This window comes from Nonomuraea sp. WAC 01424, from assembly GCF_003947315.1.
GTDB classification, from domain to species: Bacteria; Actinomycetota; Actinomycetes; order Streptosporangiales; family Streptosporangiaceae; genus Nonomuraea; species Nonomuraea spiralis.
Map to the genome: position 1 here is coordinate 1 of NZ_QHHZ01000014.1, position 114,484 is coordinate 114,484.

97 protein-coding genes and 1 pseudogene (1 of these 98 cut by a window edge) are annotated in these 114,484 nt (G+C 71.8%); 58 read left to right on the top strand and 40 right to left on the bottom strand.

The genetic code is table 11. The features are described from left to right. Positions 1-191: 191 nt before the first annotated feature. Both DMB42_RS34070 and DMB42_RS34075 read left to right on the top strand, forming a co-directional pair. Complete coding sequence (locus DMB42_RS34070) at positions 192-3,281, top strand: BTAD domain-containing putative transcriptional regulator (RefSeq protein ID WP_125641258.1); 3,090 nt, start codon at positions 192-194, stop codon at positions 3,279-3,281. 67 nt (positions 3,282-3,348) lie between these two features. After that, complete coding sequence (locus DMB42_RS34075) at positions 3,349-4,503, top strand: FAD-dependent monooxygenase (protein ID WP_260478120.1); 1,155 nt, start codon at positions 3,349-3,351, stop codon at positions 4,501-4,503. Here DMB42_RS34075 and DMB42_RS34080 read toward each other — a convergent pair. The 3 genes from DMB42_RS34080 to DMB42_RS34090 all read right to left on the bottom strand — a co-directional run bounded on the left by DMB42_RS34080 (position 4,497) and on the right by DMB42_RS34090 (position 7,345). Next, on the bottom strand, positions 4,497-5,315 hold the full coding sequence (locus DMB42_RS34080) for an SAM-dependent methyltransferase (RefSeq protein WP_125641261.1): 819 nt from the start codon (positions 5,313-5,315) through the stop codon (positions 4,497-4,499). The two genes, DMB42_RS34075 and DMB42_RS34080, sit on opposite strands and share 7 nt — an antisense overlap. 101 nt (positions 5,316-5,416) lie before the next feature. Next, on the bottom strand, positions 5,417-6,292 hold the full coding sequence (locus DMB42_RS34085) for a hypothetical protein (RefSeq protein ID WP_125641264.1): 876 nt from the start codon (positions 6,290-6,292) through the stop codon (positions 5,417-5,419). Positions 6,293-6,325: 33 nt separating this feature from the next. Beyond that, positions 6,326-7,345, bottom strand: coding sequence for a nitronate monooxygenase family protein (locus tag DMB42_RS34090; protein WP_125641267.1), 1,020 nt, complete (start codon positions 7,343-7,345; stop codon positions 6,326-6,328). 137 nt (positions 7,346-7,482) lie between these two features. Between DMB42_RS34090 and DMB42_RS34095 the strand changes: the two genes are divergently transcribed. Continuing rightward, complete coding sequence (locus tag DMB42_RS34095; RefSeq protein ID WP_125641270.1) at positions 7,483-7,668, top strand: hypothetical protein; 186 nt, start codon at positions 7,483-7,485, stop codon at positions 7,666-7,668. Between the two features lie 22 nt (positions 7,669-7,690). On the opposite strand, the gene DMB42_RS34100 is transcribed toward DMB42_RS34095, so the two are convergent. After that, on the bottom strand, positions 7,691-8,791 hold the full coding sequence (locus DMB42_RS34100; protein ID WP_125641273.1) for a serine hydrolase domain-containing protein: 1,101 nt from the start codon (positions 8,789-8,791) through the stop codon (positions 7,691-7,693). 101 nt (positions 8,792-8,892) lie between these two features. On the opposite strand from DMB42_RS34100, the gene DMB42_RS34105 reads away from it, so the two are divergent. Next, positions 8,893-9,519, top strand: a complete 627-nt coding sequence (locus tag DMB42_RS34105) for a TetR/AcrR family transcriptional regulator (protein ID WP_125641276.1) — start codon at positions 8,893-8,895, stop codon at positions 9,517-9,519. On the opposite strand, the gene DMB42_RS34110 is transcribed toward DMB42_RS34105, so the two are convergent. The 3 genes from DMB42_RS34110 to DMB42_RS34120 all read right to left on the bottom strand — a co-directional run bounded on the left by DMB42_RS34110 (position 9,516) and on the right by DMB42_RS34120 (position 13,661). Continuing rightward, positions 9,516-10,307 (bottom strand): N-acetylmuramoyl-L-alanine amidase, encoded by a 792-nt coding sequence (locus DMB42_RS34110; RefSeq protein WP_125641279.1) that lies wholly within the window; start codon positions 10,305-10,307, stop codon positions 9,516-9,518. The two genes, DMB42_RS34105 and DMB42_RS34110, sit on opposite strands and share 4 nt — an antisense overlap. Positions 10,308-10,419: 112 nt before the next feature. After that, positions 10,420-12,039: a carbamoyltransferase C-terminal domain-containing protein gene (locus tag DMB42_RS34115; protein ID WP_260478121.1), complete on the bottom strand. Its 1,620-nt coding sequence runs from the start codon at positions 12,037-12,039 to the stop codon at positions 10,420-10,422. A gap of 161 nt (positions 12,040-12,200) precedes the next feature. Next, a complete protein-coding gene (locus DMB42_RS34120) occupies positions 12,201-13,661 on the bottom strand; it encodes an alpha/beta hydrolase (RefSeq protein WP_125641285.1) in 1,461 nt (486 codons plus the stop codon). A 116-nt stretch (positions 13,662-13,777) separates the two neighbouring features. Between DMB42_RS34120 and DMB42_RS34125 the strand changes: the two genes are divergently transcribed. From DMB42_RS34125 to DMB42_RS34140, 4 genes are all read left to right on the top strand, one after another. Further along, on the top strand, positions 13,778-14,272 hold the full coding sequence (locus tag DMB42_RS34125) for a hypothetical protein (RefSeq protein WP_125641288.1): 495 nt from the start codon (positions 13,778-13,780) through the stop codon (positions 14,270-14,272). A gap of 287 nt (positions 14,273-14,559) precedes the next feature. Further along, positions 14,560-15,192: a GPP34 family phosphoprotein gene (locus tag DMB42_RS34130; protein WP_185844999.1), complete on the top strand. Its 633-nt coding sequence runs from the start codon at positions 14,560-14,562 to the stop codon at positions 15,190-15,192. Positions 15,193-15,212: 20 nt separating this feature from the next. Continuing rightward, positions 15,213-16,697, top strand: coding sequence for an APC family permease (locus DMB42_RS34135; RefSeq protein WP_125641293.1), 1,485 nt, complete (start codon positions 15,213-15,215; stop codon positions 16,695-16,697). Further along, the gene (locus DMB42_RS34140) at positions 16,694-17,302 is read left to right on the top strand and encodes a GNAT family N-acetyltransferase (protein ID WP_221762483.1); all 609 of its coding nucleotides are present in this window, start codon (positions 16,694-16,696) and stop codon (positions 17,300-17,302) included. The genes DMB42_RS34135 and DMB42_RS34140 overlap by 4 nt, the downstream gene beginning before the upstream one ends. A 6-nt stretch (positions 17,303-17,308) precedes the next feature. On the opposite strand, the gene DMB42_RS34145 is transcribed toward DMB42_RS34140, so the two are convergent. After that, complete coding sequence (locus DMB42_RS34145; protein ID WP_125641296.1) at positions 17,309-19,327, bottom strand: hypothetical protein; 2,019 nt, start codon at positions 19,325-19,327, stop codon at positions 17,309-17,311. A gap of 181 nt (positions 19,328-19,508) precedes the next feature. Between DMB42_RS34145 and DMB42_RS34150 the strand changes: the two genes are divergently transcribed. Both DMB42_RS34150 and DMB42_RS34155 read left to right on the top strand, forming a co-directional pair. Beyond that, positions 19,509-20,639 carry an alkaline phosphatase PhoX gene (locus DMB42_RS34150; RefSeq protein ID WP_125641984.1) on the top strand — a complete coding sequence of 377 codons (1,131 nt, stop codon included), beginning with the start codon at positions 19,509-19,511 and terminating at the stop codon, positions 20,637-20,639. A gap of 57 nt (positions 20,640-20,696) precedes the next feature. Beyond that, entirely contained in the window at positions 20,697-21,554 is an 858-nt protein-coding gene (locus tag DMB42_RS34155; RefSeq protein ID WP_125641299.1) for an SGNH/GDSL hydrolase family protein, read from the top strand. Between the two features lie 18 nt (positions 21,555-21,572). On the opposite strand, the gene DMB42_RS34160 is transcribed toward DMB42_RS34155, so the two are convergent. Continuing rightward, on the bottom strand, positions 21,573-22,778 hold the full coding sequence (locus tag DMB42_RS34160; protein WP_125641302.1) for a CdaR family transcriptional regulator: 1,206 nt from the start codon (positions 22,776-22,778) through the stop codon (positions 21,573-21,575). Positions 22,779-22,860: 82 nt separating this feature from the next. Next, positions 22,861-23,343, bottom strand: a complete 483-nt coding sequence (locus DMB42_RS34165) for a hypothetical protein (protein WP_125641305.1) — start codon at positions 23,341-23,343, stop codon at positions 22,861-22,863. A 172-nt stretch (positions 23,344-23,515) separates the two neighbouring features. Here DMB42_RS34165 and DMB42_RS34170 point away from each other — a divergent pair, with 172 nt between their 5' ends. The 11 genes from DMB42_RS34170 (at position 23,516) to DMB42_RS34220 (ending at position 38,303) form a co-directional block, all read left to right on the top strand. Next, on the top strand, positions 23,516-26,701 hold the full coding sequence (locus DMB42_RS34170) for a BTAD domain-containing putative transcriptional regulator (RefSeq protein ID WP_125641308.1): 3,186 nt from the start codon (positions 23,516-23,518) through the stop codon (positions 26,699-26,701). A 274-nt stretch (positions 26,702-26,975) separates the two neighbouring features. Beyond that, the gene (locus DMB42_RS34175; RefSeq protein ID WP_312024779.1) at positions 26,976-29,174 is read left to right on the top strand and encodes a glycoside hydrolase family 9 protein; all 2,199 of its coding nucleotides are present in this window, start codon (positions 26,976-26,978) and stop codon (positions 29,172-29,174) included. A gap of 77 nt (positions 29,175-29,251) precedes the next feature. Continuing rightward, positions 29,252-29,575 carry a PadR family transcriptional regulator gene (locus DMB42_RS34180; RefSeq protein WP_125641310.1) on the top strand — a complete coding sequence of 108 codons (324 nt, stop codon included), beginning with the start codon at positions 29,252-29,254 and terminating at the stop codon, positions 29,573-29,575. Then, a complete protein-coding gene (locus DMB42_RS34185) occupies positions 29,572-30,474 on the top strand; it encodes a hypothetical protein (protein WP_125641313.1) in 903 nt (300 codons plus the stop codon). Before DMB42_RS34180 ends, DMB42_RS34185 begins: the two co-directional genes overlap by 4 nt. A gap of 34 nt (positions 30,475-30,508) precedes the next feature. Next, positions 30,509-31,393 (top strand): hypothetical protein, encoded by an 885-nt coding sequence (locus DMB42_RS34190; RefSeq protein ID WP_125641316.1) that lies wholly within the window; start codon positions 30,509-30,511, stop codon positions 31,391-31,393. Positions 31,394-31,400: 7 nt separating this feature from the next. After that, positions 31,401-33,110 (top strand): peptidoglycan-binding domain-containing protein, encoded by a 1,710-nt coding sequence (locus DMB42_RS56085; protein ID WP_125641318.1) that lies wholly within the window; start codon positions 31,401-31,403, stop codon positions 33,108-33,110. Further along, positions 33,103-33,780, top strand: coding sequence for an ABC transporter ATP-binding protein (locus DMB42_RS34200; RefSeq protein WP_125641323.1), 678 nt, complete (start codon positions 33,103-33,105; stop codon positions 33,778-33,780). Before DMB42_RS56085 ends, DMB42_RS34200 begins: the two co-directional genes overlap by 8 nt. After that, positions 33,780-34,958 (top strand): ABC transporter permease, encoded by a 1,179-nt coding sequence (locus tag DMB42_RS34205; RefSeq protein ID WP_125641326.1) that lies wholly within the window; start codon positions 33,780-33,782, stop codon positions 34,956-34,958. Before DMB42_RS34200 ends, DMB42_RS34205 begins: the two co-directional genes overlap by 1 nt. A 31-nt stretch (positions 34,959-34,989) precedes the next feature. Further along, positions 34,990-35,187, top strand: a complete 198-nt coding sequence (locus DMB42_RS34210; RefSeq protein WP_125641329.1) for a hypothetical protein — start codon at positions 34,990-34,992, stop codon at positions 35,185-35,187. 51 nt (positions 35,188-35,238) lie between these two features. After that, positions 35,239-36,243 (top strand): sensor histidine kinase, encoded by a 1,005-nt coding sequence (locus tag DMB42_RS34215; RefSeq protein WP_125641332.1) that lies wholly within the window; start codon positions 35,239-35,241, stop codon positions 36,241-36,243. Beyond that, entirely contained in the window at positions 36,240-38,303 is a 2,064-nt protein-coding gene (locus DMB42_RS34220; protein ID WP_125641335.1) for a histidine kinase, read from the top strand. The genes DMB42_RS34215 and DMB42_RS34220 overlap by 4 nt, the downstream gene beginning before the upstream one ends. Here DMB42_RS34220 and DMB42_RS34225 read toward each other — a convergent pair. Both DMB42_RS34225 and DMB42_RS53555 read right to left on the bottom strand, forming a co-directional pair. Further along, on the bottom strand, positions 38,300-39,325 hold the full coding sequence (locus tag DMB42_RS34225; protein WP_125641338.1) for a P1 family peptidase: 1,026 nt from the start codon (positions 39,323-39,325) through the stop codon (positions 38,300-38,302). The genes DMB42_RS34220 and DMB42_RS34225 overlap by 4 nt on opposite strands. Before the next feature lie 84 nt (positions 39,326-39,409). Next, positions 39,410-40,084 carry a hypothetical protein gene (locus DMB42_RS53555; RefSeq protein ID WP_185845000.1) on the bottom strand — a complete coding sequence of 225 codons (675 nt, stop codon included), beginning with the start codon at positions 40,082-40,084 and terminating at the stop codon, positions 39,410-39,412. A gap of 141 nt (positions 40,085-40,225) precedes the next feature. Here DMB42_RS53555 and DMB42_RS34235 point away from each other — a divergent pair, with 141 nt between their 5' ends. The 6 genes from DMB42_RS34235 to DMB42_RS34260 all read left to right on the top strand — a co-directional run bounded on the left by DMB42_RS34235 (position 40,226) and on the right by DMB42_RS34260 (position 47,015). Beyond that, entirely contained in the window at positions 40,226-42,358 is a 2,133-nt protein-coding gene (locus DMB42_RS34235; protein WP_185845001.1) for a sensor histidine kinase, read from the top strand. A 40-nt stretch (positions 42,359-42,398) separates the two neighbouring features. After that, entirely contained in the window at positions 42,399-43,061 is a 663-nt protein-coding gene (locus DMB42_RS34240) for a response regulator transcription factor (RefSeq protein ID WP_260478122.1), read from the top strand. Positions 43,062-43,128: 67 nt separating this feature from the next. Further along, the gene (locus tag DMB42_RS34245; protein WP_125641350.1) at positions 43,129-43,548 is read left to right on the top strand and encodes a hypothetical protein; all 420 of its coding nucleotides are present in this window, start codon (positions 43,129-43,131) and stop codon (positions 43,546-43,548) included. Positions 43,549-43,606: 58 nt separating this feature from the next. Beyond that, positions 43,607-44,236 carry a TetR/AcrR family transcriptional regulator gene (locus DMB42_RS34250; protein ID WP_125641353.1) on the top strand — a complete coding sequence of 210 codons (630 nt, stop codon included), beginning with the start codon at positions 43,607-43,609 and terminating at the stop codon, positions 44,234-44,236. Next, a complete protein-coding gene (locus tag DMB42_RS34255; protein WP_125641354.1) occupies positions 44,233-45,597 on the top strand; it encodes an MFS transporter in 1,365 nt (454 codons plus the stop codon). Before DMB42_RS34250 ends, DMB42_RS34255 begins: the two co-directional genes overlap by 4 nt. Beyond that, positions 45,594-47,015, top strand: coding sequence for an aspartate aminotransferase family protein (locus DMB42_RS34260; protein ID WP_125641356.1), 1,422 nt, complete (start codon positions 45,594-45,596; stop codon positions 47,013-47,015). The genes DMB42_RS34255 and DMB42_RS34260 overlap by 4 nt, the downstream gene beginning before the upstream one ends. A 6-nt stretch (positions 47,016-47,021) precedes the next feature. Here DMB42_RS34260 and DMB42_RS34265 read toward each other — a convergent pair whose 3' ends face one another. Both DMB42_RS34265 and DMB42_RS34270 read right to left on the bottom strand, forming a co-directional pair. Further along, on the bottom strand, positions 47,022-47,240 hold the full coding sequence (locus tag DMB42_RS34265) for a DUF397 domain-containing protein (protein ID WP_125641358.1): 219 nt from the start codon (positions 47,238-47,240) through the stop codon (positions 47,022-47,024). Next, positions 47,233-48,090, bottom strand: coding sequence for a helix-turn-helix transcriptional regulator (locus DMB42_RS34270; protein WP_125641360.1), 858 nt, complete (start codon positions 48,088-48,090; stop codon positions 47,233-47,235). Before DMB42_RS34270 ends, DMB42_RS34265 begins: the two co-directional genes overlap by 8 nt. 119 nt (positions 48,091-48,209) lie before the next feature. On the opposite strand from DMB42_RS34270, the gene DMB42_RS34275 reads away from it, so the two are divergent. The 3 genes from DMB42_RS34275 (at position 48,210) to DMB42_RS34285 (ending at position 49,790) form a co-directional block, all read left to right on the top strand. Further along, positions 48,210-48,614 (top strand): ATP-binding protein, encoded by a 405-nt coding sequence (locus DMB42_RS34275; protein WP_125641362.1) that lies wholly within the window; start codon positions 48,210-48,212, stop codon positions 48,612-48,614. Positions 48,615-48,691: 77 nt separating this feature from the next. After that, entirely contained in the window at positions 48,692-49,297 is a 606-nt protein-coding gene (locus DMB42_RS34280; RefSeq protein ID WP_125641363.1) for a TetR/AcrR family transcriptional regulator, read from the top strand. A 4-nt stretch (positions 49,298-49,301) separates the two neighbouring features. Next, the gene (locus DMB42_RS34285; RefSeq protein WP_125641367.1) at positions 49,302-49,790 is read left to right on the top strand and encodes a cupin domain-containing protein; all 489 of its coding nucleotides are present in this window, start codon (positions 49,302-49,304) and stop codon (positions 49,788-49,790) included. Between the two features lie 3 nt (positions 49,791-49,793). Here DMB42_RS34285 and DMB42_RS34290 read toward each other — a convergent pair whose 3' ends face one another. Next, positions 49,794-51,767, bottom strand: coding sequence for a family 10 glycosylhydrolase (locus DMB42_RS34290; RefSeq protein ID WP_125641369.1), 1,974 nt, complete (start codon positions 51,765-51,767; stop codon positions 49,794-49,796). A gap of 227 nt (positions 51,768-51,994) precedes the next feature. On the opposite strand from DMB42_RS34290, the gene DMB42_RS34295 reads away from it, so the two are divergent. The 11 genes from DMB42_RS34295 to DMB42_RS34345 all read left to right on the top strand — a co-directional run bounded on the left by DMB42_RS34295 (position 51,995) and on the right by DMB42_RS34345 (position 65,914). Next, entirely contained in the window at positions 51,995-53,515 is a 1,521-nt protein-coding gene (locus DMB42_RS34295) for an N-acetylmuramoyl-L-alanine amidase (protein WP_125641372.1), read from the top strand. A gap of 121 nt (positions 53,516-53,636) precedes the next feature. Continuing rightward, positions 53,637-54,644 (top strand): LacI family DNA-binding transcriptional regulator, encoded by a 1,008-nt coding sequence (locus DMB42_RS34300; RefSeq protein WP_125641375.1) that lies wholly within the window; start codon positions 53,637-53,639, stop codon positions 54,642-54,644. Further along, the gene (locus DMB42_RS34305) at positions 54,617-56,143 is read left to right on the top strand and encodes a sugar ABC transporter ATP-binding protein (RefSeq protein ID WP_125641378.1); all 1,527 of its coding nucleotides are present in this window, start codon (positions 54,617-54,619) and stop codon (positions 56,141-56,143) included. The genes DMB42_RS34300 and DMB42_RS34305 overlap by 28 nt, the downstream gene beginning before the upstream one ends. Beyond that, on the top strand, positions 56,133-57,110 hold the full coding sequence (locus DMB42_RS56090) for an ABC transporter permease (protein WP_308427334.1): 978 nt from the start codon (positions 56,133-56,135) through the stop codon (positions 57,108-57,110). The genes DMB42_RS34305 and DMB42_RS56090 overlap by 11 nt, the downstream gene beginning before the upstream one ends. A gap of 18 nt (positions 57,111-57,128) precedes the next feature. Beyond that, positions 57,129-58,073, top strand: coding sequence for a substrate-binding domain-containing protein (locus DMB42_RS56095; RefSeq protein WP_125641384.1), 945 nt, complete (start codon positions 57,129-57,131; stop codon positions 58,071-58,073). After that, a complete protein-coding gene (rbsD, locus tag DMB42_RS34320) occupies positions 58,070-58,459 on the top strand; it encodes a D-ribose pyranase (RefSeq protein WP_125641387.1) in 390 nt (129 codons plus the stop codon). Before DMB42_RS56095 ends, rbsD begins: the two co-directional genes overlap by 4 nt. A gap of 41 nt (positions 58,460-58,500) precedes the next feature. Next, positions 58,501-59,430 carry an RDD family protein gene (locus DMB42_RS34325; protein WP_125641391.1) on the top strand — a complete coding sequence of 310 codons (930 nt, stop codon included), beginning with the start codon at positions 58,501-58,503 and terminating at the stop codon, positions 59,428-59,430. 28 nt (positions 59,431-59,458) lie between these two features. Next, on the top strand, positions 59,459-60,085 hold the full coding sequence (locus DMB42_RS34330; RefSeq protein ID WP_125641394.1) for a recombinase family protein: 627 nt from the start codon (positions 59,459-59,461) through the stop codon (positions 60,083-60,085). Positions 60,086-60,091: 6 nt separating this feature from the next. Next, entirely contained in the window at positions 60,092-61,747 is a 1,656-nt protein-coding gene (locus DMB42_RS34335) for a protein kinase domain-containing protein (RefSeq protein WP_125641397.1), read from the top strand. 677 nt (positions 61,748-62,424) lie between these two features. Next, positions 62,425-63,528 carry a site-specific integrase gene (locus tag DMB42_RS34340; RefSeq protein WP_221762485.1) on the top strand — a complete coding sequence of 368 codons (1,104 nt, stop codon included), beginning with the start codon at positions 62,425-62,427 and terminating at the stop codon, positions 63,526-63,528. 145 nt (positions 63,529-63,673) lie between these two features. Then, positions 63,674-65,914, top strand: coding sequence for a site-specific integrase (locus tag DMB42_RS34345; RefSeq protein WP_125641400.1), 2,241 nt, complete (start codon positions 63,674-63,676; stop codon positions 65,912-65,914). Between the two features lie 191 nt (positions 65,915-66,105). Here DMB42_RS34345 and dnaE read toward each other — a convergent pair whose 3' ends face one another. Next, a complete protein-coding gene (gene dnaE, locus DMB42_RS34350; protein ID WP_221762500.1) occupies positions 66,106-69,651 on the bottom strand; it encodes a DNA polymerase III subunit alpha in 3,546 nt (1,181 codons plus the stop codon). 103 nt (positions 69,652-69,754) lie between these two features. Between dnaE and DMB42_RS34355 the strand changes: the two genes are divergently transcribed. The 4 genes and pseudogenes from DMB42_RS34355 to DMB42_RS56450 all read left to right on the top strand — a co-directional run. After that, on the top strand, positions 69,755-70,708 hold the full coding sequence (locus DMB42_RS34355) for a LysR family transcriptional regulator (RefSeq protein ID WP_125641403.1): 954 nt from the start codon (positions 69,755-69,757) through the stop codon (positions 70,706-70,708). Positions 70,709-71,129: 421 nt separating this feature from the next. Beyond that, a complete protein-coding gene (locus DMB42_RS34360; protein ID WP_185845002.1) occupies positions 71,130-72,515 on the top strand; it encodes a hypothetical protein in 1,386 nt (461 codons plus the stop codon). Between the two features lie 229 nt (positions 72,516-72,744). Continuing rightward, positions 72,745-73,701, top strand: a complete 957-nt coding sequence (locus DMB42_RS34365; RefSeq protein ID WP_125641409.1) for a site-specific integrase — start codon at positions 72,745-72,747, stop codon at positions 73,699-73,701. A gap of 163 nt (positions 73,702-73,864) precedes the next feature. After that, a pseudogene (locus DMB42_RS56450) lies at positions 73,865-74,455 on the top strand (MFS transporter); the annotation flags it as partial. A gap of 102 nt (positions 74,456-74,557) precedes the next feature. Here DMB42_RS56450 and DMB42_RS34375 read toward each other — a convergent pair. From DMB42_RS34375 to DMB42_RS34390, 4 genes are read right to left on the bottom strand one after another with little or no spacing between them, the layout of a single operon-like run. Further along, positions 74,558-75,295: an SDR family NAD(P)-dependent oxidoreductase gene (locus DMB42_RS34375; RefSeq protein ID WP_229824717.1), complete on the bottom strand. Its 738-nt coding sequence runs from the start codon at positions 75,293-75,295 to the stop codon at positions 74,558-74,560. Positions 75,296-75,334: 39 nt separating this feature from the next. Continuing rightward, positions 75,335-75,913: a TetR/AcrR family transcriptional regulator gene (locus DMB42_RS34380; protein WP_125641415.1), complete on the bottom strand. Its 579-nt coding sequence runs from the start codon at positions 75,911-75,913 to the stop codon at positions 75,335-75,337. 57 nt (positions 75,914-75,970) lie between these two features. Next, the gene (locus DMB42_RS34385; protein ID WP_125641418.1) at positions 75,971-76,357 is read right to left on the bottom strand and encodes a hypothetical protein; all 387 of its coding nucleotides are present in this window, start codon (positions 76,355-76,357) and stop codon (positions 75,971-75,973) included. A gap of 36 nt (positions 76,358-76,393) precedes the next feature. Further along, a complete protein-coding gene (locus DMB42_RS34390; RefSeq protein WP_125641421.1) occupies positions 76,394-76,606 on the bottom strand; it encodes a hypothetical protein in 213 nt (70 codons plus the stop codon). A 276-nt stretch (positions 76,607-76,882) separates the two neighbouring features. Here DMB42_RS34390 and DMB42_RS34395 point away from each other — a divergent pair, with 276 nt between their 5' ends. Continuing rightward, complete coding sequence (locus tag DMB42_RS34395) at positions 76,883-77,194, top strand: hypothetical protein (RefSeq protein ID WP_221762486.1); 312 nt, start codon at positions 76,883-76,885, stop codon at positions 77,192-77,194. Here DMB42_RS34395 and DMB42_RS34400 read toward each other — a convergent pair. The 6 genes from DMB42_RS34400 to DMB42_RS34425 form a co-directional block, all read right to left on the bottom strand. After that, on the bottom strand, positions 77,166-77,936 hold the full coding sequence (locus DMB42_RS34400) for a hydrogenase maturation protease (protein ID WP_221762487.1): 771 nt from the start codon (positions 77,934-77,936) through the stop codon (positions 77,166-77,168). The two genes, DMB42_RS34395 and DMB42_RS34400, sit on opposite strands and share 29 nt — an antisense overlap. Position 77,937: 1 nt before the next feature. Further along, positions 77,938-78,834: a hypothetical protein gene (locus DMB42_RS34405; RefSeq protein ID WP_125641424.1), complete on the bottom strand. Its 897-nt coding sequence runs from the start codon at positions 78,832-78,834 to the stop codon at positions 77,938-77,940. Then, positions 78,822-79,244: a NifU family protein gene (locus DMB42_RS34410; RefSeq protein ID WP_125641427.1), complete on the bottom strand. Its 423-nt coding sequence runs from the start codon at positions 79,242-79,244 to the stop codon at positions 78,822-78,824. The genes DMB42_RS34405 and DMB42_RS34410 overlap by 13 nt, the downstream gene beginning before the upstream one ends. Before the next feature lie 211 nt (positions 79,245-79,455). Further along, positions 79,456-80,565, bottom strand: coding sequence for an L-dopachrome tautomerase-related protein (locus DMB42_RS34415; RefSeq protein ID WP_125641430.1), 1,110 nt, complete (start codon positions 80,563-80,565; stop codon positions 79,456-79,458). 39 nt (positions 80,566-80,604) lie between these two features. Continuing rightward, positions 80,605-81,453: an alpha/beta fold hydrolase gene (locus DMB42_RS34420; protein WP_125641433.1), complete on the bottom strand. Its 849-nt coding sequence runs from the start codon at positions 81,451-81,453 to the stop codon at positions 80,605-80,607. A 52-nt stretch (positions 81,454-81,505) separates the two neighbouring features. After that, on the bottom strand, positions 81,506-83,113 hold the full coding sequence (locus DMB42_RS34425; protein WP_125641436.1) for an IucA/IucC family siderophore biosynthesis protein: 1,608 nt from the start codon (positions 83,111-83,113) through the stop codon (positions 81,506-81,508). Positions 83,114-83,192: 79 nt separating this feature from the next. Between DMB42_RS34425 and DMB42_RS34430 the strand changes: the two genes are divergently transcribed. Then, a complete protein-coding gene (locus DMB42_RS34430; RefSeq protein ID WP_260478125.1) occupies positions 83,193-84,824 on the top strand; it encodes an IucA/IucC family protein in 1,632 nt (543 codons plus the stop codon). A 104-nt stretch (positions 84,825-84,928) separates the two neighbouring features. Continuing rightward, on the top strand, positions 84,929-85,897 hold the full coding sequence (locus DMB42_RS34435; protein WP_260478140.1) for an STAS domain-containing protein: 969 nt from the start codon (positions 84,929-84,931) through the stop codon (positions 85,895-85,897). On the opposite strand, the gene DMB42_RS34440 is transcribed toward DMB42_RS34435, so the two are convergent. Together DMB42_RS34440 and DMB42_RS34445 are read right to left on the bottom strand one after the other, a co-directional pair. After that, complete coding sequence (locus DMB42_RS34440) at positions 85,883-86,647, bottom strand: SDR family NAD(P)-dependent oxidoreductase (RefSeq protein WP_125641445.1); 765 nt, start codon at positions 86,645-86,647, stop codon at positions 85,883-85,885. The genes DMB42_RS34435 and DMB42_RS34440 overlap by 15 nt on opposite strands. A 14-nt stretch (positions 86,648-86,661) precedes the next feature. After that, entirely contained in the window at positions 86,662-87,771 is a 1,110-nt protein-coding gene (locus DMB42_RS34445; RefSeq protein WP_125641448.1) for an alanine racemase, read from the bottom strand. A gap of 249 nt (positions 87,772-88,020) precedes the next feature. Here DMB42_RS34445 and DMB42_RS34450 point away from each other — a divergent pair, with 249 nt between their 5' ends. Then, positions 88,021-88,956, top strand: a complete 936-nt coding sequence (locus DMB42_RS34450) for a zinc-binding dehydrogenase (protein WP_125641451.1) — start codon at positions 88,021-88,023, stop codon at positions 88,954-88,956. Between the two features lie 27 nt (positions 88,957-88,983). Here the strand turns inward: DMB42_RS34450 and DMB42_RS34455 are convergent, their stop codons facing one another. Then, a complete protein-coding gene (locus DMB42_RS34455; RefSeq protein WP_185845004.1) occupies positions 88,984-89,931 on the bottom strand; it encodes an endo alpha-1,4 polygalactosaminidase in 948 nt (315 codons plus the stop codon). A 142-nt stretch (positions 89,932-90,073) separates the two neighbouring features. Between DMB42_RS34455 and DMB42_RS34460 the strand changes: the two genes are divergently transcribed. From DMB42_RS34460 to DMB42_RS34470, 3 genes are read left to right on the top strand one after another with little or no spacing between them, the layout of a single operon-like run. Then, a complete protein-coding gene (locus DMB42_RS34460) occupies positions 90,074-91,360 on the top strand; it encodes an ABC transporter substrate-binding protein (RefSeq protein ID WP_125641457.1) in 1,287 nt (428 codons plus the stop codon). After that, positions 91,357-92,277: a carbohydrate ABC transporter permease gene (locus DMB42_RS34465; RefSeq protein WP_125641460.1), complete on the top strand. Its 921-nt coding sequence runs from the start codon at positions 91,357-91,359 to the stop codon at positions 92,275-92,277. Before DMB42_RS34460 ends, DMB42_RS34465 begins: the two co-directional genes overlap by 4 nt. Then, positions 92,274-93,089 (top strand): carbohydrate ABC transporter permease, encoded by an 816-nt coding sequence (locus tag DMB42_RS34470; RefSeq protein WP_125641462.1) that lies wholly within the window; start codon positions 92,274-92,276, stop codon positions 93,087-93,089. The genes DMB42_RS34465 and DMB42_RS34470 overlap by 4 nt, the downstream gene beginning before the upstream one ends. Here DMB42_RS34470 and DMB42_RS34475 read toward each other — a convergent pair. The 4 genes from DMB42_RS34475 to DMB42_RS34490 form a co-directional block, all read right to left on the bottom strand. Beyond that, entirely contained in the window at positions 93,079-93,909 is an 831-nt protein-coding gene (locus tag DMB42_RS34475) for an SMP-30/gluconolactonase/LRE family protein (protein ID WP_125641465.1), read from the bottom strand. The two genes, DMB42_RS34470 and DMB42_RS34475, sit on opposite strands and share 11 nt — an antisense overlap. A 153-nt stretch (positions 93,910-94,062) precedes the next feature. After that, a complete protein-coding gene (locus tag DMB42_RS34480) occupies positions 94,063-94,821 on the bottom strand; it encodes an IclR family transcriptional regulator (RefSeq protein ID WP_125641468.1) in 759 nt (252 codons plus the stop codon). A gap of 137 nt (positions 94,822-94,958) precedes the next feature. After that, a complete protein-coding gene (locus DMB42_RS34485) occupies positions 94,959-96,068 on the bottom strand; it encodes an exo-alpha-sialidase (protein ID WP_125641471.1) in 1,110 nt (369 codons plus the stop codon). A 23-nt stretch (positions 96,069-96,091) separates the two neighbouring features. Further along, positions 96,092-97,423 (bottom strand): hypothetical protein, encoded by a 1,332-nt coding sequence (locus tag DMB42_RS34490; protein WP_125641474.1) that lies wholly within the window; start codon positions 97,421-97,423, stop codon positions 96,092-96,094. Positions 97,424-97,610: 187 nt separating this feature from the next. On the opposite strand from DMB42_RS34490, the gene DMB42_RS34495 reads away from it, so the two are divergent. Beyond that, a complete protein-coding gene (locus DMB42_RS34495) occupies positions 97,611-99,017 on the top strand; it encodes an NAD(P)/FAD-dependent oxidoreductase (protein WP_125641478.1) in 1,407 nt (468 codons plus the stop codon). On the opposite strand, the gene DMB42_RS34500 is transcribed toward DMB42_RS34495, so the two are convergent. The 4 genes from DMB42_RS34500 to DMB42_RS34515 form a co-directional block, all read right to left on the bottom strand. Further along, entirely contained in the window at positions 99,005-99,370 is a 366-nt protein-coding gene (locus DMB42_RS34500; RefSeq protein WP_125641480.1) for an STAS domain-containing protein, read from the bottom strand. The two genes, DMB42_RS34495 and DMB42_RS34500, sit on opposite strands and share 13 nt — an antisense overlap. An 83-nt stretch (positions 99,371-99,453) precedes the next feature. Further along, positions 99,454-100,452 (bottom strand): hypothetical protein, encoded by a 999-nt coding sequence (locus DMB42_RS34505; RefSeq protein WP_125641482.1) that lies wholly within the window; start codon positions 100,450-100,452, stop codon positions 99,454-99,456. After that, on the bottom strand, positions 100,449-101,615 hold the full coding sequence (locus DMB42_RS34510; RefSeq protein ID WP_125641485.1) for a hypothetical protein: 1,167 nt from the start codon (positions 101,613-101,615) through the stop codon (positions 100,449-100,451). Before DMB42_RS34510 ends, DMB42_RS34505 begins: the two co-directional genes overlap by 4 nt. A 106-nt stretch (positions 101,616-101,721) precedes the next feature. Continuing rightward, on the bottom strand, positions 101,722-103,017 hold the full coding sequence (locus DMB42_RS34515; RefSeq protein ID WP_221762488.1) for a cytochrome P450: 1,296 nt from the start codon (positions 103,015-103,017) through the stop codon (positions 101,722-101,724). A gap of 192 nt (positions 103,018-103,209) precedes the next feature. Between DMB42_RS34515 and DMB42_RS34520 the strand changes: the two genes are divergently transcribed. From DMB42_RS34520 to DMB42_RS34530, 3 genes are all read left to right on the top strand, one after another. Continuing rightward, entirely contained in the window at positions 103,210-105,411 is a 2,202-nt protein-coding gene (locus tag DMB42_RS34520; protein ID WP_260478126.1) for a transglycosylase domain-containing protein, read from the top strand. Between the two features lie 229 nt (positions 105,412-105,640). Further along, positions 105,641-106,612 carry a LacI family DNA-binding transcriptional regulator gene (locus DMB42_RS34525; RefSeq protein WP_125641488.1) on the top strand — a complete coding sequence of 324 codons (972 nt, stop codon included), beginning with the start codon at positions 105,641-105,643 and terminating at the stop codon, positions 106,610-106,612. Next, entirely contained in the window at positions 106,599-107,843 is a 1,245-nt protein-coding gene (locus DMB42_RS34530) for a serine/threonine-protein kinase (RefSeq protein WP_125641491.1), read from the top strand. The genes DMB42_RS34525 and DMB42_RS34530 overlap by 14 nt, the downstream gene beginning before the upstream one ends. Before the next feature lie 37 nt (positions 107,844-107,880). Here DMB42_RS34530 and DMB42_RS34535 read toward each other — a convergent pair whose 3' ends face one another. After that, positions 107,881-109,245: a GH12 family glycosyl hydrolase domain-containing protein gene (locus tag DMB42_RS34535; RefSeq protein ID WP_260478127.1), complete on the bottom strand. Its 1,365-nt coding sequence runs from the start codon at positions 109,243-109,245 to the stop codon at positions 107,881-107,883. A 269-nt stretch (positions 109,246-109,514) separates the two neighbouring features. On the opposite strand from DMB42_RS34535, the gene DMB42_RS34540 reads away from it, so the two are divergent. Beyond that, positions 109,515-110,597, top strand: a complete 1,083-nt coding sequence (locus tag DMB42_RS34540; protein ID WP_125641497.1) for a lytic polysaccharide monooxygenase — start codon at positions 109,515-109,517, stop codon at positions 110,595-110,597. Next, positions 110,594-111,115 carry a hypothetical protein gene (locus tag DMB42_RS34545; protein WP_125641500.1) on the top strand — a complete coding sequence of 174 codons (522 nt, stop codon included), beginning with the start codon at positions 110,594-110,596 and terminating at the stop codon, positions 111,113-111,115. Before DMB42_RS34540 ends, DMB42_RS34545 begins: the two co-directional genes overlap by 4 nt. Before the next feature lie 140 nt (positions 111,116-111,255). On the opposite strand, the gene DMB42_RS34550 is transcribed toward DMB42_RS34545, so the two are convergent. Both DMB42_RS34550 and DMB42_RS34555 read right to left on the bottom strand, forming a co-directional pair. Beyond that, complete coding sequence (locus tag DMB42_RS34550) at positions 111,256-112,860, bottom strand: cellulase family glycosylhydrolase (protein WP_125641504.1); 1,605 nt, start codon at positions 112,858-112,860, stop codon at positions 111,256-111,258. Between the two features lie 65 nt (positions 112,861-112,925). Further along, positions 112,926-114,484: the 3' portion of a glycoside hydrolase family 9 protein gene (locus tag DMB42_RS34555; RefSeq protein ID WP_125641507.1), read on the bottom strand. The gene runs 925 nt beyond the window's last position; the window shows 1,559 of its 2,484 coding nt (coding positions 926-2,484); its start codon lies off the right edge, out of view; the stop codon is at positions 112,926-112,928.

Sequence of the window (114,484 nt, forward strand, 5' to 3'; positions counted from 1 at the left end):
GAAATGTGGGGGGTGATAAAGGGTGACGGGAGAGCAAGCGGACCGTTTCGCCTTGTTGCCGCCAGACGCTAAGCGTTTGCTGACGGCTCGAAAATACGTATGTTCATCGGTAGGCATACCGACATTTCCGTTACGGCTGGTCACACCTCCGCACGTGCGGCGAGTACTCACAGTGTTGGACAATCGGACACGTGCAGTTCGGCATCCTGGGCCCGTTGGAGGTACGGCCGACCGGCGGCGACCCGATCGCCGTGGGCGGTCCCCGACCGCGTGCCCTGCTCGCCCTGCTGCTGCTGGAGGCCGGTCGTACGGTCGCCGTCGACCGGCTCATCGACGCCCAGTACGGCGAGAGCCCACCGGCGGGCGCGGCCAACGCCGTACAGGCGCAGATCTCCCGGCTGAGGCGCAACCTGCCCGACGGCCTGATCGAGTTCCACGGCGCGGGCTACCGGCTGGCAGTCCCGCCCGAGGACGTGGACGCCCACCGCTTCGAGCGGCTGGCCCGCGAGGGCCGGCGGCTGCTCGCGGCCGGCCGGCACGCGGCGGCGGCGGCCACGCTCGGTGAGTGCCTGGACCTGTGGCGCGGCCCGGCGCTCGCGGACGTGCGCGAGGCGGCGTACGCGCCCGGACAGGCCGACCGGCTGGAGGAGCTGCGCCTGGCCGCCCGCGAGGACCTGTACGAGGCCGACCTCCATCTGCCCGAGGCCGAGCCCGCGGCGGGGCTGCGCGAGCTGGTCGCCGCCCACCCGCTGCGGGAACGCCCGCGCGCGCTGCTGATGCGCGCCCTGCACGCGGCCGGGCGGCAGGCCGAGGCGCTGGCGGTCTACGACGAGGCGCGACGGCTGCTCGCCGACGAGCTGGGGGCCGATCCCTCGCCCGAGTTGTCGGCGCTGCACCTGGCGATCCTGCGGGGCGAGGAGCGGCGCGCGCACGCCACGCGGTCGGCGCCGCCGCCCCAGCTCACCACGTTCGTGGGCCGCGAGGAGGAGCTGGCCCGGCTGGCCGCGCTGCGCGAGGCGCGGCTGGTCACGATCACCGGGCCGGGCGGCACCGGCAAGACCCGCCTGGCCGTCGAGGCCGCCACCCGCGACGGGGGCACGCAGGTGTGCTTCGCGGACCTGTCACCGGCCGGCACGGAGGAGCAGGTGCCGCTGCTGGTGCTGGCCGCGCTCGGGCTGCGCGAGTCGGCGCTCGGCCCGTCCGTCCCCGGCCTGCCCGACTACACCGAACGGCTGGTCGCCGCCCTGGCCGAGCAGGACCTGCTGCTCGTCCTGGACAACTGCGAGCACGTCGTCGCCGAGGCCGCCACGCTGGCCCGCCGCCTCCTGGCCGGCTGTCCCGGCGTGCGTGTCCTGGCCACCAGCAGGGAGCCGCTGGGCATCACCGGCGAGCACCTGGTCCCGCTCCCGCCGCTCGCCACCCCGCCGCCGGGCACCGCCGCCGGGGACGCGCTCGCCTACCCGGCGGTCAGGCTGTTCGCCGACCGGGCCGCCGCCGTACGGCCGGGGCTGGAGCTCGACCTCGACGCGACGCTGAGCATCTGCGCGGCGCTCGACGGCCTGCCGCTGGCCATCGAGCTGGCCGCGGCGCGGGTGCGCACGTTCGCCGTCGCGGAGATCGCCGCGCGGCTGGCCGATCACGGCCGCTTCCGGCTGCTGTCGCGCGGCGACCGTACGGCCGCCGCCCGGCACCGGACGTTGCACGCGGTGGTGGAGTGGAGCTGGGACCTGCTGGACGCCGAGGAGCAGGTGCTGGCCAGGCGGTTCTCGGTGTTCGCGGGCGGCGCGCGCCTGGAGGCGGTCGAGCGGGTGTGCGGCGAGGACAGCGCGGTGCTCCTGGCCGACCTGGTGGACAAGTCGCTGGTCGAGACCGCCGGAGACCGCTACCGGATGCTCGACACCATCCGGCTGTTCTGCGCCGAGCGGCTGGCCGAGGCCGGCGAGGAGGAGTGGCTGCGCGCCGCGCACGCCGCCTGGCACCTTGAGCACGCCCAGCGCGCCGAACCCCACCTCTACCGCGCCGAACAGCTCGAATGGCTGGCCCGCCTCGGGGCCGAGGACGCCGACCTCCAGGCCGCGCTGCGCTGGGACGTCGAGCACGACCCGCCGGCGGCGCTGCGGCTGATCTCCGCCCTGGCCATGTACTGGTACCTGAGCGGGCGCAGGGGTCAGGCCGTCCAGCCCGCCAGGCGGCTGCTCGACGCGATCGGCCACGAGCCGCCGCCGGACCTGACCGACGAGTACCTGCTCGCCGTCCTGCACGCCGTCCCCGGGACCGAGTCACCGCATTGGCGGCGGGCCGTCGAGATCACGACGGAGCCGGACCGGCCGGTACGGCACCCGTTCGCCGCCGCGCTGTGGGGCATGACGGCGGGCCCGCCCGCGCGGAGCGCGGACCGGCCGCGGCAGCGCGAGCTCGGCGGCGACCCGTGGAGCCGGGCGCTCGGCCGGCTCAGCGAGGCGCTGCTCGCGCTGCTGGACGGCGGGATCGCGACGGCCGAGCGGGAGCTGGAGATCGTGCTGACGGAGTTCGGCGCGCTGGGCGAACGCTGGGGGAAGGCGCAGGGGCTCGACTGGCTGGCGGTGATCGCGGGCTGGCGCGGCGAGTGGGCGCGGGCGATGGAGTTGTGGGCGGAGGCGCTGGGGCTGCTCGACGAGCTCGGGGCACTGGACGAGCTGGTGGACGTGCTGTACCGGCGGGCCGACGCCCGGCTGCGCGCGGGCGACACGGCGGCGGCCAGGGCCGACTTCCTGCGCGCCCGCGAGCTGGCCCGCGAGCTGGGCCGTCCGGAGCTGACGGCGGCCGTGCTCGTACGGCTGGGCGACCTGGCCAGGATCGAGGGGGATCTCGGCGAGGCCGGCGATCGGCTGCGGGACGCGCTGGCCGCCACCCCCCAGGGCGCCCCGGCGGCCGGGGGCACGGGAGCGCAGCTGTCCACGGCACTGGGCCGGCTGGCCCAGGCCAGGGGCGAGGCGGCCGAGGCCGCGGCCCTGCACCGGGAGGCGGTGGCCGCCGCGCTGCACTCGCCGGTCAGCAGCGACCTCGCCGACGCCGTCGAGGGCCTGGCCGGGGCCGCCCTGCTCGACGACCCGCCGGAACGGGCGGCGCTGCTGCTCGGCATCGGGGTGGCGCTGCGCGGCATGGCGGTGACCGGCGACCGGGACGTCGCCGCGACGGCCGCCGCCGCCACGGCCGCGCTCGGCCCGGAGCGCTTCGCCGCCCTGTACGCCCGCGGCGCCGCGATGACCAGGGACGAGGCCCAGTCCACGCTCCTCACCTGACGGGCGTCCCGGGGACTGTCAGCCGGTCGTCGCCGGGTTGTCAGCGCTCCCGGCGAGGCTTGCCGGCATGAGAAGCACCCTGAAGAACAGCAACGTCCTCATCTCCGGCGCCAGCATCGGCGGCCCCGCGCTGGCCTACTGGCTCGCCCGCCACGGCTGCAACGTCACCGTCGTCGAGAAGGCGCCGGCCCTGCGCGAGGGCGGCCAGGCGGTGGACTTCAAGGGCGAGACCCACCGCACGGTCCTGACCCGGATGGGCATCCTGGACGACGTGCGCCGCCTCCAGACCGGCGGCCGCGACCAGCAGTTCGTGGACGCCTCCGGCCGTACGCTCGCGGTCATGCCCGGCGAGTTCAGCGGCGGCGACATCGAGATCCGCCGCGGCGACCTGGCCCACCTGCTGTACGAGCGCACCGCCTCCTCCTGCGAGTACGTCTTCGGCGACTCCATCACCTCGCTCACCGAGACCCCGGGCGGCGTGCACGTCACCTTCGAACGTTCGGCGCCCCGCACGTTCGACCTGGTCGTGGGCGCGGACGGGATCCACTCCAACGTCCGCAGGCTCGCCATCGGCCCCGAGTCCGACTGCGTGGACTTCCTCGGCCACTACTACGCGCTGGTGGAGCTGGACGCCGACTTCGGCCCCGACGGCCGGATCTACAACGAGCCCGGCAGGATGGTCGCGGTCGGCGGGCCGAAGGCGCCGGCGTTCTTCGTGTTCGCCTCCCCGCGGCTCGACTACGACCGCTACGACGTCGAGCAGCAGAAGGCGATCCTGACGCGGGCGTACGCCGGGATGGGCTGGCGCACGCCGCAGGTCCTCGACGCGGTGCGCGGCGCCAAGGACGTCTACCTCGACTCGATCAGCAGGGTGAGCGTCGACCGGTACGTCCAGGGCCGGGTGGCGCTGCTGGGCGACGCGGCGTACGGCAACACGCTGGGCGGCTTCGGCACCGGGCTGGCGGTGGTGGGCGCGTACGTGCTGGCGGGCGAGCTGGCCGCGGCGGACGGCGACCACCGCGTGGCCTTCGCCGAGTACGAGCGCCAGATGCGCGGCTACGCCAAGGTCACGAAGAGCGGCAGCGCGGGCCCCTTCCTGGCTCCCGGCACCCCCGCCCGGATCCGCATGCGCAACTGGACCTTCAAGTTCGGCTTCCTGCTCAGCCTGATGTTGAAGCTGACCGACAGGTTCGCCACGGACATCAAGCTCAAGAACTACTGAACGGTCACCCGGCCCACACCCGCGTCGAGGCGGATCCGGGGCGGGCCGTCAACCAGGGGGATGTCGTCCCCGTCGCCGAGCCGCCAGTCCTGGACGGGCACCAGACCGGGCCCGATCAGCTCGAAGCCCTCGAACAACCGCAACACCTCGCCATGGGGACGGAACGCGCCCTGGGCGGGCGTGCCGGCCGTGGAGAGGGTGAGCTGGGCGATGGCCTCGGGAGAGCTCTCGGCCATCGCGTGGGAGAGCACCAGATGGCTGCCGGGCACCATGTGCTTCCTGAACGCGGCCACGATGCCGTACGGGTCCTCGGCGTCCATGACGAAGTGCAGCACGCCGACCATCAGCACGCAGACCGGCTGCTCGAAGTCGATCAGGCCGGTCACGTGCGGGTCGGCGAGGATGTCGGCGGGCTTGCGCAGGTCGGCCTGGATGCTGGCGACGCCCGGCTGGTCGGCGAGCATCACCTGGGCGTGCAGGCGCACCACCGGGTCGTGGTCCACGTAGATCACCCGGCAGGCGGGGCTCACCCGGCGCACGGTCTCGTGGATGCTGGGCGAGGTGGGGATGCCGGTGCCGAGGTCGATGAACTGGCGCACGCCCCGGCGGGCGACGTGGCGCACCGCCTCGATCTGGAAACGACGGTTGGCCCTGGCGACGGCGCGGGCCTCGGGCGCGACGGCCAGCAGCTTCTCGGCGACCGCGCGATCGACGGCGACGTTGTCCTTGCCGCCGAGCAAATAGTCGTACACCCGGGCGGAACTTGGGACATTTGGGTCCACTCCGGGAGGAACACGTTCTAGCTCAGACATGGCAACCCATTTCCTCGCCTACCGCTGTTCGCTGGTCATACTACTCGGTAACTTCCGGCGCGACCGGGAATTTCCGGCGGTCCGGCACAACAGAACGCGTTCTACTTCGCCGCGTAGCCGCATGAGCGGGGGTCTTCGAACTCGGGATCGAGCTCGATCCTGCTCAGGATGGTCGCGTCGATCGGACGGCGGATCGTCCCGGCCGTCGCGCAGTCGTAGAACACGTACGCGCCGGAGTCCTGGCCGAGCACCAGCCAGCGTTCCCCCTTCGACAGGAGCTTGCCCGCGTCGTCGCGGACCTCGGCCCACTGGTTGGAGAACCCGGTGAGCTGGAGCACGAGATTGGCCTCGCCGCGGTCGTGCACCCCTTCGGCCCCCTGCGTCATCCAACCCACCAGCACGAACCCCAGGCCCACCCCCACCAGCGCGCCGGTCAGCACGCGCATCGCGGCCCGGCCGGTCGGCCGCCCGCGCAGCAGCCGGTAGGGCACCAGCAGGCCGAACAGCCCGACCACCACGACCGTGATCAGCACCGGCGTGCCGGTGACGTCCAGGATGCCGAGCATCCCCCAGTACGCGATGCCCGACAGCGCGGCGCCGACCCCGGCGGCCAGCCACGGCTGCTCCCGTCCCCGGTTCAGTACGCGCCCGGCCGCGCCGCGGGTGATCCGGTCGAGCAGCCACCAGGCGCCCACGACCAGGCCGAAAAGCGGCAGCAGGGCCAGGAAGAGCAGCACCAGGGTCGCGACCAGATGGCCGAAGATGCTCGCCTGAGTGAGCCCGGCCTGCTCGGGGGTGATGCCGAAGGTGTCGTAGACGCTCTCGAAGCCCAGGTAGAGCAGGGCGTACACAGCGACGGCGATCGGTACGACGACCGTGCCGATCTTCTCCATCACCTCCAGCACGCTGCCCCTGGCGACCACGATCTCCGGCCCGGCGGTCTCGGAGTGCGCGGCGGGCAACGTCTGAAATGTCATGGCACAAGAGGATGCATCAGGCCGGGAGCGGCGTCATCCGCCGGGCGGGGCGAAGCGGCCCAGCAGCGTGGCCGCCTCGGCGAAACCGGCCACCACGTCGGCGGCCGTACGCCGCTCGCGCACCATCCCGACGGCCTCGCCCGCGTAGACGCAGGCGGTGTCGAAGTCGCCGTCGCGGCGGGCGGCGGCGATCAGCTCCGCGGCCTCCTCGTCGGCGGCCAGTTCCGCCTCGCGGCCGGCCCAGCGGTCGAAGAAGGTGTTGCGCAGCGCCCGGCCGCCGAACTCCGCGGGCCAGTCCAGGCGCTGGGCCACGTCGAAGACGCGGCCGTAGGCGGTGTCGGTCTCCGTCGCGGCCAGCACACGGGCCGCCGCGGGGCCGGACAGCGCCGTCTCCGCGCACCCCATGAACGCCGTGCCGACCCACGCCCCCTCGGCCCCCGCCGCCAGCACGGCGGCCAGCCCGCGCGCGGTGGCGATGCCGCCCGCCGCCAGCACCGGGATCCGCACCGCGTCGAGCACGCTCTGGAGCAGCGGCAGCGTGCCCACCTCGGCGCGCCCGTGGCCGCCCGCCTCCGACCCGCGCGCGACGACCGCGTCCACGCCGGCCTGCTCGGCCGCGCGGGCCTCGTCCGTGGTGCCCGCCTGCGTGACGACCGTGACGCCGGCCTGCCGCAACTCCTCCACGTACCTCTGGTACGGCCCGAAGCTCACGGAGACCAGCGGCGGCCGGGCCGCGAGCACGGCCTCGAACTGGCCGGGATTGCCGGGCAGCGCCCAGGCCATGAGCCCGATCCCGTACGGCCGCCCGCCACGCGCGGCGACGGCGGCCTCGGCCTCGATCCAGGAGGCGGGGGTGGCCGAGGAGACCCCGATCATGCCGAGCGCGCCGGCCGCCGAGACGGCGGCGGCCAGCCGGCCCGCACTCACTCCCGCCATGGGGGCACTCACCAGGGGCACCGTCAGCCCGAACCGCCCGGTCAGCCACGTACGCACGCCGCTCCCCTTCCGTCTCACCCGCTGCGGCCAGTCTCGCACCACGACGTCCAAGAGCATGGCGCGAGGGGGACAACGCAGGATCCGTACGAAAGTAGGACCGGTTGACCGATGCGCCGGAGGCGGGGGCTGTGCATCCTGGTGGGGACGGGTCCGGCGCGTGGCCTGTTGTGAACCTCGAAGGGAGTCACCAGCACATGGACAGCGCTGCAGCCCGCCCGACCGTGGTCCTGGACAACGGGGTCGTCGGCCGGATCATGCTGGCCCACCGCTCACGGCGCGATCTCGTGCTCGTGCTCGGCATGGACGGCACCCTGCTGAGCTGCGACCTCGACGGCATCGCCTGCGTGGTCGGCGGCAAGCCGCTGTGCCGCGACGGCTGACCTCCGCGCGGGAGGCGGGTGGTCAGGACCGGGCCACCAGGGCGGCCAGTTCGCCGACGGCGGTGAAGTCGTTGGTGAGCCGGTTCTTGGTGAGGGCGACGGCGGCCCCGGTCGCGGTGTCGGCCCACGCGTAGCTGCCGCCCGCCCCGCCGATGCCGAACGCCGTCGCGCTCTCCTGCGGCGAGGCGCCGGGCAGCCCGATCGTGAAGCCGAGGCCCCACGTCGAGGGCATGCCGAAGACCTCGTCCGGGCCGCTGAAGGCCACCGCGGTCGCCTCGCGCAGCCGTTCAGGGGAGATCAGCCGGACGCCGTCCACCTCGCCGAGCAGGGCGGCGTACATGCGGGCTATCGCCCTGGCCGAGGTCTTGCCGCCGGCCGGGATGTCGGCGGTCAGGTAGTCGGGCCGGCTGCCGAGCGCGGCGGTCGGCATCAGCTCCATCGGGCCGGCCTTGAACATCGGCAGGTCGGCCGGCAGGTCGCCGAACATCGACGGGTCCATGGGCACGTCCTCCAGCGTGGCCAGGCGGTGCTGCTCCTCCTGGGGCATGCCGAAGTAGAGCTCGCGGGCCACGCCCAGCGGGCCGGAGACCTCCTCCAGCAACACCTGCGAGATGCGCTTGCCGGTGGCCCTGCGGACGATCTCGCCGACCAGGAAGCCGAAGGTGTAGGCGTGGTAGCCCATCTTCGTGCCCGGCTCCCACCACAGCTCGGCGTTCTCCAGCGCGGCGACCATCTTGTCCCAGTCGCAGACGTCCTCGGGCGTGGTGTCGAGCGGCACCCCGGGCACGCCGGCCGTGTGGCTCAGCACGTGCCGGACGGTCACGCCCTCCTTGCCGTTCCTCGCGAACTCCGGCCACAGCTCGGCGACGGGGGTGTCGTAGCCGTACAGGCCGCGCTCGGCCAGCAGGTGGGCGACGGCCGAGGTCGCGCCCTTGCCGATGGAGAAGTTGTAGAACGGCGTGTCGGAGGTGACCGGCCGGCCGGTCGCCGGGTCGGCCACGCCCGCCACCACGTCCACGATCTGGACGCCGTCCCGGTAGACGGCCACCTGGAGCCCACGCTCGGCGCCCGACTCGACGAGCCGGTCGGCGTTCTCCTGCACCTGCTTCTGAAGGTCACTCATGTCGAAACTCCTGCCCGGTTCTGGAACTGGACGGTACAGTACTCACGTCGGTACGGAACTGTCCAGTACTGTGGGAACAAGTGATCGAAAAGGTGGCGCCAATGGCGGCGGAAGAGGACGGGCGTACCGCGCGCAAGCGCAGGCAGATCCTGGACGCGGCGCACGCGGTGTTCCTGCGCAACGGCTACGTGGGCGCGAGCATGGACGAGGTGGCCGCGATCGCCTCGGTCTCGAAGCAGACCGTCTACAAACACTTCAGCGACAAGGAACAACTCTTCACCACGATCATCCTCGACACGACCGACCAGATCGCGGGCCTGGCCAAGCTCGTCACCGCGTCGCTGGAGGACGGCCATGACCTGGACGAGGGCCTGCGCCAGCTCGCCCGCGCGTTCCTCGGCGCGCTCATGCAGCCCGACGTGCTGCGGCTGCGGCGGCTGATCATCGCCGAGGCCGACCGTTTCCCCGACCTCGGCCGCACCTGGTACCAGCAGGGGTTCGAACGGTCGCTCCAGACCCTGGCCACGGCCTTCGGGCGCCTGGCCGGGCACGGCCTGCGGCCCATGGACGACCCACAGCTCGCCGCCGACCACTTCGTCGGGCTGCTGTTGTGGATCCCGGTGAACAAGGTCATGTTCTCGGGCGGCGGCGACCACTACACCGAGGCCGACCTCGACCGGATCGCCGACGCCGCGGCCGAGGCGTTCCTGCGGGCCTACGGCGGCTAACCGGCCAGATACTGCTTGAGCCCGGCGGCCAGCGAACCGGCCATGCGCTCGCGGAACTCGCCGTCGGACATCTTGGCGGCGTCCCCGGGGTTGGCCATGTTGCCGCACTCGATGAACACCGCCGGGCGGGTGGACAGGTTGAGCCCGCCCAGGTCGGTGCGGGTCTGCAGCCCCTGCTCGCCGAGATAGGTGGCGTACGGCATGCCGGTGCCGTCGCGGAAGGCGTTCCGGACGGCCACGCCCAGCTTCCTGGACGGCTTGATGATCGCGTCGTTGTGGCCGGGCACCAGCCCCGGCAGGATCACGTGGAAGCCATGGCCGCTCGGTGCCGCGCCGTCGGCGTGGATGGACAGGACGGCGTCCGCCCGCGCCTTGTTGCCGATGGCCGCCCGCACGTCGACGCAGGGGCCGACGCCGGTGTCGTCCGGCCTGGTCAGCACCACCTTGGCGCCCATGCCTTCGAGTATCGGCTTCAGGCGGCGCGCGACGTCCCAGGTGAAGGCGTGCTCCGGGTAGCCGGCGGCGGTCCGGGTGCCGGTGGTGTTGCAGGGCTTGCGCCCGGTGATGATGTCGACCGGGTGGCTGATCTCCTTGGGGTGGGAGGCGTTGCCCCCGTTGTGCCCCGGGTCGAGCACGACGATCTTCCCGGCCAGCGCGCGCGTCCCCTGCGACGGCGACAGGGAGGTCACGACCACCCCCTGGGTGGCCCGTACGCCGCCGCCGCCGCAGGCCGCCGACAACACGGCCAGGGCGGTCAGCGTCACGGGGACGACCGGGTGAACACGCATGCGACCGACCGTAACCGGGACGGGCCCGGCGACCTCGTCACCCGCTCTGGCCTGCGAGAACGATGACCTGGATTTGGACCTCACCGGACGGGCGCCGCGCCGCCGGGCTCGGCTAGTCCCGGTCCCAGTCCGCGCCGGGCACCGGCGGCTCGTCCCGCTTGCGGATCAGGTACGGCGGCATGACCAGGGCGTGCAGGCCCGTCGAGAGCAGGGTGTCGATCGACTGCTCGGGCGTCTCGGTCAGCGGGTGGCCGGGGCCGTTGAGCGAGGTGTTGATCAGGGCCGGGGAGCCGGTGGTCTCGTGCCACCTGGTCAGCAGGGCGTGCAGGAACGGCGTGGCGGACTCCTCCACGGTCTGGAGCCTCGCCGTACCGTCCACGTGGGTCACGCCCGGCAGGCTCGCGCGGTGCTCGGGGCGCACGTCGGCGGAGTACTGCATGAACGGGGCCGGGCGGTCGATGTCGAACAGGCGCCCGGCGTGCTCGGCCAGCACCAGCGGGGCCAGCGGGCGGAACCACTCGCGGCCCTTGACCTCGAAGTTGACGTAGTCCTGCATGTCCGGCCTGGCCGGGTCGGCGATGATGCTGCGGTTGCCGAGCGCGCGCGGGCCCGACTCGCTGCGGCCCTGGTGCAGGGCCACGACCCGGCCGCTCTCCAGCAGCGACACCATCGCGCCGACCAGGTCGTCCGGCTGCTCGGCCACCAGGCCGTCGGGCAGGCTGCGGACGGCGGCGGTGATCTCGCTCTCGTCCGGGTCGGGGCCGAGGAAGTCGTCGGTCCAGCGGAAGCCGCTCTCGACGCCGAGGCATTCGATCAGGCCGTAGAGTGCGCAGCCCACGGCGGTGCCGCCGGCATGCGGGCTGGGCGGGATGAACACCTCGCGGAACGGCGACTCGCGGACGATCCGGCCGTTGGCCGAGCAGTTGAGCGCGGCGCCGCCGGCGAAGGCCAGCCGGTCGAGGCCGGTCTGCCCGTGCAGCCAGGCGACGACCTGGGCGAGGGCGTTCTCGTAGACGCGCTGGCCGGCCGCCGCCAGGTCGGCCGCGCGGGCGAAGCGCTCGCCGCCCGGCTCGTAGAGGTAGGCGTCCCGCTGGGCGAACGTCTCGATCCACTCCTCGGGGATGAACACCTCGTGCCCGCGTACGTCGAGGTCGGGCAGGCCGTACACGTACGGGTCGCCGAAGGGGGCCAGGCCCGTCACCCTGCCCTCGTTGCCCTCGCCCTCGGGCCACAGCAGTTTGGTCAGCAGCGCGTAGAAGCAGCCGAGTCCGGCCGGGCGGGCCCAGTCGCCGTCCCAGAGCTGCTTGGCCAGGCACTCGATCTCGCCGCCGCGTTCGCACCGGTAGAAGGAGGCGACCTCCACCATGTCGTCCCTGGTGCCCTTCGGCAGCCGTACCGGCTCGGTGAAGTCCCGTACCCGGCTGCCCTGGGCGTCGATCACCAGGCCCGCCGCCCGCTCGAACGGCGAGGGCGGGAACGCGCTGTAGACGTGGCTGAGATGGCGCGAGACCTGGACGACGCGGGCGCCCTCCTTGAGGCTCAGGGTCTCGCGCAGCTCTTCCTCGTAGGCGTCCTTGTGCTCCATCTCGGTGTCGGAGGAGTATCCCTCCACCACGAGGTCCACGGGCTCCTTGAGCAGCGGCATCTCGGGCAGGTACAGGTCCGGCAGGTCACCGAGACGACCCCAGTGGTGCTTGCGCCGGCTGATGCGTTCCTTCTGCAGGCTGTACATGCCCGACTCACCCGCAGCGACGGCAACAGAACCATCCCGAGTACGATTTATACCGACAACGATGGGAACGTCCGCCATTTCTGGTGCCTCCTGCGTTGTGATCATCGGCACCAGTACCCGGGCTTCGGACAAGACCATCCCTCAACCGCGTAACGGACACGTCAGCGGCAGAGCGTGTCCGCCGCCGGACGCCGGCCGGTGACCAGGAACTCCGTCACCGTCCTGTCGCCGCAGGCGTTGCCGTTGGCGAGGTAGCTGCCGTGGCCGCCGGCGTCCACGCTGACCATCCGCGCCCGGTCGCCGAAGGCGGCCCGCAGCTTCAGCGCGCCGCTGTGCGGCGTGGAGGGGTCACGCAGGTTCTGCACCAGCAGCACGTTGGACGGCCCCTTGGCGGTCACCCGTACGGGCCGCTCGGCCGGCCGGTACGGCCAGAAGGCGCACGGCCCGAGGTTGACCGGCATGCCCGCCGTGAGCGGGTAGTCCACCCGGTTCCGGTCCACCAGCCGCTGGTGCCGGACCGTCGAGGCGGGCCACTCCACGTCGTTGCACATGGTCGCCCCGGCCACGGCGGCGGTGTTCTGCAGCGCGGCGGGCGGCGGCGAGGTGGGGGCGGGCAGCGTCGCGCGGGTCAGCGCGGCCTTCATCAGGGCGGCCAGCCCCGGGAAGCCGGCGTCGGAGTAGAACGCGGTGAGCATGGTCTCGCGCAGCGTGTTGCCGTCGAGCCGGGCGGGGTTGGCGCCGGGCCAGGGCAGCGGCTCGCGGTCCAGCCGGGCGGCCAGGTCCAGCACGGTACGCCGGACCTCGGCCGGGTCGGCGCCGAGCCCGTACTCGGCGGCGCGGGCAGCGGCGAAGCGGGCGAAGTCGGGGAACCTGTCCTCGACGCCGACCGCGTAGTTGGCCAGCCATCCCCTGGCGACCTTGGTCGGGTCGGGGTCGTCGTTGCTGTCCAGGACGACCCGGTCGGTGTGCTCGGGGAACATCGTGGCGTACGCGGCTCCGGCGTAGGTGCCGTACGAGACGCCCCAGTAGGAGAGCTTCTGCTCGCCGAGCGCGCGCCTGATGGCGTCGATGTCCCTGGCCGCGTTGCGGGTGGTGATGTGGCGCAGCATTGGGCCGCCGTTGCGCGCGCACGCCTCGGCGAGCCGGTGCGACCAGGCCACGTTCTCGCTGATGTCGCCGTCGGCCGCCGGGTAGGGCTTGAGCTTGGTGAGGGTGGTGTCGGCGTCGGCGAGCCCGCAGGTGACGGGGGCGCTGCGGCCGACGCCGCGCGGGTCGAAGCCGATGATGTCGTAGCGGTCGAGCACCTCGGCGGGCAGGCGGCCGACCATGGTGCTGGGACGCGACAGGCCGGGGCTGCCGGGGCCGCCGGGGATGAGCAGCAGCACACCCCTGCGCAGGCCGGGCCGCGCGGTGCGGATCCGGGAGACGGCCATGGAGAACGTGTCACCCGCCGGGGCGGCGTGGTCGACCGGGACCTGGAGGGTAGCGCACTCCTGCCGGGCGTCCAGGCCGGACATCCCGGCGCAGGTCCCCCACTCCACGGTCGGGGTGGGGGCCGCGGTCGGGGCGGTCGGGGCGGGGGTGAAGGTGAGCAGGGAGGCGAGCGCGAGGGCGGAGTTCATGGCGACAAGCCTGCTGTCCGGAGTGGTCACCCCACCATGGACGTGATCATCGATCGACCGTGATCTCCTCATGAACCGGACAGAACTTGTGGGCCCGGCGAGCGGTCAAACCCTGTATGACGAAGCACACATTCGCGGCGGTGACCCTCGCGGCGGGCCTCACCTTGGCCGGGATCGCCTCCCCCGCGCTCGCCACCCCAGCGTTCGGCCCCTACGGGTACGGCGGGATCACGCTGGGCATGAGCGCCAAGGCCGCCCAGGCCACCGGGAAGATCGTCCGCAAGCCGGCCCCCGGCTCGGACGCCTGCTCCGGCTGGGACCTCAAGGCCCACAGGACGAGCCGCGACGCGGTCGGCCTGTACATCTCCAAGAACGTCGGCGTCGCGATGATCTTCGCGCCGAAGGGTGTCAGGACGCCGGAGGGCATCGGCGTCGGCTCGACGCAGGCCCAGCTCAAGCAGGCGTACGCGAAGAAGCTGCGCACGTCGGCGAGCGGCTACCCGTACGCCGACGTGCCGGGCAACCCGAAGGCGTACTACTACTTCCTGCTCCGCCACGGCAAGATCTACGAGATGGGCCTGGCCCTGGACAAGCAGGACTGCGCGAACTGACGACCCGACCGAAATGCCGTAAGTGATCTTCCTCACCCGGCCCACTGCGGCGGGCGCGCACCGGGTCCGGGTACGGGCGCGGCAGCTCTGTCATCAGGCGATCATCGGCTGATGGGCCCTCGATCGGGCGGCACCGGCTTCTCCGCGAAGCCGGTGCTTTTTTATTTCCTGATAAATAGGGTCTAGCCCGGAGATGTGGTTCTTGGTAGAAATTGCCGCTGGCAGCTACGCGCTGCTTCCTGAACCGGTCATCCACCAATTCCTATAGTGAGCGGGCCGATTTTAACGTGCTTGCCGATGATTTCTTCTTCGTCTCCTGGGACGCGACGGGCTCGGGCAAGCCTCGCCTGCATGCCCCGGGCGTGGCGCTCGGCCTGGCCGGGGCGCTGATCGCGGAACTGGTGCTGGAGCAGCGGATCGCCGTGGAAGGGGTCCGGCTGCGAGTGGTCGACGGGCGCAGGGTCCAGGACGAGCTGGCCGGAAAAGTGCTGACCGAAATCGGTAATTCCCCGCAGCACACCGACGTGCGAACCTGGCTGGCGTACCTGGCACAACGCTCGGTCACCGAGGTGACCGGGCGGTTGATGGCGAACGGCCTGCTCGAACGCGAATCCCCGAGACTGCTCAAGCGTAAACAGTTCCGCTATTTCTCGACCGACTTCAGCCGGGCCATGTGGCCCTCCGCACGGCTGAGGCTGGCGCTGGTCAAGTGGCAGCCGCTGACCCCGTACGACATGGCCCTGGCCGCCCTGGCCGAGGCCTGCGACCTGACCGACATCGTCGTCGAGGACCCGGCCGACCGGCGCGGCGCCCACCAGTACCTGACCACTGTGCTGGCCGCGATGCCCCAGCCGCTGAGCGACCTGGGCCGCCAGGTGGGCGCGGCCGTCGGCGACGCGGTCCTGACCTACCGCACCTGAACCCCCCAGAAAGGAATCCGATGCCCTCCGCGAGATCCGGCACCGGGCCCGACCCCATCGCGGGCGCCCTGGCCGCCGACCGCCTCGGCGCGCCCTCGGTCGTCTACTTCGTCCTGTCGGCCGCCGCGCCGCTCACCGTCGTCGCCGGCGTGATCACCACCGGGTACGCCGTCACCGAGATCACCGGCCTGCCGATCGCGTTCCTGGTCGTCGGCGCGGTGCTGGCGGTGTTCGCGGTCGGGTACGTGGCCATGGCCCGCCACATGGCCAACGCCGGGGCGTTCTACACCTACATCAGCCGCGGCCTCGGCCGTCCCGCGGGCATCGCGGCGGCGTGGGTGGCGCTGATCGCCTACAACGCCCTCCAGGTGGGCCTGTACGGCGCCTTCGGCACAGCGGCGACCCCGCTGCTCGAACGGTGGTTCGGCGGCGCGCCGCCCTGGTGGGTGATCTCGCTGGTCGCCTGGGCGCTGGTGGGCGTGCTCGGCCTGATGCGGGTGGACGTCAACGGGCGGCTGCTGGCCGTCCTGCTCACCGCCGAGGTGGCGGTCATCCTGCTGTTCGACGTGGCCGACCTGGTCAACCCGGCGCCGTCCGGGTTCTCCGCCGAGACGTTGTCGCCCGCGGCGCTGTTCGTGCCGGGGGTGGGGGCGCTGCTGGTCATCGCGACGCTCGGGTTCGTCGGGTTCGAGTCCTCCGTGGTGTTCTCGGAGGAGAGCCGGGACCCGCGGCGTACCGTGCCGCTGGCCACGTACGCGTCGGTGGCGATCATCGCGGGGCTCTACTCCCTGTCGTCGTGGGCGATGACGGTCGCCACCGGGCCGGCGAACATCGTGGCCGCCGCACAACGCGACCAGGCCGAGACGATCTTCAACATCGCCGGCCAGCACCTCGGCGGGACGGTCGTGGACATCGCCCGGGTGCTCTTCGTCACCAGCGTGTTCGCCGCCATGATCTCATTCCACAACACCACCGCCCGGTACTTCTTCGCCCTCGGGCGCGAGCGGGTGCTGCCCGCTTTCTTCGGTCGTACCCGGCCGCGCAGCGGCGCGCCGAGCTCGGGCTCGATCGCGCAGACCGTGCTGGGGCTGGTCGTCATCGTGGTCTACGCGGTCCTGGGGCTCGACCCGCTGGTGCAGCTCTTCTTCTACGGCGGCTCGTTCGGCGGGTTCGGGGTGTTGCTGCTGGTGTTCGTGACCTCGGTCGCGATCGTCGTCTTCTTCGTCCGGCAGCCGAGCGGGGAGGCGCTCTCGCGGCGGATCCTGGCGCCCGTGCCCGCCGCGCTGGCGCTGGCGGTGATGGTGTGGCTGGCGCTGGACAACTTCTCGACGCTGCTCGGGGTGCCGGCGGGCGACCCGCTCGCGTGGATCCTGCCGGTCGTGTACGCGGTCGCGGCCCTGCTCGGCGTGGGCTGGGCGCTGGTCCTGCGCAGCGGGCAGCCGGGCGTGTACTCGCTGGTGGGCATGGGCGCCAAGGCCGCCGCCACGCCGGAGGCGGTCCGTTGACGCGGTCGCAGGAGGTCGTCGCGCGGGACGTGCGCCGGGCGTCCGCCGGGGACGCCGGCACGGTAGCCGAACTCGTGGCGACCGCGTTCGCGCCGCTGCCCGCGGTGTCGTACCTGGTGCCCGAGCCGGCCGGGCGGCACGAGATCATGGTGGCCGACTTCCTGATCCTCGTCTCGCACGCCATCGAGCACGGCGAGGTCGACCTGGTCGGCGACGGGCGGGCGGCCGCGGTCTGGTTGCCGCACACCGCCGAGGCGCCGCCGCCCGAGCCGCCCGACTACGACCGCCGCCTCGCCGCCGCCACCGGCCGGTGGGCCGACCGGTTCCGGCTGCTGGACGAGCTGTTCGAACGGCACCACCCGAAGCCGCCGTACCACCACCTGGCGCTCCTGGCCGTGCACCCGGACGATCAGGGCGCCGGCCTGGGCTCGGCACTGCTGCGCCGCCACCACGCCCTGCTGGACGGCGCGCCCGCGTACCTGGAGGCCAGCAGCGCCCGCAGCCGCGACCTGTACGCCCGCCACGGCTACCGGGCCGAGGAGCCGTTCGCGCTGCCGAACGGCGCCCGGTTCTGGCCCATGTGGCGGCCCGGCGTCAGCCCGTGACCGGCGTCAGCTCGCGACGCACGGGCCGTCGCAGACGTCGGCGACCACGCCGGTCTTGAGGAACACCGACTTCTGGAGCTGGGCGGCCGGGGTCCTGCGAGGCTTCTCGTGGGGGTCCTCGCCCTGCGTGGGCGGTGTGTTGGTGAGCGGCGGCGCGGGGGCGCCGCTGTCCCACATCACCAGGGCCGAGCCCGGATAGGCCCGTCCGCGGATCTCCGGGATGCCCCAGAACGGCACGGCGTCCGGGCTGCGTCCCGGGGCGAGGGCCGGGGTCAGCAGCCGGGCCCCGGCGGTACGGGCCTCGACCTCGGCGGTGACCGTGGCCACCTGGTGGTCGCCGAAGGCCACGTGCATGAGCACCCGGTGCCGCGGCGTGCCCGGGTAGGGCTGGTCGGTCAGGTGGGCGGCGTAACCGTCGGCCTCGCCGCGGTCCCACAACATCTGCATGAGGGCCAGGATGAGCTGCTGGTCCAGCTTGTCGGGGTACGCGCGGTCGAGGGCGGCCTGGAAGGGGGCCGCGTCGGCACTGCGGTTGAACAGCGTGCTGTAGTTCATGCCGGTCACGCCGAGCACGCCGCGCTCGATGTCCTTCGACAACGCGACCAGCGCGCCGCCCAGGATGCCGCCCTGGCTGTTGCCGTCGTACACGAGGCCCTTGCGGGTGTCGATCAGGGGGCGGCCGCGGGCGGTGCGGAAGGCCGGGTGGGCGGCGAAGCCGTCGGAGGCGGTCATGGCGCGGCCCAGGAACATGAAGTTCAGGAATCCCTGGAGGGTGCGGTCGGGGATCGTGCCGAAGCGCGAGATGTCGGTGAAGACGGAGACGACGTGGGGGATGTCCTCGTCGGCCATGCCGATCCACTTGGTGGCGCAGAAGAGGAAGCCGTGCTCCTGGGCCATGGTCTTCACGTTCGAGGCGCCGACCTCCGAATGCCTGCCGAGCAGGCCGCGGCCGTACAGGGAGGGGCGGGCGGGGCGGTCGAAGGCGACGCGGGGGATCTCGCAGCGGAAGGGCGCGACCTGCTCGTTGCCGGGCAGGCGGGCCGGCAGGCCGTCGGGGCCGCGGTTGAGCGCCGAGCCGGGCGGGCCGCCCGGCCGGTCGAGGTAGCTCGGCACGCGGACGGTGCCCTCGACCCGGCGGGCGATCTGGGCGTCCTGCTCGGGGGTGAGGTCGGTGACCGCCGTGACCTCGAACGCGGGCGCGTGGCCGCGCAGCGCGCGCAGGGCGTCGTCGCGCATGGCCAGCGCCGGACCGGCCAGGCTGCGGGCGCTGGCGACGGTGAAGTCCCAGGCCAGGTAGAGGCCGCTGGTGCCGACGCCGGCCCGGCGCAGCGCGGACAGCGTGGGCTGGAGGGCGCGGCGGCGGTCGTACAGGTCGTGGCCCGGGGGCAGGGGCGGGCCGACCACGGCGGCGAAGGCGGCGTTCGGCGGGATCGGGGCGCCGGCGGCGTCGCGCAGGTCACGCAGGGCGACGGCGTACCGGTGGCCCTCGCGCAGGTTGCGGGCCGGGCGGACGATCAGCGCCTGGCGGTCGGCGGGCGCGTTCGCGTCCAGCTCGGCCCAGTACGGCCAGCGCTCCCCCGTCGCGGTGTCCAGCAACACGATGGGCGCGTCCCGGTCCAGCGACCGGCCGATGTCGGTGATCGGCGCGGCCCCGGTCCTGGCCAGGTCGAGCCCCGGCACCCTGGCCAGCAACATCGAGCCGGGTGAGAAGCCGTCGTTCCTGTTCCACTCGCCGGGCGCGATCGGCACGCCCGCGGCGGAGACCGGCGTCGAACCGGCCGACAAGGCCACCCGGCGGCCCGTGGCGGTGCCCCGGTCGGCGACGGTGAACCAGTCGTTCGGGAACGGGAGCAGGCAGGCGGCCGGGTCGATGGGATCGCAGCCGGACGGCTCCGGGGCCGCCGACGCCGGTGACGCGGGTGGCGTCGTGAGCGTCGCGCAGGCCAGGGCGAGGACGGTGAGAAGACGGGGAAGGACGCGCACAGGCACCTCGGGAAGCTGATCGAGGCCGGGGGTTCGGGCCATGGTGGATCGTGCTCGCGCCGCCGTCAATGGCTTCACGGAATGCCGTTCAGATTTGTGAGGCGTCACAGATTTGACCGCGCGGATTTACCGCCGTGTCCAGTTCACAGAAGGACGAGCAGGGCTCATCGTCATGTCTGCGAATTCAAACGACATCGAACGACGCGAGCCACGTGGAGTGATGATGCGCCGTCGTACCTTCATCAGGACCGTCTCCGCGGCGGTCGCGTTCTCCGGGGCGATGTGGCACGACGCCGTCGCCTCCGCGGCGGGGGCGGGCGTGAGCCCGTACGGGCCGCTCGGCGCCCCGGACGTCAACGGCATGGCGCTGCCCGCCGGATTCACCAGCCGGGTGGTGGCCAGGTCGGGCCGGGTCGTCGGCGGCACGCTGTGGCACCCCGCTCCTGACGGCGGCGCGTGCTTCGCCGACGGCTCCGGCTGGATCTACGTGTCCAACTCCGAGGTGCCGCTCGTGGGCGGGACCTCGGCGATCAAGTTCAGGGCCGACGGCTCGATCGAGCGGGCGTACCGGATCCTGAGCGGCACGAACCTCAACTGCGCGGGCGGCGCGACCCCGTGGGGCACCTGGCTGTCCTGCGAGGAGATCTTCCGCGGCAAGGTCTACGAGACCGACCCGTACGGCAACCGAGGGGCCCAGCAGCGCCCCGAGATGGGCAAGTTCAAGCACGAGGCGGCGGCCTGCGACCCCGACCACCGGGTGGTCTACCTGACCGAGGACGAGAGCGACGGCTGCTTCTACCGCTTCACTCCCACCACCTGGGGCGACCTGTCCAGCGGCCGGCTCGACGTGCTGTGCGGGCTCGGCGGCGACAACGTCGAGTGGCGGCCCGTGCCCGACGCGACGCCCGGCGTCTTCGACACGCAGACCCGCAACCAGGTCTCCGCGGCCCGCCGCTTCGGCGGCGGCGAGGGCTGCCACTACGCCGCCGGGATCTGCTACTTCACCGCGAAGGGCGACCGCAAGGTCTGGGCCTACGACACCGCCCGGCAGACGGTCACCGCCGTCTACGAGGGCGGCGGCACCCTCGACGGCGTCGACAACATCACCGGCCGCCCGTCCGGCGACCTGTACGTGGCCGAGGACGGCGGCAACATGGAGATCAACATCATCACGCCCGACCGCGTGGTCGCCCCCGTCATGCGCCTGGACGGCCAGGCCAAGTCGGAGATCACCGGGCCCGCGTTCTCCCCCGACGGCACCCGGCTCTACTTCTCCTCCCAGCGCGGCACCAGCGGCGAGACCGCCGGGACGGGCGGGATCACGTACGAGGTGACCGGGCCCTTCCGCCGCTGACCAGCCCGCTGACCAGCACGGCTTCCGCACCCCCCATCCCTGCCGGAAGGAGTCCTCATGGTCCGACGGTTGCTCGTCCTGCTCTCCGCGACCGCCCTGGTACTCGGCGTCGCGGTCCCCGTCCACGCCGCCCGGAGCGAGGTGTACGTCGCGCTCGGCGACTCCGCGGCCTCCGGCCCCCTGGTGCCCAACCAGGTGGTGCCCGACCTCGGCTGCTGGCGTTCCAACCACAACTACGCCCACCTGACCGCCCAGGCCATCGGCGCCGCCACGTTCAGGGACGTCACCTGCTCCGGCGCCAAGACCCGCGACATGTACAACTCCCAGGGCACCGACCTCGGCAGCGTGGCGCCCCAGCTCGACGCGCTCAGCTCGGACACGACCCTGGTCACGGTGCAGATCGGCGCCAACGACGTGGGCCTGACCGGCTTCATCGAGGACTGCCTGAACCTGCTGCCCCCGCCCGTCGGCGACGCCTGCAACGACGACTACGTCGTCGACGGCCAGGACTCCTGGCGGGTCAAGACCGACGCCCTGCGTCCCAAGCTGACCACGCTGGTGAACGACATCCGCGCCCGCTCCCCGCGTGCCCGGATCTTCGTGGTCGGCTACGCCACGTACGCGCCGCCGAACGGCTGCTACCCGACCGTCCCGATCATCAAGGCCGACGCCAACTACATCCGGGCCACGCTCCAGTACTTCAACCGGATGCTGGCCGAGCAGGCCGCCGCCGCCGGGGTGGCGTTCGTCGACCTGCAGACGCCGAGCGTGGGCCACGACCCGTGCAAGGCCCCGGGCGTGCGCTGGATCGAGCCGTACGTGCCCGCCTCGCCCGCGGCGCCGTTCCACCCCAACGGTCTCGGGATGCGGAACTTCGCGACCGTGGTGACCGCCGCGGTGTCCGGGACTCTCTGAGCGGCGCCGGGACCCGGCTCACCTGCCGTGCTGGCGCCTGGCCGCGAGGGCCGCGCCGATGCGCTGAAGGTGGGCCGGGTCCACGGGGTCCAGGCCGGTCAGGCTGACGGCCCGGCGCAGGCGGTAGTCGACCGTGTTGGGGTGCACGTGCAGCAGTTCGGCCGTGCGCCGCCGGTCGAGGCCGTTGTCCAGGTAGACCGTGAGCGTCCTGAGCAGGTCGGGGTTGTCGAGCAGCGGGTCGAGCAGGCCGGCGAGCACGGCGGTGGCCTGGCTCGGCCGGGTGAGCTGGTACTCCAGCAGCACGTCGGCCAGCCGGTAGGCGCCGGGCGGCTGCTCGAAGACCTGTACCACCTCCAGGACCTCCTCGGCCAGCTTGACGGCCTCCGGAACCCCGTCCGGCGGGGCGATCTCGGCCGCCGCCCACACGGGCACCCCGGCCGCCTTGCCCATCCCGGCGGCCGTCTCGCCGACCTCGTACCAGTCGGGGTCCTCGCCGGTGATCGGCACGAACACCAGGCCGCCCGTGGTGTCCAGCACCGACAACACCGGCTCGGCGGCGCCCCGCCGGAGTGCCGTCCTGATCCGGTGGAGCTTGCGGCGGCCCGCGATCGACCCGCCCGGCTCGTCCCGCTCCTCGTCGGGATGCCGGCCGACCGCGAGCGCCAGCACCAGGTAGCGCGGCGCCAGCCGCACCCCGGCGAGCGCCTCCCGGTCGCCGCCGAGCAGCGCCGACACCGCGGCGTGCATCGCGTGCTGCTCGTGGCTGAGCATGCCCTCGCGCTCCTCCAGGTACGCCGTGCACACCGCGGCCGTCACCGACTCGGTGTAGAGGAGGATGAGCCGGTTGGCCGCCAGCACGTCCTCGAAGTCGGCGGGCGTGGCCGTGGCGAACAGGTGCTCCCACACCTTGCGCGCGCCCAGGTGGTAGGCGGCCAGCAGGGCCTCCAGCGGCACGCCCTCCTGGGCGCGGCGGGCCGCCGACGAGCGCAGCGGCGCCAGCTCGGCCCTGGTGGGCGGGCGGCGGTCGCGGAACATGCGGGCGATCAGGCGCAGGTTGTGCTCGGTGATGCCGGTGATCTCGCCGTCGAGCTCCTCCTTCGGCAGCCGCCGGTAGAGGGGGATCTCCTCGGCGAAGCCGCGTACGAGCTGCCTGGCCAGCTTGGCGGTCTGGCGTTCGAGCAACTCGTGCGCGACACACCCGGCCAGGGTGAGGGCACGGACCACGTTCCGAACCCTTCCAGAACATCCGTCTTCAGTGAAGGCCCCGCCGACACGGCGGGGCCTTCACCGGCCGTAGCCGGCCGGATCACTGCCTGGTGAGCTTGAGCCTGACCGTGTAGGTGTAGTCCGTCTCGTCGTGGCCCTCGACGATGCTCGTCTCGGTGGTGTCCGCGCCGACGGCCAGGCCCGCGCAGACCGAGCCGTGGGCGGTCGCCTTGCCCAGGCTGTCGCCCTCGCTCACGGCCGGCGGGGTGACCTCGCGCAGGTCGAACGTGACGTCCTCGCTGCCCACGAGGAGCGTGGAGGGGTGCTCGAAGTCGGCGGGGTCGCCGTCGCCGCCGGTCTTCATGGAGAAGTACTTCGCGTTGAACTTGGGGAACAGGTTCCCGTCGACCTTGAAGCGGAGTTCGTCCTTGCCGTCGCGTTCGGCGACGTTGTTGGCGTCGATGTCGTACAGGGTGACGACGCAGGAGGTGGTCGCGGCGGCGGCCGGGACCGCGGCCAGGGCCACCGGCGCGGCGAAGCCGGCGGCCAGGGCGAACGTGGTGATCAGTCGGTGAGCGTGCATGCTGTCGTGTCCTTCGGTCCGCGTACGCTTCGCGGTTGTCGCGAAGCTCGGCACCAGAGTGCGGAGGGCATCGTGAGCACATCGTGAGAGCCCAGGTCAGTGGCGCGGGACACGCCCTTTCTGTGGCTTTTGACGCAGCCGGTCCGGGTTCGCGCGCCTACTGTCGTCGGGCATGGGAGACTCGCTGACCCTGCTCCTGCTGGGGCCGCCCGACCTGGCCGTCGGGGGCGCGCCGGTGGGCATCCGTTCGGCCAAGTCCAAGGCCCTGCTCTGCTATCTCGCCACCACGACCGGGCCGCGCCCGCGCTCGGAGCTGGCCGCGCTGCTGTGGGGGGAGCGTCCCGACGCCAACGCGCGCGGCAGCCTGCGGCTGGCCCTGTCGGAGCTGCGCAGGGAGGTCGGCGGGTGGCTCGACATCAGCCGCGAGCACGTGTGCTTCCGCGGCGGCGACGGCTGTTTCGTGGACCACCGGCAGCTCGTCGGCGGCTCGACGGTCGCGCAGGCGCTGCGGTTGTGGCGCGGGGAGTTCCTGGACGGCGTCTGCATCGGCGACGCCCCCGCCTTCGCGGGCTGGCTGGAGGACGAGCGCCGGCGGGTGCGCACGCTGCTGCGCGAGCTGCTGGTCGAGGCCGGGGCCGACGGTTCCGCGCAGGTGGTCCGGCTGGCGCGGATCGTGGCCGGGCTGGACCCGTTCGACGAGGAGGCGCACCGGCTGCTGATGACGTCCCTGGCCAGGGCGGGGAACCGGGCGGCAGCGCTGGCCTGCTACGACGGCCTGCGCCGCCGGTTGGCCGCCGAGCTGGGCGTCGCACCGGCGCCGGAGACGCAGGCCGTCCGCCGCGATCTGGTCCCGTACGCGGTCGCGCCTTCGCGGCTCTCTCTGCCCGTTCCGGGCTCCGAGCTGGTCGGACGTGAGGATGAGGTGCGGCGGGTGCGGGAGCTGACGGCGCGGCGGCGGCTGGTGACGCTGGTCGGGCCCGGCGGGGTCGGCAAGACCCGGCTGGCCGTCGCCGCCGCCGCTGAGGAGCGGGAGGTGGCGTTCGTCTCGTTCGTGGGCGTACGTCCAGAGGCGGCCGTCACGACGCTGGCCCGCCGCCTCGGCGTGGACCTCTCGCCCCCGCGTCCCGCCCTCGACCTCCTGCTGTCCGCGCTCGCCGGCCGCCGGCTCCTCCTCGTGCTGGACAACCTGGAACACCTTCCCGGCTTCGACCCGGTCGTCGGCGAGATCCTGCGGGCGGCCCCCCGCGTACGGGTCCTGGCGACCAGCAGGCGGCGCCCGGACCTGCCCGGCCAGGTGGCCGTCGAGGTGGCGGGGCAGCCTGGGCCGGCCGCCGAGGCGCTGTTCGCGGCCAGGGCGATCAGGGCGCAGCCGTCGTTCGACCCCGATCGGGAGGCCGCCCTGGTGGCCGCGATCTGCGCCGCCACCTGCGGCTTCCCGCTGGCCATCGAGCTGGCGGCCGGGCTGCTGCGCGCCGTGCCGTGCGCCGAGCTGGCCCGGCGGCTCGGCGTGGACCTGGGGCTCCTGTCCGCCACGGGCCCCGCCGTACGGCCGCGGCACGCGTGCATGGGCACGGTCTTCGAGACGTCCTGGAGCCTGCTCGGGCCGCCGGAGCGGGCGGCGCTGGCCGCGTTGTCGGTGTTCGGGGGCGGCTGCACGCTGGCCCACGCCCTGGAGGTCACCGGTACGACCCCGCAGGTCCTGGTCCGCCTGGTCGACCACAGCATGCTCCACCTCACCCCGTCCGGCCGGTACGCGGTCCACCCGCTCGTCCAGCAGTTCGCCGCCGCCCGCCTGGCCGAGGACCCGGCGGCCCAGGAGGCGGCGCGGAGCCGGCACGCCGCCTGCTTCGCCCGCCTGCTCGACCGGCACGCCACCGCCCTCCAGGACGCGGCCGACACCGAGGCTCCCCGGGTGCTCGGCGCCGACCTGGACAACATCAGGACGGCCTGGGCCTGCTCGGACGACCCCGCCTTCCTCGACCGCTACTGGACGTTGTGCCTGCGGTTACGCCTGTACGAGGAGTCGGCGGCCATCGTGCGCCACCGGCTGGAGGAGACCGTCCACGTGCCGTACCTGCGGGCGCGGTGGCTTCGGATGGCGGGGGTCAGCGCGTACCAGCTGGCCAGGGAAGGGGAGGCGGCCCGCCTGGCCAGGGCGGCGCTGGACGCCCTCGGCGAGCCGCTGCCCGCCCGGCCCCTCGCCCGCGCGCCGGCCGCCGCCGCCCGGCAGGTCGTCCACCGGCTCCGGCCGCCCCGGCGGACGGACGCGGCGGGCCCCGAGGCCGCCGAGGCACTCTCACTGCTGGCCCGGCTCGCCTACCACCAGCAGGACCTGCCCACGATGCTGGCGGCCTCGCTGCGCCAGCTCAACGCCGCAGAACGCGCGGCCGACCCCGCGCTGCGGGCCGAGGCGTACGCGAACTTCGCCACGATCGCGCGGATCGCCGGGCGCGGCCGGCTCGCCGGACGCTACGGTGAGCTGGCCGACCGGGCCCTCGCCGCCGTCCCGCACCCGACGGAGGCGGCGAACCGGGCCCGGCTGGCACGCGGCCTCGACCAGCTCCACTCGGGCGCGTTCGGGGCGGCCCGGCGCTCGTTCGCCGAGGGCCGGGCGCGGACGCTGGACCCGAGGATGGCGGAGAACTGCGCGGGCATGCTGGCCGAGACCGCGCTGTGGCAGGGGGAGTTCGCCGAGGCGGTGGCGCTGTTCGCGGAGACCGAGGAGCTGTCGGTCAGGCGGGTGGGCGGCGACGACATCGGCCGCCACTGGTGCCTGGCGGGCCGGGCCGAGGCGCTGCTGCGGCTCGACGGCGTGCCCGCCGAACGGATCGGGGAGGCGGTGAGCGCCGCCCGCGCGTCCACGGACCGCAGGCGGGCACTCGCGGACCGGCTCGGGCTCCGCGACGGCCCGGTCCTGCGCACCATCCAGGAGATGCGCCTCCTGACCGCCTCCGCCCGCCTCACCCTCCACCCCGCCCTGGAGGTGCGGGGAGGCCCTCTTGCGGAGGTGCGGGGAGCGCTGGTCAGGGTGCTCGCGCTGGCGGACGGCCTGCCGTCGGCCCAGCCCGGCATGCTGGAGTGCTGGTCGGGCCTGGCGGAGCTGCTGTGGCACGTACGCGACCACGTGGACCGCCCGACCGCCCGCCGCCTCCACGCCTTCCTGACCGCCTACCTGGGCCGCAACCCCGGCGCCGCCGCCAGGATCGGATGGGCCCGCGCCCTGACGCTGGCCGCCGCGGGCAGGAGGGGAGCCGCCGTACGGGCCGCCGGGCAGGCGATGACGGCCGCCGCCCGCCTGGCCGCGCCCTACGACCGTCGAAGGGCGGCGGACCTGCTCCGGCGCCTGGACCGGGCGTGAAAGTTTCACCGTCTTCGAGCGCCGATGCCACGCACCCGTTGACGGGGCACCGGCGGCCAAGGAGGATCGGGATCGCTCCATTGGGAGCGCTCCCAACCCCCCGAAGGACCTCCATGACCCGATGCCGGGCCGCGCTGCTGGCCCTCCTCACCATGGTCGCCCTGTCCCCCGCCGCGTCCGCCCGCGCCGCCGACTCGCCGGCGACACCTACGCGTACCGGTTCGCGGCCTCCGCCACCCCCGCGAGGGTCGGCAAGGCCCTGATCCAGCTCCCCGTGGACCCGTGGACGCAGTACCTGTCGGCCTCCCCGGAGCTCAGCGTCTCGGGGAACGACTACTCCTACACCTTCACCGCCCCGGTCTCGCTGCCGAACGCCCAGGTGGCGTTCCAGCTGGGCGGCAGCGCCGAGCCCTGGAGGTTCTGCATGGACGACGTGTCGCTCAAGGGCGGCGCCGAACCCGAGGTCTACGAGCCGGACACGGGCCCGCGCGTCCGCGTGAACATGGTCGGCTACCTCCCCTCGGGCCCGAAGAAGGCCACCCTGGTCACCGCCGCGACCACGCCGCTGGACTGGGAGCTGCGGAACGCGGCCGGGGAGACGGCCGCGACCGGGCGTACCAGCCCCAAGGGCACGGACGTCAGCTCCGGCCAGAACGTGCACACGATCGACTTCGGCGCGTACGCCAAGCCCGGCGCGGGCTACACCCTGACCGCCGACGGCGAGACCAGCAGGCCGTTCGACATCGGCGCGGACGTGTACGACTCCCTCCCCACGGACGCGCTGAAGTTCTACTACACCCAGCGCAGCGGCATCGAGATCCTCGACAGCCTGCGTCCCGGCTACGGAAGGCCCGCCGGCCACGCGGGCACGGCCCCGAACCAGGGCGACACGGACGTGCCGTGCCAACCGGGCGTCTGCGACTACACGCTGAACGTCAAGGGCGGCTGGTACGACGCCGGCGACCACGGCAAGTACGTGGTCAACGGCGGCATCTCGGTCCACCAGCTCATGGCGGCCTACGAGCGCGACCGGGCCGCCTTCACCGACGGGCAGCTCAGCATCCCCGAGAGCGGCAACGGCGTCCCGGACGTGCTGGACGAGGCCCGCTGGGAGCAGGAGTTCATCCTGAGCATGCAGGTGCCGGACGGCAGGCCGTACGCGGGGATGGCGCATCACAAGGTCCACGACCAGAACTGGACCGGCCTGCCGCTGCTGCCGCACCTCGACCCGCAGAAGCGCGAGCTGCACGCGCCGTCCACGGCCGCCACGCTCAACCTGGCGGCGACGGCGGCGCAGGCGGCCCGGCTGTTCGCGCCCCACGACGCGGCGTTCGCGGCCAGGAACCTCAAGGCGGCGCGCAAGGCGTGGGCGGCGGCGAAGGCCAACCCCGAAAGGTATGCCGACCCGGCCGACGGCGTGGGCGGCGGCGCCTACGACGACGCCGACGTGAGCGACGAGTTCTACTGGGCGGCGGCCGAGCTGTACATCACCACGGGTGAGAAGGAGTTCAGGGACTTCGTGCTGGCCTCGCCGCACCACACCGGCGACGTCTGGCGCGAGCGCGGGTTCGACTGGGGCAACACCGCCCAGCTCGGCCGCCTCGACCTGGCCACCGTGCCCAACGCGCTGCCGGGCCGGGACGAGGTGCGCCGATCCGTGGTCGCGGGGGCGGAGAAGTACCTGGCGATCCAGCGGGCGCACCCGTACGGGCTGCCGTACGCGCCGGCGCACTTCGACTGGGGCTCCAACAACCTGGTACTCAACAACCTGGTCGTCCTTGCCACCGCGTACGACCTGACCGGCCAGGAGAAGTACCGGGCCGCCGTACGGGAGGGCATGGACTACCTCCTCGGCCGCAACGCGCTCAACCTCTCGTACGTGACCGGCTACGGCGAGGTGTCCGCCCAGAACCAGCACAGCCGCTGGTACGCCCACCAGCTCGACCACGCGCTGCCCCACCCGCCGCGCGGCTCGCTGGCCGGCGGCCCCAACTCCGCCGTCCAGGACCCGGTCGCCCAGCGGTTGCTGCGCGGCTGCAAGCCGCAGTTCTGCTACGTCGACGACATCGAGTCCTGGTCCACGAACGAGCTGACCATCAACTGGAACTCGCCGCTGGCCTGGGTCTCGGCGTTCCTGGCGGACAAAGGCGAGCGGTCGGCCTGCCAGGTGCGCTACTCGGCGCACGGCTCCTGGCCCGGCGGCTTCACCAGCCAGATCGTGATCGAGAACACCGGGACGAAGAGCGTGGACGGCTGGACCCTGAGCTGGTCGTTCCCCGGCGGCCAGCGGATCAAGGAGGGCTGGGGCGCCGGGCTGAGCCAGTCCGGCGCGGTGGTGACGGCCCGGAGCCTCGGCTGGAACGGCCTGATCAGGCCCGGCAGGTCCGTGACGTTCGGGTTCGTCGGCACGCACACCTCGGGGCCCAACCCCGACCCCGAGGTGTTCCGCCTCAACGGCGACCGCTGCCGGTGACGTGACGCCGGCGGCCCTCCCCGCCCGGGGGCCGCCGACGTTGCTCACACTTCGTTGAACGGAATAATGTCTCCTCCATGCCCAGGGGAACCTCAGAAGTCAGCGAGCCGATGTACTTCGTGCTCGCCGCGCTGCGTGCCGGCCCGCTGCACGGCCACGCGATCAGCAAGTCGGTCAAGGAGCTGTCCGGCGGCCGGGTCCAGCCCTCCGTCGGCACGCTCTACGGCATCCTCGAACGCCTCAACGAGCGGGGCGTCATCACCGTCGACCGCGAGGAGACGGTCAACGGGCGCAACCGGCGCTACTTCCGCATCACCGACGAGGGCCAGGCGCTGGTGGAGGCCGAGGCCAGGCGCATGCAGGCGGCCGCCTCGCTGATCCTGCGGCCGTCGGCCGGATGACGGCCATCGGGTCCGTACGAGCCGTGTCGGCGCTCGAACGGCGTTACCGCAAGCTCATGCTCGCCTACCCCAGGCCCTACCGCGCGGCCCACGGCGACGAACTGCTCGACGTGCTGCTCGAATCGGCCGCCCCGGGACGCCGGATCCCGGTGCCGCGCGAGGCGTGGGGGCTGCTCAGGGGCGGCGTGCGCAGCCGGATCGTCCACCTGGCGACCGGCAGCCCGTGGAAGGACGGCGTGCACCTCGCCGTCACGGCCCTGGCGGCGGCGAACCTGGCCGCGCTCCTGCCCTACGCGGGCACGCTGCCGCTGTGGACGCTGCTGTCGGCGCTCACGCTGCTGGCAACCGTACGGGGATGGCTGCGTACGGCGGCCGTGCTGACGCTCCTCACCGGGGCCAAGGCGGTGGCGCTGGCCGGCGGGTGGCAGCCGTTCGACGCGACCCTGTTGCCGGTCTATCCGACGTTCCTGCAGGACCGGCCGCTGTTCATGGACAGCGACCCCTACCTGGTCGCGGGCGGTTACGCGGTGGCGCTGGCCGGGCTGCTCGTGCTGCGGCGGGCGCCGCGCAGGAGGTCGTGGTGGTGGTGGGCGGCGGTCGTGGCGGCGGCGTGGGCGGGGCCCGAGTGGATGGAGGGCGGCGGCACGTTCCCGATCAGCCTGAGCAGGATGGCCGTGGAGGTGCTGGCGTTGGGGCTGGCGGCGGGGAGCGCCTACCTGGCCCGCGACCATCGCTGGACGCTCGCGGCGGGGATCTACATGACGATGGCGTCCGGCGGGCTGGCGCTGCACTCCGATGTGCTGACCAGGCAACACCTGGCCTACTGGGGGGTGCTCGTGCTGTTGCTCGTGGGGGCCGCGTTCGCACCCTTCCGCCAGCGGCGGCACTGCCTGGATTGACCATGCTTCGTTAAACGGAGTATGGTCTGCCGCCATGATGAGGAAGACACTGCCCGTCGCGCTGCTCGCGCTCGCCGTCCTCTGCGGCTGCGGGGGCGCCACCGAGAGCGCCGCGCCCTCCGCCGGCTCGACCGCCGAGGGCAAGGAGGTTCAGCTCGAGGCGGCCAAGGCGGACTGCATGAAGCAGAAGGGCTTCAAGTACGTCGCGTACGTGACGCCGCACAAGCCGGACACCGAGGACGACAAGAGCCGCATGCGCGGCAATTACCCGGCGATGAAGAAATATCGCGAAAAATACGGCTTCGGGGTCTTCGCCCAGCACGTCTATCCCAAGGAGATGGGAAGCACGACCAGCCTCGACAACGAGCCCAACCCCAATATGAAGATCCAGTCCGCGCTCTCCAAGGCGCAGCTGCAGGCGTACCGGAAGGCGCTGGACGCCTGCCAGGTCTCGGCGGCCAACAAGGTCCTCGGCCTGAAGCTGAAGTCGGCGGAAGACTTCTACGACGCGCAGTTCAAGGCCTCCGTCCGGGCCCGCAAGGGCAAGCTGAACACCGACCCCGAGCTGGTCGAGCTGGCCACGGCCATGGCCACCTGCCTGAAGGGCAAGGGCTACGCCGTCGGCGACACCGCGCCGGTCGCCATGGCCGAGCTGGGGCAGAAGACGTGGCTCGGCAACGAGGACAAGCTGGGCCGCGAGCAGATGGACGATGTGCCCGACGTGGCTCCCCCCGCCACGGACGACAAGGTGCCGATGTACTATACGCCGACGCTCACTCCCGAGCAGGCCAAGCCATATCTGGCCAAGGAGATCAGGGCGGCGCTCGAGGACCTGGAGTGCGGCAAGGACTTCTACCCAGCCTTCCTGCCGAAGGAGCAGGCGGTCCAGGGGCAGGTCAGCGCCCAGTTCGGCATGTGACCACCTCATGAAGTCACCGCGCAAGCTCCTCGCCGGCATCGTCGCCGGAGTGGTGATCATCGCGGGCGCCGGCTGGGCCGTGGGCTCCCGGCTGCGCTCCCCCGCCGACGAGGCCGACCTCCGCGCCGCGCCGCGGGCCTCGCTCGTCACCGCCGCCGTCGAGCGCCGCAAACTCGTCAGCACCGTCGTGGTCAGCGGCACGCTGGAGTACGGCTCGCCCCTGCCGGTCAGCCTGGCCGGGGCGGTCGGCGGCACGGCCGAGCAGCAGCGGGCCACCCGGGCGCCGCGCCAGGGCCGGCTCACGGAGGGCGCGGTCTTCCTGGAGGTAAACGGCCGCCCGGTGTTCGCGCTGCGCGGGTCCGTGCCGATGCACCGCACGATCGCCCCCGGCGGCAAGGGGGACGACGTCAAGCAGCTCCAGCGGGCGCTGCGCAGGCTGGGGTACGGCGGTCCCGTCTCCGGCGTGTTCGACCAGGCCACGATCGCCGCCGTCACCCGCATGTACACGAAGAAGGGGTACGAGGTGCAGCAGCCGACGCTGACCGACCGGCAGGCGTACGACACGCTGCGCAAGGCCGTACAGACGGCCCAGGAGACCCTCGCCGCCGAGAAGAAGGCGCTGGACCAGGGGCGCGACGTGCTGCCGCTCAAGATGAGGCTGGCCAACGCCAAGGCGGACCTGAAGACGGCGGAGCGCGCCCTCCAGGAGGCCGAGGCCCGGGTGGTGACGCCGGAGGACGAGACCAGGATGGCGACGGCGGAGGCGGCCGTGCGCGCGGCGCAGGAGAAGCTGGCCGAGGCCGAGCAGGCGCTGGCCGAGGCCAGGAAACAGCCCACGACCACGGCCACCGCCACCCCGCAGCCCACGGCCTCGACCGACACGAGCCTGCTGGAGCTGCGGGTCCGGAACGCCCAGGCCGATCTGGCGGCGGCTCTGGAGGCGCGCGAGCGGGTCGCGGAGGAGGCGCGGCAGGCCAGGGAGAAGAGCCTGGTGGAGCTGCGCAAGGCCGTACGGACCGCGAAGGAGGCCAAGGCCACCGCCGAGCAGGCGCTGCGCCAGGCCAGGCAGCTCTCCCCGACCAAGCTCAAGGTGACCAACGCCGGTAAGGACGTGGCGGCGGCCAAGGGGATGCTGGCGGAGTTCGTGCGTACGTACGGGACCTCCATCCCGCCCGGCGAGGTGGTGTTCCTGCCGAAGCTGCCCGCCCGGGTGCGCAAGGTCTCGGTCAAGCAGGGGCAGCAGGTCGAGAAGGAGGTCGCCACGGTGACCAGCTCGGCGCTCACGGTGACGGGGTCGGTGGAGGCGACGGAGGCCGAGCTGCTGCGCACGGGCATGGAGGCGGCCATCGAGCTCGACACGGGCAAGACGTACGAAGCGCGCCTCACCGCGGTCGGCGACCAGGCCAAGGTGCCCGGCGCCGAGGAGGCCAAGGACGGGTCGGAGCCCGTCCTGATCACGCCCGCCTCGATGAAGGGGCTCAAGCCGGGGACCGCCGTCACGGCGCGGGTGACGGTGGGGGAGACCAAGGAGCCGGTGCTGGTCGTGCCGGTGGCGGCCGTGATCACGGGGGCCGACGGGAGGGCCCGGGTGCGGGTCGAGTACGCCACGGACCAGACCAGGGACGTCGAGGTGCGTACGGGCCTGACCGCCGACGGGAACGTCCAGGTCGCCGGGGCGCTCAAGGAGGGCGACCGGGTGGTGGTCAGCGGTGCCTGAGCCGGTGATCTCGCTGGCGGAGGTCAGCAGGGAGTTCGCCGCCGAACCGCCGGTCCGGGCGCTCGACCGCGTCACGCTCCGGGTGGACAGGGGCGACTACCTGGCCATCGTCGGCCCGTCGGGCTCGGGCAAGTCGACCCTCCTGAACGTGCTCGGCCTGCTCGACCGCCCCAGCTCGGGCAGCTACCGCCTCGACGGCACGGAGACCACCACCCTGCGCGACGGGGCCAGGACCAGGTTGCGCGGCGACCGGATCGGCTTCGTCTTCCAGTCCTTCCACCTGCTCTCCCACCGCAGCGTGGTCGAGAACGTCATGCTCGCCGAAACCTACGGCGGGCAGGCGCGTAAGGGCAGGCGGGAGCGGGCCCTGGCGGCGTTGGAACGAGTCGGCCTCGGCCACCGGACCGGGTTCGCGCCCGACCGGCTGTCCGGGGGCGAGCGCCAGCGTACGGCCATCGCCAGGGCCCTCATGGGCGCGCCGTCCCTGCTGCTGTGCGACGAGCCCACGGGCAACCTCGACAGCCGCAACACCGAATCGGTGCTCGGCCTGTTCGACGAGCTGCGGGGGCAGGGGATGACGCTCGTGGTCATCACCCACGAGCAGGAGGTCAGCAAGCGGGCCGGGCGCCGGGTGCGGATCACCGACGGCATCCTGGTGGAGGAGGAGTGATGCACGTACGCGACCTGTTCGGGGAGGCCATGGCCGGCATGCTCGCCCGGCCGGTGCGCTCGGCGCTCACCACGCTCGGGACCGTGCTCGGCATCACCACGCTGGTCATCACGCTCGGCGTGGCCGCCACCGCGGGCAACCAGATCGTCGGCCGCTTCGACGCGCTGGTGGCCACGGCCATCACGGTGGAGGTGCCGGAGTCGCCGAACACGCCGCTCGTGGAGTGGGACTCGATCGACCGGCTGACCAGGCTGCGCGGCGTCGAGTCCGCCGCCGCGCTGGCCGAGTCGGAGGACAGCGCGAACCTGTCCGTGCGCTCCAACGACATCGTGGACCCCACCAGGGTCACCGCGCAGTCGTTGACCGTGCTGACGGCGACGACCGGGCTGCCCGAGGCGGCGCGCGGCAGGATGGTGCAGGGCAGGTTCTACGACCGAGGGCACATCGAGCGGCGCGACCGGGTGGCGGTGATCGGCGACCAGGCGGCCAAGCTGCTCGGCGTCGGCCGCCTCGACCGGGCGCCGGCCATCTTTATCGGCAAGCACGCGTACACGGTCATCGGCATCCTGGGCAACCTGCGCCGCGAGCGGAACCTGAGCACCGCCGTGTTCGTGCCGCCCACGGTGGGCAGGCAGTTCGGGCTGCGGAACGTCACCAGGGTGCTGGTCAACACGAGTCTGGGCGCGGCGGACCTGGTGGCCCAGCAGGCGCCCACCGCGCTCAGCCCGGGGAACGGCGACATGCTGCAGGTGATGGCCCCGCCCAGCCCCACCAGGGCGCGCGACCAGGCGCAGGACGACGTCAACGCGCTCTTCCTGATCCTCGGCCTGGTCTCGCTCGTGGTCGGCGCGGTCGGCATCGCGAACGTCACGCTCGTCACCGTGATGGAACGCGTGCCGGAGATCGGCCTGCGCCGCTCGCTCGGGGCGGCCAGGCGGCACATCGCCGCCCAGTTCCTGCTGGAGTCGACGCTGGTCGGGCTGGCGGGAGGCGTGATCGGCACGAGCCTCGGGGTGGTCACCGTCGTCGCCGTCTCGGCCGCCCGGGAGTGGACGCCGCTGCTCGACGTGCAGCTCGCGCTGGCCGCGCCGGTGGCCGGGGCGGTGGTGGGGCTGCTGGCCGGGCTCTATCCCGCGCTGCGGGCGGCGAAAATGCAGCCGGTGGACGCTCTGCGATAGCGGGCCCGCCATTTTATGATGTGCCCGACATATGGGGAAAAACGTCCGGCTGGTGCTGCTCAGAGCGGCCAGACCGCTGCTCGTCAAGGCCGCGGTCCTGTCCGGCCTGCGCGGACGCGAGCGCACCCTCGCCCTGCTCAACCGCACGCTGGTCTACCTCGCGCTGACCGTCGTCGTCGGCGCCGTCTACTTCGGGGTCGGCGCGCTCGACGCCCTGCTCGGCTCGTAGTCCGACCTGATCGCCGCGCTGGCCGCCGGCGCGCTCTTCCAGCCCGTACGGGTGCGGCTGCAGAGCGCGGTCGACCGGCTGTTCAAATGGGAGCGGGATCCGTACCGGCTGGCCGACCGGGTGAGCCGGAGTGTGCAGGAGGCCAGCGGGCCGGCCGAGGCCCTGGCGTCGGCGGCCCACGCGGTGCGGCTGGCTCTGGGGGCGCGCGGCGTCGCGGTCGAGGTGGTGCTGCCCGGCGGCCGGGTACGCAGCGTGGCCGCGGGCGAGGTGGGCCCCGCCCCGACCGTCGAACGCCTGGTGTGGCAGGGCAAGTCGATGGGCTGGTTGTCGATCGCCGGCGAACCGCGCGACCGGGCGCTGCTGGACATGCTGGCCAGGCAGCTCGCCGAGGTCGCCCACGCCGTACGGCTCAGTGCCGACCTCCAGCGCTCGCGCGAGCGCATGATGTCCACCCGCGAGGAGGAACGCCACAAACTCCGCCGCAACCTGCACGACGGCCTCGGGCCCACGCTGACCAACCTGGCGATGAGCGTCGACCAGGCCCGGCTGAGCCTGACCAGCGACCCCGGCTCGGTCGAACCGCTGCTCAGCACGGCACGCAGGCAGATGACCGAGGCCATCGTGGACGTCCGCGACCTGGTGTACGGCCTGCGCCCGCCCGCGCTCGACGACGGCGTCCTGGACGAGCTCGGCCTGGAGAGCGCCCTGCGGCTGCTCGCCGACGCGCCCGGCCCGAGGGTGGACGTGGTGGTGTCGGGGTCGCTGGCCGACCTGCCGGCCGCGGTGGAGGTGGCGGCGTACAAGATCGCGCATGAGGCGGTGGCGAACGTGCGCCGGCACGCCCGCGCCACCACCGCCCTGATCAGGGTGGAACGGCGGGACGCGCTCTGGCTGACCGTGTCGGACGACGGGATCGGGCTGCCCGAGCAGCGCCGCCAGGGCGCGGCCCTGATGCGCGGGCGGGCGGAGGAGGTGGGCGGCGTGTGCGACCTGGACGTACGGCCCGGTGGCGGCACCGAGGTCGCCGCGCGACTCCCCCTCAGGGAGCCACGATGACCCCCCGGAACGGTCCCACCTCCACGCCCCCTGGCCCTGGGCAAGGGGCTGAGGGCGGTGCGGCCGGGCGGTCCCGCGCGAGGGTGTGGCGGCGGCGGGCCGTGCTGACCGGAGTGTGGACCCTGGCCGTGGTGTCGCTGGTGGCCGTGCTGGTGGCGGCGGTGCTGGCCGCGCAGGTCGAAGGGCTGGCCGACACGCAGGGGCTCGACCCGATCGGGCTGATGTTCCCGCTCGCGGGCGCGTTCCTGATCTCCAAGCGGCCCCGGCTGCCGTTCCCGTGGCTCATGTGGGGCGTCGGCGTCATCTGGTCGGCGTACTCGCTGTTGTTCGGCCTGACCGGCTGGATGTACGTGCACGCGCCCGGCCCGCTCCTGCCCTATGTCGCCTGGCCGGCCATCTGGTTGTGGTTGCTGGCGGTGCCCACGTTCACGGGGATCATGCCGCTGCTCTTCCCCGACGGGCGGCTGCCGTCCAGGCGCTGGCGGCCGGTGCTCTACGGGAACGTGACGCTCATGGTCGGGCATTCGCTGCTGCTCGGCCTGTCCCCCGACCCGTCGTTCGAGCTGGGCGTGCCGGTGGGCAACCCGTTCGGGGTGGCGGCGCTGGGCACGGTCCCCGAGGTCGTGGAGTCGTGGATCGGGCCTCCGATGATCCTGCTGTGCCTGCTCGGCGTGGTCTCGCTCGGCTTCAGGTACCGGGCGGCGACCCCCGAGGTACGCCGCCAGATCACCTGGTACTTCTACGCCATGGCGATCTTCGTCGTCTACTGGATCGTCAGCGCGGGCAACCAGGACACCTTCATCATCGGCCTGCGGGTCTTCCTGGCCGCGGGAATCCCCATCTCGATCATCGCCACCGTGCTGCGCCACCAGCTCTACGGCATCCGGCTCATCCTCAACCGCACGCTCGTGTACGGCACGCTCGCGGTCGGCGCCGGTCTCACGTACTCGGTGCTCATCTGGGCGGCCAACAGCGTGGCGGGCGACTACGGCGCGGTGGCCGGGCTCGCCTCCGCGATGGTCACCGGCGCGGCCTTCCATCCCGTACGCCTGCGGCTCCAGCGCTCGGTGGACCGGCTGTTCGACGTGGAACGCGACCCGTACCGGGCGGCCGACCTGCTCAGCCGTACCGTGCAGCGGGCCGGTGGCCCGGCGGGGGCGCTGGCCGAGGCCATCTCCGTCGTGCGTACGTCGCTGGCCGCCCGCGGGGTGGGCGTGGAGGTGGCGGGCGAGCCCGCGTTGTCGTTCGTGGACGGCGAGCTGGGCGCCCGGCCGCGGACCGTCGAGCTGACCTGGCACGGCGAGCCCGCCGGGTGGCTGCGGATCGCCGGGGCGCGGCCGGGCCGCGAGCCGCTGGCCGTCATGGCCAAGCACCTGGCCGAGCTGGCGCACGCCGTACGGCTCAGCACCGACCTGCGGGACTCGCACGAGCGGATCAGCGCGACCCGCGACGAGGAGCGGCGCCGGCTGGGCAGGGAGCTGCACGACGGGCTCGGCCCGACGCTGACCAGCGTGACGATGACCCTGGACGAGGCGCGGCGGCGGCTGGAGCGTGACCCGGAGTCGGTGGAGGAGCTGCTGGTCCGGGTACGCGAGGAGATGACCAGCACGCTCATGTCGGTGCGCGAGCTGGTGGACGGGCTCCGGCCGCCCGCGCTGGACGAGCTGGGCCTCGCGGGCGCACTCCGCGCCTTCGGCCAGGCCCCCGGCCCGCACGTCGAGATCGTCGTGCCCCCGGCCCCCGACGGGTCCGAGGGGGTGCTCGACGGGTTGCCGGCGGCGGTGGAGACGGCCGCGTACCGGATCGTGCAGGAGGCGCTGACGAACGCGCGCCGCCACGCCCAGGCCACGTCGGTGCTGGTCACGTTGCGGCGGGAGGACGAGGCGCTGCGGCTGTCGGTCGCCGACGACGGGACCGGGCTGCCCGATGAGCCGTGGCCGGGCGTGGGGCTGACGTCGATGCGGGAACGGGCCGCCGAGATCGGCGGTACGTGCGCGATCGGCCCCCGTACGGGCGGCGGCACCGAGGTGACCGCCGTCCTGCCGCTCACCCCGGACTAGGCGCCGCCTCCCGGAAGCCGGTCGTACGGGACGGCATGACGGGTACGGCCGCCGACGCCTGTCGTGGTCGTCGCCATGAACAGGGAATTGAGCAGCGCCTCCTCGACCGAGTCCATGACCGCGGCGAACACGGGGTTCAGCGCGGCGTCGGGCATGGCCGTGAGCTGCGGTGGCGCGGTGGTGAAGGCGATGGCGTAGTCGCCGCTCCCGTGGGAGTACGACGCCCCCACGCGGCCCATCGCGAAGATCGCCCGGCGGGACAGGCGGGCGAGTTGACGTGCGTCGAGTGGCGCGTCGGTGGCCACCACGATCATGCAGGAGTTGCCGGCGGGCTCCTCGTTCGCCTCTCCCGGGATGAGTTCTTCGACCGGCATCGGGATGCCGCGCACGGTCAGCACGCCGCCGAAGTTCGACTGGACGAGCGCTCCGACCGTGACCGGAGCGCCGTCCACCACCAGCTGCCGGGACGAGGTGCCGATGCCCGCCTTGAACCCCAGTGCGGTGGTCCCGGTGCCGGCCCCCACGCATCCCTCGGCGGGCAGTCCGCCGGAGGCCCCTTCCAGCGCTTCGAGCACGTGCCGTTCGGTGATCGGGCGGCGCCGGATGTCGGACAGGAAGCCGTCGTTGGTCTCCCCCACGACCGGGTTGAAGGAGATGCCCTCCGGGTCGCCGTCCATGAGATGGGTGACCAGGGCGTCCGCCGCCCGGAACGCCGACAGGGTGGCGGTCAGGACGACGGGTGACTCCAGCACGCCGAGTTCGTCGATCTGGGTCGAGCCGACCAGCTTGCCGTATCCGTTGCCGGCGTACACGGCCGCGGGCAGCCCGCGCCGTTCGGCGGTCAACTGCCGCGGGACGATGGCGGTGACCCCGGTGTGCAGATCGGCGCCGTCGTCGATGGTGGTGTGGCCCACCAGGACGCCTTCGACATCGGTGATCGCGTTCAACGGCCCGGTCGGCAGGGCGCCGACGACGACGCCCAGGTCGCGCGCCCGCGCACGCGCGGTGAGTTGTTTGTCCATGATGATCCGATTATCGGGGCTACGCTCCGCCGACGTTCGCGCGGCGTCGCGGCATCTGGTGCCAGTGGCACGTCCTCCGAGCGGTCAGTCGGTCAGCCCGGGACGCAGCGCGAGGAGGGCGCCGAGGGTGGCGTACCCGATGACCAGGTGGAAGCCGCCGACCCAGTTCGAGACCGAGTCGCCGAACAGCACGTACGTCGGCACCGTCACCACGGCCCAGCTCTCGGCGACGAGCGGCCACCACCGCAGGGCCCCTCGCCAACGCCCGGCCAGGGCGACCTTGATGCCGATGGCCATCATGCCCAGCATGGACACCGGCCAGAACACGTCGAGCGCCTGCATCACCGGCCCGTCCTGGAGCTCGTCGGGCAGGACACCGTGCAGCAGGGACCAGACGGCGGCCAGCCCGAGCAGGACCAGCTCGACCTTGAGCATGACCCTGGCGAAACGGGAGATGCCCGTCGCCCGGGTCCGGATCTGCACGGCGAGCAGGGCGAAGATGCCGAGCTGGAAGAGCAGCCCGGTCAGGTCGCCGACCCGCTCGCCGAAGCCCTGGGCCTGGCTGCCGTAGACGAAGATGCTGGCGGCCCAGCTGAGAGTGCCGGCGCTGAGCGCGAGACCGAGCTTGCGCACGGCGGCCGGGCTGATGGCGGGACCGGTGTCGGGGGCGTCCGAGGGGGCGTCGGAGAGCGGCGGGGTGGTGGTGGTGGGCACGTCGGTGCGGGCCCTCGCGGGGGTGGTGCTGATCTTGGCGTCCACGGGACGGTCCTTCTCCTTCAGGGGATGTCGTGCCTCCAGGTTTCCGGCGGGCCGCCCCGGGCGGGCAGAGCCGCCGGTCCCGGCTTCGGCGGGACTCCTGTCCCGGGACGTGGGGACACGGCGTCGGGTGTAATACATGCCGTGCCAGAAAACGCACGTCTCCCCCTTGCCGCGGCGGCCCCGGACACCGCCGCGTCCGAGCCGCCCGCCGCCCGTGACCGGGCCGCCGCCGGGACGGCCATCCTCGGAGCGGCCGTATTCGGGGTGGCCGTACTCGGGGTCGGGATCGCGGTCGCCACGGTCGTGCTGGACGTCGTGGCCCGCGACGTGCGGTTGCCGGCCGCGTCGGAGCTGGAGGCCGGGTGGCCGGCCGCGCTGACCGGGCTCGCGCAGCTCGTGCCCGGCGTGCTGCTGCTGCGCCGCCTGCCGCGGCATCCGGTGGCCTGGGTCCTGGTCGTGTTCGGGCTGCTGTGGCTGCTGGACGGCCTCACGGGAAGCTGGGCGACGTACGCCGCCTACGTCTCGCCCGGCCTGCCCGGGGCCGCGGCGGCGTACTGGTCCTACTCGCGGTTCGGGGCGTCGTTGCTGCTCGGGCTGCCGCTGCTGATCCTGCTGTTCCCCGACGGCCGGCTCCCGGCCGGACGGGTGTGGCGGGCGTTGTCGGTGACCAGCCTCGTCCTGACCGGGCTGCTCACGGCCCTGCTGGTGACCGCGCCGACGGCGGTGATGGAGCGATACCACGACCGGACGATGCCGCCGGAGATCGCCCGGCTCGGCCTCGACTTCCTGTCCGTGGACCTGCCGTACGCGTTCTGGGAGCCGGCGCTGGCGCTGGCGTACGCGTCGGTCCTGGTGAGCCTGGTGGTGCCGTTCGCGTCGATGGTACGCAGGTACATACGGGCCGACGCCGAGCGGCGGGCCCAGATCCGGTGGCTCATGTGGGCCGCGCTGATCGACATGATCGTGCTCCTGCTGCCGCTGTCGTTGTCGCCGCAGATCCCGGCGGTGCTGCTGACACTGGCCATCGGGCTCACCGCGGCGGCCGTGGTGGTGGCGGTGACCAAGTACCGGCTGTACGACATCGACAGGCTGCTGTCGGCCACCGTCGCCTACGGCCTGCTCGCCGCGCTCGTCGTGCTCGTGGACGTGGTGGTGTTCACGCTGGTGGGCAGCGTGCTCGGCGAGCGGGACTCGGCGCTGGCCGCCATCGCGATCGTCGCCGTCCTGTACGCGCCGCTGCGCACCTGGTTGTGGCGGGCGGTGCGCCGGCTCGTACGCGGCTCCAGGGACGACCCGTACGCCGCGGTCTCGACGCTGGCCGAACGGCTGGAGCTGGCCACGGACCCGGACGAGCAGCTGGTCGCGGTGGCGAGGACGCTGGCGGAGGCGTTCCGGCTGGCCTACGTGCGGGTGGAGATCGAGCGGCCGGGCGGCGAACGTTCCGTGGTCGAGCACGGGTCGCCGCGCGGGCCGTCGGTGTCGCTGCCGGTGGCCTACCGGGGCGAGACGGTGGGGCGGCTCGTGTTGTGCCGTACCGATCTGACCGAGCGGGACCAGCGCCTGCTCGGCGACCTCGTACGCCAGGCCGCCGCGGAGGCGCGGGCCGTCGAGCTGAGCGCGGACCTCCAGCGCATCCGCGCCCGGCTCGTCCTGGCCCGCGAGGAGGAACGCCGCAGGCTCCGCCGCGACCTGCACGACGGGCTCGGCCCGAGCCTGGGCGCGGTGGTGCTGCGCATCGAGGCGGCCCGCAACCTGGCCGGCAGCGCGCCCGAGCAGGCCGACCGCATCCTGGAGCAGACGGCCGCCGAGGTCGGCGGGGTGCTGGCGGACGTACGCAGGCTGGTGCACGACCTGCGCCCGCCCGCGCTCGACGAGCTGGGCGTGCAGCGCGCGATCGAGCAGCAGGCGGGCCGGTTCCGCCCGGCCGGGCTGGACGTGCGCGTCACCGGCGAGGGCCCGCTGGACGCGCTGCCCGGCGCGCTGGAGGTGGCGGCCTACCGTATCGTGTCCGAAGCGCTGGCCAACGTGGCCAGGCACGCGGGCGCGACACGCTGCGACATCACGCTGACCGCGCGGGAGGGGACTCTTGTGGTGGCGGTGCACGACGACGGCACGGGCATCGGCCCCGACGTGGCGGCGGGCGTGGGCATGCTCTCGCTGCGCGAGCGCGCGGCCGAGCTGGGCGGCGACTGCCGGGTGACCTGCCCGCCCGGCGGCGGCACCCTCGTCACGGCCCGGCTCCCGATGTCCCCGCCGGAGAACCCCGATGCCTAGCCAGGAGCCCGCATCCGGCGGCGCGCCTTTGTCCGGCGGGGTGCCTTTGTCCGGGGGCGAGGCGATCAGGGTTCTGCTGGCCGACGACCACCCGGTCTACCGGGACGGGCTCGCGCTGCTGCTGGGCTCGATCCCGGGCATCGAGGTGGCCGGGACCGCCGCCGACGGCCCCGAGGCGGTCGAGCGCGCCGCCGACCTGCAACCTGACGTCGTGGTGATGGACGTCCGCATGCCTGGGCTCGACGGCATCGAGGCCACCAGGCGCATCGTGGCCGACAGCCCGCACGTCGCCGTCGTCGTGCTGACGATGTCGGAGGAGGACGCCACGCTGTTCGCGGCGATGCGCGCGGGGGCCCGGGGCTACCTGCTCAAGGGCGCGGGCCAGGGCGAGATCGTACGCGCGATCACCGCGGTCGCGCACGGGGAGGCGATCTTCGGCCCGGCGGTCGCGCTCCGGGTCGCCGAGTTCTTCCAGGGGGCCGCCGCGGCTCCGGACGGCCCGGCCTTCCCGCAGCTCACGCCGCGCGAACGGGAGATCCTCTCGCTGGTGGCGGCCGGACGTTCGAACGCGCAGATCGCCTCGGCCCTGTTCCTGTCGCCGAAGACCGTGCGCAACAACGTCTCCAACATCTTCGCCAAGCTCCACGTCGCCGACCGCGCCGAAGCCATCATCCGCGCAAGAGACGCCGGCCTCGGCAAATAAGCCGTTCAGGACGTAAGACGCCGACTCGGCAAATGAGCCGTTCGAGGCTGCGGCACGTCATAAGGGTATGAAGAACTGGCGAATCGTGCTCCTGCCGGCGCTCGCGCTGGCCGCCACGGTGTCCGCGTTGCCCGCCGAAGCGGCGACCGCGCAGAAGAAGGTGCTGGTCGAGCTGCGCGAGGAAGGCGGCTACGCGGGGTTGCAGAACCGCGTGACGGTCTACACCGACGGCTGCGTACGGCTCGGCCGCCGTACCGGGCCGGTGGTGGCCAAGTGCCTCACGGGCAAGGAGCAGCGGCAACTGCGCGGCTACCTGAAGGAACTGAAGATCGGCCGGTCCGAACGCCCGCCGCAGGGCGCGGACTTCCTCAGCTACACGCTGATGTACAAGGGCCACCGTGCCACCCGCTACAACCTGCCCCGGAGCTGGAAGCCGGTGGTGGCGCACCTGGACAAGATCCTCGTCAAGTACTGGGCGGCGGACTGAGCAAAGTCCTCCATCAAACGATTGACCAAGAGGGTCGGGCGGAACTACCGTCGGTCGTATGACACCTGCCGACGGCGGACAGCCGGCCGTGATCCTCAAGGCGGCCACCCAGCTCTTCGCCGCGCTCGGCTACGACGGCACCTCCACGCGCCAGATCGCCGACGCGGCGGGGCTGAACATCGCCACCGTCAACTACCACGTGGGCGGCAAGCGCGAGCTCTACCTGACCGTCATGGAACGGGCACACCTGGCGGAGAAGGCGGCGCTGGACCAGGCGCTCGCCCGGCTGCCCGGTGACGACCCGGTCGCCTCCATCCACCGCCTTGTGGACGACTACCTCGACTTCTGCGTGGACAACCCCGAGATCCCCGCGCTGTGGATGCACCGCTGGCTCTCCGACGCCAGTGACATCACCGAGCTGGAACGCCAGTACGTCCAGCCCCTGGTCTCCGCCGTGACCGGCCTGCTGCGCCCGGCGGTCGAGGCCGGCGTGATCGACGCCTCGGTCGATCTGGAGTACGCCATGTGGACGGTCATCTGGTCGGTGCACGGCTTCGCCAAGGGCGGCGTCCTGGACGCCGACGGCCGCCGCCGGGGCGCGGGCGACCGGGCCGCGCTGCGCCGCTTCCGCGCCCACCTGCACCTCACCCTCCACCGCACGCTCGCCCTGCCCGGCGACCCGCGATGACCGTCGCCCGGCGGCCCGCGACGCCCCCGGCGGGCGCCGACCGGCTCGGCCGCGACCGGCTGCTGGGGTACGGCGTCGGCTCGGTCGGCACCGGCGTCTTCTCCGCCGTGCCCGGCCTGCTGCTGCTCTACTACCTGACCGACATGCTCGGCGTGCCCGCCGCCGTCGCGGGCGCCGTACTGGTCGCGCCGAAGATCTGGGACGTGCTGCTCAACCCGCTCGTCGGCGCCGCCAGCGACCGCGAGGCCGTGCGCACCGGCCGCCGGACGCGGCTGCTGGCGGTGGGCGCGGCCACGTTGCCGGTGGCGTTCGCGCTGATGTTCGCCGTGCCCGGCGGCGTCTCCGGCGGCACGGCGGGGGCCGTGTGGTCGGGGGTGGCGTTCCTGCTGGCCGCGACCGCGTTCGCATGCTTCCAGGTGCCGTACGTGGCCCTGCCCGCGGAGATGTCGGCGAGCCCGGCCGAGCGGACGAGGATCATGTCCTGGCGGGTGGTCTGCCTGACCGTCGGCATCCTGGTCGCCGGCGGCCTCGCCCCCGCCGTGGTGGACCTGGCGGGCGGCGGCAGGCCGGGGTACGCGGTCATGGGCGTCGCGATCGGCGCGGTCATGGCCGCCGCGCTCGTGGCCGCCACGCTGGGCACACGCTGGATGTCGTCGCGTCCCGGGCCCCGCCAGCTCGGGCCGGTGGCGGCCTTCCGCATGGCCAGGGGCAACCGGCCGTTCTTCGCGCTGCTGGCGGCGTTCGTGACGCAGGCGCTCGGGGTGGCGGTGATGCTGGCGGGCGCGCCGTACGTGGCGTCGTACCGGCTGGGCGACTACGGGCTGACCTCGGTGATGTTCGTCTGCCTGGTGGGCCCGAGCATGCTCGCCGTACCCGTCTGGGCCAGGCTGGCCCGCGCCTATGGGACCGTACGCTGCTATCTGGCCGCCTCGGCCGGGTTCACCGCCGTGGCGCTCGCCCTGGTCCCGGCCATCGCGGCGGGCAGCCTGACCGCCACGCTCGCGCTGACGGCGCTGGCCGGGGTCTGCTACGCCGCGCTGCAACTGCTGCCGCTGTCGCTGCTGCCGGACACCGTGCACGCCGACGCCGTCCGTACCGGCCACGCCCAGGCCGGCGCGTTCACCGGGTTGTGGACGGCGGGCGAGACCGCCGGGCTCGCCCTCGGCCCCGGCCTGTTCGCGCTGGTCCTGGCTGTCTCGGGGTTCGTCTCCGCACCCGTGGAGTCGCCCGTCGCCCAGCCGCCCGGCGCGCTGACCGGGCTGCTGCTCGGCTTCACCGCGCTGCCCGCCCTGCTCATGCTGATCAGCCTGCCGTTCGTCATCAGGTACGGCCGGCTCGCCCTCGCCAAGGAGACCGTGTGACCCTCCCCCCGACCGGAAGAACCGTCGAGGACCTGCTGGCCGAAGTGGCCAGCATGAAGCAGCACGACCTGCCGGTACGGGGCGGGCAGGTGACCGCGTACGTCTACGACACCGGCCGGCCCGAGGTGCACGAGGCGGCGGCCCGCGCCTACTTCGAGATGCTGGAGGTCAACTGCCTGGACCCGACGGCCTTCCCCAGCATCGTCGAGATGGAGAAGCAGGTCGTGGGCGCGGTCGCCGACCTGCTCGGCGGCGGCCACGGCGTCTTCACCAGCGGCGGCACCGAGTCGATCATGCTGGCCGTCAAGGCGGCCAGGGACGCGGCCGGACGGGCGACCCCCAACCTCGTGCTGCCCGTGACCGCGCATCCGGCCTTCCACAAGGCGGCCCACTACCTGGGCCTGCGGGTCAAGGCCGTGCCGGTGAACCTGGAGACGTACAAGGTGCGGGTGGAGGACGTCGCGGCGGCGATCGACGAGGACACGGTCCTGGTGGTGGTCTCGGCGCCGTCGTACCCGCAGGGGGTGATCGACCCGGTCGCGGAGGTCGCCGCCGTGGCGGCCGAGGCCGGCGTGGCCTGCCATGTGGACGCGTGCGTGGGCGGCTGGCTGCTGCCGTGGCTGCGGGAGGCGGGGGCGGACGTGCCCCCGTTCGACCTGTCGGTGCCCGGGGTGACGTCCCTGTCCTGCGACCTGCACAAGTTCGGCTACGCGCCGAAGGGCGCCTCGGTGGTGCTGTTCGCCGACCCGGCGACGCGGCGCAGGGCGTACTTCGCGTCGGCGGCCTGGCCGGGCTACACGATCATCAACGCCACCGTGCAGAGCTCCAGGTCGGCCGGGCCGCTCGGCGGCGCCTGGGCCACCCTCCAGGCACTCGGCCGGGAGGGGTACGTCGAGCTCGGCCGCGCCACGCTGAAGGCGGCGTCCCGGCTCCGGGAGGGCATCGCCGCGATCCCCGGACTGCGGGTCCTGGGCGAGCCCGAGTCCTCGCTGGTGGCCTTCGCCGGCGACGGGATCGACGTGTTCGTCCTGGCCGACGCGGCCCGCGAGCGCGGCTGGTTCCTCCAACCGCAGCTCTCGTACGCCGGAATCCCGGCGAACCTGCACATCACGGTCACCGGCGTGACGCTGGCCGGGGTGGAGGCGATGCTCAACGTGATCGCAGACTCGGCGGAGACGGCCCGGCGGCGCGGCCCTGCCGCGGTGCCGGACGGCCTGCTCGAACTGATCGCCGACCTCGACCTGGACGCCCTGGACGACGCGACGTTCGCCGAACTGGCCGCCTCGGTGGGCGTGGACCTGCGTCCGGGCGCGGGCCAGCCGGGGATGGCGACGGTCAACGCGGTCCTGGACGCCCTCCCCGCCGAGACCCGGGAAGCCCTCCTCCTCCGCTTCCTGTCCGTGATCTACGCTTCCTGAGCGTCCTCAGGGCAGGTCGAACTCGCCCTTGGCGGCCCCGTCGAGGAAGGCGAGCCATTCGTCCCGGGTGAAGGCCAGGGTCGGGCCTTCACCCTGATCCTTGGTGTCCCGGACGAGAACGCCGTCATCCGCCCGCCACATCACCTCGACACAGCTCCCGCCGTTCCCACCCGACGCCGCCGCCTTGGTCCACACTCCTGTACGGAGACCGCTCGCGTCACTCATAGCTCTCCATCACCTCGCGGATGATCTCGCGGCTCCTGTCCACGGGGAACGCCATGCCGGACAGGGCCTCCCATCGCACGATAAGCGCTTGCACGGTTCTCGCGCGATTGGTCACCCGGCCTTCCTCGGCACTCTCCAGATAGGCGTGATCAGGCCCCCCGTCCAGAAGCGTGGCCACCTCGAAGGCGCCGAGGCATCCAACGGTGAGCCCCGCCCTCAACGGGACGACTCGCAGCGTGACGTACGGAGGGTTGAGCACGTCGAGCAGCTTGGCGAGCTGTTCTCTCATCACCTCCGGTCCCCCGACCGGCCGGTGGAGGACGCTCTCGTCCACGAGGGCGGAGTAGATCGGCGGGGTTTCGCGACCGAACACGGATTGCCGGTGCAGCCGGAACCGCACGGCCTCCTCCGCCTCCCGCTGCACGGCCCCCGGCTCTCCCAGAAAGACATGTCTGGCGTAGCTCTCCGTCTGCAGGAGGCCGGGGATCAGCAGGGGTTCGGACGTCCTGATGGTGTGGGCCGCCGCCTCCACCTTGGGCCACTCGCGGAACCAGCGCGGGCCCAGCGCGCCGTGGATCTGGGGCAGCAGCTCCGTCAACTGGCCCTTGAGCCCGAGTGCCTTCTCCACCTCGCGGGTGAAGTCCTCGCTCGGCTTGCGCAGGAGGCGTTCCACGTGCCCGACCGCGCTCTCGCTGTAGGCCAGCCGGTCCGCCAGACGCTCCTGGCTCAAGCCGTGATCCGTACGGAAGGTACGCAGGCGTCTGGCGTACTCGGCCCACGCCTCCTTGCTGGCGTCTGCTTCTTCCTGCGGCATGTCACGCCCTTCCACCAGAGTTTCACGCAGAGGCATGGCGTACTCACTGTAAGGAACTGTACGGCCGATTCCACAGGCTAGTCGGCCGAATCCACCGCATCCTGAGAACCCGCGTACACGCGATCTCAGCCTGTACGCCCATCCCGGAGGTGATCATGTCCAGTTCCCTGCACGCGGGCGTCAAGCTGTGGACGGTCGGCGAGCTCGACGACCCGGCGATGCTGCCCCGGCTGGCGCGTACCGAACTGGCGGCGTGGTTGAGGGCGGATCACCAAGCCCTGGACGACCTGCGGCTGATCGCTTCGGAGCTGGTCGCGAACGCGTTGCAGCACGCGGCGGCGCAGTGGGTTCGGCTGTCCCTTGCCCCAGAGGCGGGGTTCTGGCGGCTGGCCGTGACCGATCCGGGCCGGGACGGGCTGGTTCCGCGTCCCCGCGTGCCGGCGGACACGGACGCGTCGGGACGCGGGCTCCTGCTGGTGCACGAGCTGACCAGGGGGCTGTGGGGGACCTACCAGGACAGGACGGGGGAGCGGACCGTGTGGACGCTGGTACCTCGATAGCCGCAGTTTCGATACTCGGGTTGCGTAATTCGTCCGCCGCCAGTTACGCTACCTAGGTAGCGAAAAGGAGGCAGGGCATGGTGGGACGGCCGCGCAGGAGTGATGTCGACGAGAGCGTGATCAAGGCGGCCACCGAGCTGCTGCTCACCCGCGGCTACGCCGGTCTGTCCCCCGACGAGGTCGCCGAGCGGGCCGGCATCGCCAAGACCACGCTCTACCGCCGCTGGCCGACCAAGGACCACCTGGCCGTGGCGATCGTCAACCGGCTCCAGGACCATGACGAGATCACCGACACCGGTGACATCCGCCGCGACCTGCCTGCGTACCTGGAGAAGATCGCGGCCGGGCTCAACCGGATGCGCACGGCCGGCCGCGCGCCCGGCGACGACGACCCGTCGGCGGGCACGGTGGCCGAGCTGGTGGCCGCCGCCGCCCGTCACCCCGACGTCGGCGAGCTGGAACGCCAGATGTACGCCCGCCGCAACACCCTGGCCCGCGCCCTGCTCGAACGGGCCAGGGACCGCGGCCAGCTACGCGCCGACCTCGACATCGAGGCCCTGTTCGACCAGCTCGCCGGGGCCCTGTACTACCGCGTCCTGATCACCGGCTCCCCCGTGGACCGCGCCTACGCCGAACGCCTCGTGGACACCGCCCTGCGCGGCGCCACCCCCGAGAACGGATAACACCATGTCGCTCATCGACCCCCGCACCACCGCCGTCATCCGCTCCGTGGACGCCGAGCGCACCGGCGGCCCGCCCAGCACGGGCCGCATGCTGCTCGACTCCAGCGCGACCGGCGGCGCCCTGAGCACCATGCGCATCACCCTCGGCGAGGGCGCCGACGGCGCGGTCCCGCACACCCACACCACCGCGTCCGAGATGTTCTACGTTCTGGACGGCCGGGTGCAGGTGTTGTCCGGCGACGAGGTGATCACCCTTGAGCAGGGCGACGTCGCCGTCGTGCCGCCGGACGTCGCCCATGCCTTCGGCGCGGCCCCTGGCGCCGAGGCCGACCTGCTGATCGTCATCACGCCGGGCGTCGAGCGGTTCGAGTACTTCCGCCTGCTGGCCCGGCTCAAGGCCGGCGAGGCCACGCTCGAAGAGCTGCTGGCCTCGCAGGACCGCTTCGACAACCACTTCCTCGACAGCCCCGCCTGGACGAAGGCCCGCTCGTGAGGGTCAGACCTTGGTGATCCGGACGGCGTCGGCGATCACGTAGCCGGTCGCCGAGGTCCACCGGCTCACCCCGACCACGTTGTACGTCCCCGCCGCCAGCGTGTACGTCCCCAGCACCCGCCACGCCCCGCCGCCCGTGCGCTGGTCCACGTTGACGGTCTGGTTGCCGCCCGAGGCCGCCACGATGTGCGGCGCGGAGCCGTTGTACCCCGCGTTGGCCGGATACCAGACCTCCACTCGGTAGCTGCCCGCGCTCGGGATCGCCGCCCGGAACCAGGCCGGGTCGCTGGCCGCGACCGGGTCGGCGAAGCGGTAGTCGGCGCCGTGCGCCTGGGTGGAGTAGGACGAGGTGCCCCAGGACGCGGAGGCCGTGAAACCGGCGTCGGCGTTGTCGATCACGACGCTGAAGCCGCCCGTGCCGCCCGACGCCCGGCCCGCGCTCGGCGCGCTCTCCTGGTGGGTCCTGCTCAGCGCGGTCACGTAGTAGGTGGACGCGCCGCCGCCGGGGTCGGTGTAGGAGGTCTGCCTGGTGGTGGCGATCAGGTTGCGGGCGTCGGCGAAGAAGCACGGATCGGCCGAGGGCGGCGTGCCGGCCACGCGGTAGACCGCGTACGCGGTGCCGGAGCCGGTCCAGGTGAGCTGGACGCCGTTCGAGCCGGCCGTGGCCGAGGTGATCGAGGGCGCGGCGGGCGCGACCCCCGAGCCACGGGCGGGCAGCAGGGCGGGCTTGGCGTAGTGGTCGGTGACGAGCTTCGTGATCGCCCCGATCCGGTCGGCCTTGACGTCCTTGGCGCTGAAGTAGACGTCACCGGCGATCTCAGGATGTTTCCTGTTGTCGTACAGGTGGTCGCTCAGCTCGGCCGGGTCCTGCCAGGCGGCCTCCTGCCCCGAGGCGCCCGCCCGGTAGGCGGCCTGCCCCACGACGAGCTGCACGCCGGTGCCGCGTACGACGTCCGACCACCACGCGGTCAGCACCTCGTAGGCGGCCGTGGAGAACCCGATGTGCCAGTAGATCTGCGGCGCCAGGTAGTCGATCCAGCCCTGCTTGACCCATTGGCGGCTGTCGGCGTAGATCGCGTCGAAGGACTGCAGGCCGGACGTGCGCGAGCCGAGCGGGTCGGTCGAGGAGTTGCGCCAGATCCCGAACGGGCTGATCCCGAACGACACCCACGACTTGGCGGTGTGGATGCGCTGGCCGAGCTCGCGGACGAGCAGGTTGACGTTGTCGCGCCGCCAGTCGGCGATGTTGGGGAACGCGCCGCCGTACTGGGCGTAGGCGGCCGAGTCCGGGATGGCCTGGCCGCTGACCGGATAGGGGTAGAAGTAGTCGTCGAGGTGCACGCCGTCCACGTCGTAGCGGGTGACGGCGTCCATGATCGCGTCCTCGATGAAGTCGCGTACCGCCGGAATGCCGGGGTTGTAGTAGAGCTTCCCGCCGTAGGCGAAACGCCAGTCGGGGTGCTGCCGCGCGGGATGCGTGGAGACCAGCTTGGACGGGTCGTCGTTGTTGGCCACCCGGTACGGGTTGAACCAGGCGTGGAACTCCAGGTTCCGCGCGTGGGCCTCGCTGACCATGAACGCCAGCGGGTCATAGCCCGGGTTGGTCCCCTGGGTGCCGGTCAACCACTGCGACCACGGCTCGTACGGGGACGGCCAGAACGCGTCGGCCGTCGGCCTGACCTGCACGATCACGGCGTTCATGCGCTTGGCGACGGCCAGGTCGAGCCAGGCCCGGAACTCGGCCTGCTGGGCGGAGACGCTGAGCCCGGTACGGCTCGGCCAGTCGATGTTGGCGACCGACGAGATCCACATGGCCCGGAGCTGCCGCTTGGGCGTCGCGGGATCGGTCGCGCAGGCGGCTGCGGAGGTTGTGGAGGTGGGGGCTGCGGAGGCGGGGGCGGGAGCCACGGCGGTGACGACGGCGGTGACGACAACGGCGGTGAGCGCCGCCAGGACGGTACGCAGGAGCGCGGTCACGAAGGGAAGTTTCAGCCTCTTGACAGCAAAGCGCAATAGTTTTCAGGGGCCCAACTTTCAGGCCACCTGTTCGCCAACGGGCGGAAAGTTTCACCTAACACGTCTGTAATGTCAATTATCGACATTGTGTCAGGAGTGACGTACGTTGGGCCGCATTCGGCGGCCAAACGCGGGTCGGGCTTCCGCGCCCGCGTTCCATCCGTCACCCCCCAACGAGGAGCATCCCCATGATTCTCGCCCGCACGCGATTAGCTGCCCTCGCCACCTCCGCCCTCACCGTCGCCCTGATCACCGCGGGCCAGCCTGCCGCCCAGGCCGCCAGGGAGCCCGCCCTGCCCGCGGCGTTCGCCAAGGCCGCCGCGGCCAGCGACGTGCCCCGCGACCTGCTGGTCGCCCTCGCCTATGCCGAGACCCACCTCGACGACCACCAGGGCAAGCCGAGCGCCAGCGGCGGCTACGGCCTGATGCACCTCGTCAGCAACCCCACGAACCACGCGCTGGAGAAGGCCGCCGAGCTGACCAGCCTGCCGGTCGAGAAGCTGCGCTCCGACAACGAGTCCAACATCGTCGGCGGCGCGGCCGTGCTCCGCTCGTACGCCGACGAACTGGGCCCGGACGACGCCGCCCGCAAGGACGCCGGCCGCTGGTACCAGGCCGTCGCCAAGTACGGCAACGCCTCCTCGCCGGAGACCGCCCGCCTGTACGCCGACTCGGTCTACGAGCAGCTCGGCCTGGGCATCAAGGCCAGGGGCGTGACCGTCAAGCCCCAGGAGGTCACCGCCGACCGCGGCGAGTACGCCAACGCCCCCGACCTGAACGCGCGCTCCGACGTCGGCGTGCTCAGCACCGACTACGGCCCGGCCGCCTGGGTCCCGGCCAGCTCCAGCAACTACACCGCCTCCAGCAGGCCGTCGAGCTACGCCATCGACCGCGTGGTCATCCACGTGACGCAGGGCTCGTACGCCGGGACGATCTCCTGGTTCCAGAACTCCGCCGCGCAGGTCTCGGCGCACTACGTCGTCAAGTCCTCCAACGGCGCCATCACCCAGATGGTGCGCGAGAAGGACGTCGCCTGGCACGCCGGCAACTGGACGTACAACACCAGGTCCATCGGCATCGAGCACGAGGGCTACGTCAGCGAGGCCTCGTGGTTCACCGACGCCATGTACCGCGCGTCGGCGGCCCTGACCAAGGCCATCTGCGACAAGTACGGCATCCCGAAGGACCGCGCCCACATCATCGGGCACAACGAGGTCCCCGGCGCCGACCACACCGACCCCGGGTCGTACTGGAACTGGACCACGTACATGAACTACGTGACCGGTGGCGGCACGCCTTCGTGGTCGACCACGGTGGACAACACCACCTCCGGCAAGTTCACCGCCAGCGCCAACTGGGGCACCTCCGCCTACTCCAGCCAGCGTTACGGCGCCGACTACCGCTTCGCCGACCCGGTCGCCTCCAGCGACCCCGCCTGGTACCAGGCCGCGATCCCCAGCGCGGGCACGTACAAGGTGGAGGTCTGGTACCCGGGCGATCCGGGGTACAACAGCTCGGCGCCGTACATCGTGGCGGCCTCGGGCGGTAACCAGACCGTCTACGTCGACCAACGGTCGGGCGGCGGAAGCTGGCACAGCATCGGCACCTTCTCGCTGAACGCCGGCACCTACAACGTCGTCGGCATCAGCCGGTGGACCGCCGGCACCGGCCTCGTCATCGCCGACGCGGTCCGGATCAGCAAGGTCTGAGCAGGCCGGACCACCCGAAAGCCGGCTCACACCCTCGCCCCCGGGGGTGTGAGCCATTTCACTTTGCCAATCATGTAATCGATTTCATAAGCTGCCGTGTAATCGATTACACGGAGGAACGATGGCAAGGATCAAAGATGTCGCCGCGCAGGCCGGTGTCTCCGTCGCCACGGTCTCCCGCGTGCTCAACGAGAACCCCTCGGTCAACGAGGAGACCCGGCGCCGAGTCTATGACGCGATGAACCAGCTCAACTACGTGCCGAACGCCGTCGCCCGCTCCCTGCGCACGACCGCGACCAGGACGATCGGGCTGATCATCGGCGACGTCCTCAACCCGTTCTTCACCGAGCTGGCCAGAAGCGTCGAGGACGAGGCAAGGCGCGAGGGCTTCACGGTCGTTATGGGCAACGCCGACGAGCGCGCCGACCAGCAGGACCACTACGTGCGCACGCTGCTGGAGCAGCAGGTCGACGGCCTGCTGATCTGCCCGACCGCCGAGGTCACGCCGCTGGTGCAGCAGCTCGCCGAGGCCGGCCGGCCGGTGGTGTTCCTCGACCGTACGATCTCCGGCCTCGACGTGCCCTCCGTACGCTCCGACGGCTCGGCCGCGATCGGCGAGCTCGACCGCCACCTGCGCGAGCAGGGCCACCGCCGGATCGCCCTGGCCTCCGGCCCCGCCACCCTGTCCACCGGACGGGAACGCACGGCCGCCTTCGCCGCCGCGATGACCGCCGAGGGCCTGGAGGTGCGCCCCGAGTACGTGCGCCCCGGCGACTTCCGCGAGGGCAGCGGCCGGCGCATCACCGCCGAGCTGCTCGACCTGCCCGAGCCGCCCGAAGCCATCTTCTTCGGCGACAACCTGATGACGCTCGGCGGGCTGGAGGAGATCCAGTCCAGGGGCCTGCGCATCCCCGCCGACGTGGCCGTGGCCTCCTTCGACGACGTGACCTGGTTCAAGCACACCGCGCCGCCGATCACCGCCATCGCCCAGCCCACCGCCGAGATGGGACGCCTGGCCGTGCGGCTCGTGATCGACCGCATCCAGCGCGGCCAGGCGGCCGACTCGCACGTCCTGCCTGCGCACCTGGTGATTCGCCGATCATGCGAGCGGAAAGGGATCATGGAGTGAGCGCGGAGATACTCAAGGCCGAGGGCCTGCGCAAGGTCTTCCCCGGTGTGGTGGCACTCGACGGCGTCGACCTGAGCCTGCGCCCCGGCGAGGTGCACGTCCTGCTGGGCGAGAACGGCGCGGGCAAGAGCACGCTGATCAAGATCCTGTCCGGCGCGTACCGGCCGGACGGCGGGCGGGTCAGCGTGGACGGGCAGCCGGTGGACATCCGCGCGGCGGGCGACGCCCAGCGGCTCGGCATCGCCACCATCTACCAAGAGTTCAACCTGGTCCCGCAGCTCACCGTGGCCGAGAACCTGGCGCTCGGCCGGCCGCCGCGCCGGTTCGGCCTCGTGGACAAGAAGCGTATGGAACGGCAGGCCAAGGCGCTGCTCGACCGCGTCGGCGTGGACGTCGACCCGGCGACCCCGGTCTCCCGGCTCGGCATCGCCCGCATGCAGATGGTGGAGATCGCCAAGGCGCTCGCGCTCGACGCCCGCGTGCTCATCATGGACGAGCCCACCGCCGTGCTCACCTCGGGCGAGGTGGCCAAGCTGTTCACGATCGTCCGCCAGCTCCGCGACGAGGGCGTCTCGATCGTGTTCATCACCCACCACCTGGAGGAGATCGCCGCGATCGGCGACCGGGTGACCGTGCTGCGCGACGGCAGGTCGGTCACCGAGGTCCGCGCGGACACCCCGCAGGACGAGCTGGTCAGGCTCATGGTGGGCCGCCCGATCGACCAGCAATTCCCGCGTCAGACCACCGAACGCGGCGAGGCGCTGCTCAAGGTGTCCGGCCTCGGCCGCAGGGGCGTCTTCGACGACGTGTCGTTCGAGGTGCGCGCGGGCGAGGTGGTCGGGGTCGCCGGGCTGGTCGGCGCGGGCCGCACCGAGGTCGCGCGGGCCGTCTTCGGCGCCGACCGCTACGACGCCGGCGAGGTCGTCGTCCGCGGCAACCGTCTGGCGCCCGGTGACGTGCACGCCGCCATGGAGGCCGGGCTCGGGCTGGTCCCGGAGGACCGCAAGGGCCAGGGCCTCGTGCTCGGCGCGGACGTGGCCGAGAACCTGGGCCTGGTCACCATGCGCGCCGCCACGCGCGCCGGCTTCGTCGACCGCGCCGGCCAACGAAGGGCCGCGGCGAAGGTGGCCGAGCAGCTCGGCATCCGGATGACCGGCCTGGACCAGGAGGTCCGCACGCTGTCCGGCGGCAACCAGCAGAAGGTCGTCATCGGCAAGTGGCTGGTCGCCGACGCGGGCGTGCTCATCCTCGACGAGCCGACCCGCGGCATCGACGTCGGGGCCAAGGTCGAGATCTACCAGCTCATCAACGCGCTCACCGCCTCCGGGCACGCCGTGCTCATGATCTCCAGCGATCTGCCGGAGGTGCTCGGCATGAGCGACCGCATTCTGGTCATGGCCCGCGGCAGGCTCGTCGGCGAGCTGCCCGCGGCCGGGACCACGCAAGACGACGTCATGGCCCTCGCGGTCACGGATGTGGAGGGTCCCCGTGCCAAGTAGCACCGTTCCGAACAAGCTCACCGGGCGCCGGTCGCCCGCCGCGGCCTGGTTCGCCGAGAACGGCGCGCTCGCCGCGCTCGTCGTGCTGGTCGTGGCGCTGTCGTTGTTGTCGTCCGACTTCCTCAGTGTGACGAACCTGCTCAACGTCGGCGTCCAGGCGGCCGTGACCGCGATCCTGGCCTTCGGCGCCACGTTCGTGATCGTCACCGGCGGCATCGACCTGTCCGTCGGCTCGGTCGCCGCGCTGTCGGCGATCGTGCTGGCCTGGACGGCCACCAGCGCCGGGCTGCCGTGGCCGGTCGCCGTCGTGGTCTCGCTGGCCGTCGGCGTCGTGTGCGGCCTGGTCAACGCGGCCCTGATCGCGTACGGCAAGCTGCCGCCGTTCATCGCCACGCTGGCCATGCTCGGCATCGCCCGCGGCCTGGCCCTGGTGATCTCGCAGGGCAGCCCGATCGCGATGCCCGACGCGGTGTCCCACCTGGGTGACACGCTCGGCGACTACCTGCCGATCCCGGTGCTGGTGATGCTGGTCATGGGCGTGATCGCGGCCGTCGTGCTCAACCGCACGTACCCGGGCCGGGCCATGTACGCCATCGGCGGCAACGAGGAGGCCGCCCGGCTGTCCGGCATCAAGGTCAACCGGCAGAAGCTCATCACGTACGCGCTGTCCGGCGTGTTCGCGGCGGTGGCCGGGATCGTCCTGGCCAGCCGCCTGGCCTCGGCGCAGCCCCAGGCCGCCGCCGGCTACGAACTGGACGCGATCGCGGCCGTCGTCATCGGCGGCGCGAGCCTGTCCGGCGGCAAGGGCAGGGCGCTCGGCACCTTCGTCGGCGCGCTCATCCTCGCCGTCCTGCGCAACGGGCTGAACCTGCTGTCCGTCTCGGCGTTCTGGCAGCAGGTCGTGATCGGCGTGGTGATCGCGCTCGCGGTCCTCGTCGACACCCTGCGGCGCAGGGGAACGAACTAGGAAAAGGAAGTAAAGATCATGCGGATTCCCGCGATTGTCATGGCCGGCGCCGCGCTCACGCTCGGTCTGGCCGCCTGCGGCTCCTCCGGCGACGGCGGATCCGGCGGCACGTCCTCGGGGGGCGGGGACATCAAGATCGGCATGTCGGTGTCGACGCTGAACAACCCCTACTTCGTCCAGCTGCGCGACGGCGCTGAGGCCGAGGCGAAGAAGGAGGGCGTCACGCTGACCGTCACCGACGCCCAGAACGACGCCTCCCAGCAGGTGAACCAGGTCCAGAATTTCACCAGCCAGAGCATGAAGGCGATCATCGTCAACCCGGTCGACTCCGACGCGGCGGCCCCGGCGGTCAAGGCGGCGGACCGGGTCAAGATCCCGGTGATCGCGGCCGACCGCGGTGTCAACGGCGCGGAGGTGGCCCAGACCGTGGCCTCCGACAACGTGGCCGGCGGCAAGCTGGCCGCCCAGGAGCTGGCCAAGCAGCTCGGCGAGAAGGGCAACGTGGTCGTGCTGCAGGGCACGGCGGGCACGTCCGCCTCGCGCGACCGGGGGCAGGGCTTCGCCGAGGGCATCGCCGCGTACCCGAACATCAAGGTCGTGGCCAAGCAGCCGGCCGACTTCGACCGCACCAAGGGCCTGGACGTCATGACCAACATGCTCCAGTCGAACCCCGACATCACCGGCGTCTTCGCCGAGAACGACGAGATGGCGCTCGGCGCGATCAAGGCCGTGGGCGCCAAGGCAGGCCAGCAGGTCAAGATCGTCGGCTTCGACGGCACCCCCGACGGCCTGAAGGCCGTTCAGGCGGGCACGCTGGCCGCCACCGTCGCGCAGCAGCCGAAGCTGCTCGGTCAGCAGTCCGTGCAGGCGGCGGTCAAGGCCGCCAAGGGCGAGGACATCGCCAAGACGGTGGCGGTGCCGGTCAAGGTGGCGACCAAGGAGAACGCCGCGGACTTCCAGTGAAACGCGCGGGGATTCTGAACGCCGAGCTGGCGGGGGCCATGGCCCGGCTCGGCCACACCGACCAGTTGCTGGTCTGTGACAGCGGGATGCCCGTGCCGCCCGGCGTGCGGGTGGTCGACCTGGCCTTCCTGCCGGGCATCCCGGCCTTCGCCGACGTGCTCGACGGCCTGCTGGCCGAGCTGGTCGTCGAGGCGGCGACGGCGGCCGAGGAGGTGCGCGTGGGCAATCCCGGCTGCGCGGACCTGCTCGCGGCCCGCCTGGCGGCGCTGGCGTACGTGCCGCACGAGGAGCTGAAGCGGCTGTCGGCCGGGGCGCGGCTGGTCGTCCGTACGGGGGAGGCCACGCCGTACTCGAACGTGATCCTGCGCTGCGGGGTGGCGTTCTAGGTACGCCGATAGGGTGATCGCGCACAGAACGGGAGCGTTGATTGTCGCGATTATCCCTGCTGGCCTGGGCCACCGCCCTGGCCTCGGCCGCCTTCTCCACCGGGGAGGTCTGGGACCTCCGGCAGCAGCCGCCGGCGGAGATGCACGGCGGCATGTGCCCGGCCTCCGGGCCCGCCGGCGGGCTCCCGTACCTGTCCCGGCTCCTCACCCCGCTGGTGGGGGACGCCTCGTCGCTGGCGGACCTGGCGGTGCTCTACGCCGTTCCCGCGCTCCTCGTCGTCGCGGGCTTCCTGGCGGCCGGATCCCGCCCGCGCGCGCCCCGGGCGGGACGCCGGGTCGCGGGGCTGCTCACGCTGATCGCCCTGGCCTCTCCGCTCGGCGCCCAGTACTTCGACTTCGAGACGTGCCAGGTCGCCGCAGTGTTGTCCTGGCGGTGGTTCACGGAGGTCATGGCCGCCTGGGGCGCCGCGGAGCTGCTGCTCCTCGTGGCCGCGGTGCTGGTGCTGCTCGTGACGCAGGACGACGCGGAGCCCGCGCCGGCGGACCTGGGCGCGCGCCGGTCGGCGGCCTTCGTGATCGACTACCTGATCGTCGTCACCCTCGCGAGCCTCGCCGGGCTCCCGGCCTCCGAGTGCGGCCCCCTGAGCTCCGACGCCCTCTCGTGCCTGCTGCTCCTGCCCGTCGCGGTCGTGTACGCGCTGTCCGGCCGGACGTTCGGCAAGCGGATCGCGCGGATCGAGGTGGTGTCCGCGACGACCGGCGGCCCGCCGCGTTGGCGCGGGGCCGCCGTGCGGGCACTGGTGTTCCCCGGCCTGGTCCTGCTCCCCGGATTCGGGGTCGTCGCCCTCGTCGTGGACGGCCTGTGGTGGCTCGTGGACGGTCACCCGCTCCATGACCGGCTGTCGGGGACCGTTCATTTGGCCGTTCATTTTCGGCCGGAACCTGTTACTGTTCAAATTCTTCGCGCATGACGTTTGATGAACGGAAGGCGGTCCCCCCGTGGCGCTCATCGGCCTGGTCCGGGTCAGCACCGACAAGCAGAAGACCCAACGCCAGCACGACGCCCTCGACCCGATCTGCCTGAAGGTGTTCGAGGAGAAGATCAGCGGCAAGCTCGCCACCGACGACCGGCCCGCACTGCTGGAGGCGCTGTCCTACCTGCGCGACGGGGACATGCTGACCGTCCAGGAGGTCGACCGGCTCGGCCGCAACCTCCTGGAAGGGCTCATCGTCCTGAACGACCTGTTCCAGCGCGGCATCGCGGTCAAGGTGCTGGAGGGCATCGCGGCCGGCGAGCACACCGAGCGCTCCCTGATCCTCGACCTGGCCCTGGCCTTGTCTGAGGACCGGCGCCGCGACATCGTCCGCAAGACCAAGAACGGCCTGGAGGCGGCCCGCCGCCGCGGCCGGGTCGGCGGCCGCCGACCCGTGGTCGACGACGACAAACGCGCCATCATCCTCGCCCGCCGTGAGCGCGGTGAATCCATCCGCACCATCGCCGCCGGAGTCGGCGTCTCGGTCGGCGTCGTCCACAAGACCCTCGACGACGCCAAGGATTGCCATATTCCGGTGGCACCTGTTTTGGAATCATCGACACCGACCGGCGAAGATCTCGATGAGGAATGAGCCACGATGACCGACCCCCTACGCGACGGCGACCCGGCTCACATCGGCCCCTACCGGCTGCACGCAAGGCTCGGTGGGGGTGGGATGGGAGAGGTGTTCCTGGGGCGCTCCCCGGGCGGGCGCCTGGTCGCCGTCAAAGTGGTGCGCCCGGAGCTGGCTGGCAACAGCGACTTCCGGCGTCGCTTCGCTTCTGAGGTGGACGCCGCCCGCAAGGTCGGCGGGTTCTACACCGCCCAGGTCGTGGACGCCGACACCGACGCCGCCCAGCCGTGGCTGGCCACCGCCTACATCCCCGGCCCCTCCCTGCACCAAGCCGTCGACGAGCACGGGCCGCTCCCCTTGGAGTCGGCCGCGGTGCTCGGCGCCGGGCTGGCCGAAGGGCTCGCCGCGGTGCACGCCTGCGGGATGGTGCACCGCGACCTCAAGCCCGGCAACGTCATCCTTGCCGAGGACGGGCCTCGCCTGATCGACTTCGGCATCGCCCGAGCCCTGGACGCCACCAGCCACACCCAGACCTCCACTGTGCTGGGCACCGCCGCGTTCATGTCCCCCGAACAGGCCATGGGCCGGGAGGTCGGGCCGTCCTCGGACGTGTTCTCGCTCGGCTGCGTGCTCGCCTTCACCGTGACCGGCCGCAGCCCCTTCGGGACGGGGCCCGTCCACGCGGTCGTCTTCCGCGTGGTGCACGCCGATCCCGATCTTCAGGGAGTGCCCGGCCCGCTGGCCGCTGTGGTGGCGGCCTGCCTGGCCAAGGACCCCGCCGCCCGGCCCAGCCTGGAGCAGGTGCTGACCCAGCTCAGCGTGCTTGCTTCGCCCGACCAGGGGCGGTGGCTGCCTGAGGCGCTCACCCAGGTCATCGTCGAGCGCCGCACCCTGGCTCTGACCGCCCCTCACGACCCGGCCACCAGAACGATGGCACCGCCACCGTCCGGCCACGCGAATCCGCCGCAGGCTCCTCAGCCCTTGCTGGTCAACGAACGCCGCCATTTGCGCGGCCGTGACCTGCTGCACTCTGCCACCAGCTACCAGATCGCCGCCTATGTGCTGCTTGCCCTCTTCGCCCTGGCCTCCGTGAGCACAGTGGTGCACCAGCTCCTTTTTGCCGACGAAGCGAGACGATGGCATGCGGTGGAGAGCTACGACGAGATTGAGACGGTCGGCCAGATCATGTTGGCGGCCCAGGTCGTCGTCGGCGTGGGATTGACGGCGTGCTGGCTGCTCTGGTTCTTCCGGGTACGAGTCGTCGCCGAACGGCTCACGCCCGGCCGGCTGCGCTACCGGCCCTCCATGGCCGTATTCGGCTGGCTCATCCCGATCGGCAACCTGTGGCTGCCCAAGCAGATCGCCGACGACATCTGGCACGCCTCCAGCCCCCCTGGACGCAGCGGCACGACAGCCCCGGCCGGTCTCCTGCGCACATGGTGGGCCCTGTGGCTGGTCACCTTCCTGACCTGGCCCCTCTTCTGGATCGAGTGGACGAGACTCCTCACCAGAAACTACGACTCCACGACACACGAAGACACCCTTGGCCTGAGGTACGAATTCACGTGGGCGACCTGGGCCAGCGTGGCCGTGCACATGCTGGTCCTACCGACGGCGATCGTCACCGCCCTGTTCGTACGGCGGCTGGGCGCCATGCAGGCGGCCAGACTCGGCAGCTGATGACCGAGCCCCGTCACGTCGGCCAGAGGGGCAGTGCCCTCGGCCAGCAGGATCACAAACGGCCGCACCACCCCGTAGTGGGTGGCCAGCTGCTCGCGCATCGCGGGCGGCAGACGCATCTGACTTTCTTTACTCGCCGTAAGCATGGGCCACGCGCCTGGTGTGGGCGGGCGTGCGCGAGCGGTTGGTGCCGGGCGTTGGAGGGCGACGTCTCCGGAGCACCCGCCTGATCGTGGGGGCGGGTGTCGCAGAAATGCCGGGTTTTCGCGGGGAGAGCGGCGAGACAGCCTCGCGCCCCCGCAGCTACCGTGGAAGCGGGCCGATGCGCTGGCCCGCTTCCGAGCCTCCTGCCCCCACGCGGCGGAGGCGACGAGGACAAGGTCCCCCGGATCGCGCCGATGAGACTCCGCTCCGCTGCTGGTCGTGACGACTCTGGCGGGGTGGCGTGGGCACCCTTGCCGAGAGGACCAGGACATGACCAAGAACTCCGCCCGCTCTATTGACCGGACTAACTCGTAGATCTCGCTCCGATTCCTGGCATGCTCCTGCGAGCGTGGCGGGGGTTGGCGTAGCGTCCGTTCTAGGTTGTCGCGCCTGCCTGTTCCGGTCCCGTTGATCGCGAGCAAGGTCAAGGTCCCTCGGATCGCGCTTCTTTCAGCATGCATGGAGGAAGCACAATGGAGATCGAACGGGATATTGCCGCCATCACGTTGCCCAGGTGGGGCCATGTTGAGCCCCAGCTGACTGACGTCGTCCCGTACGCCGTCGTCGATGACGAGGGGCGGCAGGTGGAGCCGATCAGTGGCTATCTCCGAGACTTCCTGGCGTGCGGGAACCGGCCGTCCTCGACGCGGAGCTATGCCTACTCGCTGCTTCGGTGGTGGCATTTCCTGCTTGCCGTGGGTGTGCCCTGGAACCGCGCGACGCCCGCTGAAGGCCGTGACTATGTCCTGTGGCTGGCTCAGGCTCTCAAGCCCATCGCGCAGCGCCGGGCCGAGTCGGCGGGACGGATCAACCCGATCACTCGCAAGCAGTACCCGGGCGACCGCTACCAGCCGCGGACCATCCGCAACGGCAACGCCGTGGTGCGGGCCTTCTACGAGTTCTGGATCGAGCTGGGCGCCGGCCCGCTCCCCAACCCCATGCCGTTGCGAGATCCCGACCAGCGCGCCAACGCCCATCACAACCCGATGAAGCCGTTCCCCGCCCAGGGACGGCTGCGCTACACTCCGCCGGCGCCCCGCCGGCGCCCCAGGCTGATGCCGGACGAGCGGTGGCAGGAATTCTTCGCAGCCCTGCGATCGCACCGTGACCGAGCTCTGGTGTGCCTGGCCATCAGCACGGGCGCGCGCGCCAATGAGCTGCTGGGGCTGACCGGCGTGGACGTGAACTGGGGAGAGATGCTGGTCTGCGTCCAGCGCAAGGGAAGCGAGGCACGGCAGTGGCTGCCGACGAGTCCGGAGGCGTTCGTCTGGCTGCGCCTGTACCTGGCTGAAATCGGCGAGGTTGGGCCGAACGACGCGCTGTGGCGGACCATGCGCCGCTACGACGACGACGGCCGACGCGAGCACTGCCGGCTCACCTACGACGCTCTACGAGCGGTGTTCCGGCGGGCCAACGCGACGCTCGGCACCAACTGGACCATGCACGATCTGCGCCACACCTGCGCCGTACGGATGCTGCGGGACGGGAACCTGTCGCTACGCGACGTGCAGGTCATCCTGGGGCACGCCCATCTGGCACGACCGAGGTCTACCTGGTCGAAGACGATGATGTCGTGATCGACCGAGTGCGCCGGCACCACACCGACCGTCAGGACAGAGTCGATCGCCGGCCGGACCCGCCGCCGTTGGCCCTGGGATACGACCCTGCCGATTTGGAGGTCCTGTTCGGCAAGGGCCAGCACCGGTGAAGGGGACCGCGGTCATGACGCCGGGCAGCGCGGCGAGCCGATGGCTGCAGGGCCCGCACGTGCCGGACCCGACCCGGGTGCACGTACACCGGCGCGGATCGCATGACAGCCTGCCGGCCGCGGCCGTGGTGAACCTCCTGCCCGGCCTGGCCTACTGGGACCGAAGCGCCAAGACAACGCATTCGCTGCAGCGCCTCGGCGTCAAAGCCCTCTTGGCTTGGCTCACCACCTTCCCCGGCGATGGCTGGCAAGAACGCTGGATCGCCGCCGGCGCCGATACGCTGCCCTGGTCCGACACCCGTTCCAGGCTCCCGATCCCTGACAGGCGCGCTCAGGTGGTGGCGGCACTGCGTCCGCTGCTGCTGTTGCGGGTGATCGCACCCAGCTACGACCTGTTCCGCACCTACCGCTCCTGTGGGCTGGTCACCAACGCCTGGGAGATCCTCTACACCGGTGACGAGCGCCGGCGAGTGGCGCAGGCCATGGATGCGTTGAAGATCGCCGGACGGCACCGGCACGAGATCGCTCACGCGCTGACCAAGCTGCTGCTGCACACCGGCGCCTCCATCGACGCCGTGACCGCTGAGGACATCTTCGAGCTGTGGTCCTGGAGCATCGCCCGGCAGGTGCACGTGCCCGGCCTGCACGGAGCCTGGGAAGTCGCCTCCAAGATCGGCGCGATCTCCGGTGAGCAGACCCTGCGCGGTGCACTGCGCGCAGGCCCACGCCCCACCGAGGAACTCGTCGACCGCTACGGCCTCGAGCACCGGCACATCCGCGACCTTCTGGTCCGCTACCTCAACGAGCGGCGGCCAGCCTTGGACTACAGCTCCTTCCTGACCCTCGTGGGCGTCCTGGCCGGTGCGTTCTGGGGCGACATCGAACGCCACCATCCCGAGCAGGACAGCATCCACCTGCCCGACGCCATCGCGCAGGCATGGAAGGAGCGGCTGACCACATGGACCGACTGGCGCACCGGGAGACGCCGGCCGCGTAGCATCGCCGACCAGATGTGGATCAAGGTGAAAGTCCGCGGCTTCTACCTCGACCTCCAGAAGTGGGCACCGGAGGATCCACACTGGGCGGCCTGGGTGGTGCCCTGCCCCATCCGGAAAAGCGAAGTCGCGGGTCTGGCCAAGCTGAGACGAGCCAGCAGCGCACAAATCCATCAACGGATCCGGGACCGGCTGCCTCGCCTGGGGGAACTCGTCGATGCCGCCGAATCCGCACGCGCTGAGCAGCAGCACCTGCTCGCCGCCGCACTGACCGTCTCCGCCGGGGACATCTTCCAGTGCCACGGACGCGCCTACCAGCGGTTTGTCCACGACGCCCACACCATCGGGCCCTCCGTACGCCGGCCCGGTCTTCCCGACGTCATGGCCACGGATGTGGAGGCCGGCGAGCAGCTCAACCTCAGCGTGAGTGAAGAGAACGCCTTCTGGGCCTGGGCCATCATCGAGATCCTCCGCCACACCGGCATCCGGCTGGAGGAACTCCTGGAACTCACCCATCTCGCGCTGGTGTCCTACCAACTCCCAGCCACCGACGAGATCGTTCCCCTCCTGCAGATCGTCCCGTCCAAGACCGACGCCGAGCGGCTGCTGCTGGTCCCGCCCGAACTGGCCAGCGTGCTGGCCCAGGTCATCACCCGCCTGCGTAACGAGGACGGCAGCGTCCCCTTGGTCTCCCGGTACGACCCCTACGAGCGCCGGACCGGGCCGCCGCTGCCCCATCTCATGCAGAGGCGGCGCGGCTGGCGCCGGGAGACGTTCTCCCCCCACTACATCGACAGGCTCCTCAACGCTGTCGTCGAGCGTGCCGGGATCCGTGACGCCGCAGGTCAGCCCATCAGATACACCCCGCACGACTTCCGGCGCATCTTCGCCACCGAAGCCGTCACCGGAGGGCTGCCAGTGCACATTGCCGCCAAGATCCTCGGCCACGACCACCTCGGAACCGCACAGCATTACCTTGCCGTGTTCCAAGAGGACCTGATCCGCGCCTACCAGGACTTCCTCCGCGCGCGCGCCTGTATCAGGTGCCCGATGCTGCAGGTGAATCCTCGGGAACGTCCCCGCCTGATGGAGATCGTCGATAGTCTCCGGGCGCGCATCGACGAAGCCCAGAACCGGGGCTGGCTCGGCGAAGCCCACGGGCTCGGTGCCAGCTTGGAGGCAGCCGAAGCCAAGCTCGCCTCACTCGACCGGCGCGGTCGTGTCGACCTCGGTCTCCCGTCCATGCGATACCGGGACTGACAGACACTGGTGGGTGCGTCAGTCCCGCCAGCAGACGGCTCGATCAGAGGATGTGCGCCTCACGCGACAGGCGGCCGAGGCCGGACAGGAGGCGGCCGACCCGCGCGGCGCAAAGGAGCTGGCGCAGGTCGCGCCGCGGGAACTGGTGCACGAGTTCAAAACCAAGGGCCCGGCCTACCGGACCACTGGCTTCAGCCCTGCCAAATGGCGCCGGGGCCGAGCAGCGCCTTGACATCGCTGTAGAAGGCCGGCTCCGGGGTGACCCGGAAGAGCTGCAGGTTCAGCAGTAGCCCTTTGGCGCCTTGGCGGTGCAGGCGGACGTGGACGGGCGCGCGGCCGGGGTGGGTGGTCAGGATGTGCTTGAGCTCCCGGACGACGTGGGAGTTCAGGCGGCTCTCCTGAATCGAGAGCACCACGGGTGGCTCGGCGTTCGCGTGGGAGACGTCGAGGATTTTGATGTCCTCGCCGTATACGCTCAGCGTCTCATCGCGGACGTTGACTCGTCCTCGCATGGAGATCACGCGGTCCTCGGCGAGCGCTTCGCCGTACAGAGTGTAGGTCTTGGGAAAGATGAGGCACTCGACGGCCGCGTCGTGGTCTTCGAGGGTGACGATCGCCCAGGGGCTGCCCTGCTTGGTGATCTTGCGTTGCAGGCCAGAGACGATGCCGCTGATTCGGACGGTCGCGTCCTGCCGTCCGGAGGCCTGCAGGTCTGCGATGGTGGTGTCGCGGTTGGCGTCTAGGACGTGTTCGGCTCCGTCGAGCGGATGGCTGCTGACGTACATGCCGAGCATCTCACGTTCGAAGGCGAGCATGGTGGCGCGGTCCCACTCGCCCTGAGGGATCGCGGTCGAAAACGCGCTGCTCTGGCCGGGCTCGCCGAACAGCGAGTCCTGGCCGTGGGCCTCGTTGCGCTTGAGGTCGACGACCGCGTCGACGGCCTGCTCGTGCACCGTGACCAGGGCCTGGCGGTGATGGCCCAGGCTGTCGAAGGCGCCGGACTTGGCCAGCGACTCGATGACGCGCTTGTTGCAGACGATGGAGGGAACCTTGGTGAGGAAGTCGTTGAAGTCGGTGTACTTGCCCTTGGTCTCCCGGGCGGCGACGATCGCGTCCACGACACTGGTTCCTACATTGCGGACGGCTCCCAGGCCGAAGCGGATGTCGGAACCGACTGCGGCGAAGTCCAACCGGCTCGCGTTGACGTCCGGGGGCAGCACTTTGATGCCCATGCGGCGGCAGTCGGCCAGGTAGACGGCCATCTTGTCCTTGTCATCGCCGACGGAGGTGAGCAGCGCGGCCAGGTACTCGCAGGGGTGGTTGGCCTTGAGGTAGGCGGTCCAGTACGACACGAGGCCGTACCCGGCGGTGTGTGACTTGTTGAAGCCGTACCCGCTGAAGGGCACCAGGACGTCCCAGATGGCTCTGGTCGCCTCGCTGGAGAAGCCGCGGCCGCGCATGCCGGAGGAGAAGCGGTCCCATTCGGCGTCCAGCACCTCTTTCTTTTTCTTGCCCATGGCCCGGCGCAGCATGTCGGCGGCGCCGAGGGAGTAGCCGGCCAGTTGCTGGGCAATGGCCATCACCTGCTCCTGAAAGACGACGAGATGGAAGGTGTCGCCCAGGATGGGCTCCAGCGCCCGCTCCAGCTCCGGGTGGATGGGCTCGACCGGCTGCCGGCCGGTCTTGCGCAGCGCGTAGTTGGTGTGGGCGTTCATCTCCATCGGGCCGGGCCGATACAGCGCGTTCACCGCGGCGATGTCGGTGAAGGTGGTCGGCCGCATGAGTTTCAGCAGGACCCGCATGCCGCCGCTGTCCAACTGGAAGACCCCGAGGGTGTCGCCGCGGGCCAGCAGTTCGTACGTGGTCGCGTCGTCCAGCGGGATCTGCAGGATGTCGATGTCCACGCCCTTGTTGGCCCGGACGTTCGTGATCGCGTCGCCGATGACGGTGAGGTTGCGCAGGCCGAGGAAGTCCATCTTCAGCAGGCCCATGTCCTCGGCCTGGGTGAACGGGAAGCCGGTGATGACCGGTCCATCCGCCTTGGGTCTGACCAGCGGCACCACGTCGAGCAGAGGATCGGAGGACAGGATCACGCCTGCGGCGTGGACGCCAGTGCCACGGGTGAGGCCCTCGATGCCGATCGCGGTGTCGATCACCCGCTGGACATCGGGCTCCTGCTCATACATCTGGCGCAGCTCGGCAGCCTCGCCGTGGCGCGGGTGGCCGGCGTCGTGGATGGCGGCCAGCGGAATCTCCTTGCCGCCGTCCGCGGCCGGGAAGGCCTTGGTGATGCGATCGCCCAGGGCGTACGGCAGGCCCAGCACCCGGCAGGAGTCCTTGACGGCGGCCTTGGCCTTGATGGTGCCGAAGGTGACGATCTGGCAGACGCGGTCCTCGCCGTATTTCCGGGTGACATAGTCGATCATCTCGTCGCGGCGCCGGACGTGGTCGTCGAGGTCGACGTCCGGCATGGTGATGCGCTCAGGGTTGAGGAAGCGTTCGAAGATCAGCTTGTGCTCTATCGGGTCCAGCTGGGTGATGCCGGTGCAGTAGGCGACGATCGATCCGGTGGCCGAGCCGCGGCCGGGGCCCAGGCCGATGCCGTTCTCGCGGGCGTGCCGGCAGATGTCGGCGACCACCAGGAAGTAGCCGGGGAAGCCCATGGTGTCGATGACCGACAGTTCGTAGTCGATGCGCTCCAGGACCTCCCGCGGCGGGTGCCCGCCGTAGCGGTGGCGGGCGCCCCGCAGGGCCTCCTTGCGCAGCCAGCTTGACTCGCTCTCGCCCTCGGGCACGGGAAAGCGCGGTGTCAGGTCGCGGTGGGCGAACACCTCGTCGTAGTCGCCGACGCGCTCGGCTATCAGCAGCGTGTTGTCGCAGGCGCCGGGGACCTCGGCGTCCCACAGGGCGCGCATCTCCGCTGCGGACTTGACGTAGTAGCCGCTGCCGCCGAAGCGGAAGCGGTCGGGGTCGGCGAGCCGTTTTCCGGTGCCGACGCACAGCAGCGCGTCGTGGGCGCGGGCCTGGTCCTCGGTGACGTAGTGGGAGTCGTTGGTGGCCAGGGACGGCAGCGCGAGTTCTCTGCCGAGTTTCAGGAGCTCGTCGCGGACGCGGCGCTCGATGGCGAGGCCGTGATCCATCAGTTCCAGGAAGTAGTTGTCCTTGCCGAAGATGTCGCGGTAACGGGCGGCGGCTTCGCGTGCTTGGGCGTACTGGCCGAGGCGGAGCCTGGTCTGCACCTCGCCGGAGGGGCAGCCGGTCGTGGCGATGATGCCGTGGCCGTGCTCGGCCAGCAGCTCATCATCCATGCGCGGATATTTCTGTACATGCCCCTCCAGCCACGCTCGCGACTGCAGGCGAAACAGGTTGCGCAGACCCCGGGCGTCCGCCGCCCACATCGTCATGTGCGTATACAGGCCGCGCCCGGAGACATCACCGCCCTCGCCGGTGTCGTCGTTCGAGCGGCGCAGCGACAGGTCGTCGCTGTAGTAGACGGGCTTGCGGTGGCGCCGCGAGGCGGGCGCGACATAGCTCTCGATGCCGATGATCGGCTTGATACCCGTCTTGAGCGCCGTCCGGTAGAACTCGTACGCCCCGTGCACGTTGCCGTGGTCACTCATCGCCACGGCCGGCATGCCGAGCCGCGCCACCTCGTCCATCAGCGGACCGACCTTGGCCGCGCCGTCGAGCATGCTGTACTCGGTGTGCACGTGGAGATGCACGAAGGACCCCATCAGCATCCACTCCCCCTGGTTGTAGGCTGCCGCGAAGACCCCGCATTCGACCCGAGAGGAAGCCGGGTTGTCCAACAACCGACACGCCGACCATCCACAACCATCGGTGGTTCCTGCGGCTGACCTGGACCTCGCGGCGGTCCGCGCCTTCGTCGCCGTCACCGACGAGCGCTACTTCAGCGAAGCCGCCGCCGCGCTGGGCATCAGCCAGCAGGCCGTCTCCAAGCGCGTCGCGAAGCTGGAGGTCGACCTCGGCGTGCGGTTGTTCTCCCGCACCCGCGTCGGTGCCGAGCTCACCCAGGACGGCCGGGCGTTCCTCAACCACGCACGCTCCCTCGTCGGCCTAGCCGACCAGGCGTTCGCGATGCTGCGCAACCGGCACCGGTCGCTGCGCGTCGATGTCCTGGACACCCGGCTGGGGGCCATCGACGTGATCCGCGCCTTCCACCGGGCCACCGCGGACGCCGAGATCGACATCATCACCTCCAACGGGCTCCGCTCCGCGCGCGCCGCGCTGGCGAACGGGTCCGTGGACGCGGCCTTCGCGCGGGCCAGCGGGCCGCTGGGCGACGACCTGGTGTCCACCCGCGCCTACCTGGAGCAGGTGCACCTGCTGGTGGGCCGCGGCCATCCCCTGGCCGGCCTGCCGCAGGTGGAGACGGAGCGGCTCGCGGGGATGACCGTGTGGATGCCCGGCAACGCCGCCGGCAGCGAGTGGGCAGACTTCTGGGACCTCTTCGGCGCCGAGTTCGGCGTCCACATCGACGCCTCAGGACCCGACTTCGGCTGGGAGTACTACGTCGAAGAGATCGGCTCGGGTGAGCGAACCGGGCTCGTTGGGGAGTGGTGCCGCCTGCCCAGCCATGTGCACGCCGTGCAGATCCCGGTGGTCGACCCGGCACCCATGTACCCCTGCTCGCTGCTCCGCCAACGGCAGAACCATCACCCGGTGCTGACACTGCTCGCCCGCTTCGTCAAGGAGCGGTTCCGCCCGCTCGACCCTGGACGCCAATGGCTGCCCATCGCCGACCGCGCCGCCTTCGTTGGCACTGATGCTTAGTCCTGTCCTTTAGGACGCTGCTGTCACCCGGACTTTCGGTGGCGGGCCAAGCGGGCGAATGACCTCGTTCGTCGTGGCCGCTCTGGGCGGCAGCGGCCACGAATACAAGACGAGGCGGGCTGGGGCAACTGGGGCCGTGGTCCGCTGGCACGGCCACCTGCTACCGCGTAGTGCACACCAAGGCAGCGCTGGGCTCGGCGAAACTGGCGAGATGGTTCGAGCGGCGTTTCACGCGCTATGTTTCTTCCTGGAGTCAGGACGCGCACGCTCCTCGCCGCTGCCACCGCCGCCCACGCCGACGCGGTAGCACCGCCGGCCAAGGTCCCTTGGGCCCGCGAAGTTCGTCTTTCCTTTCTGCTGATCGCATGTGCATCCGCGAAGGCAAGGCAGCGTGGGAGCCCTGCCGGAACAGGACGACACCATGCCCAGGAACAGCAGTGCCGCCCGCCGCGAACAAGCCCGCGCTCTCGCCGCCGCCGAGGGAATCTCCTACACCCAAGCCCTTCGCCGCCTTGACGAGGGCCGAACCGCTGTCGGCGAGGCCGACGGCGAAGAGGTCGCACCGGTAGTCCAGAAAAGTAAGAAGGCCGTCAGAGCCCGCCAGGCCGTCACCGGCGAGGCGTACAACGCCGCCCGCCGCGCCCTCGACCACGACCGGGATCCGGCTGCTGCCGTGTGGGTGCTGGTGACGGTGGCCCTCGACTTCGCGGCAGAGGGCCGTGACCAGTACGCCATCCCCACACGCCAGGACCGGGCAGCCATCGCCCTGGCCCTGTCCGGGGTCTGGAAGTACGCCACGGTCCCGTGCCCGCGGGTCGTCGTCTACCCGGTCGAGGCCGGCGCCCACCGCATGGTGCTGCTGACCCGCCTGCTGTTTGCCCGCCCGCCCGCCGGCGGCGGCCTGACCGTCGAAGAGCTGGAGAGCCTGGCCGAGGCCGCCCGGCACGCCCTGGTGATGCGCGGCCGCCGCTCTGCCACCGCCACGGCGCAGCTCGCCCCGGCCGACGACGTCGACCAGCTCGGCGAGCACGCCGTCGAGTACGGCGAGCACAGCCCGCAGATCGCCGAGCGGGACTGGTGGCGGCACGCGCTGGTGCGCCTGACCCAGGACGTGACCACGGGCAGCCCATACACCGAGCCGACCCACCACCGCGCGGGTCGCGTGCTGGACCTGTGGCAGACCGGCCGCAAGGACTGGCCCATCGACACGAGCAAGTGGACCACCAGCCTGGACATCGACCTGATGGGCTTCGTCGAGGATGAGGCCGTCGAGCTGTTGGAGGTCCTGGATGAGACCCCGTCGCTCCTGGCCGACCAGGTCGAGCCGATGCACGCCCGGCTGGCCCGCCGCTGGGCGCACGCCCGCGCGCTGCTGGCAGGCGCCGCCGGCGACGACACCATGACGCGCGCGGACTGGGTTCTGGTGCACGACCACCGCCAGGAGGTCACCCGGCAGGTGCAGGACGAGGTGGACGATGCCGCGCGCGCCGAGGAGTGTCCGGAGCCTGAGCTGCTGCGCCTGGCCGCCGACATCCTCCAGGAGGTCGTGCAGCAGGGCGCCAGCGGTTACCAGTGGGACGTCGACGGCACTCGTGCGGTCGCCGCTGACCTGCGTGCTCTGGCCGACACTCCGGTGGCCGGGCCGCACTTGAGGGCGCGCCTGTGGGCTGCGGAGAAGGCCCTCAGCACGGCGCTGCAGGTGGATGGCGCGGTCGGCGTGGACGCCCGGCTGAGTCCGCGCGAGCGGAAGGAGGCGGAGGTTCGGTTCGGCGAGCGCTTGGCCGCCGTGCTCGGCAACCGCGTCTGATCTGCGTCGTTCCCCCACCCTTCCCTACCAACGAGGGCCTTCTGTGCCGCCGACCCCCGGCGCACGGGATCCCCTGCAGGAGGAACAGCGGAGTGATACATGTGACACAGAATGTGCATTATCTGTCACACCGGCTGCCGACGGATCACCTCCGCCCAGCTCGGCGCCCGCCGCCGCGCAGTCGACTCGGCTACATTATGTGTCACATCGCCTTTCGGGAGGCGGCTCCGTGTCCATCGTGGCGTTCCCCAGCCAGCCCGACCCTGCGACCGCCGACGTGACGGTCACGACCGCAGTCGAGCGTTTCCTCGAATCCCTCGCTGCGGCCACCACCCGCGCCGGCTACGCCGAGACCCTCACCCGGCTGACCGCGGCCACCGGCCCGCACCATCCGGTCGCCGCCCTGCAGTCTGAGCACTACGCCTCGGCGATGGACCAATGGAGCGCCGCAGCAGCCGCGACCTGGAACCGGCACCTATCCGCGCTGACCTCGTTCACCACCTGGGCTCAGCGCCAGGAGCTGCTGGCCACCAACCCAGCCCGGCGGCTGGAACGCCGAAAGACGGCACACCGAGGCGACCGCTCCATCCCGCGCACCCGACTGGAGAGGCTGTTCACCGACCCTGCGCACGCCCTGCGGGAAAAAGTCCTCTGGAGGCTGCTGTACGACACGGCCGCCCGCGCCGAGGAAATCCTCACCCTCAACGTCGAAGACCTCGACCTGGAGTTCCGCCGCGCCCGCGTCGTCTCCAAGGGCGGCGCCATCGAGTACGTGCACTGGGCCACCCCCACGGCCCGGATCCTGCCCCGCCTGCTGGCCGGCCGCACCACCGGGCCGGTGTTCCTGGCCGACCGGCGCGCCCCCACCTCCGGCCGACGCGCGCCCGCAGCCGCCGACATCTGCCCCGTCACCGGGCGAGGCCGACTGTCCTATCCGCGCGCCGAGTACCTGTTCAAGAGCGCCTCCGCAAAGCTCGACCCGCACCGACAAGGGTGGACCTTGCACCAGCTCCGCCATTCGGCGCTCCAGCATCTCGCCCAAGCCGGCCGAACAGCGCCCGAACTGCAGGCCAAGAGCCGCCACCAGCACCTGGCCAGCCTCGGCCGCTACGTACGCCTCGGCGAAGAGACCTCCGCCCGCCTCACCGCCGAAGCCGACCCCGCCCAACGTCGCCGAACCCGCTGACCCTGGACCAACCCCACCTTGCAGGGGATGGTCGCGCCTACCGCCGAACCCGCTGAGCTGCGACTACAGCAGCCAACGGCCCCTTTCTGGCGTATTCCGGCCGCCCCCGACCTATGACCGGATCGGGGTCCTGGCCCCGATCCTTCTGCTGGCCCTGCGGTTGTTGCAGGGCCTGAGCGCCGGCGGCGAGTGGGGCGGCGCGGCCCTGCTCGCCGTCGAGCACGCCCCGCCCGGACGGCGTGGCCGCTACGGGCTGTACTCCCAGATCGGCGTGCCCGCCGGGCTGATCCTGGCGCAACTGGTCTACGTCGCGGTGACGGCCGGGCTGTCGGACGCGCAGTTCGCGAGCTGGGGCTGGCGGCTGCCGTTCCTGCTCAGCATCGTGCTGGTCGGGGTCGGGCTGTTCATCCGGCTACGGGTGGCCGAGACGCCGGTGTTCCGGGAGCTGGCCGCCGAGCAGGCCCGCAGCCGGCGGCCCGTACTCGACGTCTTCCGCGAGCGGCCGCGCGCGCTGCTGCTCGCCTCGGCCAGCTTCGTCGCCAACACCCCGATCGGCTACGTGTTCCTCGCCTACCTCCTGTCCTACGGCACGCAGGTGCTGAAGATCAGTCGGAACGTCATGCTCGTCGTCGTGATCATCGGCAGCCTGACCTGGCTGGCCGGGATCGTGGCCAGCGCGATCTGGTCCGACCGGATCGGCCGCAAGCCGTTCTACCTGGCCGGCTCGGTGCTCCTCGTGGTCTGGGCCGTGCCGTTCTTCCTGCTGGTCGACACCAAGGTCACCGCGCTGCTGGTGGTCGCCGTGGTGGTGGGTGGCCATGAAGGAGACGCGCACGCCGGCCGCCGTCGGCTGAGGTCAGGCCGTGGCGCCGCCGTCGATCACATGGTCCTGGCCGACGACGAAGCTCGACGCCGGCGAGGACAACCACAACGCCGCCGCGGCGATCTCCTCCGGGGTGGCGACGCGGCCGATCGGCAGGGCGTCCCTCATGCGGTCGTCGCGTTCGGCGGGCGTCTCGCCGGGGCGCATGGACATGGGCGAGTCGATGGGCCCGGGGCTGACGGCGTTGACGCGCACGCCGTCGGCGATGTGGTCGCGGGCGGCGGTACGGGTCAGGTGGCTCACCGCGGCCTTCGAGGCGGCGTAGGCGGCGGCCCCGGACAGGCGCCAGTGAGCGCCGAGGTTGCTGGCCACGTTGACGATCGTGCCGCCGCCGTGCTCGCGCATGTACGCGATCTCGTGCTTCATCGACAGGAACACGCCCTTGAGGTTCACCGCGAGCACGGTGTCCCAGGTGTCCTCGTCGTAGTCGGCCACCGGGGCCAGCATGCCGAAGACACCGGCGGCGTTCAGTGCGACGTCGAGCCCGCCGTACCGGGTGACGGCGGCCTCGACCATGGCGGCGACGGAGGCCGAGTCGGTGACGTCCACGGCGAACCCGGCGGCCCGCCCGCCCTCCGCCTCGATCTCCTTGACGACCTCGCCGAGCCTTCCGGTGTCACGCCCGGCGACCAGCACGGACGCCCCGGCACGCGCGTACGCCAGCGCGGCGGCCCGCCCCACGACCCCGCCGCCCCCGGTGACGATTGCCACTTTTCCTTCAAACACCACAAACTCCTAGAACGATCGGTCTCAAATTTGCACGGCAATCATGGCCTGCTCGACCGCGTCACGCAGCCGGCGCGGCTCGGGATCGGCGCGCCCGAGCACGCGCAACCCCTGGAGCAGCACGAGCAGGAACCTGGCCAGCGCGTACGGGTCCTTCGACGCGGGGATCTCCCCTTGGGCGCGGGCGCGGACCAGGGCGGCGGCGAGCGCGGTCTCCAGCTCGGCCCAGCTCGCCGTCACCCGGCGCGACAGCTCGGCGTCCCGCGAGGCGAACTCCACGGCCGTGTTGACGACCATGCAGCCGCGCCGCAGCTCGTCGGCCAGGATCTCGGCCACGAGCTCGTCGAGGAAGGCGCGTACGGCCGGCACCGCGGGCCCCGGCTGGGCCAGCGGCTCGACCACGTTGCGCCGGGCCAGGTAACGCTCCAGCGCCTTGATGTAGAGCTCCCGCTTGCCGCCGAAGGTGCCGTAGATGCTGGCCCGCGCCAGCCCCAGACGCTCCACCAGGTCGGCCATCGAGGTCGCCTCGTAACCGCGCTCCCAGAACAGGTCGAGCGCCCGGTCCAGGGCGACCTCCGGATCGAATTCCTTGCTCCGTCCCACGCGGCGAAGCTACCACATTCAAGAACGAACGGTCTAATTAGCGGGTGACGGCCCCCGCTACGCGCCCGGTTCGCGGAATCGCGGGGTCTGGTCGTCGTCGTCGGGCCGGGTCCCCGTCGGGTTGAGGTATTCGAGCGGCGTGTCGTCCTCGACGGCCCGCTCGGCGGCGGGGGTCACTTCGACGGGCCGCTGCCGGGGGATCCGCAGGAGGCCGAGGCTGTCCTGCTCGCCCCGCCGCCTGATGACGCCGTTGATCGCCTCGGCCATCTCCTCCCTGGTGTACCTGCCCTCGGGCACCTCGTTGAGATGGGCCAGCATGTCGGCCGGGATGCGCAGGTGCGCGGAGACCCGCGCGTACACCTCGCGCATCGCGACCCGGTCCCGTCCCTGGAACGCCTCGTCCAGGGCCTGTTGCAGCTCGTCCAGCACGACCTGATCAGCCATTTCCGTACCCCTTCGATAGCTCTTCGACCTGCTCTGTCACGTTGTCCACCGAGACGGCCGCGACCAGGTGGCGGGCCGCCGTAGGAACCGGCTGGAGAAGCGCCCGCCGCTGTGGCTCCGCACCGCCAGGTCGAACGCCGGTTCCCGCAGCTCGGCGCAGGTCCCGGCGGGCACCGGGTGGTCGCCGATCGCGCTCCCGGCCGCGCCGGTGGTCGCCATCAGCGCGTCGAGGTCCGAAAGGCCGTGCATAGCGGCCGGGCTACCCGATAGGGACGGCCCATAACATCGAATACGGATGAACCCATTAAAGCCACTACGTGTTTGATCAGGGCTTTTGCAGTTATTCGCCCTCTATGGGGACCCGAGACGAGAAGACGGTCAGCGCGGTCGTCGTCGGCGACGTCATGCTCGACTCCTGGTTGCGCGGCTCGGCCGAACGGCTGGCCCAGGAGGCGCCGGTGCCCGTGATGCGCCTGGAGGCGGTCGAGGACGTTCCGGGCGCTGGCCGGGCTGCCGCTGCTCGTGGTGGACGCGCACGCGGTCGCGCCCTGGGGCGAGTGCGCGCCGGCCGCGGTGCTGCCCAACTACGCCGAGGTGATGGACCTGCTCGGCGAGGCGCAGCGCCTGATCAGGCTGATCCGCCCGGAGATCTACGTCAAGGGCGGCGACTACACCGCCGAGATGCCGGCCGAGGCGCCGCTGGTGCGCTCGCTCGGCGGCGAGGTGCTGGTGCTCGGCTACCTGCCCGACCGCTCGACGACCGCGATCATCGGCCGCATACGCTCGGTGCCCGGCGACCTGGACGGGATCAGGCCCGTTCCGCCAGCACGTCCATGACGAGGGAGCGCACCATCCGCACGGCCTCCTCGACCGCCCCGCGTACGGGCTCGCTCAGCTCCGGCAGCACGTCGTCGGTGACCAGCCTGGCCGGCTCGCAACACAGGACGAGCACCCGGGCGGGCGCCCGGCCGAGCTCCCGCGCCATGCGCAGCACCTTGACCGGGTCGAGGCCGTGGCTCTCGGCCGGGACGCCGCCGGGGTCGGGCATGTCCGGTTCGAGCAGGGTGAGCGTGCCCGGCGGCTCGCCGCGCGGCGCGGCGTCCAGGAGGATCGCGGCCTCGTAGTCGCGCTGGAGCGCGTAGGCCAGGTCGAGGCCGCGGCTGCCGAAGTCGATCACGTCGGCGGGCAGGTCGTCGTCGGCCAGGCGATGGACGACCTCGACGCCGAAGCCGTCGTCGCCGAGGAAGACGTTCCCGATGCCGGCCACCAGGACACGCGGCCGGCAGCCTCCCCCGACGGGCTGGAGCTCCTCCGCCGAGTAGAAGAACCGGTGGCACGGCAGCCTGGACTCGCCCAGGTCGCGCAGCGGGTCGGCGGCGAGCGTGACGCCGACGTGGAAGCCGCCGACGTCGTCCCGCTCGACGCTCTCGATCACGGCCAGGCGGCCGTTGAGCGCGAGGTCGAGGATGTCGGCGCGGCTCTTGGGCCGCAGGCGCACCCGGCTGCCCGGGGACAGCCGCACGCCGTCGACGATCACCTCGGCGGGGCCGAGCCGTTCCGTCTGGGACCAGGTTTCCATGTCACGTCTCCCGCATGGTGCCGTGCAGGCGCATGAGCTCTTCGGGGGTGGGCGAGAGCACGCTGAGCGTGAGGAGCCGGTCGATCTCCGTGGCGTCGAACGTGCCGCTCTCCGGCGCGATCCTGGGATGGTCGTACAGGATGACCGGCGCGGACAACATCGTGTGCCGGTCGCCCTCCTCCCCCACCAGGACGGGCCAGGTGCCGACGTTGTGGCAGCCCGCGGCGAGCGTGCGCAGCCCGTCGGGCGGCTCCATCAGCGAGACGAACCGGCCGCCCGGCGAGCTGACGACCGTGTGCGCGGAGACCAGGGTGTGCTTCATGGCCTCCGCGCGCGAGTCGCCCTGCCAGGGGCTCGTGTTCGCCACCCGTACGGTGAGCCTGAACAGCCCCTCGCACAGGCGCTCGGCGAACACCTCGGCCAGGCCGCTGAGCGCCTCCCAGCCGCGCAGCAGCACACCCTCGCCGTCGAGCCATTCGGCCCGCTGGCCCGGCGGCACGTCGATCTCCATCCGGACCGGGCCGGACAGCAGGTCGGTCAGCCGCAGGCCGGTCTCGGCCACCTCGCGTTCCTTGGCCTCCTCCCGGGGCAGGTGGCGGGTGCCGCCGACGGTCAGCTCGGGCACGGGGACCAGCTCGCCCTCGCGCCGCACGGCCACCTCGCAGGTCACCAGGTGGAGGAAGCGGACATGTACGTCGACGACGTCGTCGCCGTGCGCCTCCAGCAGGCACTGGGTCTGGGTCAGCCACGGGTTGCCCTCGTGCGCCCGGCCGTAGGACTCGGGGTGCACCCCGCCGAACGTCCAGCGCCGGCGGTCGGGCACCGGCGAGCGGCGGTTGGGCCACAGCAGGTAGCCCTCGTAGAGCACGGCGCGGGCGATGCGCCTCACGTGGTCCATCTGCCGGTCCCCACCTTGGGCAGCGGCTGGACGATCTCGATCCGTTCGACCTCCGGCGCCGCGTCGCGCACGGCCCGCCGTGCCGCGTCGGCCGAGCAGCGACCGCCGTCGTCGTCGAGCCGTACGCGGACGAGGTCGCCATCGACCGAGACCACCTCGGCGCCGGTGCCGCGCAGCTCGTCCTCCACCCGGGTGCGTACGTCGATCGGGTGGAGGTCGTGCAGCAGCAGCAGGTGGGCGACCACGTCGTCGTCGGCCAGTCGCGCCGCCAGGTCGTCGTCGGCCGCGGCCATGATCCGCGTCAGGCCCTCGCCGTAGAGGTCGAGCAGGGCCTGGGCCAGCTCGACGGCGGGCGGTTCGGCCCGTTCGAGCAGGCTCTCGATCCTGCCGATGCGTGCGTTCAGCGACATGGCGCCCCCAGGACGGTCACGCCGTCGAGCAACCTGTCGTATTTAGCGGCATTCATCGGCCTTTAGCCCCCCAAGTGGCCATTGCAGAGGTTTAGCGATGGCGGCACTTGGTAGCCGACCGGTACCTCTACGTAGCGGGCATACCGCGTCGGCGGAGACGGCAAACCACGACCCAGCCCCGCCCGCGTCGCCGGGGCCGCCGGGAGCGCCGTCAGACCAGCCGGACCGGACCGGCGTCGATCGCCACCCGGAACAGCGCGTACGGGTGCCGCCGCAGGTCCCGTCCCTCCTGGAACCTGGCCTGCCGGTGCAGCTGGTTGGCGGTCACGTACAGGTGGCCGTCGGACACCGACAGCGTGTCGGGCCACAGCAGGCGGGCGTCGTGGACCAGGGTGTCGATCGTGCCGTCGGGCAGGCGGCGCAGGACGGCGTTGTGCTCCCAGTCGGTCAGGTAGATGCGCCCGGCGTCGTCGGCCTCCAGGCCGTCGGCCGCGCCGCCCTTGTCGCCCTCGTCCCTGACGGTCGCCGCCACGTCGGCGTCGTCCAGCGTACGGTCCACCAGCGCGTCGGTGGAGACGCTGTACCAGCGGCGGGACAGCAGGGGGCAGTACCAGAGCCGCTCGCCGCCGGCCGGCAGCGCGATGCCGTCCGAGCCCATCAGGACCGGCCGCGGCGGGCCGTCCGCCGGCCGTTCCAGGAACGGGCGGCCCTCGGCGACCGGCAGGAAGTCGGGCGGACGTTCCGCCTTGGTGCTGGGGTGGTCGTGCAGCCGCCGCCAAGCCTGCCCGCTGGCCAGGTCGACCACGACGATCGCGTTGGGGCCCTTGTCGGCGGAGTCGGTGAGGTAGGCGACCCCTTTGCGCAGGTCGAACCGTACGTCGTTGAGGTAGGAGGTCTCCAGGGCGGCGCCGCGGTCGAACAGGATGACCTTGACCACGGTGTCGGTCTCCAGGTCCACGCAGACGAGCTTCGGACCGCCCTTCCTGGTGGGCCGGAACATCGGGCTGCCGGTGTCCAGGATCCACAGCCGGTCCATGGGATCGACGACCACGCTCTGCACCGAGACCAGCCACTTCGACGGCTCGTCGGCCTCGTCGTTCCACACCTGGTCGGGGTAGGGCACGACTTTCCCGTCCACCAGCTCGACCACGGTCGCCGGAACGTCGTCACCCCACCTGGGGAAGTTGACGAAGATCCGGCCCGTACGCGAGACCGTGACGCCCGTCGGCATCGGACCGGATTCGAAGGCGTGCACCAGCTCCAGTTTCCCGATGGGCTCATCGACCGGCTGAACGCCGCCGCGGCCGTTCCCCTTCGCCATGTTCCCCCCGTTCCCCGGACTGCCGGGCAACTGCCCAGGTCAGGCCGGGAGAAACAGCGTCTTCTCCAGCCAGGGCCGCAGGATCGGCAGCGCGTTCGCCGACTGCATGGCCCCGGTGTGGTCGAGCCCGTCGAGCACCTCGACGTCCCACCCGAGCGCCTCGATGGCCGCCCGGTCGCGCAGCAGCGGGCCCGCGATGCTCACGTGGGTGCCGCCCCAGCGCTCGTCGTACACGATCTCGTCCTGCGAGCCGGCGAAGCACAGGCGGGGGCAGGACAGTCGCACCTGGCTGTCGTCGAAGCCGCGCAGCGCCTGGTAGAGGCTGAGGAACTGGCGGGCCTGCCCCTCGCCCAGCGTCACCTCGGTCGACGACCAGTCCCCCGGCTCGCCCGTCCCCGTGGCGGGCGGCGTGGCGGTCTTCGGCGCGACGGCCATCTCGTACGTCGCCTCGGTGACCCGCAACATCGCCGCGTACGGGCCGTTGAGCGGCGGGAAACCACCCATGACCAGCGCCGAGAGCCGGTCGGTGCGCAGGGCGAGCTGAAGCCCGCTGAGCGCCAGCCAGGAGTAGCCGTAGTAGGCGAACCGGTCGGCCCCCACCGCGTCGGCCACCGCCAGGATGTCGGCGGACACGTTGTCGGGGGTCAGCGTGTCCGGCTTGGGGTTGGCCAGCACGTGGCCCTCGTAGTCGAAGGCCACGACGCGGAAGGCGTCGGAGAGGCCGTCGATGAGCGAACGGCCGAGCGCGGGGTCGGCGCCCCACTGCCGCATCGCCTCGGCCTGCTCGCCCTCGACCGGCGTCGGGTTGACGGGCATGAGCACGACCGGCCCCGAGCCGTGGACCTCCACCTCGATGGTGCTTCCGTCGTGCAGCGTCGCCTTGGTCATCGCATCTCCTCGAATTCGATACACCGTAAACTGTTTGTCCGGCGAGGATAGCTTATGGCGTAAAGAGTCGCAACGGACTGGGCGCCGGCACGCACCGCATGTCCGCGCCGTCCGCCTCCAGCCAGCGCAGCAGCAGGTTGGCCTTGGCCGGCACGTACGGGTCCGCGAGCAGCGCGCGCAGCTCCTCGGGCTCGCCGAGCTCCCCCGCGCACCCGGCGAACACCGCCCTGGCAGCGGCCCACAACTCGGCCCGCAGCTCCGGATGCCGTTCGGCCACCGCGCCGGCGATCTCGACGAGGTTGTTGACGACCAGGCAGTACAGCAGCCGTTCCCAGCCGTAGGCGGCGCTCACGACGGGCGTGCGGGCGCCGGGCAGGCTGTGGTGGTCCGCGGTCAGCTTGACCCCCTCGTGGTCGCGGAAGATCGCCTGGCCGGGCACACCCCGCTCGTCCACGCCGATGAGCACGTTCTGCAGGTGGCATTCGAGCACCACGCCGTGGCGGAAGTAGGCGTGCAGGACCGGCGGCACGACGTGGTCGAGGTAGTGCCGCCACCACACGAGCGCGCCGTCGGCGTCGAGGCCGTCCAGCGGATTGCCGGGGAAGCCCTCGCTGACCCCCGCGGCCAGCAGCGCCGTCAGCCCCGGACGCAGGTGCCCGCCCAGCCCGTCGCGGACGATCACCGCCAGCGCCTCGCCGCCGTCCGCCCCCAGCTCCACGCTGCGGTAGCCGCGGTCGCTGAGCACGGCGGGCCGCGGCCGGTGTTCCGGCAGGTCGTCGAACGCCACCCGCAGCAGGTCGTCGATCAGGCCGAGCCAGCGCAGGTCGTGCAGCCACAGGCGGCGGATGTCGTTCGTGATGCGCACGTCCAGGCTGAACTTGCAGAACAGGTCCGCCTCCGGCAGGTACACCGTGCGGATCGAGGCGGTCGGCACGGCCGTCGCCGTCGTGACGCCGAGGTGGCGCAGCTCCTTGAGACCGCCCAGCAGCTCCACCTGCCACGGGTGGGCGGGCAGCAGCACCAGGCCGTCGGGGGCGGGCGGCCCGAGCCGGTCGAGCGCGCCCGCGTCGCCCTGCTGGACCAGCGCCTCGACGGGCACCCCGAGCAGCGGCAGCGCGAAGCTCGCGTGGACCTCCGGCGAGTAGGCCAGCCAGGACTCCGGGCCCGACCCGCCGCGGGCCTTGGGCGCGGGGTGGTAGCGGTGGCCGGCGACCAGCGCCTGCTCCGAGCGCAGGTACGGGTCGGCGGGTGGGGTGGCGGTCCGCCGGGCCGTCAGCAGCGTGGCCATGACGTCCCGGCTGCCGGCGATCTCCCCGGCCAGGGACGGGTTGGCGTGGCCGGTGCCCGCCAGCAGCTCGGCCTCGGTCAGCGCCACCAGGTCGGCCAGCGACAGCGGGTTCGGGCCGCCGGAGGTTTGGAGGGAGGGCGGGCCGGGGTAGCGTCCGGGTCCGACGCGCAGCACGTGCCCGGTCGCGGGCAGCTCCCACAGGCCGCCTTCCGCCTCGGCCCCGGACGGGGTCGCGACGGGACGGGCGACCTCGCGGAGCAGGCAGTTGAGCAGGGCCGTCACCGAGAGGGCTTCGGCCTGCTCCGCGGCCTGCCGGTCCCGTACCTCGTGCTCCGCGCCGGTCGGCGGGAGGAGGTCGTCGATATATGCCATGGCGACCTGTCCTACCCTTTTGTACTGATCAGTGTCCACAGGGTTGTCACCGGGGATGTTCCTGGATACGGCGGGGGTCATGCGGCATTCGGTGGAGTTCGCGGCGGAGCTGGCCGCCGTGCGCCCAGATCTCTCACCCGGGTACGCCGCGGCCCTTCCCGGCGCACGGGCCGCCGTCATGGGCCGGTTGTGGCGCGGCCTGCTCTGCGAGCCCCTGCCCGGCCTCGGCGAGCGCGTCGCCACGGGCGGCGACGTCCGCGTACGGCTCGCGGACGGCCGCGACCTGACCCGGCCGGCCCGGCTGCCGTACGACCTGACCGGCGAGCCGGTGTTGCGGCTGGACGGCGTCGCGTACGCCGATCCGGCCGGGCTGCTGGCCGCGCTCGGCCTGCCCGGCTCGGAAGGGCTGGTCGACGACCTGGACAACAGCGTCGCCTCCATGGCGCTGTCCCGCGCGGGCGCGGCCTCCCCCGTCCGCGAGCCGGGCCCCGAACACCACGAGCAGAGCGTGGTCGACGGCCATCCCTACCATCCGGGCTGCCGCAACCGGCCCGGGGTGTCGGTGGCCGAGCAGCTGGCGTACATGCCGGAGCACCGGCCCGTCGTCGCGCTCGACCTGGTGTCGGTGCCCGCCGCCGAATGCCTGGTCACGGGGCCGTGGCCGGGCTCGCTCATGGACGGCGACCGGCTGCTGCTGCCCGTGCACCCCTGGCAGACCCGTCACGTGCTGCCGGAGCTGGGCGTGCGCCCGTACGCGACCGGGGTGCTGCCGTGCCACCCGCTGATGTCCGTACGGACCCTCGCCCCCCTGGACGGCGGCCCGCACCTCAAGACGGCCTTCACCGCCCGGATGACCTCCGGCGTCAGGGACATCTCACCCGGCTCGGTACGCGACTGCGTCCCCCTGTCGGACCTGCTCACCACCCTGTCGGCCCGGCTGGGCGGCCGGCCGCGCATCGCCCGCTACCTGTCGGGGGCCGCGGCCACCAGCCACGGCGAGCACACCGCGGACCTGTCCGTCATGCTGCGCGAGCCGACCCCGCGCCGGCCCGGCCGCACCGTGCTCCCCGTCGCGGCCCTCGCCGTCCCGCCGGCCGGGGACGGGACCGCGTTCCCCCTCGCCGGGCTGATCGGGACGGCCCGGCACGAGGCGGCGCGCGAGTGGCTGGCGGCCTTCGCCGACGTGGCGATGGCGGCGGCGCTCGGCCTGCTGGCACTCGGGGTCGCGCTGGAGGCCCACGGCCAGAACCTGCTGGTCGTGCTCGACCGGCGGGGCGCGCCCGTCGAGCTGGTCTACCGCGACCTGGCCGACGTCCGGATCAGCCCGGCCCGGCTGGCCCGCAACGGGTTCGGGACGCCGCCGGTCAGCGCCCGGCTGCTCAGCGACGACCCGGAGGTCCTGCACGCCAAGCTCTTCGGCTCGCTCGTCGGGACCACGTTCGGCAGTCTCGTCTCCCTTCTGGGTCAGGGGGACCGTACCTTTGAGTCACGTCTGTGGGCCGTCGTGGCGGCGGCGGCGCGGCGGGCCTTCGACGCGCTCCCCGACACCGCGGACGTGCGCGCCGACCGCGACGCCCTGTTCGGCGAGCGGATCCGGGTGAAGGCGCACCTGCTCGCGCGACTGGCCGGCGCCCCACCCGGCGACAGCTGGACGACCCTGCCCAACCCCCTCACCCAAGGCGCGTCCTGGGCCCTCGCTCACGCACAGTGAGCGCCTGGCTCTTTTCCCGGCCGAGGAGGAGGATGGAGCAAGCCCGCCCCTGCGGCGCGCCGATCTCCGATCACGCAGAGTTCAGGGAAGGAGCGGATCCGGTGATGCAGCTATCCGTACGGCTCGTCCCCGTCGGCGACACCACTCTGGTGATCGCCCTGGCGGGCGAACTCGACTCGACGACCAGTCCCATCCTGGCCGCCTTCCTCGACCCCCTGCCGCGCTCGCGGGTAAAACACGTGATCGTGGCCGCGGGAGACCTCTGGTTCTGCGACCTCAACGGCCTCGAACAGCTCGCGATCACCCACCGCGCCATGCAGGTGAAGGGCGGCCACCTGGCCGTGGCCGAGGCCCAGCCCGCGCTCCGCCGTCTCGTCGCGCTCATGGCCGAGCACGGCGGCACCGCGATCCCCGTCTTCACCACGATGCCCGACGCCCTGGCCGGGACCGGCATCGAGATCTACGAGCAGGCCGGGCCGCCCAGGCCGCTCGGCCGGCACCTGCCGCACTTCCGCCGGGCCCGCGACCCCCGCCTCGAACGGCCCCACAGCACGCGCCCCGCCCGCTGGCCGACGATCATCCACCGGCTCCGGTCGGCCAACGAGGAGCTGGAGAGCGCGAACGAGGAGCTGCGCTCGGCCAACGACGAGCTGCGGCACGCCAACGACGCGCTCACCGCTCGTACGACGGAGCTCGACGAGGCCAGCAGGTTCGCCGACTCGCTGGTCCGCGGCCTGGGCGACGCCGTGGTGGTGCTCGACGCGGACATGCGGGTGGTCATCTGGGGGGCGATGGCCGAGGAGTTGTGGGGGGTGCGGGCCGGCGAGGCGGTGGGCCGTCCGCTCGCCTCGCTCGGCACCGGGCTGCCGGTGGAGGCGATCGTCCCGCTCGTCCGCGACACGCTGGCCGGGCGGGCCGGGTCCAGGATGGTCGCGCTCGACGCCGTCAACGAGCGCGGACGGCCGACGCCGCTCACCGTCGAGCTGTCCCACCTGCGTACGGGCGGCGACTCCGGGCACGGCCTGATCATCGCCATGAAGGTGCCGCGGTCCGGCGACTCACATGATCGCTAGCTGCCCGCCGTCGATCACCAGCTCGGTGCCGTGGATGAACGCGGCGTCGTCGGAGGCGAGGAAGGCGTACCCGGCGGCGACCTCCTCGGCGAGCCCGGCGCGGCCCAGCGGGATGTGCTCGCGTTCGTAGGAGGAGACGAAGTCGTCGGCGAGCCCGGACGAGATCGACGCGTTCAGGGGGGTCTGGATGTAGCCGGGGCACAGGGCGTTGACCCGGATGCCGTGCTTGCCGAGCTCGACGGCCATGGTCTTGGTCAGCAGCAGCACGCCGCCCTTGGAGGCGTTGTAGTGGGCGTAGTCGGCCTCGCCGCCGAGGCCGTTGGTCGAGGACATGTTGAGTATCACGCCGCCCGTCCCCCGTTCCACCAGGTGGCGGGCCACGGCCTGGGCCATCAGGAACATGCCGCGCAGGTTCACCGAGACGATCCGGTCCCAGTGGCCGGGCGTGATCTCCAGGAACGGCTCGCGCCAGGCGGTGCCGGCGTTGTTGATCAGCACGTCGACGCCGCCCAGGGTCTCGATCGCGCCCGCCACCAGCCGGGCGACGTCGTCCTCCGAGCTGACGTCGCCGGCCAGGCCGCCCACCTCGCCGAGCGGCGCGAGCTCGGCGACGGCGCGGTCGACCTCGTGGCCGGCGAGCCCGGTGAGCACCACCCGCGCGCCCTCCTCCAGGAACCTGCGGGCGGTGGCGGCTCCGATGCCGCTGCTGCCCCCGCTGATCAGCACCCGCTTCCCGGCCAGTCCCCGCATGACTCCGTCCTTCCTCAACGCACCGCGCCGCGGGCCGCGACGCGCAGACCAGTGGTGACCCGCCCGTTCTCGACGCCGTGCGCGACGTCGAAGAGGTTCACGACCGAGCAGGCGTGACTCGGGATGAGCTGCACGCGCGTGCCGACGGGCAGTTCCCCGGTGTGTTCGGGGTCGAGGCGGGCGACGGCGTGCTCCTCGTTGAGGAACACCATGTGCACGTACGGCCGCCCGGCCACCCTGATCCAGTCGGGCATGCCGCTGCCGTCGGAGGTGAGGCACTTGGTGCCCGCGTCGAACACGACCCGTTCCGGCGTCGGCCTGGCGATCACGGTGGCCAGTACGCGGGCCGCCACGGTCTGCTCGGTGGCCACGCCGAGGCGCATCATCGAGGCGTCGTTGAAGATGTAGGTGCCGGGCCGGATCTCGGTCACCCCGGCCACGCCGGCGACGTGCCGGGCGGTGGGGGTGGAGCCGACGCTGATCTCGCGCAGCTCGATGCCGTCGGCCGCGCACAGCTCGGCGGTGGCCACCAGGTCCTCGCCCTCGCGGCGGGAGGTCTCGGCCAGTTCCTCCGGGGTGCGGGAGTGGTAGGCGTGCCCGGCCAGGGTGAGCAGCCCGATGACGTCCACGCCGGGGATCGCGGCGATCTCGGCCACCAGGTCGGCCGTGGGACGGCCGGGCGGGCGGCCCAGCCGGTGCTGGCCGGTGTCCACCTCGACCAGCAGCTCGATCGGCGGCCCCGGCCGGCGGGCGAGACCGGCCGCCACTTCGGGGGAGTCGAGGCTGACCCGTACCCGGGCGCGCTCGCGCAGGGCGGCCAGGCGGCGCAGCTTGGCCTCGCCCCAGACGGGGAACGCGAGCAGGATGTCGTCGATCCCGGCGTCGGCCATGATCTCGGCCTCGCCGAGCTTGGCGCAGGTGATACCCGTCGCCCCGGCTTCGAGCTGGGCCAACGCCAGCTCGGGCATCTTGTGGGTCTTGATGTGCGGGCGCAGCCGGACGCCGTGCCGTGCGGCGGTCTTGGCCATCTCCGTGACGTTGCCCCTGACCACGTCGAGGTCGATGACCAGCGCGGGAGTGTCGATCTCGGGGTACATACGTGGTTCGCCCCTCTCGAAGTTCATCAGAAAATAGCACTATTCCGCATCACGCACTAGCGTTCCGCTACACGGAACTGATTGACTGGCCGACGACGACAGCGCCTACAGGCGTGCCGTCAAGTCATCGGAACAGCATTCCGTATCAAGGAAAGTAGGGGTGTGTATGAGGCTCGGCACCGTACGGGTCGGGGAGAGCGGCCGCGCGGCCGCGGAACGCGAGGAAGGACGGTACGCCCAGGGCGTCCGTCCGGCGGCCTCCCCGGTGGTCGTGCGATGAGGGCGCTGGTGTTCACCGGTCCTGCCGCGGTCGAGCTGCGGGACCTGCTCGAGCCCGCCGTCGGGGCGGACGAGGTGCTGGTCCACGTGGCCGCCTCCGGCATCTGCGGCAGCGAGCTGCACGGCGTCAGGACGCCCGGGTTCCGGGTGCCGCCGCTGGTCATGGGGCACGAGTTCGCCGGACTCACGTCCGACGGGCGGGCGGTGGTGGTCAACCCGATCCTGTCGTGCGGCTCGTGCGACGTGTGCCGGCTCGGCCTGCGCAACGTGTGCCGCGAGCGGCGGATCGTCGGCGTGCACCGGCCCGGCGGGTTCGCGGAGCGGGTGGCCGTGCCCGAGAGCACGCTGGTCGAGCTGCCCCAGGGCCTCGGCTGGACGGCGGCCGGGATCGTCGAGCCGGCGGCCAACGCCGTCCACGCCTGGTCGCTGGCCGGGGCGCCCGCCGGGACCCGGGTGGGCGTGTACGGCGCCGGCGCGATCGGCCTGTCCTGCCTGCTGGTCGCCCTGTCGGGCGGGGCCGCCTCGGTGGAGGTGGCCGACCGCTCCGAGCGCCGCGTGGAGATCGCCCGCCGCCTCGGCGCGCGGTCGGCGGGCGCGGCGCTGACCGGCGAGTACGACGTGATCTTCGACGCGGTCGGCGCCGCGGTCACCCACGAGCGCTCGCTCGCCCTGCTGCGCCCCGGCGGCACGGCGGTCTGGCTGGGCCTGGCCGACCCCACGGCCGGGTTCGACGCGACGGCCCTGGTCCGCGGCGAGCAGCGGGTGCTCGGCTCGTTCGCCTACACCGACGCCGACTTCGCCACGGCCGTGGAGACCGTCGGCGAGTGGGACCTGAGCTGGGTGCGGACGTTCCCGCTCGCCGACGGCGCGGAGGTGTTCACGACCCTGATGAACGGCCACGACACCCCCGTCAAGGCCCTCCTCAGCCCGTGACGGGCAGGGGGCGGCCCCGCCGCCCCCTTACTTGCACGGCTTGTACGGCATGTCCTTCAGCGAGTAGTCCACGGCCTTCTTGATCGCGTTGATGCCGAGCTTGGCCGCCTTGGGGCAGAACGTCGCCGGCGCCGTCTCGTACTCGACCTGGAACACCGGCTTGCCCGCCTTGACGAACACGCTCAGCTCGCCGCACTCGTCGAACTGGAAGCACTCCTCGTTGACGGCGTAGTCGAAGCTGGAGACCAGCTCGCCCGCCTGGCTGAGGTCGTTCTTGAGCGCCGCGGACAGGCCCTTGCGGTGGGCCAGGTCGGCCAGCGCCCGGTTGTAGACGAGCTGGGTGGCGGGGCTGACGGTCCAGCCGGTGACCGTCTTGCCCTCCTCGTGGGCGTTGACGACGTCGAACTCGACCCCGTCGAAGCCCGCCTGGGCGCACTTGTCGACCCGGGCCGCCATCATCCTCAGCAGGAAGTCCCGCTGGCCCTGGTCGTTGTTGATGTTGGCCCAGCGCTCGTTCGGGAACTCCTTGCTGAACGGCTTGCCGAGCAGGGAGTTGCCGTGGCTCTTGTGCCAGTCGACGAACTGCTGGTAGTCGGGCCGGTACTCCTCGATCGAGCCGGCGTCGACGTAGCAGATCGCCTTCGCGCCACGGGCGTGGACGGCCTTCACGGCGGCGGTGTTGAGCGTGGTGTTGTTGCCCACCACGTCGCCGTCGGCGTACAGGTCGATGTCGAACACGCTCGGTCGCACGCACGCGCCGCCCGACTGGGGCGCCACGCAGATGTCGACGTTCACGCCGCCGGTCGCGGCATATTTGGCGTTGCCTTGGAGCTGGTACTGCCAGCGGCTCTGCAGCGGCGGCTTCCACGGTCCCGCCTGCGCCGTCGCGGGCGCGACGAGTGCCGCGAGCGGCGCGCAGCTCAGTGCCGCGACCACTGCCAGCCGGGCTAAGAGCGTCCTGGTTCGCACGTTCACCTTCATTCCGTCTAGTGGAACTCTAGTCTGCATCGTGGATGCGTGACTATACTCGCCGCACGCAGCGGGCCGCCACGCCCGCCGTGCTCTGTGGAGGGAACCCCATGGCACGAGTCATTCACAACATCCGCGAGACCGGCCGATGAGGCCCGGTACGACGGTCGCCGTCGTCGCCCTGGCCCTGGCCGTGGCGAGCTGCGGCGGCGGAAGCCAGGAACAGGCGACCGGCCCGGTCGAGATCACCATCTGGCACGGCCAGGAGGACACCTCTGCCAAGTCGATCGAGAAACTGGTCTCCCGGTTCAACCAGAGCCACCCCGACATCAGGGTCAGCACCGAGTCCGGTGGCGCGACCGCCGACGGCATGCTACCCAAGATCACCGCCGCGCTCACCTCGGACGCCTACCCCGACATCGCCTACCTGTACGGCTCCTGGGCGCCCAACGTGGCCAGGAACCCCAAGACCGCCGACCTCACCTCATACGTCAAGGACCCGGCCGTCGGTTGGACCGACTTCTGGGCCAACGAGCGCGAGGCGGTCACCGTCCAGGGCAAGGTCATCGGCTTCCCCGCCGTGGTGGACAACATGGTGGTGCTCTACAACAAGAGGCTGCTGGCCAAGGCGGGGGTCAAGGCCCCCGGCCCCGACTGGACCTGGGACGACTTCCGCGAGATCGCCAAGAAGACCACGGACGCGCAGAGCGGCGTCTTCGGCACCACCTGGGCGATCAGCGGCGGCGAGGAGGCCGTCTGGGGCCTGTGGCCGCTGCTGTGGCAGTCGGGCGGCGACATCCTCACCCCCGACCACAAGAAGTCCACGTTCAACTCGGCGGCCGGTCAGCAGGCGCTCGGTCTGATCAGGGACATGGCCGTGGACGACAAGTCGGTCTACCTCGACTCCAGCCCGGCCGAGAAGGGACAGAAGCTGTTCGAGTCCGGACGGCTCGCCATGTTCCTGTCGGGCCCCTGGGTGCTGCCCGACCTCCAGGCGGCCAAGGTCGACTACGGCGTCGTCCGGCTGCCCGGCACCAATGGCAACCACGAGACCGTCTCCGGCCCGGACAACTGGGTGGTGTTCGAGCACGACGAACGCCGGGTGAAGGCGGCGACCACGTTCCTGACCTGGCTGACGGCCGCGCAGCAGCAGCTCGTGTGGATGAGCGACACGGGCTCCCTGCCCGTTCGGGAGTCGATCACCAAGCTGCCCGGCTACCAGGACTATCTCCAGAAATATCCGGGTATCGAGGTGATCTCCGAGAACCTGGCCAACGCCAAGCGCGTCCGGCCGCCGACCACCAAGTACCCCCGCGTGTCCTCCTTCGTCGCCGAGGCCATCGCGGAGGCGCTGCTCGGCAGGACCGACACCAAGACCGCCCTGGACGAGGCCGCCGCCAAGTCCGACGCGGTGCTGGCGGTACCGGGATCATGAGCAGCGCCACGGTCAGCGCGCCGGCCGCCCGGCACGCCAAGGAACGGCGCAGGCTCGGCGACCACGTCGCCGGCTGGTCGTTCGCCGGCCCGGCGACGCTGATCATCCTCGGGTTCGCGCTGGTGCCGATGGCGTGGGCGCTGGCGCTGTCGTTCACCGACTCCGACCTGATGAAGACGCCCGAGAACGTCGGCCTGGACAACTACCGGGCGCTCTTCCAGGACCAGGTGTTCTTCCAGGCGGTGCGCAACACCGGGCTGCTGCTGGTGCTCTACATCCCGGCCTCGCTGGTCTTCGGCCTGGTCGTGGCGGTGCTGCTGAACAGGAAGGTGCGCGGGATCGGCTTCTACCGGACCGCCTTCCTGGTGCCGTACGTGGCCTCGGCCACCTCGGCCGGCCTGCTCATGGGCTACATCTTCGACCGCGACTTCGGCCTGATGAACGGTGTGCTCGTACAGCTCGGCCTGCCGATGCAGGGGTTCCTGAGCAGCCCGTCCCAGGCCATGTACGTGCTCACGCTGATCTTCTTCTGGACCAGGTTCGGCTTCGCCGTGGTGATCTATCTGGCGGCCATCCAGGAGATCGACAAGGCAGTGCTGGAGGCGGCCTCCATCGACGGGGCGGGACGGTGGGCCACGTTCCGGCACATCATCGTCCCGTCCGTACGGCCGATCACGCTCTTCCTCGCGGTGTGGGGCGTGATCGACGCGCTGCAGTTCTTCGACCTGGTCATGACCACGACCCAGGGCGGCCCGGCCAGCGCGACCGTGACCATCGTCTACTACGTGTGGCAGCTCGCCTTCCGCTACTCCGCCGCCGGGTACGGCGCGGCCGTGGCGTACACGCTGTTCGCCGGGACGCTGCTGCTGATCGTCGTGGGCCTGGTGGTCGCGCGGCGGAGAGGGGCCGTGCGATGAGAGGACGCCTGCCCAGCAAGTGGCATCTGGTGCTCGCGCCGATGTCGCTGGTGACGCTGCTGCCGTTCGTGTGGCTGGTGCTCAGCTCGGTCATGACGCAGGCCGAGCTGAACCGGTTCCCGCCGCCGATCCTGCCCGACGGCATCGATCTCGGCGGTTACCGCACGGTCATGGAACGTTCGGACTTCCCCCGCTGGTTCCTCAACAGCGTGCTGGTGTCGGGCGCGATCGTGGCGGCCCAGGTCGTGCTCTGCAGCATGGCCGGGTACGCCTTCGCCCGGATCAGGTTCATCGGCTCGCGGCTGACGCTGGTCCTGATCATCGCGACCGCGCTGATCCCGTTCCAGCTCACCGTGATCCCGACGTTCCTGATGTTCAGCCAGGCCGGGCTCGTGGACACGCTGGGGGCGCTGATCATCCCGCAGCTCAGCTCCTCGGTCGGCATCTACCTGATGACCTCCTTCTTCCAGTCCTTCCCGAAGGAGCTGGAGGAGGCGGCGCGGATCGACGGGTGCTCGCGGGTCGCGCTGTTCTTCCGGGTGGTGTTGCCGGTCGCCAAGCCGGCGCTGGCGGCGCTCGCCGTGATCACGTTCATCACGGCCTGGAACGATCTCTTCTGGCCGCTGGTGGTGATCAACTCCGAGGCGAACTACACCGTCCAGGCGGGGCTGACCACGTTCCAGGGCCAGCACCGGGCCGACTGGCCCGCGATCATGGCGGGCACGGTGCTCACCACGCTGCCGGTGCTGGCGGTGTTCCTGTTCGGCCAGCGCCGCTTCGTGCAGGCGCTGACCGGGGCGGTCAAGGGGTGAGACCCCTGTAGGGGTTCGCCGGCAGGCCGGTGTGGGGTGTGCGGCAGCGCCACAACTCCCCGCCGGCGCTGCCGTCCCAGGCGGTGGTCACGTAGAGCACGTCGAGGTCGGGGCCGCCGAAGGCGCAGCTCGTGACGTTGGCCGCGGGCACGTCCACGGTCAGGTCGGTACGCCCGTCCGGCCGCAGCCGTACGACCGCCCCGCCGCCCCACAGCGCGACCCACACGTGGCCTTCGGCGTCCACGGTGAGGCCGTCCGGGCCGGGCAGGGCGGTGAACTCCCGGCGGCCGTCGAGGTCACCGGTCTCCGGGTCGTAGTCGAAGACGTCGACGCGGTCGGTCGCGGTGTCCACGTAGTACATCAGGCGCTCGTCGGGGCTCCAGCCGATGCCGTTCGAGATCGTGACGCCGTCCAGGACCTTCTCGCACGTACGGGCCGGGCCGAGGCGGTAGAGGGAGCCCGCGCCGGGGGTGTCGTCCTCGGCCTTCGTACCGGCGAAGAACCGGCCCGCCCGGTCGCAGGCGCCGTCGTTCATGCGGTTGCCCGGGGGCTCGGGCGGGCTGGCGACCAGCTCGGTGCGGCCGTCGGCGTGGCGGGCGAAGCCGTCCCTGAGGGCGACCATCAGGCCGCCGGCGGCGTCGGGCACGGCCACGCCGACGGGGCGGCCGAAGTCGATCGTCTCCTGTTCGTCGCCGGCCGGGTCGAGTCTGTGCACGCGGCCCTTGGGGATGTCGACCCACAGCAGGGTGGCCGTGGCGGCGTCCCACCTCGGGCCCTCGCCCAGGGTCGCGGGAGGCACCGGGACCTTTTCCAGCTTCATGCTCTGTCTCCTGGTCCGTGATGCGGAACGTGGTTCCGCTTCTTGCTCGACCGTAGTCGGCTGAGGTCCCTTTGGGGGAGGGGGCGACACCCGAGAGGGCCGCCGTTCGAAGGGGTCGCCGTCCGGGGAGCGCTGTTCTTGTGTACGGCGGGGTCAGACCTCGGTGGTTATGGCGCGGCGGAGGCCGAGGCCGACCTCTTCCAGGCGGGCCACCGACATGCGGTCCTTGATGGCGGTCACGCTCACCGCCGCCACCGGCGCCGTCTTGCCCATGAAGACCGGCGCCGCCACGCACCGCACCCCGGGCTCGTTCTCCTCCAGGTCGAGCGCGTACCCGCGCTGCCGGACCTGGTCGAGGTGGGTGGCGAGCTTGGCGGGGTTCGTGATCGTGTTACGGGTCCTGGTGGCCAGCGGCCCGTAGCGCTCGGCCCACGCCTTGACCGCCTCGTCCGTCGGGTACGTCCAGGCCAGCAGCGCCTTGCCCACCCCCGTGCAGTGGGCCGCGTTGCGCCCGCCGACCACCGAGGTCATGGTGATCGACCGCACCGCCTCCACCTTGTCCAGGTAGACGACCTCGCCGCCGTCGAGCATCGCCATGTGCACGGTCTCGGAGAACTCCTCGCTGAGCCGCAGCAGCAGCGGCCGGACGAGTGTGCGCAGGTCCATGGACTCGTAGAACCTGAAGGCCGTGGCCAGCAGCTCGGTGCCGAGGAAGTACGGCCCGCTCGGCTCCGGCTGGGCCGCGAAGCCGCGATGCTTCAACGCCCCGAGCAGGCGATGGAGCGAGCTCTTCGGCAGCCCCAGCCTGGTGGCCAGCTCGTCGAGCGTCACCCCCCTGCTGTGCTTTCCGATCTCCTGCAGGATCAGCAGGGCACGATCGACGCTCCCCACAGGGGACTGAGTCTCAGCCACTGAACTCTCCCTCGCCTATTCCGCTGATCGGAATGCTAGCGCGTAATACGGAACATCGCCGCACACGCGGTCAACACAGTGGGTGTCTCAGCGTAGTCAGAACAGCCCTGTGCCAGCACTTCCGTGACCGGGAAAACCTATGCGAGGAAAGGCCCGGCGGCGTTCGCGCGGAACTCGGCGACCGGGATGCGCCGGAAGACAATACTCTCGTACGGCCCGAAGTCCCCGGTCTCGAACAGCAGCCCGACCGTGTCGTCGTCCACCCTGACCAGGTCGGAGTAGGCGGCGGGCAGCCCCGAAACGGTGTGCGCGGAACGCCAGGTGACGCCGAGGTCGTCGCTCGCCCGTACGGTCATCAGAGCCCGCGCGTCGGGCGCGGCCGGACCGGAGAACAGCAGCACGCCGGGCGGCTCGCACCACAGAACGCTGCCCTCGACCACCGGCCCGGCCAGCCCGGCCTGCGGACGGAAAGGCAGGTCGAGCCGCTGGCCGCCGTCGGAGGAGCAGGCGTCGGCCCGGGTGCCGGGGGCGGCGGAGTCCGTCCTGGCGTTGAGGTAGAGGCGGCCGTCGGGCAGCTCGGTCGCGGTGGTCTCGTTGACATTGACGTAGCCGTCGGGATTGTCGTCGACGTACCCGATCCGCCAGGTACGGCCGCCGTCGTCGCTGAGCAGCGCGTGGCCGCCGTTGTACTTGCCCTCGGTGCCGTTGTCGGAGCCGGTGGGCGGCAGGGAGTGGTTGCCGGGCACCACGACGCGCCCGCTCCTGAGCCGGACGGCGTGCCCCGGGCCGGTGGCGTACCAGCGCCACTCGGGACGCTTGACGCTGCCGGTGATCTCGCGCGGAGCCGGCCAGGTGACCCCGTCGTCCGCGCTGACCTGGACGAACACCCGCCGCCCTTCGGCTGCCTGCACCTGACCCCGCCGGATCTTCTCCTCCGTCGCCGACGGGCCCTGGCGGACCGTGACGAGGACGATCCGGCCGTCGTCCAGCACCACGGGCGCGGGGTTGCCCACGGTGCCGCGGCGCGGCTCGGTGGCCACCACCTGGAGGGGACCCCACGTCAGCCCGCCGTCGGTCGACCGCCTGAGCACCAGGTCGATGTGGCCCGAGTCGCCGGCGGACCCGCGCCGCCCCTCGGCGAAGGCCAGCAGCGTCCCCGCCCCGGTCACCACGACCGCCGGGATGCGGAAGGTGTGATAACCCTCGGTCGCCGCCCGGTACACGACCGACATGGGGTAAGGAGTCATGCCGGCACGCTAGGCCCCGCGGGTTAACGTCTGCCGACATTCGGCGGACGTCTCAGTGCCAGCCCGGCGGCCAGGCACGCCAGCGGCACGGCCGGTACGACGTAGCGCACGTCGTACCCGTGCAGGAACGGTGGCGCCAGGACCAGCACGGCGGCGGCCAGGCCGGGCAGCAGCGCGTCCGGCCGCCGCCGTGCCACCGCCACCGCTGGCGCGCCCCCGAGCAGCACCAGGAGCACCGGGTACGGCAGGTACCCGAAGCGCTGGTAGGCACGCAGCCAGCCCGCGTACGGCTCGACGAGCCGCGTGTCCGCCGGACCGCCCTCGTAGGACTCGGCGGTCCCCCGTACGGAGTCGCGCAGCGGGCGTTCCTCGTAGGGGAACCAGTAGGGATTGGTCTTTCTGGCCGCGACCGTCCAGGCCGTGGTGCGTTCCCAGCGCAGCAACCACCGCAGGTCGCGTGCGACGGCGGCCAGGTAGTCGCCGGGCTGGGCGAGCACGGCCGCGCGGGCGAAGCGGCCGGCCAGGGCGTTCCGGTCGCCGGGGACCCCGGGCAGGGTGGGCCCCCACATCCAGTGCGCGGGAGAGGGCCGCCCGGCCACCGGCGTCCTCGGGCAGAGGGGGGTCAGCTCGGGCTCCGGCCTGATGACCGAGCAGTCGGCGAAGGTCATCGTGCGGGCCCACATGAACAGGCCGTCGGCCCTGGTCAGGCCGAAGGTGCCACTGGTGGCCCACATCCAGGAGGCGTACCCGAGCAGCGGCGCGGCGCCCGCCAGGACCAGGCACAGCAGCGCGCGCGGCCCGGGACGGCGCAGCAGCAGGCAGGCGGCGGCCACCACGAGCACGGCCACCCCGATCGTGCGGGTGACGGCGGCCAGGCCGAGCAGCGCGCCGCCGACGCCCGCCGTGGCCGGGGTGAGCCGCCGCGACAACGCCAGGATCCCGGCCGTGACCAGTACGGTGAACAGCGCGTCCGCCATGATCATGTGCTCCAGCAGGATCAGGAACTCGTCGAGGAGCAGCGGCACGACGGCGGCCGTCGCACCCCAGCCGGGCAGCCCGCGCCGCCGCAACAGGGCGTAGACGGCCACGGCGAGCCCCAGCCCGAGCGCGTGCTGCACGGCGGCCACCAGCGCCAGGCTCTTCCCCGGCCCGAGCGCGGCCAGGAAGAGCGAGTACCCGAGCGGCCGGAACGTCCCGGGCACGGGATCGCCCGCGGCCCTCAGATAGGAGAACGAATCCGCCCAGAACCACAACGCCGGCCGGTACCCCACCATCGCCAGCACCCGCAGCACGACGGCGGGCACCAGCGCGACCAGCAGCGCCCGATGCCGCCTCCAGACGTTTCCGGGCAGCACGAACACAGGAGACGGCGCCGGCACAGGGAGGCTCCTTCGCGAGAGTGCCGAACGGGCTCCCCGGACGGCGCGGGCATCTACCTGGTCTTGTCGTCGCGCCGCGAAGGGGTTCACGCCGGTGGCCGTCGCGGTCATCACGGGCAGGGCATGAAAGAGTGCGAATCGAGGACGAGCATGGGGAGGCAGCGTGGCTGAGGAGTTCGACGTCATCGTGATCGGAGCCGGTCCGGCGGGCGAGAACGTCGCCGCCAGGGCCGTACGCGGTGGGCTGAGCGCCGCGATCGTCGAGGAACGGCTGGCCGGCGGCGAGTGCTCCTACTGGGCGTGCATCCCCAGCAAGGCGCTGCTGCGCCCGGTCGACCTGGCCGGTGAGGTGTCACGGGTGCCCGGCCTCTCGCTCGGGCCGATCGACGTGGACGCGGTGCTCGCCCGGCGCGACGAGGCGGTGTCCCACTACGACGACTCGGGGCAGGTCGGCTGGGTCGAGAGTGTGCCGGCGGAGTTCGTCCGCGGCAGGGGACGGCTCGACGGCGAACGCCGGGTGGTCGTCACGACCGCGGACGGCGGCGAGCGCACGCTCACGGCCAGGCACGCCGTCGTGCTCGCCACCGGCAGCACGGCCGCGGTCCCGCCGGTGCCGGGCATGGCCGAGGCGAAGCCGTGGACCAGCCACGAGGTCACCGCCGCGAAGAAGGTGCCGGAAAGCCTGATCGTGATCGGCGGCGGCGTGGTCGCCTGCGAGATGGCCCAGGCCATGCACGGGCTCGGCGCGCGGCACACGACCGTGCTGGTACGCGGCGGGGGGCTGCTCGGGCGGGTCGAGCCGTTCGCCGGCGAGCTGCTCGCGAAGTCGTTCGCCGAGTCGGGCATCGACGTGCGTACGCACACCGACGTGGTCAGGGTCGAGCGGCGCGAGCCGGGCGGCACGGTGACGGTGCACCTGTCGGAGGGGCAACCGCTGGAGGCCGACGAGCTGCTGGTGGCCACCGGCCGCCGGGTCGCGACCCGCGGGATCGGGCTCGACACGGTCGGCCTGCCCGACGACGCGCCCGTCGAGGTCGACGACAGCATGCGCGCCACCGGCGTGGCGGGCGGCTGGCTCTACGCCGTCGGCGACGTCAACGGCCGCGCGCTGCTCACCCACATGGGCAAGTACCAGGCCCGGATCTGCGGCGACGTGATCGCCGCGCGGGCGCACGGCGACGACCTGCCCGCCATGCGCGACATCGCGGACGGCTTCGGCGCGCCGCAGGTGGTCTTCACCGACCCGCAGGTGTGCGCGGTCGGCCGTACGGAGGCCGAGGCCAGGAAGGCCGGTTTCCGGGTGCGCGCGGTCGAGTACGACCTCGGCTCGGTCTCCGGGGCGTACCTGCTGGGCGACGGCTACCGGGGCCGGGCCAAGGCCGTCGTGGACGAGGACAGGAAGGTGTTGCTGGGCGTCACGTTCGTCGGTCCCGGCGTCGGCGAGCTGCTGCACGCCGCCACGATCGCGGTCACCGGCGAGGTGCCGCTCGACCGGCTCTGGCACGCCGTCCCGTCGTTCCCGACGGTGAGCGAGATCTGGTTGCGGCTGCTGGAGACCTACGGGTTGTAGGGGCCCGCGGCGAGCATCAGCTCAGCCACGGTCTCCTCGACGCTGCCGCGCAGCTCCACGTGCGAGAGCAGGTCCGTCAGCCGCAACACCGACAACAGGTGTTCCGACGGACGGACCAGGATGATCCGGCCACTCGACTCCGCCTCCATCCGCCGCATCGCCACACCCAGCACGCCGATGACCGAGGAGTCGTAGAAGACCAGCTCCGCCAGGTCGAAGACCAGGACGGGCCCGGGCGACCAGTCCCACACCGTGTCGAGGTGGGCGCTGAACCGGACCCGTCCGGAGTGGTCGAGCTCGCCCGCGGCGCGCATGACCGTGCACTGGAGATGCCGGGTCGTCTCGATGCTCAAACGCCTGCCCACCCTTGGCAACTGCCCTCAGAGCGGCGTTCTCACAGGTGATCTCGGGCTTTCTGCGGCCGCGACGGTCCGGGCTAGTCCGATATGCCGAACTCCAGGGTCGGCAGGACACCCGGACGCGGCTCGATCACCACCAGGAACGGCGAGGCCGTGGGGCTGGGCAGGACGAGCTCGGTGACGTTCCCGTGGACGGTCTGCCCGAAGGGGCCCGCCTCGCCGTCCCTGAGGCTGTAGACCCGTTCCACCTTGGGGGCGGCCGTGCCCAGGAGCTTCCTGGTGGCGTGCCGCAACCAGCGCAGCTCGCTGTTGACCCGCCGCCAGGTGGCCGGGATCATGCTCGCCGCCTCCGCCTTCGTGCCCAGCCGCAACGTGATCCGGCCGCTGGACCCGAACGTGTCGCGCAACACCGGGTTGACCACGAACATGCCCGACCGCAGGACGCGCACGCCCTGCCGGTTGAGGTTGGCCAGGCCGCCGCCGCTGATCAGGGAGGACAGCTCGCAGCGGGAGCCGTCGAGCGTGTCGGGGTCGTAGTCGACCTCGGGCGGCTCCTCGAACACGATCTTGTCCAGGCGCAGCCCGGCCACCCCGTCGGCCTGGACGCGACCGGCGAGCACCGCGCGCACCTCGTCGCAGACGCCGTCGCCCTCCATGACGTCCAGGGCCTCGACGCAGATGAGCCCGTCGTCGGGGATCTCGTCGGGCGTCAGGTCGAAGGCCACGCGGGCGTGCGGGTTGCGTCCGCGCAGCAGTACGCACTGGCGCAGGCGTCCCTGGGAACGGATCTGGATGAACCGGGGCAACGTGAGGTCGGGACCGGTGTTGCCGTTGTGCCAGCCGCTGGCCGACCGCTCGTCCATCGACAACGACATCTGCACCCGCAGCGGCCGCCCCTGCGCGGACACCTTGAAGCCGACCAGCCCGGAGGTCTCGAACCTGCCCACGATCTGGCTGCCCCGATGCAGCCGGTCGGTCACCTGCAACGCGGGGAAGTGCCCGCTCAGCACGTGGACGGGCGGGATCGCGGGCAGGATCACCGGGTCGAGCTCGGTGCTGGGTCCTGTTCCGGTCATCGGGCGCTCCTCGCGGGGGTCAGTGTGGTCCTTGTCAGGTCCTGGAAGTCGAATCGGGTGAGTACGGGCTCGCGGCGTTCCCACATGCGGCGCACCGCGTCGAAGAGTGGGTCGCCGTCGCGCTCCGCGTGCCGCAGCGCGACCGTGAGGGCACGCGGGTAGTCGGGGCCGAGCTCCCAGCGCGGCAGGATCTGGGTCGGCACGTCGGCGGCGCAGCGGCGCAGCCACAACCACAGGCGGGCGCGTTCGCGCTGCTCCGGGCCGAGGATCGTCTCGCCCTTGCCGTGCGTGGCGACCGCCTCGCCGAGCCGGTAACGCAGTTCCTCGGGCGTGCGCACGACGTGCGTGGCGCCGCAGGCGGCGCCCTCCGACCAGCCGGCCTGCACGACCGGCACGCCGAAGGCGGGCAGATCGCTGCCGCCGAACGTGACCGCGACGTCGGTCATGCTCCAGAGGATGTTCGCCGACAGCGCGCCCGATCGGAGGCGGTCGAGGAACAGCCAGTTGGCCGACTCGTCGGCGGCGGCGTACCGCTCGGTCTCCTCGAACAGCTCGGTGTCGCGGCCCGGCATGTGGCCGAACACCGTGATCGTGGGCCGGCCGGCGTCGAGGCGGAGCCTGGAGCAGCCGTAGAGGCGGAGCTGGCGGCGTTCGGTGTCGGTGCGGACCTGGTAGCCCTCCTTGGCCCGCCAGGCCGTACGCTCGGCGCTCGGCGCGATCGTCTCCCTGTTGGGCCAGACCCACTGGTCGAAGAACTCCGCGACCCGGCCGGGCAGGTCCTCCCCGAAGGAGCCGGGGCTCTGCCCGGGGAACAGCGCGTACGCCCGAAGCGCCCCCGTGCCGTGCACGTGCACCACCGGGATGTCGGTGCGCACGCACCGGTCCATCCGGCTGGTGACCAGCGCGTCGGGCGGCCCCAGATCGGCGGCGGCGCCGAACGCCTCCGCCAGCGGCCGCCACCGCGGGTCGGTGAGCACGACCAGCCGGGCCGACAGCAGCCCGCACACGGCCTTGGCCACCATGACCGTACGCACCACCACCCGGACGTCCTCGTCGAACGCCTCGGCCACGACGCAGCCCGCGTCGCCGGCACTGTCCCCCCAGTGATCCCTGGCGGCCGAGACCAGCTGATCGACGTGTTCGTCGTCCACGACACGACGCATGAAACCCTCCACCGAGGCCAGGAAGAATCGCCCCGGCAGACGTTGCCAGACCCTCGCGCGCGCACCCGCGCGACAACACGCTTCTTTGCCCGGCGCTGGCCGAATCTCAGCCGGCCGCCACCTGGTCGATGACGAAACGGCTGTTGGGGATGGCCGGGGCCCGCCAGGGCGGCATGCGCAGGTCCTGGGCGGGCACCCCGTACGTCATCCAGCGGGTCAGCGCGGTCACCGCCAGCTTCATCAGGTCGATCGTGAGCCACTCGCCGGGGCAGCGGTGCCCTTCGTAGTGGTCGCCGCCGCCCTGGGGCACGAAGTCGTACTCGCCGCCGTCCCATTCGGCGAACCGTTCGGGGCGGAACTCGTCCGGGCGGTCCCACAGGCGCGGGTCGTGGTCGATGCCGTACAGGTCGAGCAGGGTGCGGCGGCCCTCGGGGAAGTGCTCGCCGTGCCAGGTGAAGGGTCTGGCCGCCTTGGCGGCGACGAACGGGAAGAACGGGTAGAACCGGCGTACCTCCTGGACGAAGTGCTCGACGAACGGCTCGTCGCCCTCGCGGATGCGCTCGTAGTACTCGGGATGGGTGTGGAGGGCCATGGCCGCGAACGTCACGAACCTGGCCACCGCCACCGTGGGCCGCAACACGTTGTGCAGTTCGACGGCCGCGGTCCTGACCGGGAGCAGGGCGCCTCCGGGGTCCCGGTAGCGGGCGATCAGGCCGGTCACCGTGTCGTCGAAGCGGCGGGGGTTGTCGCGGGCGCAGCGGATCAGGCCGGACAACCACAGGTCGCCCTTGATCCTGGCGTACCGGCCGCGCAGGTAGCGGGCGCCGAGCCCGCCCGCGCCCTCGATGGCCGCCTGGATGGTGGCGGTCACGGCGGGCACCCGCGCGGGCGGCAGCGGCACGCCGGTCCATTCGCACGCCGCCTGGCACAGCAGCCTGCTGACCTCCTCGTACAGGACGACCCGGGGCATGCGCTCCCACTGGCTGATGCGCTCGCGCCAGCGCCGGCCGGCCAGCTCCGTCAGCCGGTCGCGGCCCTCCCTGCCCATCAGCGACATGAACATCGCCTTGCGGGCCCGGTGGACCTCGCCGTCGAGCGCCTGGACGCCGTTCCTGCCGAACAGGGTCACCTGGAGCCGCCGGGGCGCGGCGCCGTGCCGGACGAACAGCTCGGGGTCGTAGAACAGCTCGGCGGCCTCGGCGCCCGTCATGCAGACGGTCCGCCGGAGCATGAGCCGCGTCTCGAAGACGTCGGAGCCGAGCCGCCGCGCCCGGTCCCCGATGAAGCGGTACGGGTCGAGCAGCAGAGGCAGGGTCTCGTCCAGGACCGGCCCCTTGTGGGGAGCGGCGACCGGCTCACGGACCCGCGCCCGCTCGCGTGGCATCACTCGGTGAGTAGTCATGACCTGGCCCTATCCCCACAGACCCGCAGGAAACGATTTCGTCGGGAAAGCCACCGAACCAAAGCCCCTGCCAGGGCGTCTCATTCGGGTAGAGGCATCCACCCGCGGACCGCGCGCTTCGTCTTTTTACCGAGAGCAGGTCATGGCCGGGTTTAGGATGCAGCCAAAAGCCAAATAGGGAGGTTTTTCCGCATGGGTTCCCGAATGTCGAGCATCGTGCGCCTGACCGGGGCTGCGATGGCCGCGGGAGTGGTGGCCGCCGCCATCGCGTTGCCGGCGGTCGGTGGCACCGGAGCGATGTTCGTCTCGGCATCGGAGGAACTGAACATCAAGCCCGAGGACCTCAAGGAACCGCCGCTCGCCGAGAAGACGACGGTCCTCGACTCCAAGGGCAACCAGATCGCGCAGTTCTACGAGGAGTACCGCGAGAACGTCGCCCTCGACGAGGTGGCCGAGATCATGAAGACGGCCATCATCTCCATCGAGGACTACCGCTACTACGAGCACGGCGCGATCGACATCGAAGGCACCATGCGGGCCCTCGCCAAGAACCTCAGCTCGGGCGGCGTCGCCCAGGGCGGCTCCTCCATCACCCAGCAGTACGTCAAGCAGGTGCTGTTCAACTCCGCCGCCACCAAGAAGGAGAAGAACGCGGCCCTTGAGGCCAGCTACGCGCGCAAGCTCAAGGAGCTGCGCTACGCGATGGCGGTCGAGGACAAGTACAGCAAGGACGAGATCCTCGGCAAGTACCTCAACATCGCCTACTTCGGCGCCGGCGCGTACGGGATCGAGGCGGCGGCCAAGCGCTTCTTCGGCGTTTCGGCCTCCGAGCTGACGCTGTCCCAGGCGGCCACGCTGGCAGGCACGGTCCAGGACCCGAACAGGACCTCCCCCGACGCGGGCAAGGAGGCCCGCGCGCGGCTGCTCACCCGGCGCAACGTGGTGCTCGACCGGATGCTCGAACTGAAGAAGATCACCCCCGAGCAGCATCAAGAGGCCAGGGTCAAGAAGCTCGGCTACAAGGGCACCCCGCTGCCCGGCGGCTGCGGCGCCAGCCAGTACCCGTACTTCTGCATGTACGTGCGCAACGAGATCCTCAGCAACCCGGCCTTCGGCAAGACCGAGAAGGCCCGCACCCAGCTGCTCAACCGGGGCGGACTGACGATCCAGACCACGATCGACCCGAAGATGCAGGAAGCTGCCGAGCAGGCCATCAAGAAGCACGTCTACGCCTCCGACAACCCGGTGGCCTCCGAGGCGCTGATCAAGCCGGGCACGGGCGAGATCAAGGCCATGGCCGCCAGCCGCAAGTACGGCAACTCCAAGCGCAAGCACGAGATGTCGTACAACGTGGTGGCCGACGCGCAGCACGGCGGCGGCATCGGCTTCCAGGCCGGTTCGACGTTCAAGACGTTCACGCTGCTCACCGCGCTCAAGCAGGGCATGAAGATCAACGACGGCTTCAGCGTGGGCAGCGGCTACACCGCCCCCAACTACTGGGCGTTCAAGAACTGCAAGGGCCAGAACGTCGGCGACCCGAGCCACACCGTCACCAACGACGAGGGCGGCGGCGGCTTCAAGTCGCTGGCCACCGGCACCTGGGGCTCGGTGAACACGTTCTTCATGACGCTGGAGCAGAAGGTCGGCCTCTGCAAGGTGGTCGAGACCGCCAAGTCGCTCGGCATCAAGCGCTCCGACGGCAACAAGCTCCAGGAGTTCGAGACGTTCACGCTCGGCATCAACGAGATGGACCCGGTGACCGTGGCCACGGCCTACGCGGCGATCGGCGCGCGCGGCAAGTACTGCCCGCCGACGGCCATCACCAAGATCACCGACCGCAACGGCAAGGTGACCGAGTACAAGCCCAAGTGCACGCAGGCGTTCGACCCCGAGGTGGCCGACGCGGCGGCGAACATCCTGTCCGGCGTCTTCACCAAGGGCACGATGCGCGGGGTCGGCGGCATCGGCCGCCCGGCGGCCGGCAAGACCGGCACCACCGACGACCAGGCCACCGCCTGGTTCGCCGGGTTCACCCCCGACCTGGCCGGCGCGGTCAGCATCGGCGACCCGCGCGGCTCGACGACCCACAAGCTGAACAGCATCACCATCGGCGGCGACTACTACCCCTCGGTCTTCGGCGCCTCGATCCCCGGCCCGATCTGGAACGCCACCATGAAGGCCGCGCTCAAGGACACCCCGGCGACGGCCTTCACCCCGGTCGACTCCTCCCGCTTCGGCGGCTGCGGCCAGAGCTGCGCGCCCCGCAGGCAGGAGCCCGACGAGGACAGGGGCCAGGACCTCAACGACGTCAACCCCGACGGCGACTTCGGCCCCGGCCAGGGCTACCAGAACGGCAACGGCAACGGCCACGGGCGCGGCAGGGGCCGTCGCTAGAGAAGGACGTTCGGGGGTATCCGGCGGGTCGCGGATACCCCCTATCGGCCGGAAAATATGGCGTGATCCACATACGGCCCAAAAACCTCTGGCGGTAACCAGCGCCCCTACCTGAGCCGATTCGGAGTGGGTCCGCACACCCCGACGCACTCCCTGCAAAGGCCCTATTAACAGCGGCGAAACATTGGTAACGTGGGAGCGCTCCCAGGATCTTTCCGCGAGGTGCTCCATGACCGAGCAGCCCACACTGGCACAGGTGGCGGCCGCTGCAGGGGTTTCCCCCGCGACCGCATCTCGAGTCCTCACGGGCTCCGTGCGGGTCAGTACCTCGACCCGCCGGCAAGTCTACGACGCCGTCTCCCGCATGGGCTACGTCCGACAACGCGCGCCCAGGGGAAGTGCCGCCAAGACGCTGACGGACGGCGTCACGGCGGTGATCTGCGACCATCTCCCCCGCCTGTTCTCCGAGCCCTACTACGCGCGGCTCCTGTCCGCCGCGGGCGCGGTGATCGCCGAGCACGGCACCCACATGCTGGTGACCACCGTGACGCCCACCTCCTCCACGCTCCCCGCGCTGTCGGGCGCCGTTCTCATCGTCGGCGCGAGAGAGCGCCATCCGCTGGCCATCAAGCTGTCCACCTCGGGCATCCCGGTCCGCAACATCGGCCGCCCGCCCCACGACCTCAAACTCCCCTACGCCGACGTGGACAACCTCGACGGCGGCCGGCAGGCGGCCGAGCACCTGCTGTTACAGGGCCGCAGGAACGTGGCAGCCATCGGCGGCCCGCCCTCCCTGCCCGCCGCCCGCGACCGGCTCGAAGGGCTCGTACGCACTTTGCAGACGGCCGGCGCCCCCGACGTGCCCGTGGCGTACGGCGACTTCACCGCGGCCTCGGGCACGCACGCCATGCAATGGCTCTTACGCCACGCGCCGGGCCTCGACGCCGTCTTCGTCGCCTCCGACCTGATGGCGGCCGGCGCGATCCAGGCCCTTCGCCGGGCCGGCCGCAAGGTCCCCTCGGACGTCGCCGTGATCGGCTTCGACGACGCGCCCGTGGCCCGGCACACCGTCCCCGCGCTGACCACCATCCGCCAGCCCGTCGAGGAGCTCGCCACGGTCGCCACCCGCCTTCTCCTGACGGGGGCGACGGGCATCGACCCCGTCCTCCCCACGGAACTGGTCATCCGTGAGTCAGCTTGAGCCGGGGGACGTGCTGGCCCGGCGGTACCTGCTGCTGGACCCGCTGGCCCACGGCGGCATGTCGGTCATCTGGCGTGCCTTCGACCAGTCACTGCACCGGCTGGTCGCGGTCAAGGTGCTGACCGCCTCGCTGCACACCGACCACGGCGAACGCGTCCGGGTCCGCAGCGAGGCCCGCGCCGCGGCCCGGTTCATCCACCGGGACTCGATCGAGATCTACGACTACGGCGAGGCCGTCACCGCCAAGGGCGGCGTGGCCGCGTACGTGGTGATGCCCCTGCTCGACGGCACCCCGCTGGCCGAGCGCATCGCCGAGGGGCCGCTGCCGTGGACCGAGGCGGCGGCCATCGCCCTGCGCCTGGCCCGCGTGCTGATGGCCGGGCACGCCCGCGGCCTGGTGCACCGGGACGTCACCGCCGAGAACGTGTTGCTCACCGCCGACGGCCCGAAGCTGCTCGACTTCGGCATCGCGGCCTGGGCCGGCGCCGCCGACGACGACCGCGGCACCCCTCCCTACGTCGCCCCCGAACGCCTCCTCGGCGCCCCCACCCACCCGGCCGTGGACGTGTACGCCCTGGGCGTGCTGCTGTTCGCCATGATCACCGGGCGCACGCCGTACCCGGAGACCACGTGGGAGGAGATCGAGGCCGCGCGCCGGACCGATCCCCCGCCCCGGGTGACCGGCGTGCCGTACGGCGTCGCCTCGCTCTGCCAGAGCTGCCTGGCGCACCTGCCCGACGAGCGGCCCACGGCCGAGGAGATCGTCGTCTCGCTGACCTCGGCGCTCGGCACGGCCGGGATCGCCCGGCAGGTACGGCGCGGGCTCACGGTCGCGGGGTCGGCGATGCTGGCGCTCTCCGTGCTGCTGTGGTTCCAGCGGCCGGAGCCGGAGCCCGTGTTGTCGCCGCAGGTCACGCCGCCCTCCTCGGCGCCGGCGTCGGCCCGGGTGATGGAGAGCTCGCCGGCCGTCCCGGTCCCCGTCGAGCAGGCGGTGGACGGCTTCCACGACTCCCTCGAAGCCGGCAAGACGTGCGACGCGACCGACGCGGACGTGGTCCTCGACCTCAAACAGGTGCTCGACCACCTGGTACGCGGCTCGGCGGTCACCGACACGGCCGAGCTGCGGCGCAAGGTCGCCGACCGGGCCCGGGAGGGCCGCCTCGCCCCCGCCTGCCGCGCCGAACTGCTGGCCAAGCTCACGGTGATCGACCGGGCCATGAAGCCCGACTGAGGGGTACGACGGCCTCCCGTACCCCTCATGACGCTGCTCAGGCGCAGGTGTAGCCGGTGGGCACCTGCGTGTCGCCGTCGGGACGGGACGCCTGGAAGCCGAACGTGGTGCTCGCGTTCGGGGCCAGGGTGCCGTTGTAGGGCAGGTTCCGGACGGTCACGGTGCCGCCGCCGACGGAGACGTTCGCGCCCCACGAGCCGGTGATCGTGTGGCCCTGCGGGAGCGGGAAGGTGACGGTCCAGCCGTTGAGCGTGGCGGTGCCTCGGTTGGTGACGGTGACCGGCTGGATCACGTACCCGTTGTTCCAGGCGTTCTGGGTGGTCGCGGTCGCGGTGCAGCCGCCGCCTCCGCCGCCGTTCTGGGTGGTGACGGTGACGGCCGCGGACTCGGGTGAGAGGTTGCCCGCGCCGTCGCGCGCCCTGACGCGGTAGCGGTAGGTCGTGGCGGGGGTCAGGCCGGTGTCGGTGTAGGAGGTCGTGGTGCTCGTGCCGACCTGGGTGAAGGTGTCGCCGGTGGCGCGCAGGACGTCGTACCCGGCCAGGCCGCTGCCGCCGGTGTCGGTGGAGGCGCCCCAGGTGAGCGTGGTGGCGGCGGCGGTCGTGCCGGAGGCGGCCGGGGTGCCCGGCGTGGTGGGCGGCGTCCGGTCGGTCGTGCCGCCGCCGGAGCCGAAGGAGAACGAGCCGACGGCCAGCCCGGCGCCGCCCGCCCACGGCTCGAACCCGGCCTGGACGCTGGTCAGGTACCACGATCGCTGGGCGTACCCGCGGCTGATCGCGTCGGAGTAGAAGGTGTCGACGGCGAAGTCGAGCGAGGAGGTCGCCGAGGTGCGCACGTAGGAGACGACGTTCCAGCCGATGTTGCCGTACCAGACCTGCCAGGTGCCGCCGGCCAGGTTCGCCGTGCCGACCTGGGAGCCGACGGGCTGGATCGAGCCGCGTTTGTTGAGCCAGATCATCACCTCCGCGCCGGTGTTCTGGCCGTCGGTGCGCGGGGTGGGGTCGAACCAGATGTCGTACGCGGCGTCCCAGGTGCCGGAGTTCGGGTAGGTCATGGTGATGCTGGACCTCAGCGCGCCGAAGCCGGACGAGCCCGCCTGCATCGGCAGGCCGCTGCCGGTGGTGCAGGCGGCGTAGTGGCAGCCCGCGTAGATGGCCGGGTAGGCGGCCGGGGCGCCGTTCGTGGCCTTGTCGTGGTCGGCCTGGGTGACGGTGAAGCCGGCGTTCTGGTTGACGTCGACGCACTGGGCGGTGTCGGCGCCCCAGACGTTGTTCATGACGATGTAGCGGCCGTTCTGGACGGTGGTCGAGCCCCACTTCTCGCACAACACCGGGGCGGCCTGCGCCGGTGCCGGGAACAGGCCGGCGCCGAGTAACGCCGCGACGGCCAGGATGATGATCTGCACGCGCCTCATGGCATGTTGCTCCCGCTTCTCTGATCGGAGGGGCTGCTGGGAGCGCTCCCATAGCCAGGTTCCCGGCGTCGCCCCCCGTACGGCAAGCAGCCCCGCCCCCGTCCGCCACCTCGGGGCCGGGCCACCAGGGCAACCGTGACCAAGATCGGCTGAAAGTTTCACAGCGCGTTGTCGAGGCGAGGGCCGCCGTGGTTCAATGCGCTCGCCGGGCGGGCTGATCGTGGGCAGATTCCTGTGTTCCCATGCGCGAAGGAATCCCCATGAAACACTTTCGAACGGCGGCCCTCACCGCCGCCCTGGTCCTGCTGGCCACCTTCCTGATCGCGCCGCCGCAGGCGCAGGCCCACGGCGTGTCCATGTTCCCCGGGGCCAGGACGTTCCTGTGCTGGCAGGACGGCCTGCGGGAGAACGGCCAGATCATCTCCTACAACCCGGCCTGCGCGGCGGCCGTCGCCCAGAGCGGCCCGACCCCGCTGTACAACTGGTTCGCCGTGCTGCGTTCCGACGGCGCGGGGCGTACCAGCGGGTTCATCCCCGACGGCCAGCTCTGCAGCGGCGGCACCGGCGGCCCCTACGACTTCACCGCCTACAACGCCGTACGCTCCGACTGGCCCCTGACGCACCTGACCTCGGGCGCGACCATCCAGATGCGGCACAGCAACTGGGCCCAGCACCCCGGCACGTTCGTCTACTACGTCACCAAGAACGGCTGGAACCCCGACGCCCCGCTCAAGTGGTCGGACCTGGAGTCGTTCGGCAGTTCCACCAACCCGCCCGCCAACGGCGGCCCCGGCGGGCTCAACTACTACTACTGGAACGCCCAGCTCCCGTCCGGCAAGAGCGGGCGCCACATCATCTACACCCACTGGATCCGCTCCGACAGCAACGAGAACTTCTACAGCTGCTCCGACGTCACCTTCGACGGCGGCAACGGCCAGGTCACCGGCGTCGGCCCCGGCGGCGGCACGCCTTCGGCCACACCCACCGCCACCCCGACCGTCACCCCGACGGTGACCCCGACCGGCCCCAACCCGGGCGGCTGCACCGCCACCTGGAAGGCCACCGACACCGGCTGGGCCGGCCACTTCCAGGGCGAGGTGACGGTGAGGAACACCGGCTCGGCCTCGCTCAACGGCTGGACGGTCAAGTGGGCCTACGGCGGCGGCCAGGGCTTCGAGGGCGCACCCTGGAACGGCGTCCTGTCCGCCCAGCCACCGAACGTGGCCGTCAAGAACGCCGCCTACAACGGCCAGCTCGCCCCGAACGCGACCACCACGTTCGGCTTCAACGCCACCGGCTCGATCCCGAGCCCCGCACCGGCCCTGACCTGTACGAGCCCGTGACCGCGACACGTCGCGGGCGGCTCGCGGCGGGCGTCGCCCTGGCCGGCCTGGCGCTGGCCGGGGTGACGCTGTTCGCCGTCCACCAGGAGTCGGCGCGGCTCGACCAGGAGCTCGCCGCCCAGGTGACGCTGATACTCGAACGGGCCACTCCGGAGGAGCACCAGGGCCACGGGCACGGGTTCGAGGCGCGGGTGGTGTGCGCGGTGGAGCCGTTCGGCATGGACCCGCCGGACGCCTCCAGCCTGGTCGAGGTGCGCCGGGTCTACGCCCGGCATCTGTGCGCGATCGTCGGCGAGAGCCGCGACTGGGCCATGTCCGTACGGGCCTCGGGGCCCATCGCCGTACGGCTCGGCGTCCCGCCGCGGGTCGAGGTGCCGGCGGCCGGGCCCGGATACCCGGAGCGGGTCAGGAGGCTGATCCCCGAGCGGTACCACGACGAGGCGTTCGCCGGGTTCTCGGACGAGACGGCCATCGACGCGGCCCGCGAACGTTTCGCCCACGCCCTGGACCAACGCTGACACCCGCAGCCTCCAGGGGGAGGTTCCTGTAAGCAGGGCAAACGGACGCGGCCGGCTGGGGGTTCGCCGGCCGCGTCCGTCCCATCCGGGCGGGATGGTTCGCAGGCAGGATCAGCGGGTCGGCCTCACCTCCTCCTTCTCTAGCCGGCGCAGGTGTAGCCGGACGGTACGGACGTGTCGAAGTTCGGGCGGCCGGCCTGGATCCCGAAGCTGGTGGCGGCGTCGGGGGCGAGTGTGCCGTTGTAGCCCAGGTTCCTGGCGGTCACGGTCTGACCGCTGACGGTCACGGCGGCGTTCCAGAACCCGGTCACCGTGTGGCCCGCGGGCAGCGTGAACGTCACCGTCCAGCCGTTCCGGGTGGTCGTGCCGGTGTTGGTCACCGTGACGGGCTGCAGGACGTACCCGTTGTTCCACTGGCTCTGGACGGTCCCGGCCGCGGTGCAGCCGCCGCCACCGCTGCCGGGCAGGGTGGTGAAGGAGGCCGTGGGCGAGGCGGCCGACTGGTTGCCCGCCGCGTCCCTGGCCTTCACGTGCACCTGGTAGGCGGTCGCGGGCGTCAGGCCGGTCAGGGTGATCGAGGCGGTGGCGGTCGCGCCGAGCGGGGCGCCGGTCGAGGTGTAGACGTCGTAGCCGGTCACGCCCACGTTGTCGGTGGAGGCCGTCCAGGTCAGGGTGGCTCCGGAGGCGGTGACGTTCGAGGCCGACGGGGTGCCGGGGACGGTCGGCGGGGTCGGGTCGGTGGTGGTGCCGCCGTAGACCGTGGCCTGCCTTGCGGTCGCGGCGATGCCGTCGGCACCGTCGAACAGCCGCCGGCCCCACGAGGTGAGCTGGGTGACGTCGAAGTTCGTGACCTGGTCCAGGTACTCGACGCCGCCGCCGTTGCCGCTCCACGACCAGCCGAGGTAGCCGACGCCGCGGCTCACGGCCTGGGCCATGATCGTGTCTTCGTCGGGGTTGCCGTCGGAGTGGTTGAACCCGAACTCGCCGATGACCAGCGGCAACCCGGCCGTCCGGAACGCGTCCAGGTACGAGGTGATCTCGGCGGCCGTGTCGTAGACGCCGTACATGTGCACGGAGAAGATCGTGTTCTTGGCCGGGTCGGCGTTGAAGACGGACGCGGCGCTGTCGCGCATGACGTTCTGCCAGTCCTGGCCCCAGGCGGGGGCGTCCACCATCAGCGCGTGGCCGAAGCCGTTGGCGCGCAGTTTCTGGATCGCGGCCTTGGTGGCGTCGGCCCAGCCGGGTGTGGTGGCGTTGTTGCCGATCGGCTCGTTGCCGATGTTGACGACGACGTAGTCCTCCTGGCCGACCAGGGCGCTCTTGATGCTGATCCAGTAGTCGGCGGCCTGGTCGAGGGTGTACGCGCCGCTCTGCTCGCCGTACCCGGTGGTGTCGTGGTCCTCCAGCACGCAGATGAGCTTGTTCTGCTTGCACAGCGAGACCACATTGGCCACGTCGGAGACGGAGTTGGCGCTCCACCGGCCGCCGCTGAGCACGACGCGCACGGTGTTGGCCTTCAGCGACTTGATGTCGGCGAACGCCTTGGTCCGGGTCGGGAACCAGGTGTGGGCGTGGCTGGTGCCGCGCATGACGAACTCCTGGCCGTTGCCTTCCAGGATCTTCGTACCGCTCACGTGGATGCCGGTGGCGGCGCGCGCCGCGGTGCCTGGCACGGTCACGAGGGCGGTCACGAGCGCGGCCACGAAGGCGGCAGCGAGGGCCGGCGCGGTGAACAGTGATCGCATGGGCTGCCTTTCACTGAGCCGTGGATCCGCCCCCGCCGCTCCTGCGGCGGGGGCGGGGTCTTCGCTCAGCAGGGGGTGCAGGTGATCGGGTCGGGGGTGGCGGGGGTGCCGTTGGCGATGAAGCCGAACGTGGTCGTGGCGCCGGCGGCGAGCCCGCCGTTCCACGACTCGTTCCTGACCGACACCGCCGAGCCGTTCTGGGTGAGCTTGCCGCCCCAGAGCTGGGTGATCTGTCCGCTGGACGACCAGGCGGCCGTCCAGCCGGTGACGGGCGCGGCGCCGGTGTTCTTGACCGTCACCTCGGCCTGGTACGCGCCGCCCCAGGCGTTGGTCACCTTGAACATGGCCGCGCAACCACCGGCCGGCGCGTCCGCGGTCGTGAACGACGTGCCGTCGGAGGCCGCCGAGCTGTTGCCGGCCGCGTCCCTGGCCACCACCGAGACGGTGTACGCCGTCGCGGGACTGAGCCCGCCCAGGTCGTACGACGTGCCGGTGGCCGTGCCCGCCTTGGTGGACCCCAGGTAGACGTCGTAACCGGTCACTCCCACGTTGTCCGTGGAGGCCGTCCAGCTCAGCTTCGCCGCCGTGCCCGTGATCCCGGAGACCGCGGGTTTGCCCGGCTTGCTGGGCGCTGTCGTGTCCTGCTCCTCCGGCCCCGGGGGCTCACCCCAGATCTTGGTGGCGCCGCTGTAGAGGGTGATGTTCTTCGTCAGCACCGGCGTCGCGCCCGGCGTGGCCGGGATGCCCTTGTACGACCAGTCGTCGGACGGGTCCCAGGAGCCCGCGCTGCTGATCCGGAACTGCACCTCCCTGCGGTGTTGCGACTGCCCGGCCGGGGCGATGGCCTGCCCGGAGCAGTCGATGTTCACGTAGTACACGCTCCCGCCGGCCGGGCCGAGCGTGGGGGCCTTGCACTGCGTGTAGGCCGACGACACGCTGATCTGCGCGGCGGTCGTCGAGCCGTCGAGGGTGAAGTAGTAGCGGAACGAGCCGTCCGGCAGGACCCGGGCGGGCCAGGCCGACTGGTTGCGCACGATGGCCTTGATCTCGGTGAAGTTCGTGCCGGAGGCGTTCACGCCCGCCTCGACGAAGATCTCCGGGCCGTCCGGGGTCTCGGCGGGCGGGAAGCTCGCCGAGGGCGCTCCCCCGTACTCCTTGTAGAGCCTGGCCAGGGCGCTGGTGAAGCCCGCGTTGTAGTCGGTGGCGACCTCGTTCATGACGTAGTCGTCGCGCTTGTCGGTGTAGACGTCGTCGGGGTCGGGCGGGCCGCCGACGAGCGCGCCGTACAGGGTGTGGCGGCTGTTGACCGGGTTGGTGATCTGGTCGGTCCACGAGCCGTGCGCCGTACGGTGGTGCGGGTTCTTCGGCGGGTCGGCCCCGAACCCGATCAGGTACGAGGAGTTGCGCGGGTTGTCGCCGAGCGCGTAGTTGATCTGCCGGACCGCGAAGTCGTGGTAGCGGGCCTTGCGCTCGGCGTCGGTGATCGAGTCGCTGTGCACGAGCGCGACGAACGAGGTGTTGGCCGCGTACCGCAGCGACCCCCATCGGTCCAGCACGGCCTCGCCGCCCGGCGAGTACTTGACCTTCGAGCCGTTGACGCCGACCGTCCACCAGTCGAGCCAGC

What these genes read in the sequence shown, in the direction of transcription:
- DMB42_RS34075 (WP_260478120.1), top strand. Translation starts at nt 3,349, where the DNA reads ATGAGAAGCACCCTGAAGAACAGCAACGTCCTCATCTCCGGCGCCAGC.
- DMB42_RS34080 (WP_125641261.1), bottom strand. Translation starts at nt 5,315, where the DNA reads ATGTCTGAGCTAGAACGTGTTCCTCCCGGAGTGGACCCAAATGTCCCA.
- DMB42_RS34085 (WP_125641264.1), bottom strand. Translation starts at nt 6,292, where the DNA reads ATGACATTTCAGACGTTGCCCGCCGCGCACTCCGAGACCGCCGGGCCG.
- DMB42_RS34090 (WP_125641267.1), bottom strand. Translation starts at nt 7,345, where the DNA reads ATGCTCTTGGACGTCGTGGTGCGAGACTGGCCGCAGCGGGTGAGACGG.
- DMB42_RS34095 (WP_125641270.1), top strand. Translation starts at nt 7,483, where the DNA reads ATGGACAGCGCTGCAGCCCGCCCGACCGTGGTCCTGGACAACGGGGTC.
- DMB42_RS34100 (WP_125641273.1), bottom strand. Translation starts at nt 8,791, where the DNA reads ATGAGTGACCTTCAGAAGCAGGTGCAGGAGAACGCCGACCGGCTCGTC.
- DMB42_RS34105 (WP_125641276.1), top strand. Translation starts at nt 8,893, where the DNA reads ATGGCGGCGGAAGAGGACGGGCGTACCGCGCGCAAGCGCAGGCAGATC.
- DMB42_RS34110 (WP_125641279.1), bottom strand. Translation starts at nt 10,307, where the DNA reads ATGCGTGTTCACCCGGTCGTCCCCGTGACGCTGACCGCCCTGGCCGTG.
- DMB42_RS34115 (WP_260478121.1), bottom strand. Translation starts at nt 12,039, where the DNA reads ATGTACAGCCTGCAGAAGGAACGCATCAGCCGGCGCAAGCACCACTGG.
- DMB42_RS34120 (WP_125641285.1), bottom strand. Translation starts at nt 13,661, where the DNA reads ATGAACTCCGCCCTCGCGCTCGCCTCCCTGCTCACCTTCACCCCCGCC.
- DMB42_RS34125 (WP_125641288.1), top strand. Translation starts at nt 13,778, where the DNA reads ATGACGAAGCACACATTCGCGGCGGTGACCCTCGCGGCGGGCCTCACC.
- DMB42_RS34135 (WP_125641293.1), top strand. Translation starts at nt 15,213, where the DNA reads ATGCCCTCCGCGAGATCCGGCACCGGGCCCGACCCCATCGCGGGCGCC.
- DMB42_RS34145 (WP_125641296.1), bottom strand. Translation starts at nt 19,327, where the DNA reads ATGGCCCGAACCCCCGGCCTCGATCAGCTTCCCGAGGTGCCTGTGCGC.
- DMB42_RS34150 (WP_125641984.1), top strand. Translation starts at nt 19,509, where the DNA reads ATGCGCCGTCGTACCTTCATCAGGACCGTCTCCGCGGCGGTCGCGTTC.
- DMB42_RS34155 (WP_125641299.1), top strand. Translation starts at nt 20,697, where the DNA reads ATGGTCCGACGGTTGCTCGTCCTGCTCTCCGCGACCGCCCTGGTACTC.
- DMB42_RS34165 (WP_125641305.1), bottom strand. Translation starts at nt 23,343, where the DNA reads ATGCACGCTCACCGACTGATCACCACGTTCGCCCTGGCCGCCGGCTTC.
- DMB42_RS34170 (WP_125641308.1), top strand. Translation starts at nt 23,516, where the DNA reads ATGGGAGACTCGCTGACCCTGCTCCTGCTGGGGCCGCCCGACCTGGCC.
- DMB42_RS34180 (WP_125641310.1), top strand. Translation starts at nt 29,252, where the DNA reads ATGCCCAGGGGAACCTCAGAAGTCAGCGAGCCGATGTACTTCGTGCTC.
- DMB42_RS34185 (WP_125641313.1), top strand. Translation starts at nt 29,572, where the DNA reads ATGACGGCCATCGGGTCCGTACGAGCCGTGTCGGCGCTCGAACGGCGT.
- DMB42_RS34190 (WP_125641316.1), top strand. Translation starts at nt 30,509, where the DNA reads ATGATGAGGAAGACACTGCCCGTCGCGCTGCTCGCGCTCGCCGTCCTC.
- DMB42_RS56085 (WP_125641318.1), top strand. Translation starts at nt 31,401, where the DNA reads ATGAAGTCACCGCGCAAGCTCCTCGCCGGCATCGTCGCCGGAGTGGTG.
- DMB42_RS34205 (WP_125641326.1), top strand. Translation starts at nt 33,780, where the DNA reads ATGCACGTACGCGACCTGTTCGGGGAGGCCATGGCCGGCATGCTCGCC.
- DMB42_RS34210 (WP_125641329.1), top strand. Translation starts at nt 34,990, where the DNA reads ATGGGGAAAAACGTCCGGCTGGTGCTGCTCAGAGCGGCCAGACCGCTG.
- DMB42_RS34220 (WP_125641335.1), top strand. Translation starts at nt 36,240, where the DNA reads ATGACCCCCCGGAACGGTCCCACCTCCACGCCCCCTGGCCCTGGGCAA.
- DMB42_RS34225 (WP_125641338.1), bottom strand. Translation starts at nt 39,325, where the DNA reads ATGGACAAACAACTCACCGCGCGTGCGCGGGCGCGCGACCTGGGCGTC.
- DMB42_RS34245 (WP_125641350.1), top strand. Translation starts at nt 43,129, where the DNA reads ATGAAGAACTGGCGAATCGTGCTCCTGCCGGCGCTCGCGCTGGCCGCC.
- DMB42_RS34250 (WP_125641353.1), top strand. Translation starts at nt 43,607, where the DNA reads ATGACACCTGCCGACGGCGGACAGCCGGCCGTGATCCTCAAGGCGGCC.
- DMB42_RS34255 (WP_125641354.1), top strand. Translation starts at nt 44,233, where the DNA reads ATGACCGTCGCCCGGCGGCCCGCGACGCCCCCGGCGGGCGCCGACCGG.
- DMB42_RS34265 (WP_125641358.1), bottom strand. Translation starts at nt 47,240, where the DNA reads ATGAGTGACGCGAGCGGTCTCCGTACAGGAGTGTGGACCAAGGCGGCG.
- DMB42_RS34270 (WP_125641360.1), bottom strand. Translation starts at nt 48,090, where the DNA reads ATGCCTCTGCGTGAAACTCTGGTGGAAGGGCGTGACATGCCGCAGGAA.
- DMB42_RS34275 (WP_125641362.1), top strand. Translation starts at nt 48,210, where the DNA reads ATGTCCAGTTCCCTGCACGCGGGCGTCAAGCTGTGGACGGTCGGCGAG.
- DMB42_RS34280 (WP_125641363.1), top strand. Translation starts at nt 48,692, where the DNA reads ATGGTGGGACGGCCGCGCAGGAGTGATGTCGACGAGAGCGTGATCAAG.
- DMB42_RS34285 (WP_125641367.1), top strand. Translation starts at nt 49,302, where the DNA reads ATGTCGCTCATCGACCCCCGCACCACCGCCGTCATCCGCTCCGTGGAC.
- DMB42_RS34295 (WP_125641372.1), top strand. Translation starts at nt 51,995, where the DNA reads ATGATTCTCGCCCGCACGCGATTAGCTGCCCTCGCCACCTCCGCCCTC.
- DMB42_RS34300 (WP_125641375.1), top strand. Translation starts at nt 53,637, where the DNA reads ATGGCAAGGATCAAAGATGTCGCCGCGCAGGCCGGTGTCTCCGTCGCC.
- DMB42_RS34305 (WP_125641378.1), top strand. Translation starts at nt 54,617, where the DNA reads ATGCGAGCGGAAAGGGATCATGGAGTGAGCGCGGAGATACTCAAGGCC.
- DMB42_RS56095 (WP_125641384.1), top strand. Translation starts at nt 57,129, where the DNA reads ATGCGGATTCCCGCGATTGTCATGGCCGGCGCCGCGCTCACGCTCGGT.
- DMB42_RS34335 (WP_125641397.1), top strand. Translation starts at nt 60,092, where the DNA reads ATGACCGACCCCCTACGCGACGGCGACCCGGCTCACATCGGCCCCTAC.
- DMB42_RS34340 (WP_221762485.1), top strand. Translation starts at nt 62,425, where the DNA reads ATGGAGATCGAACGGGATATTGCCGCCATCACGTTGCCCAGGTGGGGC.
- DMB42_RS34345 (WP_125641400.1), top strand. Translation starts at nt 63,674, where the DNA reads ATGACGCCGGGCAGCGCGGCGAGCCGATGGCTGCAGGGCCCGCACGTG.
- DMB42_RS34360 (WP_185845002.1), top strand. Translation starts at nt 71,130, where the DNA reads ATGCCCAGGAACAGCAGTGCCGCCCGCCGCGAACAAGCCCGCGCTCTC.
- DMB42_RS34385 (WP_125641418.1), bottom strand. Translation starts at nt 76,357, where the DNA reads ATGGCTGATCAGGTCGTGCTGGACGAGCTGCAACAGGCCCTGGACGAG.
- DMB42_RS34390 (WP_125641421.1), bottom strand. Translation starts at nt 76,606, where the DNA reads ATGCACGGCCTTTCGGACCTCGACGCGCTGATGGCGACCACCGGCGCG.
- DMB42_RS34400 (WP_221762487.1), bottom strand. Translation starts at nt 77,936, where the DNA reads ATGGAAACCTGGTCCCAGACGGAACGGCTCGGCCCCGCCGAGGTGATC.
- DMB42_RS34405 (WP_125641424.1), bottom strand. Translation starts at nt 78,834, where the DNA reads ATGGACCACGTGAGGCGCATCGCCCGCGCCGTGCTCTACGAGGGCTAC.
- DMB42_RS34410 (WP_125641427.1), bottom strand. Translation starts at nt 79,244, where the DNA reads ATGTCGCTGAACGCACGCATCGGCAGGATCGAGAGCCTGCTCGAACGG.
- DMB42_RS34415 (WP_125641430.1), bottom strand. Translation starts at nt 80,565, where the DNA reads ATGGCGAAGGGGAACGGCCGCGGCGGCGTTCAGCCGGTCGATGAGCCC.
- DMB42_RS34420 (WP_125641433.1), bottom strand. Translation starts at nt 81,453, where the DNA reads ATGACCAAGGCGACGCTGCACGACGGAAGCACCATCGAGGTGGAGGTC.
- DMB42_RS34425 (WP_125641436.1), bottom strand. Translation starts at nt 83,113, where the DNA reads ATGGCATATATCGACGACCTCCTCCCGCCGACCGGCGCGGAGCACGAG.
- DMB42_RS34430 (WP_260478125.1), top strand. Translation starts at nt 83,193, where the DNA reads ATGCGGCATTCGGTGGAGTTCGCGGCGGAGCTGGCCGCCGTGCGCCCA.
- DMB42_RS34435 (WP_260478140.1), top strand. Translation starts at nt 84,929, where the DNA reads ATGCAGCTATCCGTACGGCTCGTCCCCGTCGGCGACACCACTCTGGTG.
- DMB42_RS34440 (WP_125641445.1), bottom strand. Translation starts at nt 86,647, where the DNA reads ATGCGGGGACTGGCCGGGAAGCGGGTGCTGATCAGCGGGGGCAGCAGC.
- DMB42_RS34445 (WP_125641448.1), bottom strand. Translation starts at nt 87,771, where the DNA reads ATGAACTTCGAGAGGGGCGAACCACGTATGTACCCCGAGATCGACACT.
- DMB42_RS34450 (WP_125641451.1), top strand. Translation starts at nt 88,021, where the DNA reads ATGAGGGCGCTGGTGTTCACCGGTCCTGCCGCGGTCGAGCTGCGGGAC.
- DMB42_RS34460 (WP_125641457.1), top strand. Translation starts at nt 90,074, where the DNA reads ATGAGGCCCGGTACGACGGTCGCCGTCGTCGCCCTGGCCCTGGCCGTG.
- DMB42_RS34465 (WP_125641460.1), top strand. Translation starts at nt 91,357, where the DNA reads ATGAGCAGCGCCACGGTCAGCGCGCCGGCCGCCCGGCACGCCAAGGAA.
- DMB42_RS34470 (WP_125641462.1), top strand. Translation starts at nt 92,274, where the DNA reads ATGAGAGGACGCCTGCCCAGCAAGTGGCATCTGGTGCTCGCGCCGATG.
- DMB42_RS34475 (WP_125641465.1), bottom strand. Translation starts at nt 93,909, where the DNA reads ATGAAGCTGGAAAAGGTCCCGGTGCCTCCCGCGACCCTGGGCGAGGGC.
- DMB42_RS34485 (WP_125641471.1), bottom strand. Translation starts at nt 96,068, where the DNA reads ATGACTCCTTACCCCATGTCGGTCGTGTACCGGGCGGCGACCGAGGGT.
- DMB42_RS34505 (WP_125641482.1), bottom strand. Translation starts at nt 100,452, where the DNA reads ATGACCGGAACAGGACCCAGCACCGAGCTCGACCCGGTGATCCTGCCC.
- DMB42_RS34510 (WP_125641485.1), bottom strand. Translation starts at nt 101,615, where the DNA reads ATGCGTCGTGTCGTGGACGACGAACACGTCGATCAGCTGGTCTCGGCC.
- DMB42_RS34515 (WP_221762488.1), bottom strand. Translation starts at nt 103,017, where the DNA reads ATGACTACTCACCGAGTGATGCCACGCGAGCGGGCGCGGGTCCGTGAG.
- DMB42_RS34520 (WP_260478126.1), top strand. Translation starts at nt 103,210, where the DNA reads ATGGGTTCCCGAATGTCGAGCATCGTGCGCCTGACCGGGGCTGCGATG.
- DMB42_RS34525 (WP_125641488.1), top strand. Translation starts at nt 105,641, where the DNA reads ATGACCGAGCAGCCCACACTGGCACAGGTGGCGGCCGCTGCAGGGGTT.
- DMB42_RS34540 (WP_125641497.1), top strand. Translation starts at nt 109,515, where the DNA reads ATGAAACACTTTCGAACGGCGGCCCTCACCGCCGCCCTGGTCCTGCTG.
- DMB42_RS34550 (WP_125641504.1), bottom strand. Translation starts at nt 112,860, where the DNA reads ATGCGATCACTGTTCACCGCGCCGGCCCTCGCTGCCGCCTTCGTGGCC.